Source organism: Acinetobacter sp. V104_13, assembly GCF_031798995.1.
Taxonomy (GTDB): Bacteria; Pseudomonadota; Gammaproteobacteria; order Pseudomonadales; family Moraxellaceae; genus Acinetobacter; species Acinetobacter pittii.
On sequence record NZ_JAVQNP010000021.1, the window covers coordinates 55,375 to 170,717 of the forward strand.

Here is a 115,343-nt window from a genome sequence, read left to right on the forward strand (position 1 = left end):
AAACGTCTACAGGTTCGCCAAAATTACGATGGATAATACTTCGCATTCTTTATTCCTCTATCGGTTTTATGAGTTGTTGGGTCGTTTCTAAGGCTAAATGTAGATGTGCTTTGTCTTGCGACAATTTTGTGAGTAAAGCAGCACCTAACCATAACTGATACATGACTTGCGCAGTTTTTAAAGGCTCAATATGTTTTGGAATTGATCCTTCTTGTTGCCCTTCTTTGAGTAGCAAAGCCAAACGTTGCGTTAGTTTGTGCACACCGTCATTGAGAATTTGACGCATGTCTTCTGACAAGTCAGAAACCTCTGCCGCCAACTTCACAATCAGACAGTTTTCAGCCCAACTACCGTTTACGGGATCATCAATCCATGCCTGCCATAAGGCCATTAAACGAGCATGGGCACTTTGCTCACTGCGTTGCCAAAGTTGTTCCATACGAACTTTATAATCAGCCATGTATTGCTCTAACAGCGCACAACCAAATGCTTCTTTTGAAGCAAAGTAGTGATAGAACGAACCTTTGGGTACGTCACAAGCTTTTAAGATCTCTTGCAAACCAACACCGACAAAACCTTTACGTAGTACCAGCTCAAAACTGGTATCTAGAATGTGTTGTCGTGTGGTTTCACTTTTATTTAATCGTTTCATACACACATCATAAACAACTATTAGACCAGTCGTCTAGTAAAGTTATGTTGCTGGTTAAAATTTGCTTAGAGTAGAAATCTGAAGTAAGGAATGTTAAAAATACAATCTGCTTATTTAAACAAATTTTGTCGATTGTCGTTTAACCGTCACAATTTGTCGCTTTAAATCATTTTGTACCACTTGAACAATTTTAAATCGTTATCATATATAAGGTCTGTTGTTTACCACTAGTCACACCTCTCTGCGACTGAGCAATCAACACCTAAATTTTCATCAATACATAATTGAGATGTTTTATGAGCCAAAGTCATATCCGTATTCGAGGTGCACGTACCCATAATTTAAAAAATGTGTCTCTCGATATTCCACGCGACAAATTTGTGGTAATTACGGGGTTATCAGGTTCAGGAAAATCTTCTCTTGCCTTCGATACCCTGTACGCCGAAGGACAACGCCGTTACGTCGAATCACTTTCAGCGTATGCCCGTCAGTTTTTATCGCAAATGGAAAAGCCTGAAGTCGACTCGATTGAAGGTTTATCACCAGCGATTGCCATTGAGCAAAAATCTACCAGTCATAACCCACGTTCAACGGTTGGTACGATTACCGAAATTTATGACTATTTGCGTTTGCTTTATGCACGTGTCGGTACACCCTATTGCCCAGAACATGATTTGCCGATGGTCGCGCAAACTGTTTCTGAAATGGTCGATGCGGTAAAAACGCTTGAAGAAGGCACAGCACTTATGTTGCTTGCCCCAGTGGTTCGTGAACGTAAAGGTGAATACAGTAACTTGTTCGAGCAGCTACAAGGTCAAGGTTTTGTTCGTGCCCGTGTGGATGGTGAAATCATTGATATTGATACACCACCAGAACTCGACAAAAAGAAAAAACATACCATTGAAGTCGTTGTTGACCGCTTCAAAGTACGTGAAGACTTAGGTAACCGTATTGCAGAATCATTTGAAACCGCACTACGTTTAGGTGGCGATATTGCAGTTTTATCATGGATGAATGGTGAACATCCTGATCGCGTTTTTTCTGCAAAGCACTCATGTCCCGAATGTGATCGCGCTGTCGCAGAGCTTGAGCCACGTTTGTTTTCATTTAACAACCCGTTCGGTGCCTGCCCTGTTTGTGATGGTTTAGGTACACGCAGTCATTTTAGTTCTGAAAAGCTCATTCCAAATCCTGACCTTGCAATTAGTGAAGGGGCTATTCGTGGATGGGATCGTCAGCGTCCATATTATTATTCGATGCTGCAAAAAGTTGCCGATCATTTTGGTTTAAAACTTGATACGCCTTGGAATCAGCTAGATAAAGATACTCAAAAGAAATTCTTACAAGGTACGGGCAAAGAAAAAGTTGATTTAAGCTATATCGACGAACGTGGCCGCAAACACACTCGCGTGCAACCATTTGAAGGAATTTTGCCGCACCTTGAACGTCGTTACCGTGAAACTGAAAGTAACTATGTACGTGATGATTTAGCTCAGTACCTTTCTAATGCAGCGTGTGATGCATGTGATGGTTCACGTCTTAATGAAATTTCACGTCATGTTCGTGTGAAAGACAAAACCATTGCTGACATTACCCGCATGTCGATTGGTGATGCTGAAAGCTACTATCAAGGCTTAAACCTTGAAGGTGCTAAAGGCGAAATCGCAGATAAAATCTTTAAAGAGATTCGAGAGCGTTTACATTTCTTGGTGAGTGTTGGACTGAATTATTTAAGTCTGGCTCGCTCTGCAGAAACCTTATCTGGTGGTGAAGCGCAGCGTATCCGTCTAGCTTCGCAGATTGGTGCAGGTTTAATGGGCGTCATGTATGTGCTCGATGAACCTTCAATTGGTCTACATCAACGCGATAATGATCGTTTATTGCAAACGCTCATTCGCTTACGTGATTTAGGTAACACGGTATTAGTCGTTGAACACGATGAAGATGCAATCCGTGCTGCTGACCATATTATTGATATCGGTCCAGGTGCCGGTGTACACGGCGGTGTAATTATTGCTGAAGGTACTTATGATGAGTTGGCTAAACATGCCGACTCACTTACAGGACAGTATCTTTCTGGCAAACTCAAAATTGAAGTGCCAAAAAAGCGTACTGAATCACCACGTCCAGATGAAGTCATCAAACTTTCAGGTGCAGCAGGTCATAATTTAAAAAATGTCGATTTAACGATTCCGCTCGGCATTATGACTTGTGTGACTGGCGTTTCAGGTTCAGGTAAGTCAACGCTGATTAACCGTACTTTGCTTCCATTGGCTGCAACACAGCTCAATGGTGCAACTACATTAACGGCTGAAAAATTTGACTCAATTGATGGACTTCAACATCTAGATAAAGTTGTTGATATTGACCAAAGCCCGATTGGCCGTACACCCCGTTCTAACCCAGCGACTTATACAGGGTTATTTACGCCAATCCGTGAGTTATTTGCTCAAACCCCAGAAGCGAAAGCGCGTGGTTATAGTGCGGGTCGTTTCTCGTTTAACGTAAAAGGCGGACGCTGTGAAGCCTGTGAAGGTGACGGCATGATTAAAGTCGCAATGCACTTCTTACCAGACATGTATGTTCCATGCGATGCATGTCATGGCAAACGTTATAACCGTGAAACGCTTGAAGTCGGCTATAAAGGCAAAAACATTTCTGATGTTCTAGAAATGACTGTCGAAGATGCTGCTGAATTCTTTAGCGCCATTCCAGTCATCCACCGCCGCTTAGAAACCTTAACTCAGGTGGGCTTAGGATATATTCGTTTAGGTCAAGCCGCTACGACCTTATCTGGTGGTGAAGCGCAACGTGTAAAACTTGCACGTGAGTTAGCAAAACGGGATACGGGTAAAACTTTATATATCTTGGATGAACCAACAACAGGTCTACATTTCCATGATATTGCCAAGTTACTCGACATTTTGCATGAGCTACGTAACAAGGGTAATACCATTGTGGTGATTGAACATAACCTTGATGTGATTAAAACAGCAGACTGGGTTGTGGACTTAGGCCCTGAAGGTGGTTCGGGCGGTGGTATGATCATTGCCGAAGGCACACCTGAACAAGTGGCTGAGGTTGAGATTTCCCACACAGGTCGTTTCTTAAAACCGATGTTGAAATAATTTATTGAATAAAAAAAGCCGGAACTCATTTCCAGCTTTTTTTACCCCTCAACTGCATTTCGTCCTCGGGCTTTTGCTCTTAATAGCGAACGGTCAGCTTTCTCTAAAAGCTCTATCCAACTCGCCGCGCCTATGGAAAAACCAATACTGACAGAGACATGCAATTTTTCATCTGAACCAGATAAACAAATTTCTTCTAAAGAAATCGCAATCCGAATTTTTTCTGCTAAAAGACGAGCATCTATAAATTGCACCTGCTCTAGCAATATTAAAAACTCATCTCCGCCATAACGAACAATTAAATCCGAACTACGAATATTTTGCTTTAATTGCTCGGCAATACTGACAATGACGCGATCACCTACAATATGCCCATATTGGTCGTTCACCTGTTTAAAACGATCAATATCAATAATCATTAAACAGGTTTGCGTAAATTTTTGAGGGTAACTTTCAACAATTTTTAAATATTCAGATAAAGCTAAACGATTGGAGACTCCAGTGAGTGGATCAGTATTGGCAATATTCTTTAACTGAAATTCAAAAGCGTCACGTTGTTGCAACATACGTTGTAATCGGTCAATTGCTTCAAATAGAGAAAAAAATTCACCTTTGGTGGCGACATTCATCTCATCTTTACAATGATCAGAACTATGCGATAAATCTAAAATTAAAGTTCTCGCTTTAATTAAAGGCGAAAATACACGTCTTTGAGCATATATCAGAGTAAGTAATGCAGTAGCCAAAGAAATTAAAGAAATAAATAAAGTTAAAAAGAAATCATTTCGAGCAATCGCATTTTCTTGAGTCGCAATAACTACACTCTCATCAAGAATATAACTTTGCAAATCAACCACAGTAGTAAATTTACCTACAATTGCTTCGGTTAATTGGGTACCATTTAAATAATATGGCTCCCCCTTTTGGCTTTCTTCTAATAGCTTTTCTACAATCGGAATACCCTGATCTATAAACTCTGTTTTCACTCTAGAATATAACCGACGGTATTCTGGAGTTTTTGCTTGTTCAGGCTGTAAGGTATCGACCAAAATCCATAAATATCTAGCTTGGTGTTGAGTTTGTAATGAACGTGCACGATTATTACTTGGAATCTCTTCATTAAAACTGACGGGAGCAATAATGTTAGATGCCATACGCCCAGCCTGATCACGCATATCAGTCAGCACAATAATAAGCGTAAAATAATTAGAAATGCGGCTGTCTTTACTTTTTAACTGCAACATTAGTTTTTGCAGTATTTCCCTACAATTATCCCATGCGCCAAACATTCCTAAAATGGCATTATCCAGTTGAACAGAAGTTCTTGCTGTATATGGAGTTTCACCGTAATAATCAACGACACGTCGGGCTTGTCTAAGATTTTCTTTAAAATTAGTTTGTAGCTCATTGGCTAAGGAAACATAACCAGCTTGTTTTAAAATTAAAATGCTTGTATCAATTTGCGCATCAACGATTAAACGAAATTTTTTTAATTCTTGCTGATTTTTTACTAAATCATGAGGACCACTCGACATCATTTTATTAGCAGGAGCACGTTCCTTAGAAACTTTATAGGCAATATCGGCTACTGCTCTTAAACTTTTTATTTCAGCTAGGGCTTGTCTAGTTTTTATATAATCCTGATAGCTTCCTACAATAAGAGGTACTGCCATGAATAATAAGGATAAAATAATAACCAGCATAAAAAAGAACAGTCGATTACTAATATGCTCTGAACGTAATCCTGACATTTCTAGCTGGTACTCCGTAAATGTCCTGCCATTTTTAATACGATATAAATTAGGCTTAAATCCATCCTAGCATTTTAATAACTAAAATTTCATCATTAACCCCTTCATTTCTTTTTTAATAATTATACGATCCCTAAATTTTGTCAGCTTAAATAACAAAATGAATCGAAAAATTGAATGCTTTTTATAAAAAAACTCTATTTTACAGATTAAAGATTTTTAATCATGATAGTAAAAACAGTATTTACTTGTCCTCTTGGATGCCTCTCCCAGCATCCGCTGCCCAGCTTTAAGCTGGGCTCTTTTTAGCCTCTTATTTTTTCAATAAAATTCACATAACTCTTATTTTAATTTTTAGATTTTCTTACAGATAAAAAAAAGCTCAACCTTGGGGAAAGCTGAGCTCGTAAAATCTGATGTGTTCTACACATCGTATCTGGGCAAGCACTTTAAATCCTAAAAAACGTTAGGCAGTGAACTTTGCAATCGAATTATGTGATTTACCTCTACCTTTGTAAAGTTGATTAAATTAATCAGGATTAAATTTTTAATCGTTTTTTCAACTTAAAATAGAGATTTCTTTTATTTTATTCACTTATATAATAATTAAGAATAGTTAAATTTTTTAGTTAAACTAATCCAAATATTGTTAACTATTCCTCAAAATAAAACGAATTTGACAATAAAATGGCGGTTTTTTATTCACATTGTAAACACAGCTATATTTTTGTTAATGTTAAAACCGATTAATGCAATCTATTTTTCCAATCACAATTGTAATATCTTTTTAACATTTACTTCTTAATTCTTAATGAAATATAATTATTAGCTTATTGTAAATGTTCATTTTTTTATCAGGTTGACAAACCACTTTTCATTTGATTAGTTTTTCACCAATTTTAACATAAGTGTCAAATATCTTTAACATTACCTTTTCTAGATTATTGACTTCATAAATTGTTACAATACAATGACCCCAGCTTTATCTCTTGTTAATGCTGGAAATGATTATGAAAAAACTTGGTTTAGCCACTGCTGTATTATTAGCCATGACCGGTGCTCATGCTTATCAATTTGAAGTTCAAGGTCAATCTGAATATGTTGACACAACTGCAAACGATAAAAACTTCACTGGTACTGCTCAAGGTACTTATTACCTAAAAAATGTAGATGCTTCTAAAGGTCCTTTAGCTGAAGCAGCTTTCTTAAACCAAGCATCTAACGTTTCTGTTGCTTATAACTATATCAAATATGATGAGAAAGACACTGTAAACGTTGAATCTCATACTTATGGTGTTAAGGGTGAAGCATACCTTCCAACTCCTTACTTACCAGTTTATGCTAGCGCATCTTACAATCATACTATCAATGATTATAAAGATGGCGAAAGCGATGACAATGGTGACCGTTATGCATTAGAAGCTGGTGCAATGTTGTTACCTAACTTCTTAGTTGCTGTTGGTTATACAAGTGTAGCTGACCAAGAATCATTGGATGCTTTTGGCGTTAATAAATACGGTATCGTTAAAGCAGTTGGTGAATCAGCAGCTATTGCTGACAAACAAGATGCTGTAACTGCTCGTACTAAATATGTTGGCAACATTGATGGCACTAACATGGCTATTGGTTTTGAAGCATTTGGTGTATTTGCTGAAGACAATGCTTACGGCATGAAAACTGATCTTTTCGTAACTCCTAAGTTAAGTGTTGGTGCATCTTTTGCTGATGTGTCTGCATTTAATTCTGGTTACGATCATGTTTGGGGTGGTCACACTCAATACTTCATCACTCCTGCTGTAGCAGTTGGTGCTGACTTCGTTAAAGCAAATGCGAAAGATGGCAACCCACGTGATACACAAACTATCGGCTTAAATGCTAAATTCCGTTTCTAATTTAATTTAGAAATCGAATTAAAAAAGGACTCATTTGAGTCCTTTTTTTTTACAGCTAAATTTAGCTTCGTACAATATTTAAGAAATATAGGTGACGTTCATACTGATCGATAATGTCCTGAATTAAATCTTCTTGGGTCCAATCCATTACATCATAGTTCTGCCCACCCTCTCTTAAAAATACTTCGGCTTGGAAATATTGCCCATCTTCGGCTTCAGTACGTCCAATTAAAAAACTTGGTGGCACTGTTTCACGTGAAACAACTTTATAAATAAAATTAATTTCATTGTGATGATCGACTCGAAGCTGCATCCCATCCTCAAGTTGAGTAATTGAAACTTCTAAATGACGGCGTCTAAATTCATGTTTGATATTTTCAAACGCACGAGCTACTTGTTTTTCGATATATTCTCTAACCTCTTCTTCACTATGAGGATAGTGCATGATTAAACCTAGCCGCTGTTGCCAGCTTCTTGGATTATGAATGGCACGTGGGGTAATTCGAGCTTCCTGAATTGCTTGCATTTTCGTGACATCAAGATGCAATGCTTTTATTAATCCCCAACTCATGAACAGCATAACCACAGTAAACGGCAATGCACTCATAATGATTGAAGATTGAAGCGCAGCCAAACCACCGACTAACAATAAAATAATGGCGAGTACAGCCATCAGTACTGTCCAGAACAAACGCTGCCAAGTTGGTGAATTTTCAGTTTTTGCAGTTAAGTAGTCTGTTACCAATGCTCCCGAGTCAGCAGAGGTCACAAAGAATAAAACGACTAAAACGGTAGCCAAAATATTCATGACACCTGACCACGGTAAGTGTCCTAAAAACTCAAATAGAGCTACTGATGAGTCTTGCTGAACAGCCTGAATGAGAGTGGCTTGATGTTCATGGATAATGCTAAATAATGCAGCGTTTCCTAAAAAGCCCATCCAGATAATGGTAAAGCCTGTCGGGATGAGGAGAACCCCTACAATAAACTCTCGAATGGTACGACCACGTGAAACCCTTGCGATAAACATACCCACAAATGGCGACCAAGAAATCCACCAAGCCCAATATAAAATTGTCCAACCACCAATCCATCCATTCGGCTGATAAGCGTATAAATTGAATGTCATGGTAAAAAGGTTAGAGATATATTGCCCAGTGTTTTGAATAGTAGTCTGGAGTAAATAAATACTAGGACCAGCGATAAAAACAAAGACTAATAATATTAAGGCTAAGACTAAGTTTAGCTCTGATAAACGTTTAACCCCTTTATCAAGACCTAAGAACACAGACAAGGAAGCTAAAATGCTCACAAAAATAATGAGTAATACTTGAATATGGGTGCTTTGCTCGACACCGAACAAATAATGTAAACCAGAGTTAATCTGGGTAACGCCAAAGCCGAGAGAAGTTGCTACACCAAATACCGTACCAATGGTCGCGAATATATCGATGCTGTCGCCCCAAGGCCCATAAATCTTCTTACCAATGAGTGGATAAAGGGCTGAACGGGTCTTTAACGGTAAATTATGTCGATAAGCAAAATAAGCCAATGCCAATCCGACCACTGCGTAAATAGCCCATGCATGTAACCCCCAGTGGAAGAAGGTTACCCTTAATGCTTGCTGTGCCGCCTCAATAGTCTGCGCATCTCCACTCGGTGGATTAACATAATGCATGACAGGTTCGGCAACTCCGAAGAACATGAGACCGATACCCATCCCTGCTGTAAACAGCATGGCAAACCAAGACCCATTATTATATTCAGGCTGACTATGGTCAGGTCCTAATTTAATTCGACCTATTGATGAACAGGCGATATAAATTAATAAGATGAGAAAGAAGGCTACAGATAAAACATAAAACCAGCTAAATGAATCGGTGATCCATTGTTTTAATTGCTGCGTTAGAAGTTCAAAAGAACTCGGGGCGATCACAACAACTGCCAAAAACAAAGCAATGATAATGACCGTACCAAAAAATACGTTAGGATTAACGTTTGCGAACCAACCTGGTTGTTTGGAAGGCATAACTCCTCCATGTTATTTTAATGAAAAGTGACAGGCATAAAGCCAATAAAGACATTCACAGAATGAACAAAGTTAAATCTTTCAATAGAGAAAGCCGATAATACTTTAATTAAACTTAAATAATATTGCAGTTACAAAGGTGTAAATAAATTGAAACACCTTCTCCACTATTTGCCTGAATCCTTTTTTGTCGGATGGGCAATGTACTGTAAAGCAATTAAACGTGTGACAATCAAAGCGAGATACATCACACCACAAAACATTTGTAGCATGGCTAAAACGCGTGCTGGTGGACTAAGCGGCATTAAATCAGATAAGCCTGTTGCTGACTGTAAGCTAAAGCTCAGGAACAGTAGATCTAACCAAGTCTGCAAATGATAGACATTGTTTGGATTTTGGAAACTAGTCGGAATCAATAGCTGACAAATGTTGTAGAGGAATGCAAAGCCCCATGCAAGCAAGGTAAAAACCGCGGCGGCGGCAAACAATTCATCTCTTGTTAAATATCGATCAGCGAACATATAACGAAATAAGCCATAAGCTGCCGAAAAATAAGCTAGTGCTTCACAGCTATGAGCAAGAATCTGGATCGTTAAATTGCTATAACCTAATAAAATAAAGACTGAAGATATTATCGCTCCACTAACGAACGTTAACCCCCAAAAAGTGAACATTGGGGTTTGGCGAATCACCTTAGCAATAATAAGTAAGGCAAGCACTCCCAAAGCCCACGTTATGGTTCGGTAAAATACATCATGAAAAGTCAGCATGGCCAAAATGAGTAAGATGAATTGCACAAGCAGCAACCATGCAGAAGGTAGCAATCGAAAGCTCGCCCAGAACGCGATGATAGAACGCATTTAATTATTTTCCTTTTTCATTATGTTTTGAATTATAGGAAATCATACTGTACAAAAAATAGGACAAACAAGTTGTTCTTTATTAAAGAGCTTCTTTCACTTTAATGTTTGAGATCAACAAAAAAAGCCCCGCAGGGCTTTTAATGAAATAGATATTTAATCCATTTTGATTTTAGTGATCTGAGGCACCAGAAGCACCGATACCTGTCATTGAACGAACATATTGGGCATCGAATGCAGCACGCTCTTTTTTAGCACGTGCAGAGTTGTCAGTCACCGAGAAGAACCAACAGCAAAGGAATGACAATGGCATCGCAAATAATGCAGGACCATTGAATGGGTTAACTGGTGTATCAGAGATTTTTAAAGTATCTACCCAAACCGCTTTAGACAGAACAATAAGTACTACCGCTGTTACAAGACCAACCACACCACCGATAACTGCACCACGAGTGGTTAAACCTTTCCAGAACATTGAAAGAACAAGAATTGGGAAGTTTGCACAACATGCCACAGAGAACGCTAAGCCCACCATGAATGCTACGTTTTGCTTTTCAAACAAGATACCCAAAATCATGGCAAAGATTGCTAAACCAAGTGTCGCAATTTTTGACATACGAAGTTCTGAAGCTGGAGTCGTTTGACCTTTCTTGAATACGTTAGCGTATAAGTCATGTGAGATTGCAGATGCACCTGAAAGTGTTAAACCAGCAACAACAGCAAGAATCGTTGCGAACGCTACTGCTGAAATGAAGCCCATAAATAAGTCACCGCCTAAAGCATCACTTAAATGCACGGCTGCCATGTTGTTACCACCAACAAGTTCAAGCTTGCCTGATACTGCCATTTTTGCAACATCAAGGAATTGAGGGTTGTTTGATACGAAAAGGATCGCACCGAAACCAATAATGAAAGTTAGAAGATAGAAGTAACCAATGAAACCTGTCGCAACCACAACCGATTTACGCGCTTCTTTTGCATCTTTTACAGTGAAGAAACGCATAAGAATATGTGGAAGACCCGCTGTACCAAACATGAGTGCCAAGCCAAGAGACAATGCATCAATCGGGTTTGCGGCCAGTTTACCTGGACCCATAATTTTTGCAGCTTCTTCAAAGCTTACGCTGTGAACTTTACTGAATACTTCAATTGATTGAGTGAACATGTTGCTGAAGCTAAAACCAACCGCTTTCATCACCATGAATGCCATGAAAGTCGCGCCACTAAGCAACATAACAGCTTTAATGATTTGTACCCATGTGGTTGCTAGCATGCCACCAAAAATTACGTATGCCATCATTAATAGACCAACAATGACAACAGCGATGTTATAGTTCAAACCAAATAGTAATTTGATGAGCTGGCCCGCGCCTACCATTTGAGCGATCAAGTAGAATGCCACAACAACAAGCGAGCTCAAGGCAGCTAAGGTACGGACTGGTTTTTCTTCAAGACGGAATGACACTACATCTGAAAGGTTGTATTTACCAAGGTTACGTAAACGCTCTGCAACCAAGAATAAAACGATTGGCCAACCTACCATAAACCCAAGAGAATAAAGTAAGCCATCAAAACCCGAACTAAACACCATCGCGGAAATACCCAGGAAAGATGCTGCTGACATATAGTCACCGGCAATTGCCAATCCGTTTTGGAAACCGCTGATTCCGCCCCCTGCGGTATAGAAATCTTGTGCTGATTGAGTTTGTTTTGCCGCCCACTTAGTAATAAACAAAGTGAAACCAACAAAGATGACAAACATAATGATGGCATGCCAGTTGGTGGCTTGTTGCTCTGCTTCACCTAAGTCAGGGCTTGCCATAGCAACAGTTGAATATAGCGATGCTGCTGCCAATAAGGCTTTCGCTTTTAATGAATTCCATTTCATATTAGTGTAATCCTTTCTCATGCGTGATGGCTTCAACTTCCTTCAACGCTTCTTCACTCAACTGGTCAAGGGTATTGTTTGCGATATAGGAATACACGCCACACAGTAGGAAAGATAAAACAATAATTCCTAAGCCTAGTGGAATACCCCATGTCGTTACACCACCACTAAATGAACTCATTAAAAATTCTTTGTTGTAGCCAACAAGTAGCATAAAGCCCACATAAAGCACTAACATAATGATTGTGAGCGTCCAGCTTAATGCACTTTTTTTCTTGACCATCTTTTGAAACTTTGGATTGCGTAGAATCTGTTCTACTTGGCTTTGATCCATAACCAAACTCCTTGCCTGTGCCCAACCTTGGTCACTTTTTTAATAGTAGTTTCTCATTATTAAAATTAGCAAAATAACGTGTAATTCGTAACTTAGACTTTGGTCGTTAAAATTTAATCAATTTATAGCTTTGTTTCTGCTTGCGGTATGATAGGCGCAAGGTTTTAATCATGTAGGTCATATGAACAGCTGGCTGATTATTGGGGTACTCACTCTTTATATAGCACTCTTATTCATTTGTGCTTTTTTTGGCGAGAAGCATGCTAGTCGCCTGAGTACACGTGGCCGCATGTTCTTGTTCAGCTTGACCTTAGGTGTTTACTGTTCATCTTGGACATTTTATGGTGCAACCGGAGCTGCCGTCCGAGAAGGCGTCATTTTCTTACCTATTTATTTAGGTCCACTGTTATTTGTCTGGTTTGGTTACGATATCTGGCGACGTTTAGGCCGAGTACGTCAGCACCATGCAATTTCTTCAATTGCAGACTTTGTTGCTGCACGTTATGGCAAAAGCGGTGTATTGGCATCGCTGGTTACGATCTTGGCAGTTATTGCGATTATTCCCTACCTGGCCCTACAGTTACGTGCAATTGCCTTAAGTACATCAGTCATATTGGAGCAAAATGCTCATATTCATACGACTACCAATAGCGTATTGCTATTAACCAGTGTCCTTGCGATCTTGGCCATGATCTTCGGTACAAGGCAGATTGCGAATACCGAACAGCATGGCGGCCTCATGTTAGCGGTGGCATTTGAATCTTTTGTAAAATTATTCGCCCTAATCTGTGTCGCTTTATTTTTTATTTTTGAAGCACCCGCGAACTTAGTACAAGTCTCAGCCGACGTAAACCAAACCTTCCAAGAAGTACAGTTATTTGGGGTGCCTGAAACATTTTGGATTCAGACCTTATTGGCAGGTCTAGCAATAATCTGTTTACCTCGCCAGTTTCATGTGGCTGTTGTCGAATTACGCGATGAAAAGCATATTCGCGGTGCACGTAAATGGTTTGCGGCTTATCTCATTTTAACGATTTTAGCTATTATCCCAATTGCAAGCTGGGCCTTGCATGCAGCACCAAAATTCCTAACCGTACCCGATGTTGCGGTACTCTCATTACCATTGAGTTATAACCAAGAGTGGTTAGCCCTACTGGCCTTTTTAGGTGGGTTCTCTGCATCAACAGGCATGTTACTGGTTTCATCTGTTGCCCTGTCTATCATGCTCAGTAATGACTTGATTATGCCTGCCCTGTGGCGCTTCAAGTTGCTTTCACGACACGACAAACATTTACCTAAAGTTCTTAAATTTAGCCGTCGTATTAGTATTGTCGCGGTGATGCTACTTGGCTTTTTATTCTTCCATTTCTTTAATGATATTAACCAGCTTTCAGTATTTGGTTTATTGGCATTTAGTGCGGTTGCTCAATTCGCTCCTGCACTAATTGGAGGATTGTATTGGCGAGGTGGAAGTCGCCAAGGCGTTTATGCAGGTCTTATTGTTGGCTTTTTAATGTGGAGTTACACATTACTATTTCCAACCATCTTACGTAGTTTGCCGGAAGCCTATCAAGAAACAGCCCAAAGTATTTTGCTTTTTGGTCCTTTGGGAATTAATGCATTACGTCCAGAATCACTTTTCGGCTTTGAGTCATTTGCTCCACTTACACACGGAGTAATCTGGTCGCTTGGTTTAAATATTGTTTTATATATTTGGATTTCTAAACTTTACCGCCCAAGTGTGGCAGAACAAATTCAGGCAGAAAGCTTTTTTTATTACGAAACTAAGCCCCTGCCATCTCCACATACCTCTACCGATTTAACTTATTTACCGCATGATGCTGCACGTTTAAAAGTAGGCGATTTATTTGCCCTTGCTAAAAGAATTACGGGTGAGCAACCCACAACACAAGCGTTCGAGAACTTCTGTGAACAAAATCATCTCACGCTCAACCCCAATAGCATCGCTAATGGCATGTGGTGGCGGTTCACTGAACAATATCTAGCTGGCATTATCGGCGCAGCCTCTGCCCGTACTTTGCTCACTACAGCAATGATTAACAATGGTTTGGCATTAGGCCAAGTCGCCAATATTTTAGACCAAGCCTCACAGTGGCAAAGGTTTAATCAAAACTTGCTGATGACCATGATTGACCACATGACCCAAGGGGTGAGTGTGGTCGATAAAAACATGTGTTTAGTCGCATGGAATAACCAATATTTAAAATTGTTTGGCTACCCTAAAGATTTAGTCTATGTGGGTTGTCCAATTGCCGATCTGATTCGTTATAACGCTGAACGCGGCGAATGTGGCCCCGGTTCAGTCGAAGAACATGTTCGCAAACGTTTACACTGGATGAAAGTCGGAAGTGCGCATGAATTTGAACGAATCCGTAAAGACGGACGCGTTATTCAAATGCGCGGTAATCCTATTTCAGGTGGTGGCTTTGTGACTACCTTCGCCGACATTACGGCTTTCCGTGCGAATGAGGCAATACTCGAAGCCCGTGTAAAAGACCGCACCCAACAACTTGCCGATGCCTTAACCGAACAACAGCTTGCACGTGAACAAGCCGATATGGCTAATATGTCAAAAAGCCGATTTATTGCTGCGGCAAGTCATGACTTATTACAACCTATGCACGCTGCTCGTCTGTTTAGTACGGTTCTTGAACAAAGCATTGCAACCGAAGAAGATCGTCAAACTCTACAGCAACTTGACCGTGCTCTATATGGTGCAGAAAGTATGCTCTCTGCCCTGCTCGATATTGCACGTTTGGAAGGCGGTACCATACAGCCAAAAAGACAGCCTTATCCTCTGCACGATTTATTAAGCGATCTTGAACTCCAGTTTAAATCGATTGCTGCACAGCGAAATATTTCATTAAAAGTTCACGATGTATCATTCTGGATTGACACAGATCCACAGTGGATACGACGCATTATTCAAAACTTTGTAAGTAATGCACTGCGTTATACAGCCAAAGGCCGAGTGATTGTTGGTGTATTACGTTCAGCACAAAAACCTGGACACATTCGAATTGGTGTCTGGGATACAGGTCCCGGAATTGCCGAAGAGCAACGTATTAAACTATTTCAAGAATTCGAACGCTGTGGGCATTTATCACCTTGGGGCGAACAAGGTCTCGGTTTAGGTCTCGCGATTGTGCAGCGTATGACTGGTTTGTTGAATTATCCAGTCCATGTCTATTCGCAACTCGATAAAGGCTCCTGCTTTATGATTGAGGTTCCGGTGGTAGAGGCTCCAAAAGTGGTCACCCCGACCGTACAAGCAGTGCCTTTAAAAACTAAGGCCTACCGAATTTTATGTTTAGACAATGATGAAACAATTCTTGAGGGCATGAGTAGCTTATTAGGTCGATGGGGCTACGAAGTTTTTAAAGCCACTGAACCAGAACAAGCATTTGAGATTATTCAAAAAGAGAATATTCAAGTCTGGCTTATCGATCAGCATTTAAACAACAACCAACTCGGTGTCGATTTTATTTTGCAAAATCGTCAACATGATGTTCCTGTTGCTTTAATTACTGCTGACTCTCATCCTGAGTTACCTCAACAATTGAAAGAACTGAATATTGTTTTACTCAAAAAACCGCTTAAGCCAGCTTCTCTAAGAGCATGGTTATCGGGACTTAAAATTGCCAGTGAGGTAGATTAAATATTTTCTCTCCCAAACCTTTTAATAAGTTTGGGAGAGATTTTTGGCAAAAATTATTGGACTAATTTAAGCCAATAGGCAGAACTGCTCAAAAAGTCTACTTTTGTTGATTAAATAATTGGCCAAACTTTCCAATAGCCCTTTTTCTATGGCAAAGCTCACCTTTTTTGTAAGTGAACACTTGTACACTTAGTTACAATTTCATAAATTACTGTTTTTTAAAATTATAATTAGCCAAAAATAACCATATAAGACTTTAGTCGTATTCTACTTGCATTCTTCCTGACACATAAATATTCAAAACCTATTTCTTAAATGTACAGTCATTTTTATAACCCATTTCCATATTAAGCACCCCTGCTCACGAATTAATGCAAAGGACAATTGCCATGAATATTTCTGATAACAGCCCACAAGGCCAACTTTCGTCTCAACAGTTTTATCGTCAATACAGTGCCAATGCTTTACTTCCTGAATTAGATTGGCAAAGTATTTTTCCTCACAGCAAGCTCAATGAAGCAAACATTAAAGCGTTAAATACAATTTATCAGTGCGCCGTCCCCCTCGCACTTAATGTATTTCATGATCTAAATTTTGATGTATTTGCACCTGCGGCTTATCATCCGCAAGGTTTAGGTTTATTTGATAAATTGGCACAACAAGAAGAAAATTTCTTAAAAGTTCTTAGCGCTGAAAGTGAAAATCTTGACCATGACACACGTCATCAAATCTGGAGCATGCTACTCCGTGGCGGTGCTGTACTCGTTTTCAAAGCTTGGCTTGGTCATGTCAAACTCGGCGAGAATCAGTTAGATATGACTCAGTTTGATGAATTATCGGATTTACTCTTTATTAAAACGCATCCAGATCAACTTGCTGAACGACTCCATGTTGATGAAAAAGCAAAACTCGACCATATCTTCTTAATGTATGGCAATGACATTTTCCTTGATCGCTTCAACAGTCTAGAAACAGCTGCTTTGTTTGTTGATTTAGGCGTTTATGATGCAGCCTTCTTAAGCCTACGCGATGACCGCGTAGCTGAATATTTAAAAATGAAAGGTTATGTAACTCAAGATCAAATTGATGATTTGCAATGTGCACTCAATCCTTTGTACTGCGACAGCCTAACACCAAAGCAAGATTGCCTTGCTTAAGTGGCACACATAAAAAAGACCTCAATCGAGGTCTTTTTTCTTTTTAGATTTTCTTATCTTCAATATTTAATGCGCTAATGGCCAATACGGCTTGTGTACGGTTTTGTACACCTAATTTTCTAAAGATAGCCGTTACGTGAGCTTTAATCGTTGCTTCTGAAACATCAAGCTCATATGCGATTTGTTTATTTAACAAACCTTCCGCAACCATCATCAACACACGGAATTGCTGAGGTGTTAATGATTGAATACGTTCAGCTAAAGCAGTTTCATCTGCTGCTCTCGGGTCAAGGTTAAGATTAGATGGCAAGTTAGGTGGCAACCAGATATCACCCTCTAAGACTTGACGAATCGCTTCGCCAATATGACTTGGATGAGCCGACTTAGGAATATAACCCATCGCACCATGAGCGATTGCACGCTGAATGATTGAAGTTTCTTCATGTGCAGAAACAACAATAATCGGAATAGATGGATACTGTGCTCTTACATAAACCAGAGCCGAAAAGCCTGAAGCACCCGGTAAATTTAAATCGAGTAATACTAGATCAGGTTCTGCCCCATTTTCCAAACGCTCATAAAACTCATCAACCGAGGCTGTTTCATGAATTTGTGCCTGTGGCAGGCTATAACGTACTGCTTGAATTAAAGCATGACGAAACAAAGGATGATCATCAACGATTAAAATATTCATAAGCGATTAAAGTAATCTTGAGCATAAGTATGCCCTATTGTAACCCTACTATTTAGATGAAAGATACGTTCATCTTATCCATTTTTATGCAAAATGTTGATAAATGCAGAACTTAGCCCATATTTTCAGATGTTTTTTAACTTTTAATCAAAATTAATCTGTTTTTTATATAAGCTTCCTTTTTATTATAAAAAATATATCACCTATAATTATATAAAATAAAAACAGCAACTTAATAGAAAAACAAAGTATAAAAATCCACTATTTATCTTTTATATTTAAAACTGATAAGGTTGACCAATTTCGTTATTTTACAGTTTACCGTCGTTGTTGATTAATAAGTCCAATCTCTTGTTTTAGGCTTAGGAACCAAATTATGACTGGTATCACATCACCAAAACCTTTAAATATCGTTGCTGTTTCTGGTGGCTTAAATACCCCATCTAAAACGGAAAGTCTGGTTCAAGCCATTCTTGATGAATTATCAGAAGCAATCGATATTAAAGTTCACTTCATTAAATTAAGCGAAATCGGACCTTTATTAGGCGGCGCATTTTATCGCAACCAACTTCCACAGCGCGTACAAGATGACCTTGCAGCAGTTGAAGCAGCAGATGCTTTAATTGTAGGTACACCCGTTTACCGCGCTTCTTTTACAGGTCTTTTCAAACATTTCTTCGATTTTGTTGAACAGACTGCTTTAGTCGATGTGCCTGTACTTTTAGCAGCATCGGGCGGTAGTGATCGTCATGCACTGGTACTTGAACATCAACTTCGTCCATTGTTCAGTTTCTTCCAAGCACAAACTTTACCAATTGGCGTGTATGCCACAGATCGTGACTTTACTCCGGAATATACGGTGAAAAGCGAGCAATTATCAGATCGTATTACGTTAGCAGTAGCACGCGCATTACCAATTTTAGAATGGGCGCCAGCGAAAGGTAAACGCGCTGAAGTGGTTAAATCTAAATCACAGCAAGCAAATCAAGAGCTTGGTATTAACAAGCAAATTGAACAAGAAGAAGTATTACCTTCAGCAGCTGTACCAGACCTTGATGCGGCAGAATCTCGTTTGCATCACAAGTCTGGCAAATCATTAACGCATGTTGCCTAAGCGCAATATAGCTAAATAAAAAGAACGAATGGGGAGAGCGAACCATGACGCAATTACAACAACCAATTAAATTTGCTTATTGGGTACCAAACGTAAGCGGTGGCCTTGTAGTGAGTAACATCGAACAGCGTACAGACTGGAGTTATGACTACAATGTTCGACTTGCACAGGCTGCCGAAAACAATGGTTTTGAATATGCGCTCACCCAAATTCGTTTTACGGCTGGGTACGGGGCAGAAAACCAACATGAATCGGTAAGTTTCAGTCATGCATTACTAGCAAAAACTGAGAAACTTAAAGTCATTGCGGCTATTCTGCCTGGCCCTTGGAAACCGGCACTTGCCGCTAAACAACTTGCAACGATTGATTATTTAACTCAAGGCCGTATTGCGATAAACGTAGTGAGTGGTTGGTTCAGAGGCGAGTTTGATGCCATTGGTGAAGAGTGGCCTGAGCATGATGAACGTTATGTTCGCTCCGAAGAGTTTATTCGCACTCTAAAAGGAATCTGGACCACCGATAACTATAGTTTCGATGGTAAATATTACCAATTTCAGAATTACACACTTAAACCAAAACCTCTGCAAAAGCCTTATATTGAAGTGTTTCAAGGCGGTAGCTCACGTGCTGCGCGTGACATGGCTTCACGCGTATCTGACTGGTACTTCACTAACGGCAATACGGTAGAAGAAATTCAAAAACAAGTAGAAGACATTCGTACTAAAGCAAAAGTAAATAATCACCATGTCAAAATTGGGGTAAATGCTTTCATTATTGCCAGAGATACCGAAGAAGAAGCAAAAGCGGTACTCCAAGAAATTATTGATAAAGCCAATACTGAAGCGGTAAATGCATTTGGAGATGCTACACGTGAAGCAGGTGCTGCTTCACCAGAGCAACAAGGTAACTGGGCAAAATCAAGTTTTGAAGACTTAGTGCAATACAACGATGGCTTTAAAACCAATTTAATTGGTACACCACAACAAATTGCTGAGCGTATTGTGGCACTTAAAAATGTAGGTGTTGATTTGATTCTTTCCGGATTTTTACACTTTATTGAAGAGGTGGAATATTTCGGAGAAAAAGTTCTGCCGCTCGTTCGTCAGTTAGAACTTCAACAGGAGAAGGAGGTAGAAATCCAAGCTAAATCAGCCTAAAAAACCCCAGTTAAAACAGCGCAAGATAATAAAAACAATAAATTAAAAATAAAGAATTTATTGGCTCCAAGACTCGGCTTGGAGCCTTTATTTTTTAGGATTTCTCGACTTCTCGAATCACAGTTTCAACTGAGTAACGGCACCATTTTGAAAGTTTCTCGATAAATTCATTTAAGGCAGCGGGTTCAAAATGGCTGACAATCATATAGCAAGCATTGCCCATGACTTTAAAGCATTCATCGATTTGTTCGTATTGCTTCACTAAATTTTCAATTTCTTCAAATGCGCGTTGTTCATTTAAATGCAAATGAACAAATTGTTTATGCGAATATTGAACGGCAATGGTGTAGTTTTTGATAACACCTGCATCCATTAACTGAGCAATTCGAGCGCCCACCGCCTGCCCTGTTCGATGGACACGCTGCCCAATTTCTTTATTTGTCAGACGAGAATCTTGTTTGAGTAATGCAATAATTTTTAGATCAATCGGGTCTAATTCAATATTCATTTTTCATGGCGAAAGAAAACTAGCGTTAATGCTTTCATAGGACTATAGCCGATTTTTTCAAGCAGAGAATAATCTTGTTTTATCTCATATCAACAAGAGTGACCTCATGAAACAAGCTCTATTAGTTATCGATGTACAAAATGATTATTTTAAAAATGGCAAAATGGAATTGGTTGGGCCAGATCAAGCGCTCGATAAAATAAAGCAGCTTGAACAATATTTTAACGAGAAAAATTTACCGATTATTTATGTGCAGCATATTAACCCGCCACAAGCCAGCTTCTTTCAAGAAAATACAGATGGAGTGTTACTTCATCCTGAACTCAGTGCTGGCAGTGATTCATTAATCGTGACAAAGCATTATCCAAACAGTTTTTTAGAGACCAATTTAGATGAGCTTTTAAAAGCACATCAAATTGAACAACTTATTATTACAGGCATGATGACGCATATGTGTATTGATTCAGGTACACGTGCAGCCAAAGAACTTGGCTATCAACCCATCTTAATTGCAGATGCAACCGCAACTCGCGATTTAAGCCATGACGGAAAAACTGTAAAAGCTGAAGACGTACAAACTGCTTTTTTAACTGCGCTAAGTACGTTTGCAAATGTAGAAAATACTGCTGACTTTTTAGCAAGCTCTTAGTAGAAAGCAATAAAAAAGCCCCAGATGGGGCTTTTTTAAAATTAGTTCTGCTTATCAGGATAAACCGTTGTAATTAACTCATCTACCACTGCAGGCTCAGCCAAGGTTGAGGTATCACCTAAACTATCTAGCTCATTCGCTGCAATTTTTCTTAAAATACGGCGCATGATTTTACCCGAACGCGTTTTAGGTAACGCTGGTGCCCAATGTAGTGCATCAGGTGAGGCCACAGGTCCAAGCACTTTACGTACCCAGTTGATTAACTCTTTACGCAGCTCTTCCGATTCTGCAACACCTGCCTGTAAGGTCACGAAAGTACAAATACCTTGTCCTTTAATCTCATGTGGCATACCCACCACTGCTGCTTCTGCTACAGATTCATGCGAAACCAAAGCACTTTCAATTTCAGCAGTACCTAGACGATGACCTGAAACGTTTAAGACGTCGTCAACACGACCTGTGATCCAGTAATACCCATCTTCATCACGGCGAGCACCATCACCCGTAAAATAAGTATTTTTAAAGGTCGAGAAATAAGCTTCAATAAAGCGGTCCGGATCACCCCAAATAGTACGCATCTGGCCTGGCCATGAATCTTTAATCACAAGGTTACCTTCAACCGCACCTTCTAGCTCATTACCTTCACCATCCACAATGGCGGGTTGAATCCCAAATAACGGACGTGTTGCTGAACCTGGTTTTAAAGCTGTTGCACCCGGCAATGGAGCAATCAAAATACCGCCTGTTTCGGTTTGCCACCATGTATCAACAATCGGGCAGCGGCCTTCACCAACAACATTGTAGTACCAATTCCAAGCTTCAGGGTTAATAGGTTCACCGACCGAACCGAGTAAACGCAAGCTGCTACGGTTACTTTCGCGTACAAATGAATCACCCTCTCGCATCATGGCGCGAATTGCGGTTGGAGCTGTATATAAGATAGAAACTTTATGTTTATCGACTACGTGACCAAGACGTGCCCATGTTGGGTATTGAGGCACGCCTTCAAACATTAAGGTCGTGGTACCATTTGCTAGCGGTCCATAAATTAGATAACTATGTCCTGTAATCCAACCGATATCGGCTGTACACCAATACACATCATCTTGTTTTAAATCGAAGACCTCTTTAAAGGTACTGGTTACATAAACTAAGTAACCGCCTGTCGTATGCAACACACCTTTCGGTTTACCTGTCGAGCCCGATGTATAAAGAATAAATAAAGGGTCTTCTGCCTTCATCGGCTCTGGAGGACAGTTTGCATCAACCTCCATAATAATGAGGTGATACCACAAATCACGACCAGGCTTCATTTCAATCGGGTTTGCATTACGGTAAACCACAATCACATTTTCAACACACTCGGTACCCGGCAATGCTAAAGCCAAATCAACATTTTCTTTGAGCGGTAATAGTTTTCCGGCACGTAGACTTGAGTCTGCGGTAATCACCAGTTTAGCTTGGCTGTCTTCAATACGACTTGCTAAAGAATCTGGCGAGAACCCACCAAATACCACACAGTGAACAGCACCAATACGGGCACAAGCTAACATGGCAATTGCAGCTTCTGTCACCATTGGCATATACAGTACAACGCGGTCACCTTTACCAATGCCATATTTCTTTAAAACGTTGGCAAAACGGCAGACTTCGTCGTGTAATTCTTTATAAGAGACAATCTTATGACGAGAAGGATGGTCACCTTCCCAAATAATTGCAGGTTTATGTGGATGTTCTTTAAGATGCCTGTCTAGGCAGTTTGCTGACACGTTCAACTCACCATCAGCAAACCATTCAATTTTAAAATTGTCTTTGTCAAAACTAGTATTTTTAACTTGGGTAAATGGCTTTATCCAATCGACAATTTTAGCTTGCTCTGCCCAGAATTCATCTGGGTTCTCGATAGAGTGTTGATAACGTTTAAAGTAGTCTGCTTCAACAGTACGAGCTGTTTTTTTAAATTCCTCTGGTACTGGATAGATCTCATTCATACGCAACTTCCTTGATCTTGTGCATCCCATCTCGAGACTGTGGCTATTATTTTACTGGATCTTATTTGTATGCCTTTTCAGTATGATGACTCTTTCAAAGTCTAGACAATGCGACTTTGGTCATATATTAACCACTTACTCAAGCATACGAAATTATGAACATTTTTATAAAATTAAGTTGATTTAAAACATTTGTCTATAGCTTTTACTTTTATAATTTTTTCAATATTTGATGGTTTTGATCATCAACAAAGATTATTTTGTCTCTCATATGCAACCTAGGAATAAAATAATATGTTTGCCCAAACAACTTCCTCACGCCCACCACAACTGCCTTTAAAAGATAGCCCTTTTTCAATTCACGGCCGTTTTAACCGTATGAGTTATTTAGGTGGATATGGACTGATTTATTTAGTCACAATCGTGGGTTATTTTATTTTGGCCTCCTTTCTTGGAAGTTTTCAGCTTTCAAGTAATTTATTTAATTTTGAGTTTTATAGCTCTCTTTCTGGCCTCAGTGCTTTGGTGGTATGGGCTTTTTGGCTATTCCTGATTTATTTAAATATTGTTCTCGTCGTGCGACGTTTGCATGATCTAAATAAAAGTGGTTGGATGGGATTACTACTATTCATTCCAGTTGTTCAGTTCTTTTTTATGATTTATTTACTGCTTGCCTCAGGTACGGCAGGTCCAAATCAATATGGTCCTTCTCGACCATCAACGTTCATAGAAAAGTTAATGGCTTGGTTTATTTTATTCGCTATTTTAATTAGCCTTATTTCTACCGCAGGCTTTTTTTACTACTTCTCTGGTACCGATACTATTCAAACCCCGTCACAAATCTTACAAAAAGGAACGGAATACTTTTAATTAAAAAACACTTTATTATTTAGATGAACTCATTATAGTAGGCGCACATTTTATCTCCTACTATGATGAAAGCCGATCATCGCTTTCATAATTTTTTAAAATAGAGACTTGTCGTGGCTGATGAACAAAAATCCTTAACGGATGTTGCAAAAAATACAGGCGAACTTTTGCAAGAAGCAGGTACTAAAACCACTCAAACGGTTTTAGCCCATACCGAAAAGTATCATGATGCCTATACCACTATTGATAAAATCGTGGATAGCTTCTGGGAACGTGTGCCTTATATTTGTATTGCGATTATCGTTTTTATTATTTTTTGGCTACTGACCAAATTATTTAAGTTCTTTGTTCGTAAAACCTTAGAAAATCGCTCTTATACGCGCCAAAACCTAGTCTTGGTTCTAAACCGTGTAGGAAGTACGACAATTTTATTTTTTGGATTCTTAATTGCACTTGTCATCATGATCCCAGGTTTTACCCCAGGACAACTTATGAGCGCGTTAGGGATCGGTTCGGTCGCAATTGGTTTCGCATTTAAAGATATTTTTCAGAACCTGCTGTCAGGTATTTTGATTTTATTGAGCGAACCGTTCCGTATTGGCGATTCCATCGTGGTCAATTCACTTGAAGGAACTGTTGAAGATATTCAAATTCGTGCAACATTCTTACGTTCACCAGATGGCCGTCGTATTGTTATTCCAAATGCCACAGTTTATACGAGCGCTTTAACTGTAAATACGGCTTATCAGCAACGACGTTGTGAGTTTGTAGTCGGCATTGGATATGACGACGATGAACAAAAAGCTAAACAGATTATTTTAGATATTCTTAATAATGACCGAAATGTACTCAGTCAACCAGCTTTCTCGGTTAACGTTACAGCTTTAGCAGATTTCTCGGTTAACCTGACTGTACGTTGGTGGGTTGATACTACTGAAACTGATATGTCCTCATCTACAAGTACAATTCAAGCTCAAGTCAAACAAGCTTTTAATGAGAACGGAATTAATATTCCTTACCCAATTCAGGAATTAAAAATGGCTTCAAATCAGCCACTTTTAAACCCAGAAGCATCAACTAAACAGACGACCTAAAATATAAGAAATAGACGTTTCAGTTCTTAAAATACGGTTGCCTAAGCTCACAGCTTGGCAGCCGTTTTTTGTGAGCAAATCAATTTCATAGGGAATAAAGCCGCCTTCGGGTCCAACGACTACGCTGCACGCATGCGGAATATTAACTGGCATGCTCTGCTCGGCATACGGATGAGCCACATAGGCGGGACTTTCCTTTGAAATTAAGTTTGGTAAAACATCTTCAACAAAAGGTTTAAAGCGTTTATATAATTGAATTTCAGGAACAATGGTGTCGCCTGCTTGCTCAAGCCCTAAAGTCACATAGTTATCAAGTTGTTGCAAAAATGGAGTTTGCCAATAGCTTTTATCTACCCGATAACTATGAATCAAACTAATTCTTTCAACCCCCAAAGTCACACTGTCCATAATTAAACGGCGTAAAACTTTGGGCCTTGGTAACGCTACGATTAAATGTACTGGAAGTTTTGCAGGTACAACTTCTTCAGTGATAGGCCGTATACAAACTTCTTGCTCATTCATCGAAACAATTTCAGTGGTATAGCGTGCACCATTACGAACACCAACTTTTAGATTTTGGCCCACCGTAATATCAAGATGTTCACTTAAATGCTGTAATTGGCGCTTTGAGCGAATTAACCATAACTCTGACTGAACATCGTCAGATTCTAACAAAACGATATTCATGGTTTTTCGGCCAAATACCGATTAATTACGCCAATATGTTTTTGTAATGAACCTTGGTTACGCTGCAAAACTTTATGCGCCTGCTCAACCACCTGCTTTGCTTCTTCAGGCTCGGCTAAACATGCCATCCAGATTGCTACAACTTGCTCAGCCTCTTGAGCAATGAGCACACCATTTTCATCAATAAATTCATCAACAATGGTTTGGAAATTAAAGTAACGAGGTCCAATTACGGTCGGTACATTTAAAACCATAGGCTCCAAAATATTATGCCCACCGCCCGGTTCATTAAGTGATCCACCCACAAAACACACCTGACTTAGGGCGTACCATAACCAAAGCTCCCCCATACTATCCGCCAGATAAACCTGTGTACTAGCATGAATACTATGATTCATACTTCTACGATGAGTGATTAGATCTAAGTTCTGACAAATTTCAAATACTTCATCGAAACGTTCAGGATGTCGAGGCACGACAATACAAACTAAATCTGGATCTGACTTTAAATAAGGCCCAAGCACTTCTAAAATTTGTTGTTCTTCTGGTGCATGCGTACTGGCAATGGTCAGAACTTTACGCTGTTCCAAATACCATTGTTGCTGTAATTGCTCAGCCTGATTTATAAAAGCTTCTGGTGCGTGAATATCAAATTTAATATTTCCAACCACCTGACTTTTTTGTTGATCTAAACCAAGTTCTACATAACGTTGTCGAGTCGCATTATCTTGTGCCAGCACCCAGTCAATTTGTTTCAGCATTCCTGCTGTTAGACCTGAAACACGGCTATAACCTTTAGCTGATTTTTCTGATAATCGCGCATTTAATAATAAACAAGGAACCTGTTGTAGTTTGGCTTGATCAATTAAATTTGGCCAAAGTTCAGTTTCAACCAATGCTAAAAGTTTTGGCTGGTACAACTCAAAAAATTGTTTTAACAGATGTTTTTGGTCAACAGGCAAATAAACTGCTTGAAATAAATCTAAATAAGGCGCTTTTAAAAATAATGATTTGGCACGCGCTTGCCCAGTTTTAGTCGTATTAGTAACTAGCACAGGCTGACCGAGTTTAAGATAATGCTCGATTAAAGGCTGCGCAGCATTGGTTTCTCCAACCGAAACAGCATGGAACCAAATTGCTCTCACATTTTTCGGAGATTCAAACGGCCCAAATCTTTCAAGACATTCCTGATTATATAATTCCTGGCTTTCTGCACGTTTTTTTATCCGCCAGTGGTAAAAAGGTTTTAATAAATGGAGTGCGGTGTTGTACCAAAAAGGGGTCGCCAAGCGGTTTGCCTCAAATAGTCAAAGTTTAAAACTGGGGAAAATATAACATAGATAGAAAAAATGGCAGAGTTTCGATACCTAAACTCTACCATTACAAGAAAAGCGATTTACTTACTTAAGAAATGAACTAGGTCAGTAAGTCGAAATCTCAAAGATATTATGAAGCTTCTAGCGTTGGATAGTCTGTATAACCTTCAGCGCCTTTAGCATATAAAGTTGTTGGTTGAAGTTCATTTAATGGCAAGTCTTTTTCTAAACGCTGTAAAAGATCTGGGTTAGCAATATATGCTTTACCAAAAGATACAGCATCTGCCTGACCTTCACGCAGGATACGTTTTGCTGATTCTGGTGTTAGGTTCTCATTGGCAATCCATACACCATTAAATTTTTCGCGAAGTTTAGGACTAATACTATCAGCAGCTTCATATTCACGAGAGAAAATGAAAGCAACATTACGTTGGTTAAGTTGTTCAACTACATAACCAAAAGTTGCTAATGGGTTTTCATCTCCCATATCGTGTGAATCACCACGCGGTGCAATATGAACACCTACTCGGCCTGCACCCCACACTTCAATAAATGCATCAACGACTTCTAATAATAAACGTGCGCGATTTTCAACAGGACCACCGTATTCATCATCACGTTGGTTGGTATTACTTTGAAGGAACTGGTCAATTAAGTAACCGTTCGCTGCGTGTAATTCAACACCATCAAAACCTGCTGCTTTAGCCAGTTCTGCTGAATGTTTGTATTGAGCAATAACTTCTTGAATCTCTTCAATTGAAAGTGCACGCGGTGTTACATACGGACGTTTAGGACGTAATAAACTCACTTCACCCGCAGGTTGAATTGCACTTGGTGCAACAGGAATATCACCATCTAAAAGTTCAGGATGCGAAATACGGCCTACATGCCAAAGTTGAGCTACAATTTTTGAACCTTGAGCATGAACTGCCTCAATAATTTTATTCCAAGCTTGTGCCTGCTCTTGTGACCATAACCCTGGGGTGTCTGCATAACCCACAGTTTTTGAACCAATTACTGTTGCTTCAGTCAAAATTAGACCAGCATTTGCACGTTGTTGATAGTATTCAACCATTAAATCATTAGGCACTCGGCTTTCACCACTACGCGCACGCGTTAATGGAGCCATGACCAATCGATTTTTGATTTCAAAATCACCAACCGTTAAAGGAGTATTGAGTTCAGCCATAATCGCCTCGACTTACACTTTTAATAATTTAAAGTGTTTGTTTTAAATGTTCGATATATTGCTGAATCAAAGCTTCGTTACGTGAAAAATAAGACCATTGACCATATTTTTGGACCTGAATAAGTCCCGCCTGTTGTAACACAGACAAATGATTAGACATCGTAGACTGAGCTACTTTACCCAAACGTTCAATATGACCTGCACAAACACCCTTCTCAAAACTACCACCACATTCTTCCACCGGTAAATAATGTGCAGGTTCTTTTAACCATTGCAAAATTTGCCGACGTAGAGGGTTGGAAAGGGCTTTGCTAATTGCATCAATATCCATAGGCTCAACACGTCTTTTAAACGAACAAAGCTTTGTTCAGCATTTCGAAAACATAATATCGCATTTTTTCGATATTCATATCTATTTTTTTCGATATTCATATCGCATTTTTTCGATTAATATTCGAAGACTGAACTGCTTTGCCGTTTTAATCGCTAAAAATCCAAGAGTTCTAAATATTCATAGATGAACTGTATTTAAACTAAAAGTTCAGCAGACTCTTATAAACCTTGTTTTAAACTCGCTTCGATAAAACGATCAAGGTCACCATCAAGAACAGCACCTGTATTAGAGTTTTCAACACCCGTACGTAAATCTTTAATACGAGAATCATCTAATACATATGAACGAATTTGGCTTCCCCAACCAATATCAGACTTCGAGTCTTCTAGAGCTTGCGCTGCTTCATTACGTTTTTGCATTTCTAATTCATATAAACGCGCACGTAACTGTTTCCATGCATGGTCACGGTTAGCATGTTGCGAACGCTGGTTCTGACACGCTACTACAATACCTGTTGGGATGTGAGTCAAACGCACAGCCGAGTCGGTTTTGTTAATATGCTGACCACCTGCACCAGATGCACGGTACGTATCGGTACGAACATCAGAAGGGTTAATATCAATTTCAATATTGTCATCAACCTCTGGTGAAATAAATACCGCAGAGAATGAAGTGTGACGACGGTTGCCACTGTCAAATGGTGATTTACGAACTAAACGGTGTACACCTGACTCTGTACGTAACCAACCGTAGGCATATTCACCTTCCACACGTATAGTTGCTGATTTAATACCGGCTACGTCACCGTCAGACACTTCCATAAGTTCTGCTTTAAAGCCATGACGTTCAATCCAGCGCATATACATGCGTAAAAGCATAGACGCCCAATCTTGTGCTTCTGTACCACCTGAACCTGATTGAATCTCGACATAGCAAGGATTCGGGTCCATTGGGTTACTAAACATACGACGGAATTCAAGTTTAGCCAGTTCATCTTCGGCAGCACCAAGCTCAGACTGAACATCTTCAAGCAGGCTTTCATCGTCGGCTTCTACAGCCAAATCTAACATCGCTTTTGCATCTTCAAGCTGTGTAGATAAGCCATCCAATACATTAATAACGTTTTCTAGTTCGCCCTTTTCTTTCGCCATCGCCTGAGCACGGCTTTGATCATTCCAGATCGCAGGGTCTTCTAACTCACGTAAAACTTCTTCTAAACGTTCTTTTTTCAGATCGTAGTCAAAGATACCCCCGTAGTGTTTGGCTACGATCAGTTAAGTCTTTCAATTGGTTTAGATAAGGATTAATTTCCACGCGAGTGTTCCCATAAGAGCAGATAAACAGTCAATTATTTTAGCATAGCTTGCCATACTCAAACAAAAGCCCTCAAACATATTGATTTTCAATATCTCATTAATGAAAAATAAATATAATATTATTGATTTACCCATTAAAAATGCATTAAAATTAACAACTTAAATCTTAATAACTTTATAACATATATTACTCTAGAGCTTTATCCATGAAAAAATCAAAATTTTTGTTTGCACTTGTCACAACTGTATGTGCTTTCAACGCAAATGCCTATCAAACTGAAGTTGGTACAATATACGAATTTACAGATATGGATGGTGGAGAAAATAATAGCTTCGGGATTAACGGTAAATATTATTTTAATCCTGTGGAAGCAAAAACTTTCCCTTTAGCTGAAGCTGCTTTTTTAAATAAATCTTCAAATATTGGACTAGGATATGCATATAGCAAACTAGAAGATGATGAAGACTCCGGAAAACTCGAATTTAGTTCTGTAGGCATTACAGGTGAATACTTTATTCCAAATACCCCACTCTATTTATCAGGAGCATTTAACCGCACAAAAACCGAAGTCTCTGCAAATGATTTTGGTTCGGTTGATGATAGTGGCAACGGCTATGCTGTAGAGGTCGGTTTCCTACCAACCGATGGCTTGTTATTGGCTGCTGGTGTAACGGATTTATCTGAAAGCTTTGATCCAATACAAGCCGCTAAATATGGCTTCACTACTACGGTTTCAAATGCCGTAGCCGTAACTGGTGAAGATGATGATACTGCCGTAACTTTACGCGCCAAGTATGTTACTCAAATTTCAGGTTTTTATACTAATTTTGAAGGACAAACCTATATTGGTGATGAAACCACTTATCGTTTAGGTGCAGATCTCTATCTTGATCCTACTTTAAGTATTGGAGCATCTTTTGCAGATTCAACAGCAGAAGATTCAGATACAATCTTTAGTGTTCGCGCACAGAAATTCTTTACACCTCAAGTAGCAGTAGGCTTAACTTATACAACTGTTGATGATGCTGACTCTTTTGGTATTAATGGAACATTCCGTTTCTAAGCCATAAGTATCTATTATTAAAAAATATGAATGCTCAAGGGAATTTTCCTTGGGCATTTTTCATTTTATCTTAAGATTAATTAGTAACATCCTCATACAAAATTGGGTACTTTTACAGCATTTTTTATGATCTACACAAAATCTCCTCAATTTTAATAAAATAAAACATTATGTTTTTATATTTTAAAATCAATATCTTAAATTAAATTACTTTACATAAATATCACACGGTTACAGTACGGTTACTTGCGCAAGATTGACGACAAAGCTTTTTCGTCTAGACTAAAAGTTGTAACAAAACATTTATAAAATCGCTTTTTAGAGGGGAGAGATTCCATGAAAAAACTAGCAATTGCATCAGCTCTTTTATCTGCACTCGCAGTGAGTGGCGCAGCAAACGCTTACCAAGCTGAAGTTGGTGGTTCTTACAATTATCTTGATCCAGACAACGGTAGCAGCGTAAGTAAATTCGGTGTTGACGGGACTTATTACTTTAATCCTGTTCAAACTCGTAACGCTCCACTTGCTGAAGCAGCTTTCTTAAGCCGTGCAAGTAACGTTAACGCCCTTATCAACTATGGCGATAACAGCGGTACAAAAGATACTCAATATGGCGTAGGTGTTGAATATTACGTTCCTAACTCAGATTTCTACCTTAGCGGTGATGTAGGTCGAAATGAGCGTGAAGTCGACAACACCAATATTGACAGCAAAGTAACTACTTATGCAGCTGAAGTAGGTTATTTACCAGCTCCAGGTTTATTACTTGCTCTAGGTGTTAAAGGCTACGACGAAAAAGACGGTAAAGACGGCGCTGATCCAACAGTTCGTGCTAAATACGTAACTCAAGTAGGTCAACATGACGTAAACCTTGAAGCGTTCGGTGCGTTCGGTGACCTAGACGAATATAAAGTTCGTGGTGACTACTACATCGACAAAACTTTAAGTGTTGGTGCTGATTACTACAACAACGACTTAACTGATAAAGATGAATTTGGTATTAATGCTAAAAAATTCTTAAATCAGCAAGTAAGTGTTGAAGGCCGTGTTGGATTTGGTGATAACGACAACACTTATGGTGTTCGTGCAGCATACCGCTTCTAATCAAGCCTAAAGTCATAAAAAAATCCGCTCAATTGAGCGGATTTTTTTATTGGTTTAAATGTACGATGCGTAATTGTAAATTCACATTGCCATTAAATGCATTACGATCTATTTCATAGACTAAATGTACATAATCTCGCATTGGGTCAAATTCAAAACGGCCTGCTGCATTAAAAGCAATTGCATCAAAACTGTATTGGTCGAGTGCTAATTTAAGCTTCAAATGCGTTTCTTTAAGCCAGCGATAATCAACAACTTTAAAATGCCCCTCAAACTGAGGAAAAGGGAATTTTTGTCCCCAAGGCCCCAACTGTTCTATCCAATCTAATGTATTTAGTTGCAAAGCCGAAGCAGGGAGTTCTCCATCCGTCCATAGCGTTGCTTGAAACAAAGATTCTTCCATTGCTGCAATGCAATTGGTAAATGCAGTTTTAAAAGCTTCGAAGTTTTCTTTACGTATGGTTAAACCCGCTGCTGCTGCATGACCACCGAAATGGCTCACCAATTCTGGATGTTGTTCAGCAACCTGTTCAATCGTATCTCGAATATGCACTCCATCAATTGAACGTGCAGATCCTTTTATATGAATACCATCTTCATCAGGTGCAAACACAATAGTGGGGCGATGAAATTGTTCTTTTAAACGCCCTGCAACTATCCCAATTACACCTTGATGCCAGTTTTCTTCGAAGAGTACAAGAGCTGGAGGAATCTCTTCTTTTGAAAGCTGCAAGCTATCTAAAGCAGATAAGGCTTGTTGCTTCATCTCTCCTTCGATTTGACGGCGCTCTATATTTAATTGATTTAACTGTCTCGCGATCGGATAGGCAGATTCCATAGTGTTAGCTAATAAACATTCAATGCCTATACGCATGCTCTCCATGCGTCCAGCAGCGTTAATACGCGGACCTAAAACAAAACCTAAATCTTGTGCACGCAAAGATGAAGCCTCACGGCCAGCAATATCTAGCAACGCCAATATTCCGACTCGGCATTGATGTTGTTGAATACGTTTTACGCCTGCGTCGACCAAAATGCGGTTGTTATAATCTAAAATAGCAACATCGGCATACGTTCCTAAAGCAACCAAATCTAGATATTGAGTGACTTTACTTGTACTTTTGTTTTGCTTGTTACGTAAACTTGCTAAATTGGCCAGCACATAAAATGCGACTCCAACACCTGCAAGCGCCTTACTTGGGAACTCACAACCTAACTGATTTGGGTTTACAACTGCTTCTGCAAGCGGTGTTTCTTTAGTCGTTAAATGGTGATCTGTAATGACCACTTGCATGCCCAGTGCATGTGCCGCATCAACACCAGCATGGCTGGAAATGCCATTATCGACTGTAATTAATAAATCGGGTTGATAAGTTTGATGTGCAAGCTCTGCAATTGCTGGGGTAAGTCCATAACCGTATTTAAATCGGTCTGGAACCAAATAGTCAACTTGTGCCCCCATATCGCGAAGAACCAATACCATTAAAGCTGTACTGGTTGCTCCATCGGCATCGTAGTCACCAACAATAACAATTTTTTTCTGCTCATCAATAGCTTGATCTATTAATGCCACAGCAGTTTCTAATCCCTTGAGCTGCGGAGCTAATAAATTCTTAAGCTTTAACTCTAATTCCTGTTCAGATTGTACCCCACGCCTTGCCAAAATTTCGGCAATAAACGGAGGCACGCCCTGAAACTGTTCAGGGCGTGTCAATAAAGGTCTTTGTTTGATTTGTATTTTTGTCATTTAAGGCATCAGTCGGTGCAACGTCCATTGATCGTCGATTTTTTCATAACTCAAGCGGTCATGTAAACGATTTGGTCGCCCTTGCCAGAATTCATAGTAATCTGGCTGCAGACGATAACCTCCCCAGAACTCTGGTTTATCAAGCACTTCACGACTTGTAACTTGCTGTTGTAAGTCTTGAAAACGTTGCTGTAACAGCTCTCGGCTTTCAATCTTACCACTTTGCGGCGTACTGATATGCGCTGCAATCTGGCTATCACGTGGTCGTTTACGATAGTAATCTGTAGACTCTTGCTCAGCAATTTTAACTACATGACCACCAACTCGCACCTGACGCTCTAGACTTGGCCAGTAAAATAATAATTCGGCATATGGATTTTCTGCCAAATCAGTACCTTTCTGACTGTCGTAATTAGTATAAAAATCATACCCAGCTTCTGTAGCCCCACGTAACAAAACTGTTCGAACATGAGGTCTGCCATTCGCGCTTGCTGTCGCTAATGACATTGCATAGGGTTCATGCAAATTGGATGCTAGAGCATGGTTAAACCAACCAAGAAACTGCTGATGAGGATTAGATTCAACCTGCCCCTCATGCAATTCTCCTTGCTCGTAGTTTAAGCGTAATTCACTTAAATCTTTAATGACATCACTCATGTCATGCACCTTATGCGACTTGTGCTTGTGAACGAACTGAATCTGCTAAATGCTGAGCTAAAGCATTCACTTCTTGCTCATCATCACCTTCGACCATAACTCGGATCACAGGCTCTGTTCCTGATTTACGAATCAAGATTCGTCCACGCCCTTTGAGCTGTGCTTCTGCTTTATCAAATTCAGAAACCAATGCCGGGATAGAATACGGATCAAGCATTTGTTCTAAACGTACATTCACAAGAATTTGTGGGAATAGTTTAAAGTCTTGAACCAACTCATGCAGCGCTTTGTTCTGCTCGACCATCACGGTTAAAACTTGAAGTGCTGCAATAATCGCATCACCTGTCGTACTCTTGTCTAAAGTTAGAATATGGCCAGATGGTTCCCCACCAGTAACCCAACCATTTTCTTCTAGGGCTTGTAATACATAACGGTCACCAACCTTAGCCCGAACAAAACCAACATTCGCTTTTTCAAGTGCGACTTCGAGTGCCATGTTACTCATGACAGTACCCACTACGCCTGCTGGCTTATTTTGAGCCTGAGTCGCTAAAATATATAAGATATGGTCACCATCAATTAAGTTACCAAACTTATCCACCATCACGACACGGTCAGCATCACCATCAAAGGCAATCCCTAAATCTGCTTCGTGCTCAACTACAGCTTTTTGTAGTTTTTCAGGATGTGTTGAACCACAACCTTCATTAATATTTAAACCATCTGGCTCATTATATAAAGCAACAACTTTTGCCCCTAACTCACGGAAAACCGAAGGACCAACGCTATACGCCGCACCATGAGCACAGTCCAACACAATCTTTAAATTATTTAAGTCAAAGTGGTAAGGGAAAGTAGATTTACAAAATTCGATATAGCGACCATTCGCATCATTTACACGAACACTTTTACCTAAGTTTGCCGTGTCCTCAATAAACAAATCTTTTTCTAATTCGAGGTTAATTTCTTCTTGTAGAGCATCTGGTAATTTTTTACCTTCGCTTGAGAAAAATTTAATACCATTATCAAAATATGGGTTATGTGATGCAGAAATCACGATACCTGCATGCGCATGTAAAGCACGAGTAAGGTGCGCAATTGCTGGGGTTGGTAATGGGCCAAGCAAATGAACATATACCCCAGCAGCATTTAACCCCGCCTGCAAAGCAGACTCTAAAATATAACCAGATAAACGAGTGTCTTTTCCTAATACAACAAGTGGCTTATTTTTTGGACTCGTTCGTTTTAATACCTTCCCTGCAGCAAAACCGAGTTTTAAAGCAAACTCTGGAGTAATAGGCATTTGCCCAAATTTTCCACGAATACCATCCGTTCCAAAATAACTCATAGCTTATCTCATTTTTACGCCACTTCAGCCGTGGCTTACTTCATATATGGCAATTCCGCCATATCTCTTTTCGTCAGATTTACTTTACACCAAAAACAAAAAGCCGTCAGTGTAATGACGGCTTTCTTCATTGTTTTGGTTACGAAAATCTAACCAACACGATAGTTTGGAGCTTCTTTAGTAATCGTTACATCATGAACATGTGACTCAGACATGCCTGCTGAAGTAATTTTCACAAATTTCGCATTTTGGCGAAGATCTTCAATCACAGCTGAACCTGTATAACCCATCGATGAACGTAAACCACCCATCATTTGATGAACGATGTTACCCATTGGGCCTTTATATGGAACACGGCCTTCGATTCCTTCTGGTACTAACTTCTCAGCACCCGCTTTTGAATCTTGGAAATAACGGTCAGCAGAACCAGTTGCTCCCGCCATTGCACCTAATGAACCCATACCACGATATGCTTTGTAGTAACGACCTTGGAAAAACTCAACTTCGCCCGGCGCTTCTTCAGTACCCGCAAGTAATGAACCAACCATGATCGTACTTGCACCCGCACCGATCGCTTTTGCCATATCGCCAGAGAAGCGGATACCGCCATCTGCAATTAAAGGAATTTGATCTTTTAGTGCACTAGCAACGCTGTCAATCGCAGAAATTTGTGGCATACCGATACCAGCCACAATACGTGTTGTACAGATAGAACCAGGGCCAATACCTACTTTTACAGCATCTGCACCTGCATCTAATAATGCTAATGCAGCATCACCAGTTGCAATGTTGCCACCAATCACTTGTACTTGAGGGAAGTTTTGTTTCACCCAACGTACACGTTCAATTACACCAGCAGAGTGACCATGTGCTGTATCAACAACAATTACGTCAACACCAGCTTCAACCAATGCTTCCACACGACTTGGTGTATCAGCACCAGTACCTACCGCAGCACCAACACGTAAACGACCAAGATCATCTTTACAACTGTTTGGATAGCTCTCAGCTTTGCGGAAGTCAGTTACTGTAATTAGGCCTTTAAGTTCGTTGCTCTCACCAACGACTAAGACTTTTTCAATACGGTGTTTTTGCAATAATGCTTGAATATTTTCTTTAGACTCGCCTTCACGTACAGTTACTAAACGATCTTGGCCTGTCATGATGTTGCTAACAGGTTGTTCTAAATTGGTTTCAAAACGCGTATCACGGCCTGTCACAATACCAACAACCTTGCCGTCTTTAACAACAGGTACACCGCTAATGTTATTAGCGCTGGTGATTGCGATGAGTTCACGTACTGTAGTTTCAGGCGTTACAGTGATAGGGTCTTTCACCATACCCGCTTCGAATTTTTTCACACGGCGTACTTCTGCAGCTTGAGCAGCAATATCCATGTTTTTGTGCAAAATCCCGATACCACCATTTTGTGACATAGCAATCGCCATACGTGACTCAGTCACTGTATCCATTGCAGCTGAAACTAATGGGATATTTAAATGAATGCCGCGAGTTAAACGTGTCTTTAAAGAGACATCTTTTGGGAGAACAGTAGAGTAGGCAGGAAGTAATAAGACATCATCGAAGGTTAGCGCTTCTTGAACGATGGTCAGCATAACAATCTCACTGGTAAATTCCGTGAGCTATTATAAACAAATTTCAATGCAATTTTCATATTATCTTTGCCTTTTTCAGCAATAGATATAGAGCTTCTCCAAATAACTCCCACTTATTATAGTTTTAACGTTGTTTTTTAATCGAGGTTTTTGCAACCCAGAATTTTATCTGGGTTGATCATTAGACATAATATTTAGGTAGGACAGCTAAAAATTTGCTCAGTCATTAAATCTACGCCGCATGGCAAGGTCTCAATCCAGTCCAAAAACTGATTGACCATTTCTTTACCAATAAATGGACTACCATGCTGAGGCACAATCATTTCAATATCCATTTGGCGCACCATGTTGACCCACAAACGGATAACTTTATTGGAACACATATAGCGTTGGTGAAAAGCCTTCATTTTCATGACGTGCGTATCGAAATCTTTTAAAGGCTGATTAGCATCTTCAACAATCGAGGCACCCATATCGCCAGAAAACAGAATCTTAGCAACTGGATCATAAAACTGAAAATTACCCACCGAATGTAAGAAGTGAGCGGGAACTACCACAAGCTTGGATTCTCCTAGAGTAATCACTTGGCCGCGGTCAGGTAATTCAATAAGACGGTCTTCCCAATTCCCTTTCATACGCTCACTCATAAATGAGGAATTTAGGTGTGGTAAAAAACGTGCCCATAATTTTGATGCAACGACTTTAGCATCGGTATAAACCAGCCAGCGTGGCATTGAAGTAATAATGTCCGGATCTTGATGCGAGGCCATCACATAGTCTAGATTTTTCAAACGTGTATATTTATTTAATTCCATCGTTAATGGAACGTAGGTCAAATCGCCACCCGGGTCTATTACAGCAGCGCGTTCATGGTCAATAATTAAAAATTGATTGGCTTGGATGCCTTCCCCTTTAACCAAGCTGGTAAAACTAATACATTTATGTACGCCATTATCAAATAATATCTGCGATGTTGTTTTTTCAAACCCCATACAATTCCCCAAAAAAACTTTAAATATTAGATATTTTTATATCCATACTAAAATAAAGGGATTCAGTAACTCTTGCAATAAACTACTTTATTTTTCTAATAATATTTTAAAATTGATTTTGCTTTTCTTATTTTATAAATGAATCATAATGTTATTTAAAATTAAACCACAATAAATTAAAATAATTCTCATTATCAAATTTATTTTTGTGCTGCTTAGGCCTCCCATGAATCAACCCTTCCGTTTTTCAACATCAAAAACATTGTTAGCAGTTGCTATTTTTACTTCGATGACAGCAAGTCACGCTGAAGAAATAACAGAACAACAAAATTCGACCAGTGTTCTCCCCACAATTTCTGTTAAAGCGCAAAAAGAAAGCACTTCACCTTATGTCGCAACGAAAGCAAACTCTGCCTTAAAATCAGATGCACCCTTATTTAAAACTGCTCAGTCGGTTTCGGTAGTAACCCGCGAGCAACTTGACCAAAAACAAGCAAAGACACTTACAGATGCACTTGAAGGTGTTGCGGGTGTTGGAGCTGGGAAACTTGGTCGTCGTGGCTGGGATGATTTCATTATTCGAGGACAAACTTCTTCTGATTCAGTTTATGTCGATGGTTTAAGAATTGGTCAAAGCTCTCCAACTCCATCTGTAGCAGCTGAAATATCAGGTATGGATCAGGTACAAGTTTTAAAAGGGCCTGCCTCTATTAATTTTGGTTTGGTTGCTCCAGGAGGTATGGTCAACTTAGTGACTAAACGCCCTCAAGCTGAAAGCTTTGCTCGGGCCACTATGACTTATGGCAGCTATAACCTTAGAGAAGGAACGTTTGATTTAAACTATAGTCCTAATAATAGTGAAAAAGGTGCTTTCCGTTTAAATGGTCGTATCTCTGACCAAGATGACCCAACAGATTATGTGTATTTTAAAAATTACTACGTCTCTCCCTCTTATAACTTTGACTTAGGGGATAACACTGATCTATCTGTCATCGCAAGCTATCAGCATCGCGAATACATCCGTCAACAAGGGTTACCTGTCATTGGTACATTAAAAGATAACCCTAACGGCGCTATAGACCGAAGTTTATATATTGGCGATCCTAATTTTGGTAAATATGAGGCCGATGTTTACCGTACAGGTTATACCTTTAAACACGCTTTTGATAACGGTTGGAACTTTAATCAGAACTTTGCCGTACAAAAAACTGAAATGGATGGCACTGCTGTCTTTGCTCGCACAGGTAACAACTTTTGGGTAAAAAACAAACAAGGTGAAATCGACTACACAACCATTAGCCGTAAAAATAATAGCCGCCATCAAATTATTGATAATTTAAGCTTTGCCATTGATAACCGTCTAAATAAACAGTTTGATTTATATGGTATGCAACACGACCTTAATATTGGAGTAGACGCTTTTCAGGAAAAAAGTGATTACACCAATGATAAATACGATATTGGCGATTTAAATATCTATGACCCCGTTTACGGTCAAAATGTAAAATTGACTCAAAATGTTCGTGATATCAACCGTCTCAAATATTTAGGGCTTTATTTACGTGACCGCATTCAGCTTAATGACCAATTACTTTTAAGCTTATCTGGTCGTCAAGACTGGGCTCAAACTCAAACTACAAGTTTGGTGACTGGCAGTACGAGTAAACAATCAGACAATGCATTTACGGGCAGTGCCTCTGTCATGTATACCCTTAATGACATTGTGGCTCCTTATGTCAGCTATGCCACTTCATTTACCCCAAATAGCGGTACTGATGTAAATAACAATCCGTTCAAACCTGAAGAAGGGAAACAGGTTGAAGTCGGAATGAAATTACAAAGCCCAGATCAACGAGTTCAAGGTGCTATCGCTTGGTACGATTTAAAACGTCAAAATGTTTTAGTCACTGATACTGCGAATAGTGGCTATAAAGTACAACGTGGCGAACAGTTAACTCGCGGTATTGAAACTGAGCTCAGCGCAGAAATTTTAGAAGGTTTAAAATTAACAGCTGCCTATACCTACACAATTGATGCTGAAATTAGTAAAGATGCAAACGCGAGCAATGTAGGAAAAGCACTAGATAATATTCCTGAGCATGCTTACAGTCTGTCGGCTCGTTATAAATTTGACCCTGCCTCAAAACTTGGTTGGTATGTCGGCGGTGGATTCCGAGGTGAAACCTATAAAACTATGGATAAGCTAGATGTCCATATTCCAGGCTATACCGTATTTGATACAGAAGCTGGCTATGACGCTGGACATTGGGGTGCTCAACTTGCGATCCGTAATCTATTCGATAAAGATTACTATGCAGGTGCCTTAAATGAAAATTTGGTGACTTTAGGTAATCCACGTCAAATTAACTTTACTGTGAAATTTAACTATTAAAATTACCTATAAAAAACGCACTCGAATTGAGTGCGTTTTTTTGGCAGCTTTAAATGCGTTAGAAGAAGTAATACTGTACTAAAGTAGAGATACCTACAATTAAGAAAATAGCAGCACCAATTTTATGAATGAGCGAGATAGATAAACGTTCAGCCAATTTATTACCAATAAATACAGCAGGTGCATTAGCAATCATCATCCCTAAAGTTGTACCCAACATCACCCAAAAAATGCTGTCATAACGTGCAGCTAAAGCGACTGTTGCTATTTGGGTTTTGTCACCAATTTCTGCTAAGAAAAACAGGATAAAGGTTGCACCAAAAACACCAAACTTTTGCCATCTATTAATACTATCCGTTTCATCATCGAGCTTATCTGGAATAAGCATCCAGAACGCCATACCAATGAAGCCAGCGGCAAGGACCCAGACTAAAATTTCGGGGCTCAACACGGTCGTAATCCACTGTCCAAGTACAGCAGAAATACCATGATTAATTAGAGTAGCTAAAAGAATCGCAATAAGAATAGGGATTGGCTTACGGAAACGTGCAGACAGTAAAAGGGCCAATAATTGGGTTTTATCGCCCATTTCAGCGAGGGCAACAATTGAAGTAGAAATCAGAAATTCTTGCATGTCGTTTCTCTGGCTAGCATAAATGCCCATGACCTACCCCTCCTGCTAGCCAAATATCTGCAGAGTGGTAAATCAAAGGTCTTGCCAACTCGGAAACGATGAGACGTTTAAGCTATGATGACCATGTTCTGTTGAACAATTATGTTGATCATCACCTATTCATTTAGAAATGAATAGCGGCTACTCCCCAATGAAGTATGCGTTTATTATATTCGAGTAGTTCTATTTTTCAAACATTCAGGCGAAAAATTTTATCCACGCCCAAACTAACAATCGTCCTAGACCCAATAATAAAGCCAAACAAATACTTAAGTTAATAAATCCAAAATTATTAATGCCAGTTACGTGCTGAGATTGAAATTCAAATGGTAAAATAAGCATTGCTACAAATACTTCCAAGCCCATTGCAACGTAGGTCATCCATTCCCAAGGAAAGTGTAAAACACTCACCCACAACCCCATTAATAAAAATACAATTAATAGAATCGGCACCATGATTTTTAAAAATCCTACCATTTATTCTTTCTCCTTTACCGACTAACGAGAAATTTCTCCTCTCTCGACACTTCATTTTTCGTCTTTAGATTAACTTAAAACCAATTAAATTAAATATCAAAATAAAACCCCGCCGAAGCGAGGTTTTAATGATTCATTTAAAAATATTAGATTAATAAAGTACGAATATCTTTAAGAAGTTTCGTAAGTTTATTTGTAAAGCGAGCTGCATCTGCACCATTAATTACACGGTGGTCATAAGACAATGACAATGGCAACATTAAGCGTGGATCAAAGTCCTTACCATTCCAAACAGGCTGCATCGTTGCAGGTGAAATACCCAAAATCGCAACTTGCGGCCAGTTCACAAGTGGTGTAAATGCTGTACCACCTATTGCGCCCAAACTTGAAATAGTGAAATTCGCACCTTGCAAGTCTTTCGGTGTTAATTTCTTATCACGTGCTTTTTGACCTAACACACCCAATTCAACTGCAATTTGCTTAATTGATTTTTGGTCAGGATTACGTAGTACTGGTACTGTCAAACCATCAGGTGTTGCTACCGCAATACCCATATGGATTTCATTGCGCAAGAGCACTGATTTACCGTCATCAGATAGATGACCTGCGAATTCACGCTCTTCTTTCAACAAATACGCAACCGCTTTGATAATGAATGCCATAATCGTCAGGCTGATACCTTCTTTTTTGAAGTTGCCTTTTAGCTCATTGCGCCAATCTTCCAACTCAGTAATATCAGCCAAATCGAACTGGGTGACTTGCGGAATAAAGTTGTTCAATGACAATTGCGGAATTGATACTTGCTGCAAACGCGTCAGTACTTTTTCTTCCACGCCACCAAACGCTGTAAAGTCAGGAAGCTTTGGCAAACCTGAAACTGCTGGTGCAGCCGCAGCAACTGGTGCAGCTTGTGGCGCAGTTAAACGAGTCTTCACATACGCAAAGATATCTTCTTTAACAACACGGCCATGTTCACCAGAAGTTTTAACTTGAGATAAAACTACACCAAGTTCACGAGCAAGCTTACGCACAGCAGGGCCTGCATAAACTTTAGCGTTTTCGGCTTCTTGCTCTTTGGTTAATTTATCATTACCAGAAGAAGCAGGAGCAGATACTGATTGAGTCGGAGCAGGAGTTGCCGCTTTAGGTGCTGCTGCCTGCGGAGCTGGAGCTGATTCTGCTTTCGCCGCTGGTGCAGCAGCAGGTGCTTGGCCTTCAGCTTCAATTGTTGCCAGCAATACACCTTGTGAAACTTGTTGGCCTGCTTGCAAGTGAATTGCTTTCACAACACCAGCAACAGTACTTGGAACTTCCACAGTTGCTTTATCTGACTCAACAACAACAAGGCTTTGGTCTACATCAACTTTGTCACCAACCTGAACCAAGATTTCAGCAACAACTGCTTTATCTACACCCAAATCAGGAACGTTAATGTCAACCGGTCCAGATTGAGTAGCAGTCGATGCTACAGTTTCTTGCTGAGCTGGTGCAGGTGCTGCCGCTGGAGCTGCTGTTGTAGAAGCAGGTGCCTCAGCTGGTGCACTAGATGCAGACGTTGTTTTTACTTGAATAAGAACAACACCTTCTTTAACTGTATCGCCTTCTTTAACTTGAATGCTTTCTACAGTACCTGCAACACTGCTTGGTACTTCTACAGTTGCTTTGTCAGACTCAACCACAACGATGCTTTGTTCAACATCAATCTGTTCGCCAACTTTTACTAAAATTTCACCAACTAGTGCTTTTTCAACACCAATATCGGGAACTTGAACTTCAACCACTTGGCTAGTGGTTGCCGTTGCTGGTTGAGCAGCAGTTGAAGGCTGTTGAGCCGCTGCCGGTGCTGCTGTTTGTTCAGCTGCTGGTGCAGCTTTTGGAGCTTCTTCTGCTTGAGTTACTGGTGCAGCACCCTCAGCTTCAAGTTCAAGCAATACCGTACCTTCAGTTACGCTATCACCTTCTTTGATTAAGATGCTTTTTACCACACCTGCTGAAGTGCTAGGCACTTCAACAGAGGCTTTATCTGACTCAAGCAAAACAAGGCTGTCATTTTCTGCAATGCTGTCGCCAACTTTTACTAAAATTTCAGCAACAACTGCTTTATCTACACCAATATCAGGGGTCTTAATTTGCATGCTTAGTTCCCCTCACCTGTTTGCGTTTCATTATATTCAGCAACTGCCTGAACTTCTGGATGCGCTTGAGGAGCCCATGCCACTGGACGGTCAGTATCTAACTCAAAGTTAGAAATTGCGTCTTTAACTAAACGTGCGTCCACTTCACCTTCGTCAGCTAATTTTTTCAAAGTAGCAACAACGATATGTGCAGCATCAACACCAAAGAAACTACGTAAGTTAGCACGTGTATCTGAGCGACCGTATCCATCTGTACCTAATGCAACAAATGGGCGACCATCTGGAAGATAAGCACGGATTTGTTCGCTGTAAGCACGCATATGGTCTGTTGCTGAAACAACGATACCTTCTGTACCACGTAACTGTTTAGATACCCAAGATTCTTTCACTTCTTCAGAAAGTGGGTGTAAACGGTTGTATTCTTCACATGCCATACCATCACGTGACAACTCATTGAAGCTTGTTACACTCCAAACGTTTGAGTGGATTTGATATTCATCACGTAAGATTTTCGCAGCTTTGATTACTTCACGAAGAATTACACCTGAACCAAGTAATTGGACAGTTGCTTTTTCATCTTTTTCGAATAAGTACATACCACGTTTAATGCCTTCCTCAGCGCCTTCAGGCATTGCAGGATGCTCGTAGTTTTCGTTCATTACAGTTAAGTAGTAGAACACACGCTCTTGGTTCACATACATACGTTGTAAACCGTCGTGTACGATTACAGCTAATTCATAACCAAAACATGGATCATAAGATACACAGTTTGGAATAGTGTTCGCCAAGATATGTGAATGACCATCTTGGTGCTGTAGACCTTCACCATTCAACGTTGTACGACCAGCTGTTGCACCTAACAAGAAACCTTGAGCTTGTGCATCGCCCGCAGCCCATGCAATGTCACCAATACGTTGGAAACCGAACATTGAGTAGTACATGTACATCGGAATCATTGGTAAGTTATTCGTTGAATAACTTGTTGCCAACGCCGCCCATGCACTCATTGCACCAGCTTCGTTAATCCCTTCTTGAAGCATGTGGCCGTCACTTGCTTCACGGTAATGCATTAACTGTTCTTGGTCTTCTGGAGTATATTTTTGACCATGAGCTGCATAGATACCGAGCTGACGGAACATACCTTCTAGACCAAAAGTACGTGCTTCATCTGGAACGATTGGTACTACGCGGTCTTTAATCGCTTTTTCTTTGAGTAAAGAAGCAATTAAACGAACCATCACCATAGTGGTAGATTGTTCTTTACCACCTGAACCATTCAATACAGCATCAAATACAGATAATTCAGGAATCGCTAAAATTTCACTCTCTTTACGACGTGCAGGTAGGTAACCACCTAACGCTTCACGACGCGCCTTCATATACTTCATTTCTGGAGAGTTTTCACTTGGGCGGTAGAATGGAAGCTCTTCTAACTTATCGTCTGTAAATGGAAGATTGAAACGGTCACGTACATATTTCAAAGAGTCGATCTGCATTTTTTTGATTTGGTGAGTTTTGTTCACCGCTTCAATTTCTTCAGACAAACCGTAACCTTTAACAGTTTTCGCAAGAATAACTGTTGGTTGACCTTTAGCTTTCATTGCTTCTGCATAGGCAGCAAACACTTTGTAAGGGTCGTGACCACCACGGTTGAGATTATCGATGTCTTCATCGCTTAAATCTTTTACAAGTTCCGCAGCTTCTGGGTACTTGCCAAAGAATTTCTCACGTGTATATGCACCACCTTTCACTTGATAGCGTTGGTATTCACCATCAACTGTCTCTTCCATTACCGCTTTTAAAGCGCCTGTGCTGTCTTTTGCAAGTAGTGGGTCCCAATGACGGCCCCATACCACTTTAATAACACGCCAGCCCGCACCACGGAATAAAGATTCTAGTTCTTGAATGATTTTACCGTTACCACGTACAGGACCATCTAAACGCTGTAAGTTACAGTTAACAACCCAGATAAGGTTATCAAGCTTTTCGCGACCAGCAAGTGAAATAGCACCAGTACTTTCTGGCTCATCCATCTCGCCATCGCCAAGATAAGCCCAAACTTTACGATCTTCTTCTTTGATCAAGCCACGGTTCATCAAATATTTTTGAATATGTGCTTGATAAATCGACATGATTGGACCAAGACCCATTGATACAGTTGGGAATTGCCAATAGTCAGGCATTAAATATGGATGTGGATAGCTTGGTAAACCGTTACCGCCAACTTCACGACGGAAATTACTTAACTGTTCTTCAGTTAAACGTCCTTCAAGGAATGAACGTGCATAAATACCAGGAGCACAGTGCCCTTGGTAATAAATCATATCTCCGCCAAAACTATTGCTGTTTGCGCGGAAGAAATGGTTAAAACCTACGTCATATAATGTTGCACTTGATGCGAAGCTCGCCAAGTGTCCACCTAAATCATCACCTGTTTTATTCGCGCGAAGTACCATTGCTAAGGCATTCCAACGAATCAATGCACGAATACGGCGTTCCATATCTTGGTCGCCTGGCATTGCAGGTTGTTCTTCAACAGAAATTGTATTTAAGTAAGGTGTATTGAGACGTTGAATTGGAACATGCTTAGCAATTGCTTGTTGGTAAAGTTTTTCCAACAAGAATGCCGCTCGTTCAGTTCCCATATGTTGTAAAACTGAATCGAATGCATCTTGCCATTCTTGGGTTTCTTGTGCGTCGGAGTCACCGTAAAACGCCATAATTCACCTGTTCCTTGTTCTCTAATCTACTTTGTATTTTTACCACGTTTTACCCCTTTCAAGTTATTGCCTCGGGTGAATGTGAGGGGGCCCTATTATTTTCTGAATGAATAGTCATTGACCGAGCAGTAAACAAAATAACAAAAAAACGCCAATAATGGCGTTTTTTTATACAATCTTTGCGTTAAAAAAGGTTTAGCTTAGTTTTAGATTCATAAATTTAATAACCTTACCTTTTTAACTATTCTTTTATGGAAGCATCGCTAAGTAAGTAGTTGGGTTCTTACGTTGACCGTCTTTTACTACTTCATAATGCAAATGTGGACCAGTACAGCGACCTGTACACCCTACATTAGCAATATGTTCACCTGCAGATACTTGGTCGCCTACACGTACCATTAGACGTGAAGCATGAGCATAACGCGTTAAATAACCATTGCCGTGGTTAATTTCAACATATTGACCATAGCCAGTGCCCCAGCCAGATTTAGTTACAATACCTGGGCCTGTAGCATAGATTGGTGTGCCACTCGGAGCAGCCATATCTAATCCGCCATGATGTTCTGCACGACCACCCATAGTGCGGCCACCAAAGTTTGAAGAAACTCGTACAGTATCAGGAAGAGGGTGAGAAACTAACCAAGAGTAAGAATTTGAAGAAGAGGTATTAAAAGAATTTTTTGCGGTTGTGTTACCGTACTTCTTTGCGAGCGACTCATTGTTGAGTTCAACTGTTTTTTGGCGTAAGGTCACTGAAACTTTCGCACTCGCCGGAAGATCTAAATCATCGGGATGAGTATATGAACCTTGAGATAATGTTTTTGATAGCTGTTCCAATCGATCTGAGTCAGTAGATTGGTTAATTGTTTGATAATCTGCAAAAGCAACTGATGCTGCCGAAGCGGCAAGTGAAAACGCTAATAAAATACGACGCGTGTGCATAAAAACCTCTTGAAACTGTTCTTACTCAAGTTCCTTATGATCTCTTCCTTGATATCGATTGAAATGAACGCTTAAGATTAAGACAAGAATCCATCCGAGAATGACCATGTCTAAACCCGATAACGTTTTTCAACAAACCGGAAAACACATAAAAACAGGAAACCTTACGTTTCTAACAACGCAAGTCGCGCAATGGCAAAGACTTACGAAAATTATCCAACCCTTATTGCCCCAACCGGAACAATGGCAGGTCGTGTGTTATCAAAATGGCTCTTTAATCATTACTGGTGAAAATCAAGCGATGATTAGTCAACTCAGTTATTTACAGAACCAATATGTATCTAAATTATCTCAGCTTGAAGGGTTAAAAGACTTACAACGAATTCAGGTCCGATTGAGAAATAAAAATATTCCAAATGCACCCTCATCTGAGCCATCTAAACCCATTCCCCCGGAAACACAAGAAATGTTACGTAGTGCAGCCGACTTCGTGAGCGACCCTAAGCTTAGCCAAGCTTTACTACGTTTGGCAAGCAATAAAAAATGACGAGCTTTCTATTTCTTAATTAGAATCATTATTATTATGTGATTATAATCACACTTTTAAATGTTACATTATAACGTAGCCAAGTAAAGACAAGGACTTATGTCACGCTCACATATGGAATTGGACATTGACTCTCGTCATCAAATGTTACAATTTCATAATTACTCGGATCACTTTGAACATTGCGTAACAACTGATTATTTAAAGCATGTCCTGATTTATAGCCATCAAACTTGGCAATAATTTGATGACCAAGCAAATACAAATCACCAACTGCATCTAAAATCTTATGTCTAACAAATTCATCAGCGAAACGTAAACCTTCTTCGTTGACGACCCCTGTATCATCTACACCAATTGCATTATCCAAACTTGCACCTAGTGCTAAATTATTTGCCTTCAGGTAGTCCAAATCTTTCATGAAACCAAAAGTACGTGCCTCACTGACTTCATAAACAAAAGTTTCGGTCGAAAAGTCGATCGTGGCAGATTGATATTCTTTAGCAAATGCCGGATGGTCAAAATCAATCGTGAAATTTAATTGAAAACCATTGTGAGGGCTAAAAATTGCTTTCTTATCATCGATGAGTGCTTCAACTGGTTTTAATATTCTTATGAATTTTTTCGGTGCATCCAGTTCTTGTAATCCACCTTGCATTAAAAGGTAAATAAATGGACCAGCACTACCATCCATAATTGGAACTTCAGAAGCAGATACCTCAACAATCAGGTTATCAATTCCTAAACCGGCAATCGCACTCATTACATGCTCAATTGTGCCTACTTTTATATCTCCGGTTACCAAGTTGGAGCACATAAAAGCTTCTTGGATGAGCAATGCATTAGCAGGGATATCGACTGGCGGATCCAAATCGATACGGCGAAATACAATACCTCCATCCACGGTATGTGGAATGAAATTGATCATCACTTTTTGACCGCTATGAAGACCTATTCCACTCGCTTTTACCACACGATTGAGAGTACGCTGTTTCACCATGCTTTGTAACTTCTTTTTTAAAACCGCTATACGTTAGCATATTTAGTCATTGATCAAAAATAAAAAAAGGCAGTGTTTAAACACTGCCCTTCATTAAATCTAATGATAATTTACTTACGTTGCTGATTTTTCAAGTAATCTTGAATACTCATTGGAGAAGAACGCGGAGTAGAACTTGCTGTGCTACTGACTTCATTATCGGCGTTTTGACGCTTATTAATTGCAGGAACGTCATCTTCATCAACAGATTGAGCTGATTGAGACGATGCATGGCTTACCGTATTACGTTTTCTTGGTTCAGCATCAGCTGCATTACGAGTTAAACCAGTTGCAATCACTGTTACGCGTAATTCATCACGTGCATCTGGATCAAATACTGTACCGTAGAAGATTTCACCTTCATCAAGGTCAACAATCTGGTTCACAACGTCAGTAATGATTTCAGTCTCACGTAGCGTAATATCATCACCACCCGTAATATTAATTAACACGCCTTTGGCATTAATAATATTTACGTTATCAAGTAATGGACTACGGATCGCTTGTTCAGCAGCTTGACGCGCTCGATCTTCACCACGACCTAAACCAGCACCCATCATTGCATAACCGCGAGTACTCATTGCAGTTTTCAAATCGGCGAAGTCAAGGTTAATGTGACCACGGTTAACAACCAAGTCAAAGATACTACGTACAGCGTTTAACAATACATCATCAGCTTTTTTATAAGCATCTTTCATTGAAATATCGCCATATACGCTCAATAAGCGTTGGTTAGGGATAATAATCAATGAATCAACATGTGCTTCAAGTGCTTCAATACCGCGTTCAGCAGATTTTAAACGACGACGGCCTTCAAAGTTAAATGGAGTTGTAACTACGCCAACGGTCAAAATACCCATTTCTTTAGCAACTTCAGCCACAACAGGCGCTGCACCAGTACCTGTACCACCACCCATACCAGCGGTAACGAAAACCATATCGGTACCTTCAAGGTGGTGACGAATGATTTCACGGCTTTCTTCTGCTGCAACTTGCCCTACTTCAGGGTTAGCACCAGCACCTAGACCACGTGTACTTTGCTCGCCTAACTGAATTTTGAAAGGTGCATTCATACAGTCCAGTGCTTGTTTGTCTGTATTGGCACAAACGAATTTAACACCTTGAATATCAGACTGCACCATATGTTGAACGGCATTACCGCCACCACCACCTACACCAAATACAGTGAAACGGGCTTGACCGTTGCCATCGTTTAGTTCATCTTCTATAAATTCAAATGAGGCCATGACCTTTAGGGTTCCTAATACATTATGGCAGTCACTTCAGCCCGTATACTGCCTTGATTTTCAAAAATAACTAATTTTAAGAATGCTGTGCAATACCAACCTTGTCAAGTACAGCGGTTTTCTCTTACAACTTCCTAACAATTCTACCAATAAATACATACATCCTAAAAAATGGCTTTTAACTTGCTATTAAACGCATTCCAGCCATTTACCATTCGTTCCCATACCGAACGGTCATTTGCCTCTTCAGGCTCTTCAACAGCATCTTGCAACTCACTTTGGCTAAACATGAGCAAACCAGCTGCTGTTGCATACATAGAACGACGTAAGGCTGCTTGATGTTGATCATCAGCATAAACCTGTAACGGCGGATTACCCAAATGTGCAGATACACCCAACATACGACGAGCTAAACTCACCATACCTTCTATTTGACAAGCATCCCCTGTCAATACTACCCCATGGTATAAACCATGAATTGCACCGCTTTGTTCGAGTTCATCGCGAATCTGGCTAAAGATCTCTTCATAACGGGCAATAATAATTTCTGACAACTCAATTCGGCTAATTGTTTGAGGGCCATCAATTCCTTCTACCTGAATCATGTGATCTGGCTTAACAGCACTTAAATCGACACAACCATGCAAAATTTTAATTCGTTCAGCTTCTTCTGTCGTGGTTTGCAATACAGCAGCAATATCACGTGTAACGTGTTCACCACCGCGTTGCAATGTACGTGCTAGAGCCAAACGACCATCTAGATAAACAGCAAGATTGGTAATGCCTGCGCCAATATCAACCAGACAGACACCATACTCTTTTTCATCTTTCAGCAAGCTTGCCTCAGCGGTTGCCAGACAAGACACCACCATTTTTTCAACCCCGATATTTGCACCTTTCATGGCACGATCAAGGTTTTGCATAGTCGCTATAGGCATCATCATTAACTGATAATGTCCAGTCATACTATGGGCAGTCATATTAATTGGATTCTGCACCCATTCAGCAGAATCACCCAACTCAAAGCCTAACGGCACTGCACTTGCTAAATAGTAATCAGAAGTCACATGACTTGCTTTTGCCAATTCTAACGCGCGCACGACTTCATTTGTTGTAATCACATGTGCTGGATTAGATACTGGTGTGCGACCAGAGGCATAAAAACTTTGCAACTCGGTACTCGGAATAGATACCCATGCGCTATGAATGCGACATTCGGCCATATTTTCCGCTTCAGCAACAGCATTTTTAATCGCAGCAATGACTTTATCGAGGCTTACAATTTTTCCTTTATTCATGCCTCGATTGCGAGCAGTTGCCATACCGATAACTTGAATGTTATCCGGCGCATGAATTTTTCCAATCAAAACTGAAACTTTATGCGTCCCAATGTCAATCGCAACAACTGAGGGAACAGCTTCACTCATCACTCATACCATTTCTTTGTTGTTTAATACCAGGCAAATTGCCTATTTTAAAGCCACGTATTATGGCTTTGCTTTTGTTCCACCTGCAATGCTTGTGTCATCACTCGTTACAACAAACTGACCATTCACAATTTTAGGTGGTGTTGCGTTCTTCCATTGAATAGATAATCCATTACGATATCGCAAATCAATGGCTGAGATTTTCGACCACACCGGTTTTAAGTCAGATTGTGCCAGATGACTTAAACGTTGCAACTTATTCATTGTTTGATCTTGGTCAACAATAATACGTAAACCAGAATCAAATTGCATAAACCAAGTCATTCGCTCAGTCAGATATAACTCTTTTAAGCGTAAATTAACAGGATGGAATAATTGATTAATTTCATTATAGCGTCGCATCATCATTTTTGACTGACTTACCGGCCCATGAAGCAACGGAAGTTCAGGATGAATTGTCGGCTCCGCCTCACTAAATACATCGCCTCCATCGCTTAACAAGCGACCTGTCCCCCAACGGGCGATAGCATGTCGAGGCATGACACGAACACGAATACCATTGGGCCAAGCACGAGATACAACAACTCGGTCTACCCATGAAATTTCTAATGTTTTGTCACGAATCTGTTCTAAATCAGATGTGAAATAATTCGCTTTTATAATTGGAGCAACATGTTGCATCACTTGTTGGGTTTCAACAGAAGATGCTGAACCTACAACTTCTAGTTTTGCAACTGTTGCATCTGTAATAACTTTATATAACCCATAAATTCCGACTGCCAGCACTACAAAAGCAATAACCAACAGCACCCATCCACCAGCATTCGCAAGCTTCTGCTTACGCGTAGGCGGTTTATCATGAATAGAGGTGATGGCCGCACGTTTACGGCGCATGGAAGCCGGAAGTTGTGCCATATTTAAGCCGTACCTTCCAATGTTTGCTCAAGAATCGCAACACACAATTCATCAAAGCTATAACCAACCGCTTTAGCAGCTTTTGGAACTAAAGAGTGACTGGTCATACCTGGAACAGTGTTTACTTCTAAAAGCCAGAAATTGCCTTGCTCATCCTGCATTGCATCAATACGGCCCCAGCCTTCCGCACCCACCGCCTGAAAAGCACGTAAACATAAAGCTTGAAGGTTTTTCTCTTCAGCCTCACTCAGACCACAAGGGATACCATACTCTACATCGTTACGTTGATACTTCGCTTCATAGTCGTAGAAAGCAACATCTGCTGGTGGTTGCAAACGAATAACCGGCAAAGGCTGTCCATTGAGGAATGAAATTGTGAATTCACGACCAGTGATCCATTTTTCTGCCATCACCACAGCATCGTGCTGAGTCGCCTTTTCAATTGCAGCAGCAAAGTCTTCTGCTTTCTCAACCTTACTCATGCCGACACTCGAGCCTTCATGTACAGGTTTGATAATAACAGGTAAACCTAACTCAGCAATCACCGCATCTAAATCTGTTTCTTTAGTAATAATGCGATATGGCGCTGTAGGTAAATCGCTACCTTGCCAGATTTGCTTGGTTTTAACTTTATCCATGCCAATAGCAGAACCTTGCACGCCTGTTCCTGTATAAGGCAGATTTAACCATTCAAGCACACCTTGAATTTGGCCATCTTCACCGCCGCGACCATGCAATACAATAAATGCACGATCATAATTTACAAGTTCAGTCACACTGCGGTCTTGTGGATCAAATGCTTCAGCCTGAACACCTGAACGTAACAAAGCGTCCAAAACTGCCTGACCACTATCCAAAGACACAGCACGCTCAGCCGATTTCCCACCAAATAACACGGCAACTTTGCCGAATTTTGTAGCATTTGACACGTTTAAATCCTTAACCCGATAATTCAATACTTTTTGTTTATTTCACATACAAATGGTGTTGCGCAAGTTCTACTGAAATTGCTCCCACGTTACCCGCACCTTGTGTTAATAACAAGTCATTTGGTTGTAACACATTTTGCATGATGTTTTGCAAATTACCTTCAACCGGATCGACCAAAATCGGTTCTACTTGTCCGCGTAAACGAATACTACGCGCTAAAGTGCGGCTATCTGCACCCACAATAGGTTTTTCACCAGCAGGGTAAACTTCCAACAATAATAATTGATCGACTTGAGAGAGCACTTCAATGAAGTCATCAAAACAATCGCGAGTACGAGAGTAACGGTGTGGCTGGAACAACATAACCAAACGACGGTCCGGATGGCTTTGGCGAGCAGCCTTAATAGTTGCTTCTACTTCTTTCGGATGGTGTCCATAGTCATCAACTAACTTAACGTTGCCATCAGCAAGTTCAAATTCACCTTGCACTTGGAAGCGGCGGCCAACACCACTAAATCCTTCTAATGCACGGCTAATTGCATCATCAGAAACACCTTCATCTGTTGCAACACCAATTGCTGCCAAGGCATTTAAAACATTATGTAAGCCTGGTTGATTAATTGTTAAACGCAATGGTTCACGGCCTTTACGCAATACAGTGAAGTGCGACTGCATACCATCTTGTTCAATATCAACTGCACGAATGTCATTATCTTCATTAAAACCATAAGTAATGACCGGACGGCCTACACGCGGCAAAATTTCACGAATGTTCGCATCATCACCACAAACTACAGCCAAACCATAAAATGGTAAGTTATGAAGGAACTGTACAAACGTATCTTTTAATTTATCAAAACTACCTTCATAGGTGTCCATATGGTCAGCATCGATATTGGTTACAATCGCTGCCATTGGTTGCAAATAAAGGAAAGATGCATCTGATTCATCAGCTTCAGCCACGATGAAACGACTTTCACCTAAAGCCGCATTTACGCCTGTACTGTTAAGTAAGCCGCCAATAACATAAGTTGGATCAAGGTTTTCTTCCGCCAACATTGTCGTCAAAAGACTTGTGGTTGTAGTTTTACCATGTGTACCAGCCACAGCAATACCGTGACGGTAACGCATAAGCTCACCTAGCATTTCTGCACGACGTACAATTGGAACACGCTGTTCAATCGCAGCTTTAATTTCCGGATTTTCTGGATCAATTGCTGTAGAAACTACAAGTACATTGGCATTTTTAATATTTTCCGGTTGATGGCCAATATAAACTTTGATGCCATTTTTCTCTAATTGTTCTGTAGTTTTAGACGCTTTAATGTCTGAACCGGAAATTTTATAGCCTTGGTTACCCAAAACCTCTGCAATGCCACACATCCCAGCGCCACCGATCCCCACAAAATGAATGTGTTTGATACGGCGCATTTCAGGCACTTTAATCAGTTTTTTTGCTTGGTTCGCAGCTGTTGATGGAGACATAGTAAATCCGATTACATTTTTTGGATAAGATCAACCACATGCTGAGTCGCATTTGGTTGGGCATGTTGACGCGCTTTCACTGCCATTTCAGTAAGTAATTGGCGGTTCATCAGCGAAGTGAACAATTCATTTAAAACATCTGGTGTCATGGTCGATTGCTGACAAATTTTCGCAGCACCGATATCCGCCAGAAATTTGGCATTTGCAGTTTGGTGGTCATCAACTGCTATAGGGAGTGGTACAAAAACTGCGGCTACACCTGCTGTTGCAACTTCTGTTACCGTGAGTGCTCCAGCTCGGCAAATAATTAAATCTGCCTCACTATAAGCTTTTGCCATATCTTCAATAAATGGCAAAACGTGTACAGTTAAATTAGCTGGTGCATCTGCATAAAGTGCTTGAGTTGCCTCAACTTGTTGCTGACCACACTGGTGAAAAATATTGAGTGGAACTTGTAATTGTTTTAATGCTGGAGGTAAGCGTTCATTGAGTGCTTTGGCACCTAAAGACCCGCCCACAATTAAAATATTTAAAGGCTTGCCTGCTTGCTCACGCTCATCATAGCGCCACTTTGGGCTTAAAATATCAGTGATTTCACGACGCACAGGGTTTCCTGTGGTTACAACTTTTCCACCAGCAGGAAAGGTATTTGGAAATGCTTCACACACCACTTTAGCAACACGAGATAACTGTGCATTGGTAAAACCTGCAACTGCATTTTGCTCGTGAATAAGTACAGGAATGCCTAACAAACGTGCGGCTAAACCACCTGGACCAGCTACATAACCACCAAAGCCTGCAACCGCATCAACTTTAAGTTGTTTCATATAGCGCATTGCACTAAAAGTGGCTTTTAAAATTTTAAAAGGTGCAGCAACTTTACGGACTAATCCATTGCCACGAACACCTTGGATATCAATTTGATATATTGGAATATTTTGATCTTTTAATAACCGATTTTCCATACCTGTTGGCGTGGCTAACCATGAAACCTGACAACCTTGTTGTTGAAGTTGTTTGGCTACGGCGAGGGCTGGAAAAACATGTCCACCTGTACCGGCAGCCATCATCATGACATGTTTGGGTTTGCTTTGCTGTGAATCGGTCACGGTCTAATTCTTCAACTCAAAAAACAATGGAAATTGTCATCTATTTTTGTAGCCGTTTATTTTAATCCTAAAGCTTCATTAACGAAAAGCTAATTTCACTCGTTTATAACAGAAAGATGTGCTTTTTTGAAAATATGCCTACAAAGCTGTGGTGTATTTAGTATTGTTATTTTATTAATTCATATATTTTCAGGTGATTTCCAATAAATACCGCTGAAAATCACCTGAAATAAATAATTAAGCTGTACGGCCAGCTTCTAATACATCAAATAGATCATCGGCAATTGAAGTACCAAATTGAGCATCAATTTCGCGGATGCAGGTTGGACTAGTGACATTAATTTCAGTGACATAATTACCAATCACATCTAAGCCTACAAAAACTAAACCTTTTTCGCGCAAGAAAGGACCAATTTTAGCTGCGATCAACTTATCATTTTCAGTAAGCGGACGCGCTTGGCCTAAACCACCTGCCGCTAAGTTACCGCGCACTTCACCATTTTGTGGAATACGAGCTAGGCAGTAAGGAATAGGTTCGCCATTTACCATTAAAATACGCTTATCCCCTTCTACAATTTCAGGAATGTAGCGCTGAGCCATAATTGGACGAGTACCTAACTCTGTAAGCATTTCTAAGGTAGAACCGATATTTACACCATCTTGATATAAACGGAAAATTCCCATACCACCCATACCATCAAGTGGCTTAACGATTACATCGCCATGTTCTTTAATAAATTCACGAATTAAACTTTGTTGAGATGTTACAAGTGTAGGCACTTGTAGCTCTGGAAACTGCGTTGCAAAGAGTTTTTCATTGCAATCACGCAGTGATTGAGGCTTGTTAATAATCCATGAACCTTCGCGCTCAGCTTGCTCAAGCACGTAAGTCGTGTAGACAAAATTCATGTCAAACGGCGGGTCTTTACGCATGAGCACAACATCGTAAGCCGCGATAGATTCTTTTTTCTTTTCGCCTAACTCATAGTAATGGTTGTAATCTTCGAACACCTTTAACGGTGAAATGAGGCCGTAAGCTTTGCCTTGATCGATATATAAATCTTGTTGTAATGCATAACCTAATTCATGTCCACGACGGCTCGCCGCCCACAACATTGCCATGGTTGAATCCTTTTTAAGGTTTACGGTTTCAATCGGATCCATGACGACAAGTACACGCATGCTCAAGCTCTTCTTAAAATTTAAATTAGCATGAGTATAACTGAGATTTTTCACTGGTTTTTCTTAATTTCAGTAAAACCTTATCGGTTATTTCTTTATCTTGAACTAAGGTAAATTCAGTTAAACTATGATCATAAAATATTATTTTTAAAGGCTAAACATGAAACTTTATCGCTATTTAACTGGCCCCGATGACTCTGCTTTTTGTGCACGAGTGACTAAAGCTCTGAATCATGGTTGGGAGTTATATGAAGCACCCACTATGACCTTTAATGGCACGCATATCATTGTGGGACAAGCAATTTGCAAAACAATTGATGAAAATTATGATCCAGAAATGGATATTTTAGATGTTCTCAAAAATAACGCGTAATTCCAGAAGGGTGCTTTTAATCGATAAAAAGTCCCCTTTAAAACCCAATTAACAAGAAAAACTAATGCGTCAACTCATACAATTCGTTTAATTTGCTAATTAACTTATTAAAAATCAGTTATTAAAAAATAAATATGTCATTTTTTAAGATAATAGTTCTTTTATTCTAAACAATTAAATGATTATAATTATCATTTATACTTTTATTTTTGTTAATTGATTTTATTTTTATGTTAAGAATTTCTATACCATCTCCCCAAATGAAGCGTCTTTTCCCGCTGAGCTTACTCAGTTTAATGATCTTGAATATTCAAGGTGCCTACGCAGAGGAACCGACTGATTCAGCCGCAAAAGTGGCAGCTACCATGCCCACCATAAAAATTGAGGCCATGAGTGAGCTCGATCCAATTAAAAGTTATATCGACTATGATAAAGCCAATGTCACACGTAATGGTTTAGACAAAAAAGATATTCCTCAAACCGTTGATACGATTGATGTTCAGAAATATAAAATTTATGGATCGAATGATTTAAGCGTTATGCTGCAAGGCACCCCTGGCGTATCAACCAGTTACGATATGCGCGGTGATGGCATCACGATTCGTGGCTTTGGTGCCGATACAGGTGATATTTACCGTGATGGCATACGTGAAAGCGGACAAGTACGTCGTAGTACAGCAAATATCGAACGTATTGAAATTTTAAAAGGTCCCGCTTCTGTTTTATATGGCCGTAGTGCTGGTGGCGGGGTTGTGAATATGGTGAGTAAGTTCGCCAATTTTGACTCCAAAAGTTCAGTTGGTGCGTACGCAGGTTCTTACGACAACTACGGAACAACCGCTGACATCAACCAAGTACTTAATGACAATTTAGCAGTACGTTTAACTGGAGAATATGGTGAATCAGGGAGCTTCCGCTCCGGTATTGAAAATAAAATTGAAATGTTTTCACCAAGTTTCACTTATAAAAATGATGATGGAACTCTCACTTGGACCACACAATATACCTATGACAAATTAGGTCGTGTACCTGATCGCGGACCATCACGTGACATTCTGCCTGCAGGGACTTCAATTAAAATGGGATTTGCCCAAGACGGCGATTATGTGGATGATATTTTGCAAGTGGTCCGCACCGATGTGAATTATCAATATGCGCCTGATTGGAACTTTCACTGGGCAGCAAGTTACCGACAAGCAGAACAAAACTTTGACCACTTTTATTTTGGAACTTATTGTGGTTTAGATGGTAAAAACTCAAAGAATGAGTCTTGTACTAAAAAAGGTTACGTCGACCAAATTTACTACTGGCAACAAACCAGCAATAAGACCACCACCAATACATTTGATATTAAGGGCAAGTTCAAAACAGGCTCACTTGAACATCAAATCATGATGGGTACAGACTGGACATATGAACAACGAGAGCCACGCTTAGCAAATGAATCTCAGAATGGTTCTATTTACGGCTACGTTAATCCATTCACAGGCGAACGTGAATATAGCCGTGGCAATGGCCCATTAAAGATGAGACAGCATAACTATAATGAAGGCACAACTTACGGCGTATTTATTCAAGATTTAATTGGTCTAAATGACCAACTTAAACTCATGCTGGGCGGCCGCTACGATTACTTTGACTTTTCAACCACCAACAAGCTGACAAAAGAACACCGTAATGTAAAAGATGGCAGCTTTAGCCCAAATGTTGGTTTGGTATGGCAACCGCTTCCTGAACATAGCTTTTATACCTCTTACTCTAAGAGCTTTGCACCATTTGGCGGACAAATGGGTGTTAACCAAGTTACTGGAAGCACCGATGTCACAAAAATGGATAAAGAGCCTCAATATAACGAGCAATATGAAGTTGGGGTAAAAAGCGAATGGTTAGATAATCGTTTAAATACACAATTTTCTGTTTTTGATATTCGTAAAAATAATATTCGGTATAAACCAAATCCTAATGAACAACCAGAAGTATGGGCAACTGCAGGACAGCATCAATCTCGTGGTCTTGAATTTAGTTTTATTGGCCGTGTACTTGATAATGTCTTTGTCCGTGGTGGTTATGGCTACACAGATGCAAAAGTAAAAAAAGACAAACAAAAGCCTGAACAAGAAGGTAACTATTTAGCAAATACATCTAAGAACACAGGTAATTTATTTGTTCGTTATTTACCAACCGAGCAGTGGTATACCGAGGTGGGCGTGACCTATGTCGGGTCTTATTATCCAAATATTAATAATCAAGTAAAAATGGAAGGATTTAACCGTGTCGATGCAGCGATTGGTTATAGTGCAGACCCATGGAATGTCACACTTGCAGTGAATAACCTAACTAATAAAGAATATTGGCGTTCGGACAGCATGCCAGGCACTCCACGTAATGTGTTATTGCGTTTGAATTATCAGTTTTAAGTAAATATTAAAAAGGCATACCCCTATTTAGGGGTATGCCTTTTGTTTTTAATAATAAAAGAAACAAGTTTTTTATCTTCAATAAATAAAATATTTAATTTTTAGATTATACTTTCCTCATTAAAGATACCAATTAAATCAACAATATGAATAAACAGTTTATTTTAACTTTTTTATTATTTTTTTTATCGCTATCAACAGAGGCAAAAATCATTACTCTTTCAATTGATACATATCAAAACTTATCAAAACAACAGCAAAATAGTATTAAAGACAACCTCAACAAAGGATGGATCAGTTATGCTAGAGATGATACAAAAATTCATTATTTGAGTTATCAACTAATTAAATCTATTTCAGATTCCATCGTAATAGCCCCTGTTAAAACTACATCAGTCAATCTAGGAGATTTAAACTCTATAGGGTTATGGCAATTTGACTGCAAAAATAAAAAAATGATGTTGTTGTCTACAGCAACTTATTCAATTACGAATTCTAAAATATTTTCAATAGAAGAAGTAGAATTTCCAAAAGAAGTACCAGCTATTCCTAATTCTATGGCAAATAGAATTTTAGAAATGGCATGTGTTCTGAACTACATAAAAAATAATTAGTCATAAAAGGAAGAAGAGCTCAAGCGCTCCTTCCTTTTATATTATTAAAAATCAAATCCCGTATTTTTCACGATAAGCTTGCATGTTTGCTAGTGCTTCTTTTTCGCCTTTCGCCTCTAAATAATCCATTAAATCTTTCATGGTAATCAGTGCGTGTACAGGAATTTCTAATTCTTTTTGAACTTCTTGAATTGCAGAAAGCTCACTTTGACCACGTTCTTGACGATCTAATGCCACCAAAACACCTGCAATAGTTGCGCCAGCATTTTTCAAAATCGTTACAACTTCACGAATCGCTGTACCTGCGGTAATTACGTCATCAATAATCCAGACCTTTTTACCTTCAACCGCAGCACCAACTAGAACACCGCCTTCGCCATGATCTTTCGCTTCTTTACGGTTAAAGCCCCATGGCACGCTTTTGTTATGGACTTGAGACAAAGCAACAGCAGTCGCCGCTACAAATGGAATACCTTTATAAGCTGGTCCAAAAATCACATCAACATTTTCACATTGTGTTAATTTATCAGCATAGCCTTGCGCTAAAAGAGATAAAGCTTCACCATCGTTGAGTAGGCCTGCATTAAAAAAATAAGGACTCACGCGTCCAGATTTTAAAGTAAACTCACCAAATTTAAGCACACCGCGTGATAATGCGAGTTCGATAAATGCTTGCGGGTGAAATGACACAGGCGTTGTCATGAGGTGCTCCAAATTCACAATTGAGGTTAAATTTTCGCATGATACCAAAGGATCAGTATCCAAGTGATGTAAAAATTCTTCGAGTCGTTTCCATTAACGTAAATGGCTTACGTTCTTCAGTAACGAAAGGCTTACTTGAATGGTTAGAACAGTCAGATGCCGATGTCGTATGCATGCAGGAAAGCCGCATTACCCATGAACAATGGACTGAAAAATTTAGACCCGAGGGATGGCATACCCATCTCTTTCCAGCAGAGCGTGCAGGTTACGCGGGGACTGCGATATATAGCCGCCTACCCTTCGTCTCTGTTAAAGATGGTTTAGGGTTTGAGCTGGCTGACAGTCAAGGCCGCTTTATTTCCGCGGAATTCGATTTAGGTTTGTCACATCCGGTACATATTGCATCATTATACTTACCTTCGGGCTCAAGTGGTGAAGAAGCGCAAGCACGTAAAGATTTATTTTTAGGTGAATACGCAAAAATCTTGAAACAATGGCGTGATGAAAACAAGTCAGTCATCATTTGTGGTGATTACAACATTGTTCATAAACGCATTGATATCAAAAACTGGTCTGGTAACCAGAAATCTTCTGGTTGTTTACCACATGAACGTGCGTGGCTTGACCATATCTATGATGAACTGGGCTATGTCGATACTTTCCGTGTAGTTCGCACAGAAGCGGAACTTTATTCATGGTGGTCAAATCGCGGTCAAGCGCGTGCAAAAAATGTAGGGTGGCGTATTGATTACCATGCATGCTCGCCAGACTGGAAAGCACGTACAATTAATGCTTGGGTTTATAAAGATCAATGGTTTAGCGACCATGCACCCGTTATTATTGACTATAAAATTCAAGAATAAGTGAACACTCGTTCACTTACATTGTCGTTTTCGCTTACAGCATATGTCGTTTTTGAGTATTTTTCTTACACAGCTTTAACGGCATTATAGCCCCACGGCACAGGGAAGCAGTCAGGATGACGCAAAAGGATAGGACGCCGTAGGAAGATAAAATAAACTTATGATAAGTTTATTTGCAAGGATGTGACATTGGACGTTGAAATGAGACCCGCATGATCAGGATGATTAAATGCGGGTTTTCTCTTTTCTGTCTCTTATTTTGCGCTAAGTTCTTTGTTCTTTTAGTTTTAACTTCTTCTTATTAAGCTCATTATTACCTTGTCTTATGACAATAACATGACATTTCTCTTTCGATTAATCATTAATTTTCATTTGTTTTAAAAGTATCGGTATAAAGTAGTGCTTAAAAGCATTTTGGGTTAGGCTGTGTGCTCTCTCTTTTTGACATGGTCCGATAAAATGTTAAAAATTTATGGAATTAAAAACTGTAACTCAATGAAAAAAGCATTCGATGCCTTACAGGCTAAAGGGCTTAACTATGATTTTCATGATTATAAAAAACAAGGCATTGATGCAGATACTTTAAAAATCTGGTTAAAAGAAATTGGACAAGATACCGTTCTTAACAAAAAAGGCACGACATGGCGCAAGCTTTCAGAAGAAGAACAAAACCGTGCTCTAAGCAGTGAAGATCACCTGATTGAAGCACTTATTGCTCAACCAAGTTTGATTAAAAGACCTGTTTTAAAAACTTCACAGGGTTTTATTGTGGGTTTCGATGAAACCACCTATCAAAATATTCAAGCCTAAAAAAACGAGCCATTTGGCTCGTTTTTTATTAAAACTTTTAGTTCGCGCGAATCCATGTTTGGTTACGACCAAGTGCAGAAACGCCAATATAACCACGTAATTTAAGCTTTTTGCCGCCATCGGTTAACTCACCTTTCAGTTTGTAAGTTTTACCTGATTTTGGGTCTAAAATCGTACCGTTTTCATAACTGTTACCACCTACATTTTTTAAATTATGTACAATGGTGACACCTTTAAGCGGTTTGTTTTTGTACGGACCTTCACATTTTGTACAAGCGTTTTCTTCACCTGGTGTCAAAATGTTCTGGATGGTTGCTGTTAAGGTTCCGTCCTTCTGTTCCGTAAATTTCACTACGGCTTTTGGCTTGTTGGTCTGATCATCAATCGTTTTCCATACCGTTCCATTGAGTGAATCAGCCGCATTGGCAAATGCAGCCATACCAATGAGTCCTAAAGCTAAAGCAATCTTTTTCATTTTTGTAATATCCTTGGGTCTTTCAAGATTTTCAGTATTCAGAAGTCGCAAAGATATTGCAATTTTTGAATGTGACTGTTTCGTGTAACCTTGTAATCTTGCAAAATAAAATTTACAAGAAAACAAGAAACTAGCATAAAAATGGATGCTATATGAATATATCAAATGTTTGGAAATATTATTTTACAGAAACTTTTCTTAAAACAACAATTCGCAAGCCAAGCCAGCTAAATTTGCCGACTACTGCCTTACGCCCTGTGCTGGATCAGATGTGTCGTGCTTTCCCACGACAAAAAAATGTATCCGTGCGCCCGATTCGACTAGCAGGTATTAAAGGTGAAGAAATCAAGCCGCAAGATTCTGCGACTCAACTAATTTTTCACATTCACGGCGGTGCTTTTTTCCTTGGTAGTGTCAAAACACATCATGCTTTTATGACGGATTTAGCTGCCCGTACTCAAATGCAGATTATCCATGTGGACTATCCGCTTGCACCTGAACATCCATACCCTGAGGCAACCGAAGCTCTATACGACATCTATCAGTCTTTAGTGGTCCAAGGCATCCAACCGAAAGATATTATTTTATCGGGTGACTCATGCGGGGCAAATTTAGCGCTAGCACTTTGCTTGCGTTTAAAAGAACAACCCGAACTCATGCCGAGTGGCCTAATTTTATTGTCTCCATTTTTGGATTTAACACTCACGAGTGAGTCTCTTCGGTTTAACAAAAAGCACGACGCCTTATTATCTATTGAAGCCCTACAAACAGGTACTCAGTACTATATAGGCAATCATATCGCAGCCGATGACCCACGTGTTTCACCTATTTTCGACGATTTACATGGTCTTCCACCAACTTTGGTTCAAGTGGGCTCTAAAGAAATATTATTAGACGATGCCAAGCGTTTTAGAGAAAAAGCTGAAGATGCTGGTGTTAACGTTCAATTCAAACTTTATACGGGCATGTGGCATAACTTCCAGATGTTTAATGCTTGGTTTGATGAAGCTAAACAAGCATTGGCAGATATTGCTGAATTTGCTCATGAGCTTGATAAAACTTAATTTACTGATAAATGATGTGAATAGTCCCAAAACTTTTCACATCATTTTCTTTATAAAAGACATCATGTATAAATTGAAAATCATGTTATGTTTAAAATATAAATTATTTAAACAATCCAATTTTAGGATGGTCTAACAAAGAGGCATCTATATTTAGGAGCCCTTATTTATTATGAAAAATCGTTTAATCACTCATCCAATACATAGAACAAAACAGGTGATAATCGATTTCATCCACAATAATCACATCATCAACTGGACGCCATTACAAAAAAGTGCACTGATGCTCACACTTGCTTGTGCAATGAACTTCAGTTGGATTTTATGGAAAGGCTATATTTTAATTACGCCAAGCGTTTGGCAATGGGCAAATCTGCCTTTAGTTGAATCACAAATCTTGCTCAATTTATTTACTTTATTTTTATTAGGCGCTTTGATAATCCCCTGTTATCGCTACAAAAATGATGAGTGGGCTCAAAAAGTTATTCCTTTCATTAGCGTGCAGTTCTTTGCACTTATGCTATGTCATGATGGATATTTAATTGGCAGTATCAGCCCTGCCACTATGGTTGGTTATGTGGGTACGATTGGGGTGGGTTTGGTGTTATTTGACCGTAAAATTGTTTATAGCGCCCTTGTACCTGCCACAATTATTTTAACTGTTTGTACATATTTAAGTATGACAGGTGCTTTAGCGTATGCACCTCTATTTAATTTTAGAGCCATGGATCATGCCCAAACCAATTCTTTCTGGTTAGGAAGTATGGCTTTTTTTATTATGCCGATTTTATTGGCTTGTTTTATTTTATTTGAAATATTACTCACCCAATGGCGTCAGCGAGAAACTTATATTCAACGTTTAAGCCAAATCGACCCATTAACTAATGTATTAAATAGACGTAGTTTAAACATGCATTTGGAGTCGCTACACCAACAACAATTTGATTATGCTGTGGTACTTCTTGATATCGATCATTTTAAAAAAATTAATGATATATACGGCCACCATCAAGGTGATCAAGTCTTAATTGAAATTGCTCAATGTCTTTCTGAGAATTTACGTAGCGAGGACATTATTGGTCGATTTGGTGGAGAAGAATTTATTTTACTACTCCCCCATACAGATATTATTCAAGCAGAAAAAATTGCTGAGCGTTGTCGCCAAGCCTTGCAAGAATTACCTGTTTTTACCGCTCAAAATAATCCTATACACATTAGTGCGAGTTTTGGAATAAGCAGTTCAGCTTTTGCACAAGATCCTTATCTGGTTATTCGGCAGGCTGACCAAGCACTCTATGCAGTAAAAGCTTCAGGACGTAATCAGGTACGTACATTTCATCAGACAGAAGCTATCGATACCTTATGATTCTTTGAATTTTGCCAAACTCGCAAGTTGCTGCAAAAGCTCTTGCTGACTAAAAGCGCCCGTTAAACGTAAAGCACGAATCTCTTTTTGCTCTGGACTTAAAAATAAATAGGTCGGTGGTCCTAAAATATTCCACTGTTTGAGTAGCGCTTCATGCGACTGATCATAATGGCTCAAATCAAGCTTAATTAAATAATAAGGTGCAAGAGCAGATTGAACCTCTGGTGTTTTTAAAATACGGTGCTCAATCGGTTGGCAGGCAACACACCAATCTGCGTAGATATCAACCACAATAGCTCGGTCATTAGGTGCTGCCGCTAAAATTTTCTCAAAGTCCGCTGCTGTAGTTGCAATATGCCACTCGGCCATATGATTAGAACTTTGCAAAGTTCGATTTTGAATGTGTTGATATTGGTTATAGGCTACAAAAGGGGTAACGATTAATAATAAAATCGCATAGAGCCACTGTAGCTGCCCTTTTTTCCAGAAAAACTGATAAACAGCATAGGCTATAAAAGCAAGGCCTAATACGAGGCTAAGCACTTGCATGCCCAAATCTGGTAGTAAAGGGCGAATAAAATAAAGACTTAACCCTAACATCAGAAAAGCAAAAATCACTTTAATCTGATGCATCCAGTCGCCCGCTTTAGGCAAGAATTTTGCCCCTAAAATACTTGCCAGTAACAATGGAATTCCCATTCCAAAACCTAGGCAGAATAAAAGCAAAGCACCTTGCCACTGATTTTGCGTTTGAGAAATAAATAATAAAGTTCCAGCGAGAGGTGCGGTCATACAAGGACCCACCAAAAGCGCAGAAACGACACCCATAACCCCAGCACCGACCAAAGTACCGCCTTGTTGCATTGACTGAATACGGTCAAGTCGGTTTAACCATGTCTGAGGTAAACGAAGCTCAAACAAACCAAATAAGTTCAGAGCAAAAACAATAAACAGCAAACTAAAAGCAATTAAAGTCGCTGGCTGTTGTAACCAGCGTTGGAAATTTAAGCCTGCCGAAGAAGCAATTAAACCCAAGCCTGCATAAACTAATGCCATGCTACACACAAAAGTAAGCGCAATGGTCCAAGCCTTTAAACCTTTATGTTCTCGAATAATCAGCGAAGTTAAAATAGGAAGCATCGGTAAAGAACATGGCGTAAATGCGAGCAACATACCTAAACCTAAAAATAATAAAACTCCATACCAAAGCGAGTGTTCAATTAACTTGGCTGACCAGATCTGATCTTGTGCAATTTGAGGTGTAGTCGTATCAGCTGCTGTCTCTGTACTCTGCTCTTTTTCTAAAGATTCTGAACTCGAGGAAGTGTCGGATTGTGTATTCGCTAAATCTAGTAATCTTTTTGGCGCTGTTCCTGCTTGGTTTTGCACACCCACCAAGCCATCTGCATCGGTTTGAAACTCAATGGTTTGAGGTGGATAACAAATACGGTCTTTGGCACAGCCCTGCCAAGTCACACTATAGTGCTCTGACGGCTTAGTCTTAATTTGGAAATTAACTTGATGGTAGTAAACCTGACTTTGCCCATAATTTTCATCATATTGGGCAACCGCTTTAGGTAACTTTAAAGTTAAAGGTTGAGTACCTTGTTGTACGGAAAATTTATGCTGATAAAGATAGTAATTTGGCTGAATCTGCCAAGACAAACTCGCAGTATGCGGCTCAGAAGATTCAACCGAAAATGAAAAAGCTTGTTCGGGTGAGAGTAGCTTATCTTGCGCAGAAACCAACTGGCTAAACACACAAACAGCAACTGCTAGAAAATAAAGAATTCCCTGATGAATAAGCTTTTTCATTAACATAAATTTAAATTGCTTCGATTAGAACAAGAATGCCACGCCTAAGCCACCGTTGTAGCTCTTATCTTGACCCTCTAAATCAACCCCGATACTTGCATCGAGCTGAGTACGATCATTTACAGCGTAGACTAAACCTGTCCCTAAACCATATTCGTAGTCTTGGCTTTCAGCTTTACGGTAAATAAACTCAGAATAACCTGACAGCTTACCTGCGATTTTATAATCAATCGTCGGGATTGCAGTTACTGCCCAGTTACTATTTTGTACTTCGTAGCGCATGGTAATTGATGTGCCTACTAAGTCATTATATTTATAAGCGACTGCTGAACTTAGGCTATAAATATCGTCATGTGCAGTAAATTCATCATTTCCAGTGGCAATGATCGCTTCAGCTAACACAGCCATTGATAAGTTTTCATCTTTTAGATCAATTGCTTTTTTCAAACCAATGCTGACATCACCAAAGCCTGAAGTGTCATGTTTTTTACCAGCCCGTTTGGTTTGAGTCCATGCTGGACCTTGCCAACCTAATTGTAATTCCAAGCCCTCGGCTAAACCGGTACGGAATAACATATCCTCATTTACAGTTACGGTCTTTTCTTTAACACCATCAACCGTTGACTCTGTATAAGTTGCACTTGGTAAGCCTTGTTCCCAAGCCAATTTACCAACTGGAGTAATCCCTGTTCCAAAGCCTGCACCTGGGCGGTCAAAAGAAAACTCCGCAGCGAAAGTACTTCCAGCAGCAACAGTGGTCAGAGCAAAAGTTAAAATTTGAAATGTTCTCATTCTATTATCCAATCAAGTAGTTAGTTCTTTTGACATTTTTGCCCCATGTTGGCGCAATAATTCTAATGTTTCACGCTCTTCTTGAAGCGCTTCTGACCAATCTATTTCATCAAAGTCACAATCAAAGAACAACTGACTGATTGAAGATAAAATAGTGAGTCCCTCTTCATCGCGTGTGTTTGGATCAACTTTTTCATTTAATAAACGTTGAACGGCTGGCGCACATGCCGAGCTTGCCGCATCCCATAAAGGTCCATAAAACTCTTCTGCATCCCAAAGGTGTACATTCGCTTTGGCTTGAATCAAAGCTTCGAGAATATCGAGGTAAACTTGTAATGATTGTTGCTTTTCTTCTTTTGATAGTGGTGTACCCGCTTCATAAGCTTCTGATACATCTTCCCACCATTTAAAAATTCCATCACAAATGATTGATACAGGTGGTCCTTGTTCCGGATCAATAAAGTTCGGATCAAGTCCTTCAGCAAGTAATTTTTGCACTTGCGCGAGTTCTAATTCTTCTATGGCTTTAATTAAAGCTTGCTGCTGGGTGGTTAACATGACCATCTCTCAAAAATATATTAGGGCTATTATGCCTAATCTCTTCTGAAGATTTTAGAGGTTGATTGCATCGCATTGCAAACCTAATGTTGTGAATAGTTTTATTTTCATCAAATATAAAAAAAGCCCCGAAGGGCTTTTTAGCATTTTAAATTAAACTTCATCATCAATGAATTCTGGTTGACCACCTCTCGGGTGTTCTTTTTTCTCAAAAGTATGTTCAAGGCTACGTTTTAATTTTTCAATCGCGCCATGAATCGAGGCGTCAATATTTCCTGCTTTATGATGTACTGCAACTGGTTTCAAACCTGAAGGACGCGCTTCAATCATACAGTGGATATCTTTGTCACCACCTTTGTCCCCATTTTCATCACTAAAATGAACCGAAAAATGCGTAATACGTTCGCTATGACGTTGGAATTCTTGAGTAAGTTCTGCACGTACATAAGTAATTAAACGTTCGCTGTTATGGATGTTTTTATCTGTGCGGATTTCAATATTCATAAATACCATCCTCTCTTTCTTACTGTGGATCTTTTCTATGCAAAACTTTTTTATGTTGGCATGTTTTAAGCATGCATGAACTGACTTCAATTGTACATTTTGATGGTGTAATGGTTTGTTATCTCCTGACTTAAACGTACTGCTTTTAATTTATTTTGAAGATCTTCATACCTTCAATATCAGTCCATCTATAAAAATATGCAAGCTGATTTTTTAAATTTTTATGAAAAATTGAACAAAAGGAGAGCAATCGTGTCCAAATCTTATCTATCTGGAGCAGAGCTTATTGAGCAAATCCAGAAGTCTCCTTATTCACGTGATTTAATCGGATATCACGGACAACCGCCACAAGTTAAATGGCCTAATAATGCCAAGGTTGCTGTGCAATTTGTTCTTAATTATGAAGAAGGTGGCGAAAAACATATAGAGCATGGCGATGATGGCTCAGAACAGTTTTTATCAGAGATTATTGGTGCCGCAAGTTACCCAGCTAAACATATGTCGATGGACTCTATGTACGAATATGGTTCACGTGCTGGATTTTGGCGCATTCATAATGAATTCCAAAAGCGCAAACTTCCAATGACCATTTTCGGAGTTGCAATGGCACTTGCCCGCAACCCTTATATTGTAGAAGCGATTAAGCAAGCTGATTATGATGTGGTTTCTCATGGTTACCGCTGGCTTCACTATCAAGATACCGATATTGAAGTTGAAAAACAGCATATGGAGCAGGCTTTAACTGTCTTAGAAAACTTGTTTGAAAATAAAGTGATAGGTTGGTACACCGGACGTGACAGCCCCAATACACGTCAGTTACTCGCAGAGTTTCCACAAATACAATATGACTCAGATTATTATGGTGATGACCTGCCTTTTTGGACAACGCTTACAGATGATACAGGTGCATCACGCCCTCATCTGATTATTCCTTACACTTTAGAATGTAACGACATGAAGTTCTGTTCACCGGGCGGCTTTAATAGTTCAGAACAGTTTTTTCAATATTTGAAAGATAGTTTCGATGTGTTGTATGCAGAGGGAGAAACCGCACCAAAAATGATGTCGATTGGAATGCATTGCCGCATTTTAGGGCGTCCGGGCCGTTTTAAAGCACTACAGAAATTTCTCGACTATATCCAAATGCACGATCGGGTCTGGATATGTCGTCGTCAGGATATTGCTGAACATTGGTATAAAAATCACATAACTAAATAATTGATTTTTAATTTTCAAAATCCTTAAACGAATTAAAACTCGCTATTGGCACTGTTATTGCTAAAACTCTATATCAAGACAACGAGTTTAGGAATAACAGTGTTTTTAGCCGAGTTTAATCAAGCCCCACCAGAACAACTCAAGACTTTGTTAAAAAACTGTGTCCACATTCAAGCATGGGCCGAAAAAATCATCTCAAATCGTCCCTATTCAACAAAAGCATCTCTTTTGGAATATGCAGAACAGTTAAGTCAAATGTGGTCATGGCAAGAGATACTGGCAGCATTAGCAACCCATCCAAAAATTGGTGAACGCCAAGCTAAAAAACAACTCAATGCAAAAGAGCAAGATTTTTCATCTAAAGAACAAGCTGGCATTTCTTTAGATGAACTAACACAACAAGCTCTGCTACAAGGCAACATGGATTATGAACAAAAGTTTGGCTTTATTTTTTTAATTAAAGCGGCAGGCCTCAGTAGCGATGAAATTTTAAAAAAGCTACATGAACGACTACAAAACGACTTGGCTATCGAAAAAACAATTGTACATGAGCAACTTGCAGCGATTGCTCTATTACGTCTATCTCAGGAAATACAAGCATGATCAGCACTCATATTTTAGATACGAATTTAGGTAAACCAGCTGCAGACGTAGAAGTGAAGTTGTTTCATGCAGCAACCCATGAGCTGATAGCGACAGCCACCACTAATCAAGATGGTCGAGTGAGTGATTTTGGAATAACAGACTTTGCAAAAGGTGCTTATCAGCTTGAATTTGAAATTGCTCCTTATTTTTCATCGCAGCAAATTAAGACTTTTTTCCCACGTGTTTGTATCCAATTTTTTATAGAAGACATCAATCAGCATTATCACATTCCATTACTGATCAGCCCATTTGCTTACTCCACCTATCGCGGTAGCTAACTCAATTATAAATAGGAGAAAAATATGAATCATCAGCAAAAAAATGCGATTTCTCCAGAGCATGAATATTTAGGAATTTCCAAAAGTTTTGCTTACGGCTTACAGCATGTGCTGACCATGTATGGTGGCATTGTAGCCCCGCCCTTGATTATTGGAACGGCAGCTGGCTTAAGCTCAGCACAAATCGGAATGTTAATTGCAGCGGCCCTATTTGTAGGTGGATTGGCAACTCTGATCCAAACCATCGGAACTAAATATCTAGGGGCAAAATTACCTCTCGTACAGGGTGTATCTTTTGCGGGTGTGGCCACCATGGTTGCGATTATCACTACAGGCGGTGGTTTACCTGCTGTCTACGGCGCGGTCATTGCCGCCTCTTTAATTGGGCTATGCCTTGCGCCTTACTTTTCAAAAATTATTCGGTTTTTCCCACCTGTTGTGACGGGATGCGTTATCACGATTATTGGTCTATCTTTGTTACCTGTTGCAATTCGCTGGATGATGGGTGGCAACAACAAAGCGCCCGACTGGGGTAGCGTAGAAAATATCTCTTTGGCACTGCTGACCTTAGGCATTGTGATTGTTCTAAATATGCTGCCGCAAGCAAGCATTCGACGTTTATCAATTTTGTTGGCTATTGTGGCTGGTACCACCCTCGCCTACTTCATGGGTTTTGGTGATTTTAGTCAGGTGAGTTCAGGCGCATGGCTCCAATTTCCACACTTATTTGCATTTGGTTTACCGACTTTCGAGCTAAGTGCAATTTTATCAATGCTAATCGTTACCTTAGTGATTATGACGGAAACCACAGCCGATATTATTGCTGTCGGAGACATTGTAGGAACTGAAGTCGATTCAAAACGTATCGCCAACGGTGTTCGTGCAGATATGTTCTCAAGTGCTTTTGCACCTATCTTTGGTTCTTTCATGCAAAGCGCTTTTGCCCAAAATGTTGGACTGGTTGCGATTACAGGCATCAAAAGCCGCTTTGTAGTCGCAGCAGGTGGTGTCATTCTGATTATTTTAGGTCTACTACCTATTATGGGTCGTTTGATTGCAGCGATTCCAATGCCCGTACTTGGTGGTGCAGGTTTGGTCTTGTTTGGGTCGGTTGCAGCGAGTGGAATTCGCACTTTGGCAAAAATAGATTATAACGATCAGAAAAATTTAATTATTGTCGCAACCGCTTTATCAGCTGGGATGATCCCAATTATTAACCATGAGTTTTATGCTCATTTCCCAGTTTGGGTACAAACTTTGTTCCATTCGGGCATTAGTTCAACTTGTCTCTTTGCTATCTTGTTGAATTTATTATTTAATCATCTACCTTCATTTCGTAGCTCGCGCACCCCACATTTAAGCCAAACAATAAACACAAGAAATACTCATTAAAGATTTAGTTTTTAGCGCCCCACTTCGGTGGGCTTTTTTTTAACCGTTGATCAAATTTGGCTTCATTTTTGCTTAAGACCCTGTATCCTTAGCGTGCTTTATTTGGGGGGAGATCATTTAAATGCAATTAAAGCAACTTGCGGCGACTTGTGCCTTGTTATCTGCAACTGCCATGGTTCAGGCAAAACCAATTTGGCAAGATTTTAGTGTGACTGGACTTTATGGTGAAAATTATGAAGTTGTAGATGACAAAGAAACCACGATTACTTTGGAATATGCAGCAAAAGTTAAATACGCTGATGTGTTTTTCTTTATGGACCGCATGCGTGGTGAAAATGACCACAAGAGTACTTACTTTGAGTTATCACCACGTCTAAGTTTAGGCGAAGTTTCTGGTAAAAAACTGTCGTATGGCCCAATCAAAGATGTACTCATTAGTACTACTTGGGAAGGTAACAGTGAAGACGGCAACAACTTCGACAACTTCCTTTATGGTTTTGCAGTTGATTTAGATATCCCATATTTCCAATATGCAAATTTAAACTTCTACCGTGCAAATAATGAGAACATTGACGACGATTATCAAATGACATTCGTTTATGGTATTCCATTTAAACTCGCATCTGAAGATTTCTTGGTTGATGGTTTCCTTGACTGGTCAACTGCTGAAGGCGACCATGCGAGCGAGTTGAACTGGACAACTCAGTGGAAATGGAATGTAGGTAAACATATTTCTCCTGATACACGCCTATACCTCGGTATCGAGCACTCAGTGTGGAATAATAAATTTGGTATTAAAGGTGCCGATGAAAATAACGTTAGTGCATTGGTTAAATACCACTTCTAAAATCTAGATTTAGAAGATAAACAGCAAGGAAAATTCCTTGCTGTTTTTGTTTTTAATCAAGTGGATTACCCACAATATTGCTAATAATTCCCTGCATAATATGTCCACCTTGTTCACGGCGTAATTCTTCATACCATGCTTGTGTAACAGCTTCATCTTTCATATGTGTCACATCACAACGTTTGCGTGCGCGAAGCACCAACTCATTAGCACGTTCATTGCGCTTGTTTTGATAGCGACGTAAAGCATCCTCTAGCCCCAAAGTATTAATTTGCAGAGAACGCGCTAAATAAATCGCATCTTCCATGGCTTGGCAGCCGCCTTGCCCAATATCAGGTGTCGTGCTATGTGCAGCGTCACCCAAAATCACTACACGACCTTTATAAAACTGTGTAAACGGTTCAATATCATGGATTTCTACCCGATTGGTTTTTTGCGGGTCTAAGCGTTCAATAAGCTGCTGTACGGGTTGGCACCAATCAACAAAATATTGTTTTAAAAGTTTTTTATATTCATCTCGATTATTATCTAACCCTGCTGGTAAAGGCACATCTAAAAAGAAATAGAACTTTCCATCTGCAACTGGCATTAGGGAGGCACGCTTGCCTTCACCCACATAAGTCGTCCATTGCTGGGCTGGAGCCAAATCTTCAGAGATCTCAACCAAACCGTTCCAGTTTACATACCCTGCGTAACGGCGCTGCACTTGCTGCCCCAATACATAGGTCCGTGTAAGTGAATGAGTGCCATCCGCCCCAATTAATAGATCGGCCTGCGTTGAGCTACCATCTGCAAAATGAACTTCTACAGAATCAGCTTTGTCTTCAAGGCTGACCATTTTTTTGCCTAGATAAATCTGATCACGACCAAATTCATCCATCAACATATTTTGTAAATCAGCACGTGCAACCGGATAAGGTCTTTGGCCCACTTCTTCAATTAATGGCAGTAAACTGAATTGTGTCATCACATCTCCAGTTAAACCGTCCACATAGGCCAAATCATCCATTTGTCCACCAAGTTTGGCGATTTTGTCAGTTAATCCCAGATAGTTCAGACATTTCACACCATTCGACCACAGCGAAATTGCCGCGCCGACAGGAAGAATTTTTTCAGTTTGCTCAAAAATGCGAACTTGGTGACCAAATTTCTTTAATGCAATGCCTGTGGTTAGACCTCCCATTCCTGCACCAATAATCACCACATTCATAACACTCTCCTATAGATATTCACCTATAGGGTGCTTATGCTAAAAACATGCCATCGTTCAAAATTTATTTAGCTTTTCCACAAAACTGGCATGCACCATGCTTATATATTTATGTATAAAACTCGACTTGGCACGCTCTGTGTTGGCGCAGTTTTAAATGAAAAATCATGTTTTTAACAAGAAATACGGATACTCCATTATGGCAACATTGCACGCTCCAGCTTTTGAACTTCCTGAGATTTTGAATACTAAAACCAATTTGGCAGATGCCCGAATTGGTGCACAAGTCATTGAGTGTTCAGATGATTTCTTTGCTGAAGCAAAACGTATGCTGCAATTTGATGCACCTATTTTTGTTGAAGATAAATTTGATGACAACGGCAAATGGATGGATGGATGGGAGACACGCCGTAAGCGTCACGCAGGTTATGATTGGTGTATCGTGAAGCTTGGTGTAAGCGGAAAAATCACTGCTCTTGATATTGATACCAGCTTTTTTACAGGAAATTATCCTGCATCTGCATCATTAGAAGCATGTTATGCACCAAATGGGGACCTATCAGGGGCAAAATGGGAGAATGTTTTAGAAAATACTGGACTCGGCCCAAGCCAACATCATATTTTTATGGTCAATAATGATGCACTTTTCACTCATATACGTCTCAACATTTTCCCAGATGGTGGTATTGCCCGTTTGCGTGTCTATGGAGATGTTCATATTCAGGTAACTGACAGCGAACAAACTCTCGATTTATTGGCTCTCGAAAATGGTGGCCGTGTAGTTGCCTATAGTGATGCTCATTTTGGACACCCGCGTAATTTGATTAACCCAGGTCGTGGCGTCAACATGGGCGATGGATGGGAAACCAAACGCCGCCGTGCACCGGGTTATGACTGGTGTATTCTTGCATTGGGTAAAAGCGGAAAAATTGAAAAGCTTGAAATTGATACAGCTCATTTTAAAGGGAACTTCCCTGCCCAAGTATCTATTCAGGCGGTTTACCTCGAAAATGCAACCGATGCACAGTTAATTCCTCAAAGTATGTTTTGGTCTTACTTACTAGAAGCCCAACCGATGCAAATGGATCATATTCATGAATATGTGAATGAGATTTTACAGCATGAAAAAATCTCGCATATTCGTATTAACATGATTCCAGATGGTGGTATTAGCCGTGTTCGTTTATGGGGAAAAATTGCCAAGTCATGATGATGAGTAATGTTCAAATTCAGCCTTTAACTATTGAAAACTTCCAGCCCTTCGGAGAGGTCATCTGTTGTGACGGGCATGATTTTTTTCATATTAATGATGCACACACCGAGCGCTACCATGCGCTCGTCGAAACTGAAATTGAAGGGGAAGCAAAGGCAGGAATCAGTATATTCCGAAATATTAAGGCCAGTGTGTTACCTCTGGAGATTTCAATGCTAGAGCGCCATCCGAAAGGCTCTCAAGCATTTATTCCATTACAGCAACAAAAGTTTTTAATTATCGTGGCACCCGCTTTGGACGGAAATACTCCTGATATTTCAAAACTATGTGCATTTGTTTCAAATGGGAAGCAAAGTATCAATTATCGGGCAGGCACTTGGCATCATCCTTTGCTTACCTTCGAGGCACCAAGTGATTTTGCAGTAGTGGATCGAATTGGTAACGGCGCAAATTGTGATGTTTTTCAATTTCCAGAAGCTATAAAAATTACTGTCTAAATTAAAATATACAAATCTGTCTATTTTAATTTAATGGTAGAAATCGTTGTGGTGATTTCCAACAATTTAGATTTACATAAAAAAATCCCCGCCAATTGAGCGGGGATTTTTTACGCCTTTTTAGACAGTGATATCAGCTAAGTTACCCTTCTGCTCAAGCCACTGCTTACGATCTGCCGAACGTTTTTTCGCAAGCAATTTGTCGAGTAAACCTGCCGTTAGATGCACATCATCTAGATCGAGCTGTACTAAACGACGTGTGTTCGGATCCATAGTCGTTTCACGCAATTGAATCGCATTCATCTCACCCAATCCTTTGAATCGGGTAATTTGCGGATTACGATTACCTTTAATATTTTTCAAAATTGTTTCAAGTTCATCATCATCAAGCGCGTAATGAACATCTTTACCAATGTCGATACGGAACAATGGTGGCATTGCCACATACAAATGTCCTTCTTCAACCAATGCTGGGAAGTGTTTAACGAATAAAGCACAAAGCAAAGTCGCAATGTGTAAACCGTCCGAGTCAGCATCGGCCAAAATACAGATTTTGCCATAACGCAGTTCTGATAAATCATCACTGCCTGGGTCCACACCAATCGCAATCGCAATGTCGTGAACCTCTTGAGAAGCCAATACTTCATCTGAAGAAACTTCCCATGTGTTTAAGATTTTTCCACGAATTGGCATGATGGCCTGAAAGTTTTTATCGCGTGCTTGCTTGGCACTACCGCCCGCAGAGTCACCCTCGACAATAAATAACTCACTGTCTTCACGTGTTTGACCAACACAGTCAGCCAATTTACCTGGCAATGCAGGGCCGGAAACAATTTTTTTACGCTCGACTTTCTTTGCTGCTTTTAAACGGCGACCTGCTTTAGAAATTGCCATTTCCGCCAGCTGCATGGCAATTTCAGCATGTTGGTTGAGCCAGAGCGCGAAAGCATCTTTAGCAATATTTAAAACAATATTGGATGCTTCACGACTCGAAAGGCGCTCTTTGGTTTGACCTGAAAACTGCGGTTCTTGGAACTTGAGCGACAAGATATAGTTCACACCATCCCAAACATCTTCCGCCGAAAGTTTGAGGTTTCGTGGTAGCAAATTACGCAATTCACAGAACTCGCGCAATGCTTCGGTAACCCCAGAGCGCAAACCGTTCACATGAGTACCGCCTTGTGCAGTTGGAATTAAGTTGACGTAACTTTCTTGAACCTGTTCACCACCTTCCACATTCCAACAAATCGCAAATTCACATGCCGCTCGGTCTGCCTGACCGCTGCTCACAAATGCAGGGTTTGGCAAAATTTCGCGGTCTTGCAATTCATCCATCAAATAATCGACGAGGCCATTTTCAAATTGCCATTCGATTTTTTCATCGTTAATTTGATCGATATAAATAATTTTTAAACCAGCCGCTAAAACAGCTTTGGCTTTTAAATTGTGTTTAAGTGCTTTTAAAGCAAATTTTGGACTATCAAAATATTTTGCTTCTGGCCAAAAATGTACCGTTGTACCTGTCGCACGTTTTGGTGCTTTACCCTCAAGAACAGCTAAAGGTGCTACTGGTTCACCTTGTTCGAATGCCATCTGGTATAGATTACCCTGACGTTGAACTTCGACCTCAACCCGTGTTGATAAAGCGTTTACAACTGAAATCCCCACACCATGCAAACCACCTGAAAACTGATAGTTATCGGTGCTGAATTTACCACCGGCATGGAGCTTGGTCAGAATGATTTCGATACCACTTTGTCCATATTCAGGATGAATATCGACCGGCATACCACGGCCATTATCTTCAACCGACAACGAACCATCTTTATAAACCGTGACACATATTTTGTCGGCATGACCAGCTAATGCTTCATCAACAGCATTATCAATAACTTCTTGGGCTAAATGGTTAGGTCGAGTCGTATCGGTATACATCCCTGGACGACGACGAACAGGGTCTAAACCGGAAAGAACTTCAAGCGATTGAGCCGTATATTGTGTCACGTTGTACGTTTTCCTTATTTGATGGTGTGCGCAAAGAATTCGATCACTAACGGTAATTTTTCTTCAAAATCTTCCATAGCATGATTGCCATGAGCATCCGTCAAAATCAATGAGGATGGCGTTGCAGCACTATAATAGCGTTGTGCTTGACGATAATCCAAAATTTCGTCGCCTTGTTGCAATAAGACGAGTATTTTGTCGGCATTTTCAGGTTGATTCAGTTCCAGTTGTTGTAACTGCCGTAACTGAATATGGTCAATTGACCATTGATCATTCACCACATAGGGCATACTTTCAACTTGAAATAACTCATCAAACAACTTCCATGGTTGCATAGCAGGATTAATCAGTACAGCCGGAATATTATATTTCGCGACAAAGTATGTCGCAAAAAAACCACCGAGACTACTACCAACTAAAGCCACGTCTTGCAACGATTCAATCAGCGCTGAAACTTGCTCAACCACTAGATCAGGAGATCTATTTAAATCTGGCAAATGCACATTTATGCCCAATTCGCTACAATACTGCTTAAGGCTCAGCCCTTTAATTGAAAGAGAGCTACTATTAAAGCCATGGAGGTAGATAATATTCATATATTTTCCCTCTAAATTGAGAATAAACTCACATTTTTGTTCTCAGTTTGTATATAAAAACACTATTGTCAGACAAGAAAAACCACTCAACTAACCATTCATCAGTATTTTAAAAACATGTGTTATTTAAACTACTAAGATGGAAACGTTAGCTGCCGTTGATAAAAAGTACAGCTTAAAACGTCGGTTATAACGTATATGGGGAAAAGATATGCCGAGCTTAACACCACTACATGAAACTTATTGTAAATGGGATCGTACGCCACCGAGTCAGGCAGACGTATTAGAAGGTTTAGCTCAACTGTTCAGTACCAGCTTAAATGGTGTACATGAATTAATTCAAGTTATTAATATTGAAGTATTAAAAAATGCTTTTGGTGTGAGCACACAAAATGCTAAAAACTTTCAAAAACGACCATTTGTGCAAAAGGCATATCAGTTTTCTTATGGCGCTTTACAAAAATATGGGAGTTGTTTTTTAGCGCCAAGCTTACGCCATATTATTGAAAAATATCCTACACTTCACGAAAAACCACTCACCCCAAGCCTACATTTTTTAGTCGGTATTTTGAATGGGATTTTTGGGGATTATCTACTGAAACAGCATAGCCCCCTCGCCTTACCCATGGTGCTATACGATCACTATGGTGCAATACAACAAGGGGAACTTGCAGGCCGTATTGTGATTTTAGCTCATGGTTTGTGTATGAACCATCTGACTTGGTCAAATGCACATTATGGCGGCATTGGTGAGCGCCTGTTAGCGCAGCGTGACCATAACACCATGTTGTATTTAAATTACAATACAGGTCGACGCATTTCAGCCAATGGACGCAGTTTTTCAAACTTATTAGAAGATTTGGTACAACGTAACCCAAGAATTACCAGCATTGATATCATTGGCCATAGTATGGGCGGGCTAGTCTCTCGTAGTGCCTTGTTTTATGGCAAACAAAATATGTATCAATGGATTCATATGGTCGAGAATCTAGTCTGTATTGGCTCTCCACATCATGGGGCAGTTTTAGAGCGCTTTGGCTTTACCATACAAGATAAACTTGGGGCTTTCCCTTTTGTCGGCTTACTCGGTCAACTGGTTAATATTCGGAGTAATGGTATTTTAGACCTACGCCACGGCAGCGTTCGTGATGATGATTGGGAACATATGGATGCCCGTATTGGTATGATGGATGATAACCGCGCGCCTGCTCCGCTACCTTCCCATATCAACACCTTTTTAGTGGCAGGGACCTTAGAATTTGAAAAGGTGCGCAATAAAGCGTTGACCGTAATTGGTGACTACTTAGTGAGTGTAAAAAGCGCGCTAGGCGAACACCCTAACCCACGTTTTCAGCTTAAAGTTCCAGACTCACATAAAGCTGTGTTTTATGGCTTAAATCACTTTGAAATTCAGTATCACTCGAGTGTTGCGGAACAGATTACTCGTTGGTTATATCCTCATGTGAATGATTATGTTCAAGAGGGTATTCAAACCCATATTATTGATATGCCGAACTATAAGCTCGAAGATTTAGAAGGAATTGTAGAGACTTAAAAAAAGCCCAACTTTTGTTGGGCTTTTTTAAATTATTCTAAAAATCATAAATCTATTAATAATTTTTATCTAACCATTTTTTAATCTCAGAAATATTTTTATATTTATAATAGACTTTCCCTTCTGCAATCCCTTCAAAACCCTCTGCATTATTACCTAATATATTTGTTATATTTTTCAGATTTAAAGTCTTATTTTTACTAATTTGATATAGGTTAACTTGATAAAGTTCACCTTCAATTTGTGGAGTACAACAGTAATATGATGAGTTAAGGGTAATTAATATGGGAGGTTTTCTTTTATTTGACTTATAAATACTGACAGCTAAAAGTTTAGGACTTTCCTTAGCTGCAAAATCAGAATAATCACCAACAAACATCTTTTTTTCTTGATTTTCTAGATAACCTTTCAAAGATGAACCTTCTGAAGACTCACATATATAATTATAAAATTTATAATCATTTTTCTTAAATATATTTAATTTTACTTGTTGGTCAATATTACATTGATCCTTTGCAAATAAATTCTGAGAATATAATATTAGAGATGATATTAAAAACATAATAATAGTAAAATATTTTTTCATTAAATTAGCTTATAAATAATAAGATCAAACCACTATAACAAAATTACAATAAAATATTTTATAAATTTATAAAGTAAATATTAAAATGTTTTTTTTAAAAACTAATTCTTATCACTATTACTAAATTTAGAGAAATATATGAAGGAAATCGTTGTTTTTGACTTGGACGGGACATTACTTTCGGGTGATTCTACAAAGGCATGGTTAACAGATAAATTGAAATCTAATCTTCTCAGATTTATCGCTGCACTCATTGTTACGCCGGTTGCTTTGCCTCTTATGAAATTTAAAAAGTATAAATCTAGAGGTGCTTCATTATATTTATGGATTGCAACGTATGGTGTGAATGAAGAAGAATTAGAATACAGTTTTAAAAATTTTTCCAATAATATCAGAGATATTACTTCTGATTCATTATATTGGTTTGAGCAAGGTATAACTGAAGTTAAAGATCATTTAGCACATGGAAGGATTGTGTTTATTGCCACGGCTGCACCAGAAAAGTTAGCGAATGTTTTACTCGAGTCTATCAATTTAGATGTACAAATTATTGGTACTCCTTTGCAAAAGAAACTAGGAGGATGGATAAGTGGGATACATTGTAGGTCTGAAGAAAAAGTAAGAAGATTGAATAAACTTGATATCAAACAACCTTGGTTCGCGACATACAGTGATGATATTGAAGATGACTTGCCTATTTTGATGGGTGCCAAACTCCCCTATTTAATTAATAGTGATAACAAGAAAATTAAAAATATTAAAATCAAAAATTTAAAAATATTAAATTGGTTTTAAACTTATGATATGAATATTGTTTATATAGATTTCTAAAGACTAAATAAAGATAGCATAGGCACTTTTAGTAATAAAAGTGCCTATGCTATTTAAATTAAATTTCTATTTATAGAGAATATTATCAGATACTTTCATTAATTTTCTCTATACTTATTTCTTAAATCTAACAAACCCTTACTATATATTTTTTCATTTTCAGTGCACGATGCTTGTAAGTTCATATCTAGGTAAGTATAACGATGTAACAACTTTTCTTCATTATTTTGCCCTCCAAAAATATTAAAATGTGCACCTTCACTTGAAAAACATTCAGTTATAATATTAGGAATTCCATCCCCTATCAAATCAACTCCTCTAATTTTATTATTTTTATATAAAATCTGATCCTTATTTAATTCAAAGCCATAGCCTCGAACTAAATCCTTGCTTCTTTTTTTAATACTATAAAAATAATTAGGCTCATCTGTAACAAAAGCTAATTCTGAAACACAATCACTACTATCTTTTTTCAATAGTGGGTTCACAACATCATATTTAAATTTTTCGTCCTCTTTATAGATAATTACGATATCTTTATTAAGAGGTTTTTCACTTACTATACAACCTTCATCAGAATCTAATAATAAATAAATTTTATTGTCTAAAATCTTCTTTATTTTTCTAATTTTTACAGTAGGTTCAATGGATTGATTATTATCTACTTTCTGTATTTCAAAAGAATTGGCATAAGCACCTTCAATTAGATATTGAATAGTACATACGTTTAAACCTAATAAACATATAAAAATTAATTTTTTATAAATCACTCTTATTTTCTCGCATCATTAATGAAATTAATATTTATAACCATTCATAAATTTACTATATGAATTTTGTCAAATTTCAACCTTCCAAGCTTTATTGGCAGCTACTTTTCCATTTTTTATATTTAAAATGATATTATAAGCTGCTGCACCACCATTATTAAAAGTATTTAAAATAAAAATATTCTTATTTAAGTAATATATTTTAAAATCAGCAAGCTCGTTCTTATCACCATCTATACCATTTTTAGGGAAAAAATATTGCTCGAGCTCAGTTCTACTGATTTCTATTCTGTTATCTCTTTCTCTAACAATAATTTTATCAAGTTGTAAAAAATTATTGTCAGGTAGACTACCATCAGTACCAAAGAATAGCTTACCATTAAAATACTTATACTCTCCTTTATAAAATTTAGGATCTAAAATAGCATTTTTTGTATATACTTCTACTATTAGTTTTTTATCACTATAAACAGCTTTTTCTCTAGAATATTGAGATAGTTTAATAGAAGTGTAACCACCAAAATTATTTATTCTATTTTTATAGACAAATCCTGTTACACCATTACTTGCATTAACTAAACAAAAATTATTAGTCTCTTCATCCATCACACAAGAAACAATTTCATTATTATTTAATTTGGTTGTAACTTTCGAACTTAAACTTGAATTTTCCCTTACATTCACATACCCATCTTTATCTTGAATAAAACCAAAATCAGCATATGAAGCTTTAATAGATCCAATCATGAAAGCTGTAAAAACTATAAATTTAAGATATTTTTTCATTTAAGCTAAGCTCATTATTTAATTTGAATTTCTATTTTATAATAATAGCAATATCATATTTTAAGCTGATATTACTATTATCAAATACAATCAAAGTTTTAATAATTTAGAATTATTCCTCATAATCATTACAATCAATTTTCTTGTTTTTTAAATTCGTATCAGTTGTATAGCCAATTTTAAAATTTAAATTTAATAAGTCTTCTTTTCTAAAAACCTTAGGAACAATATTCCAAACATTTTTTCCATTAGTTACAAACACCAAATTAAACTCTGGGACTTTATTATTAGTAGTATCAATTTGATATTCCAAAGAAAATCCGTCTTTTTTCTTACCAACAATATTATATATACGTGGCTCCTTCAACCCTTGATCACAAGCTTGATATATATAAATTTTGTTTTTTAAAATTTTAATTGTACTTTCACTACAATAACATCCACCTGTTTCTAATTCTTTCACAATACCATTTGTGTACTTAAATGGTTTTATTAGATTCCCCTCTAAACTAACAAAGTCCAAATATGAATTTTTCAAATCTTTTATTTTAGAATTATTAAAATCACTTAAACATTTATAGTTTTCACTACTTCCTTCTTTCTCATTAAACTTACATTTTAAATTTCTATCTTTCAACCAAGAACGTTGAGTATCTACCAGATACTTAACTTCATTTTTATTATCACTGATATAGCCTTTTATATCTGAATACATTCTATTCAGATCATACTCACTATTAATATATATTGTTTTCTCGTCTAACCGTTGTGGTTTATAATCTGCAGCATTTGAGCAGATACTCAAACTAGAGATTAATAAAATATTCGAAAATTTAGTGAAACTATTTCTCACTATACACACCTTTAATAAAAAATATTAAGACAAATTTCTGTTTTTATAGTTTTTATCTAATCCTAAAAAAACATAACACCTAAGTTATTTATTTAAACAAAATATGTTAGGTTTAAAAATGTAAGACTTACTATTCTTACATTTTTATTCAAAAAAAAACTAAATCAGTTTACCTGCTTAAAATATACTTTTTCCCCTTCGGAACATACTCCATAAAAAACCCCATAAGATTCATTCTTTACAGAGGGATTATTCAAATAACTATTACAATCCAATACTAAATCTCCAGCTTTTTTCTTAAAAAATATTTTTTGCTTTTGATAATATGGAGCACCCGTATAATTATCAGCTAAATAATAGACTCCCGATTTAAAATTCTTTGATTCAGCCTGTTTAGTTGCATATCCATTTTTTATAAAATCAATCCCTCCCAAGGCGAGGTTAACTTTATCAATATTTAAACTCAACTCACTACTATTATTTTTATCCGCTTTAGCTTCTGCCCATCCAATTTGAACATCTTCACTATAAACATTTTTATAATATAAAGTAAAATTACCATTATTATCTTTTATATAAAATTCATCATATGCAGGATCAAGTCTTTTAAAGAGATAATTATCCATCTTTTTTGTAGGTGTAAAATTCTTACACTTTCCTAACTTTTCACAGATTTGATATGAAAAATAAAGTTTTGTGTTACTTGATTTAGGCTGATCAGCTTCAGTTGTACATGCATACGTTAAACTAATTAAAAATACAAGAAATAATCTGCTCATCATTGCATAGTCTCTATGTGCATAGCACCTTCACCAGCTACATCTGCTAAAATAAAATATATTGAAACATTTGATACTTAATTTTGAACATCAACTGTTTTACGTAATTTAATATCAAATATTTTAGTTAAATATAATTAATAGTAATACATACCATCTTACACCTAATCTTATTACTTAAATAAGATTAGGTGTAAATAATATTATTACTTAAATAAGATTAGGTGTAAATAATATTATTCTCATATCAAGTACTTAGTCTCTCTAATTTATAAAAGTAAAAAAACTTACCACTCTTGCTATAAAGTTAAAGAGTTAATATAGTAAAAAACAACCTTGGTTATAACTCTGGAATTTCTTTAAAATAAATTTTTTCCTTATCAGAACAAACGCTATAGAACATGCCTGAATAATTATTCTTCGGATCTAAATCTTTCATATAACTTTTACAATCAAGTAAAAGCTGCTTATTTTTCTTTATAAAAGTTAATTTTTGATATTGTTTGAAAGAGTAACCATCATAGAAGTCATTAATTATATACATATCTTTTCTATAGTTTCTCGAGGGAACATAATTAGAGTTATCACCACTACCTATAGAATTATAGTTTCCTAAAGTTTGAAATATCTTATTAGTTTCCATAACTAGATTATTTTCATTATTTGTAACTATTTTCATTTGTGCCCACCCCATTTCAACACCTTCTGAAAAGATATTTTTATATATAACATAATATTTATTATCTTTTATTTCTATATAAAATTCATCTACCGGAGGCTTATAAGCAAACAATGCATAGCTGTTTTGATTTTTTGTATAATTAAATTCATTACAAATGTTTTTTAAAGTGCATTTTTTATATGAATAATAAATTGTATTAGCTGTATTAGCTGTATTAGCTGTATTAGCTGTATTAGCTGTATTAGCTGTATTAGCTGTATTAGCTGTATTGAAACATCCAGAAATTAATAAAACTAGTATTAATAATAAAGTATTTTTCATTGGGTTATCTCTATATGCATTGCACCTTCTCCAGGTTCATCCCCAGAAATAAAGCCACTAATGATACCATTAAGCTTAGCATCCTTACAGGCTTGCTTAAATTTTTTCCCTTGTGCATTCAAGTGACTATTAGTACCAAAACCATTACTATTTAATCCTATATCTACTACATTAACCTTGTTATATTGTTCAGTACTGACACAATGTTTGGAAACTTTTTTATTTTGTTTTTGTAATTCAATAATTTTCTCTACCATTTTACTAATAGTTTGTTCCTTCCTCATATTCTTGGCTTTACATTCATCTCTGACTCTTTTTACTTCTTCTCCCGGCGCAGTATACCTAATATTCTGACTATACATTGCATTAGCTTGGGATTCAGCTGTTCGAATTGTGCTTGTTATATATATTTTATTCATTCCCGCTTCTTTAGCTAAAAATGCTAATATTTTTTTGGTTTTTTCAGAAACAATATTTCGTCTCCACTCTTCATTCACGCCGCTAAATAGAACACTTACTCCTTCAACCTTAGCTACTTCTGCTTTTTGAATTTTCAAATTAATCGTTGCCATACTATTTTCAATTTTTCCATCAAAAATAATTTTCTCTTTATTGGATTCCAAAACTATAATTCTAATAGATTCATTTATTACCCCTTTATGAATTTTTTTACCCAGCCCATTTGCACCACTGACATGACTACGTTTTGTTCCTTTATACTCAACAATATAACTACCACCATTAAATAATTGATTAGTTTTAACGTCATAAGTTAAAACTGTAAATTCAACTTCTCTACTATCATTGACCACCATTTTGGGATGACCATCTTTACTTACCGCAGTGTTTTCATCTCTTTTAGGAGTAGAGTCATGAGTTTCAACTGGCTTATCAACTGGTTGTTTATGTTTTGATGAAGGAACTTGTCGTTTAGATTGAGCTATTTCTACAACTTTAGTCCCTGTCTTTATATTTTTTGATGCTTGCTCTATTGCTGACGAGTCAACGTCGATAACACGAAGCGATTTATTTTTATCAACTTTGATAGTCAATAAGTTCCGTTCATCTCTTAATTTATAATTCAGCTCGAATCCTGGCATTGCACTAACAGTTATCTTTCCATTACCATCAGTCTTTTTTTGCTTTATCTGATTTCTATATTTTTGAATTAAATTCAAATTTGTTATAGGTTTTTTCGTATCTTTATGTCTAAAAAGAATATTAAAAGTATGTAAATTAAGCTTTATCGTCTTTTCGCCCATACCTTCGTGTGCTGTAAAACGAATAATTTCTTGTTTTGAGTCTAGCCCACTAATTAAAAATGTAATCTCCTCGCCACTTAATGCTTTTAAGCTATTTTCAATACCATTAGCACCTACCCTATGCTTCTTTTCTGCATTTTTATATTTTAGAAAATAAGAAAAATTTGGAATCGGTTTATTTTCACTGTCTATGACTTTAATACTAAAATTAACATTTTTTTGCTGATCATTACTTTTACTTACTTTCGCGTTTTGCTCAACACTTGCTTTATTTTCTAATTTCACAGGCTCCGGTTTCTGCGAAGGAGTCGGTTGTTGGGTATGGATATCTGTTTGGGATTTGATTCCGCTTATACCATTTGCAACCACCAAAACTGCAGAATGATTTTTACCATCAGCAATTAATAGTACTGGCTTTTGATTATTATCAACAACAGGTTTTCCATCAACGGTAATCCTTGCTCCCCATCCTCCTTTCACTAAAATAGATCTAATTTTTCCTTGACTATTTGTCAATAAATTACTAAGAGTTGGCACTACTTTTGTTTTTTTGTAACCAACACTTACTCTAGAGTTAACTAATGGGCTAGCACTTTTATCTACAAATTGCAGGTAAAACCGTGATGTACCTTTGTATCTATGCCAACTCATATCATCATTTTCAGTACCTTTTATTTCAACTTTTTCTGTTTCAGAGTTTACAAATGCTGGTGGATACTTATAAATTTTTGGCTTATCTTTATGTAGTTGTGCTTGTGCTTTTGGGCTCCAATATAGCACGATGCCATTTGTAAAATCCTCTTCTTGTCTATTATAAATTGGTGACACTAAATCAATAATATGCTGAGTAGATTTAGAAATTTTATTAGATTTCATTTCCAACCTAACTTGTCGAACAGCATCAGTTTCATCTGTTAAAGCATCAAAATCATTTTTTAAATATCCCATTATACTTGTGTGTTGAGCCCATTCACCAAAACCTATTCTGTTCATTATACAATGTGCAACGGCTCTCTTTGAAATATCTCCACAAATACCCGCTTCGCCTTTTATAGTTGCGATAAAATCAATAAACTCTTCAGAATAACTCATCGTTATTCTCCACATGGATTAGCTATTTTTTTATTAGCTAATATGGTTGATTCATTATTTGCTATTAAATTTAAACTACCATCAGGTAAAAAAGAACTCATATTTTTAAAATAACTGTAATAATCAAACCTTTGAATCAAACTATTAAATTCTTTAGTTTTTAAATTGACAATTTTTCTAGCCTTATTTGTAAACAATTTTCTTGCATAAATGATTTTCTTTTCACTATCACTTTCAATCAAACAATTATTTTTATTATCAATGGCAATAAATTCGTCTGTGGAATCCTCTTTATTTTGACTATAGAAAAGCGTAACTGAACATGGAGACCCACAAGATGTTTTTACTTTATATAAGTTTTGATTTATTTTTGAAATATTTAAAAGTTTGACACCTTTTATAACTATTTCATTCTGAGCATTTACAGTTCTCACAATGTCACAACTAGAATTATATTCATCCTTACATTTCGCCGAAACTTCAAACGTATCGCCATTTGCATAAAGATTAAAACTAAAAATAATTGTGCTCAATAGAAAAATTGATATAAAAGTCTTTTTCATATTCAATCGCGAAACTTGCGTTGTTTTTCGTTTAAATATTTCAATCATGTTCATGCTCTTCTCCACACCCACAACCATCAATCTCTTCATCGTCTAGTAATTCAGCTTCCTGTTCAGGAATTAGCTCTTTAATTTCTGTTAAATAAGCTCCCGGTATTAAAGCGAGTTCTACATTATCAACAGAATCACTATAAACTCTCGCGCTACTTTCTTGCTCAAACTCATATACAGCTTCAATTTTCTTAGAGTGATTAATCAATTTATACTTCATATTTTTTAATATATTAGTATCAAATATTTGATTTAAATCAAACCTCATACTGTACATCCCAGTTGCCGGCATTTTTGGCAACTCAGCATTTACTGTTGCTCCTCCCGTAAATAAATGCTGCCCAGCTTTACTTTCAAACTTACCGCCTGTGGTTGAAAATACGCCATTAGCATTAATTTTGAGCTGTGAACCACCTGCTGTTAATACAATTTCTTTTGGACTCGTAAGCTCGATTTTTTCTTCAGTAGAAATGAGCTTGATGACCTTCTTGGCAATTGCTTCAATAGCATCATCTTGTGCTTGCAGTTCGAGCTTTCCTTTTGCTGCATAAGCACGGAAACCCTTTTGCGCGGCAAACAAACTGATTTTGTCTTGTGCATGTCCAACAATATTTTTCTGTGCACTTAAATTAATTGAACCGCTAGCACTTTCTGCAATATCTTGCGAAGCTTGCAGAATAATATTTTCAGGTGTCGTCAAAGCAATCCCATTTGGCGATGCTAATAACATCAGCGCTTGTCTAAAAATTTTGCCTTGTTCTTGCTGTTTAGTATCGGAACTACTTTCTAAACCTTGGGTATAACCTTCCATAAAGCCTTGCAAAGAACTTAATGCTTTAGAAGGTGATACTTCCAATTTACTGCCTTTACTAAACGTTCCACATACACTCATCATGTCAAAGTCTTTAGTCTCGACATTCGCTAAGACTTTTCCAACCTCTTGAATACTTTCAAATGGATTTTTATGAATGCGGTCTTTAATACTGGCAAGTTTTCCTTTAACGATGTCAGCACCATGCTCTTCAACATTTTCAATAAATGCTTTTAAGTTTTCTACCGCATCTTTGGCATCGCTAAAAAAAGAATTAAATTCGTCTACAACGCCTTTTGCATTTCCCCCTAGCGCACCAATATCTTGAATAAAGCCGCCACAGTCTTTTAATGCATGAATAGGATCGTTATTAATCCCTTCTTTAAATAGATTCACCGTGCTATCTAATGCCTGTCCTGTAGTTTTTAGCTCAAGTGACTGGATAAATTTGGGTAAGCGATTAATCACGTTCAAAGCATCAGTTTGTTGCTTGGCTGCAACTTCACTGAGCATTTTCATGCTTTCATAACCTTGTGAAAGTAAGGATTGTGCTTGGGCGGCCTCTAGATGGTCTGCAATAGCTTGCTCTTGTGCATAGGTACTGATGAGCATGCCTTTACCTGCACGCACAGCTCCCCAAGCATCTGTTCTTAGCTCAAAGCCTTCTCCACGGCCTTGGCTCGTCGCTTGTTCTTTCGGATGGCTTAAATTACCCAAATTCAGCTGTGTTGCTGCATGACTACTTTGTAATTGGGTACTAATTTGCCCCGTTGTGTCATCAAAGCGTAATTGGTTAAAACCACTACCACTGATTTCCTGACTGCGAATTCCGCTTAGTTTTTTAGTATCAGGAAGCTGCCCTTTCACATCGAACTTGGTTGGTGAGCGCTGTGCTTCATGAATGCGTCCAGTCACAAATGGACGGTCAATATTGCCATCAAAGAAGTCAATGACAACCACCTCACCAATACGTGGCAAGAAACGTGCTCCATAGCCCTCGCCTGCCCAAGGGGTCAGTACATCCACCCAAGCCGAGTCCGTATCGTTATCATTGCTACCTGCACCACCGTCATGGCCATGATCATCACTACGGGTAAATAGAAAACGTACCTTAATACGTCCCCACTCATCGACATGAATGGTTTCTCCCTCTGGCCCCACAACTTTCGCTCTTTGTGGGTAAGCAATTGGGCGATGCTGTTCTGGATTATATTCAGGTGCCGTCTTGATCTGACGGCGTATTAGGGTCAGCTCATTGCCTTGGCGCTCAATATCATCATAACCATGTTTATCCCAACGACTTTGGGTTAACAACTGGCTCACTTGCTGATGTAAATCTTTTGGTAAGTTATTTTGGTTATAGAAGTTTTTAGCAATAATCAGGAACTCTTGATCTGCTCCTTCATGCTGATCAATTTCAGGATGCTCCTGTAAATTAAACCAATAGCCGACTTGACTATCACGGACGCTACTATAAGCCTTAAAATATTTGGCCCTACTCGCGTACATATCCGTAAATTGCTGATTCAATTTCTCTAGCTGATTACTACTTGAAGCAGTGGCCTGATCTTCCCCTTTCAAATCTTGCATCCAAGCAGGACTAACATGCCATGCTTGTTCAAGGCTCAAACTCGCTGAATCAAATTGCTCTGAATGTAGGTGTGTAGTGATAACTGAACCTACACCTTCTTCATGTGCTAGAGCATCAGGTTGCCAACGCTGCACATGTACAGCAGTCGGCTGTAAAGACCGCACCGCAACAAAACCTGTAATGCTATCTTGATATTCTGTTGCACTACTTCTGTGATAGCGAATGCTGCGACGTGCTAAAGCTTGGTACTGGCTATTGTCATCAATGAGTCTTAGTTTTTGAGGTTGTATAGGTGCAGTAAAGTGAGGAACAAAAAGCTCTGCTTCATCAATTACCCAACTAACGCCTTCACTTCGCCACAAGCGTGTAAGAAAGTCATAATCAGACTCATTGTGCTGCATGATAAATGGGCGAATATCATAACTCTGACTTAACCCACTAAGGTCGAGACTTAAACTTGTCGCAAAAAGTGCACTTCTTTCTTGCCATTCTTTAAATAAAACTTCCGTGACTTCAATAATGCTTTTATTCATAAAAACACGGCTATTACGGCGCTTGTGCCATAAGTTTGTCGCGTCTTTTAAGGTGAGTTTATAAAGCGTTAAAGCACCGTCACTCTGGCCATAACTCGCTTCTGTCACAATTCCTGTAGTTCGAAATAATTGTCCTGAATCAGTGACCTGATCAACGGCAACTTGCACACCTATAAACTGCTTCAATGCAATTTGAGCACTCGTTGAAAGGCAGATCAACTCAGCTTCCAATCCCCCATTTAGCTGATGTTGGCCTTCTATACGTTGTAAAAAAACTTGGCTATTGAGTAGTTCATTAGAAAATTGCACATGGACGGCACGTTTCTGCGCACTTAACCCTATTTTTTCCAAAACATTAAAGATATTAAAAAGCATTTTTTTATAATCATAAGGATATATAAACGGCTGCACTTTATAAAAAACAGAACTATCTGTCTATATGATTATGCTTTTTTTAATTCGTTTTTTTATATTTTGACCTATTCCCAAGCAATAAAAAGCCCAACATAGTGTTGGGCTTTTTTAAAGAGCTTTAAGCTCTTTTTTTGGTTGTCTTAAATACTGGATAAAAACGGAATAACTGCCATAAACAGACCAGTAATAGTAAGAGGAAATAGACCAATGACCAAACTGGTAAAGATTGACCTAAAAAAGTCCAATCAATTGCTGCACATTCACCTGAACCCGACAATACTTCTTGTAAAACCGTTTTCATTGGTAAAGCATCAATGAGGTAATTTAAACCCGGGCCACAGCTTGGTACTTGATCTGGTGGTAAATGTTGCAACCAGACATGACGTCCTGCCACACCTACTGACCATAAAATTGCAATGCCTGCTAAAAATGCATAAAAACGTTTAACCGCATTTGAAACTGGGTTATGCAAAAAGGCTATGAGTGCTACAAGGCCCATCGCCATTAAGCCAACACGTTGAAAAATACAGAGCGGACATGGCTCTAAACCTTTTACATGTTCCAGATACAACGCAAAAGACATGCCGACTATACTTGCTAAAACAAGTAGTCCACTCACCAAACGGTAACTTAATCGCATGTAAAACCTCGTTTTATTATCGATATTGTTCAAGATATTGATCAAAACTGATCTTGGTATCTTGCTCAAGTTTTTCTTGCTGCTGTAAAGATTGCGCAGCCAACTGTTCAAAATGTTTCAAAGTTTCCACACTAAGCTCATGCTGTTCATAACTTTCAGCATGTAACTGAGCCATGTGGCTACCAAAACTCCAAGTTCCACCATGCTTTAACGTATCGTCAATGACATGGGCAGATAAAGTTTCATCAACTTCATCAATTCGTGCTTGCATGACCGCCAAAGATGAACCATACAAGTCCGTTGCATAGGTCTGATCGAGTAGCTGTGCACAATCTTGCATTTTTGCAATATATAAACGTGCCCAATCTTCGATGTGAAACGACCCAGTTAAATCTGTAATGGTTGCGTTCGGTGCCCGACCTCGGTTGACCACCTCTGTCTGATTTTTCTCAACCAAGTCTTGCTCAGAACATAACAAGTCTGGGCTATCACTTAACAGACAATAAAGTGCTAACACTTCAAGAAAGCCTGCTGTCGTTTCATCAACGCCAATTGCCGAGTATGGATTTACATCTACTGCACGTAACTCAACATAACCGACGCCTCGATTTTTTAAAGCTTGAGACGGTGTTTCACCTGCTTGAGGTACCTGTTTTGGACGTACTAGACTGTAATATTCATTCTCAATCTGCAAAACATGATCATTAATTTGCAACGGTTCACCAGAAGCATCATTTAACCCTAAACGGCTAAACGGTGGGTAAGGAGAATGAACGGCTTTTTGTAAACCATCCAGATAGCCGGACAAATTGTTGTAATGAATACCTAAGCTTTTTTGTGCTGAGTTTTGATAGCCCAATCGCCCCATACGGAGTGCTGTAGCATACGGTAAATAGTATGAACCTTTGATTAAAGGCAACAAATGATGTTTGTGTCCAGTCAAGAAACAACGACATACAGTTGGACTCGCGCCCACCAAGAACATGACCAATGGTGTTAAACGAATAAAATTACGAATAAGGCCAAAATAACGATGGCTACGGTAATCCTGCAAACTTAATGATTTTAATTGTTCGTCAGTTTCATGAGCTTGCAACTCAGCAAAAAGTGTATCTGGGAAAGATAAGTTGTAATGCACCCCTGAAATGGTCTGCATACGACGACCATATCGAATTCCTAACCCACGGCGATATAGTGTTTTAAAACGGCCAATATTAGAAGTGCCATATTGTGCTAGACGAATGCGTTCTTCATTGTCGTCTAACATACATGGCATAGACAGCGGCCAGAGTTTTTCACCATTTTCTAAATGACGATGCACAACCGCATGAATATCGGTGAGCTCGTGCAGAGCTTCTTCAATGGTTGGCTTAGGTGAAGTAATAAACTCCATCAACGCTTCTGAATAATCAGTCGTAATTTTTGGATGTGTTAACGCCGAACCTAGTGCCTTCGGATGTAACTCTTGTGATAAGAACCCATTACTTTGCATACGTAGGCTTTCACGCTCTATTCCACGTAACATGCCTTGTAGTAGCGACGAATCCACCCAAGCAGGAAGAACTGATTGAGATGGTGTAGTGGGTTGACTCATGCATTTGCTCGCTTATTAAAGATCACTATATACAAAATCGTGAGATGATACGGTTACTTATATAATCACATCATTCCAGTTTGGCAATTTTTATCACAATCTTGTTATTTAAGACACGAAAGAATTGTGATTTTATTGAAGAATAATTGCTAAAGAGTTGTCAATATCATGAACGAACAAGACATTTTAAACTTCTGGTTTTCTCCTGAACACCGTTCACTTTGGTTTGCAAAAAGTGATGATTTTGACAAAAAAATCCGTGAAAATTTTTCTGATGTTCATCGACAGGCAACTCAAGCAGAACTCTGGTCTTGGCGAAAAACTGCAGAAGGTCGTTTGGCAGAGATTATTGTACTAGACCAGTTTTCTCGCAACATCTATCGTGATCAGCCCCAATCTTTTGCCTATGACAGCTTGGCATTAGCTTTGGCACAAGAAGCAATTAGTTTGCAACTCGATGCACAGCTTAATCCAGAGCAACGCTCTTTTTTATATATGCCGTTTATGCATAGTGAATCAAAATTGATCCATGAATTTGCCTTGAAACTATTTCAACGTCTTGGCAATGAAATTAACTTAAGCTTTGAGAAAAAGCATAAAGTCATTATTGATCGATTTGGACGCTATCCTCATCGCAATACCATTCTTGGACGTGTTTCTACTCCAGAGGAAACCGAATTTTTATTAGAACCGAACAGTAGTTTTTAAAGCTTCTTAATTTTTAATGCTGAGTCATCTTTGTTTTAATGCTCAGCTGGGAGTTCACCATGAAATATCTCTCTCTTTGTTTAGCATTAGGCGCTGCCTTAACTTTAACTGCTTGTGCGACGACTCCAAGTAAACCAAAAACCTTTGATCAACTTGGCCAGTTTTCCGCATACCCTTTAAATGCGCAAACGTTTCGTATTAGTTTCCAAGCCGATCCGAATATGAGTTACGGTGCAGCTGAAGAAATCACTTTAGTAAAATCAGCACAAACGACCGTGCAAAAAGGTTTCCGCTTTTTTAAAGTACTGAATGACCCAAGTAACCAAAGTCAGAAACCACCACGTCAGGCTGTGGTCTATCCATCTGCGCCGAGCTTTTATCCTTATGGCTATGGTCGTCGCTATCCGGGTTTCTGGCATGATCCGTTCTATGATTTCCCACAAGTGGTCAATATCGACCCTGTTCAAGTGTCGTATACTATTGAATGTTATCGGGATCAAAAGCAGGCTCCTCAAGACGCTTTTGATGCAAGCTTGATCTTGAAATCACTCGGACAAAAATATGGATTGAGTCCGACAGGAACGCTGTTGCCACCGCCCGAGCCTCCAGTAAAACAAAAATGAATAGGATAAATTTATGAGCATGGCAGAAGAAGTTCACCACGTGCCCAGTCTTAAACGTAGTAAATATTTTGCTACCCTAGCGCTGATCATCGTCGTTGTGCTGTGGATTGCACTGATGGTAGCCGACCGTTTTCTGCCAGAGTACACAGGTTTTATTCATATTTTAATGCTAGGGGCCGAAGCAGGTGTAGTTGGTGGTCTAGCCGATTGGTACGCAATTACAGTTCTGTTTCGGAACCCTTTTGGTAGGTTACCGATTCCTAAGTTTTTACGCGACCATACCGAGATTATTCCGCGCAATAAGGCACGCATTGCAGAGTCAATGGGCCGTTTTGTACAGGAAAATTTTCTTTCGCCTCAAGTGGTCGAAAAAAGCTTAGAAAAAACAGACTTGAGCCTCGCAATTGGTCAATGGTTGGCAAGTCCACAAAACAATACTCAAGTAGTGCAGCTCATTCAGCAAACTGTACCGAAAATTTTTGAATTTGTGAGCCAAGAGCAAATTGCTAATTTCGTGCAAAACAACAGTGTGCAATGGGTACGTAATACCCAAGTCAACAAACTCGCCAGTGAGATGCTACGCGCGGTATTGGAAAATGATTTCCACCAAGACGTTTTACAGCGTGGTCTCGATATCGCTCATGAATGGGTTGTACAAAATCCAGATAAAACTCGTGAATTAACCCGAAAAATGTTTAAAGCACTAGGCGTCTGGTCACTTGCAAGAGGTGCAAGCTGGATTGGAATTGATGTTCAACAACGTACCATCGACTCATTGGTTGAAAAAGTAGAATCGATGCTGGCCGACCATGAACACCCATGGCGGCAAGAAATTGAAACAATTGCACATTCACTCATGCTGGAACTAGCGAAACCCGATAGTGTTGCCAGTCAACGTCTTAACAGTGGTAAAGATGCGCTCCTTGATAGTCCTCAAGTTCTAAATTTTATTAGTGGTGCTGTCACCATTTTGTGTGATGCCATTAAAGAAGATTTAATGAAAGAAGACTCTGGCATTGCAATGAACCTGCGAGCTGCGATTCAGCAGCTCGGTGAAAACCTTGTTCAAAATGTAAAAGTACGTGAAGTTCTCAACAAAGAAATGACAGGACTTGCCATGAATTTTACGGATCAATATAGCCATAAAATCATACGCTATGTGAGTGAACGCATTCATGAATGGGATTCACGTGAAATGATTGGGAAAATTGAAAATGAAGTCGGTGGCGACTTACACATGATCCGTGTAAATGGTGTGGTAGTGGGTGCATTTATTGGTTTGACACTCGGTGTAATTCGGGCAGTGATTGAATCAATTTTATAACTTTAAATATTTTTAATAAGAGAACAATATGCTTCAGCTACAGTCAAAATTGGCCACTCAAGGCGTGACTATTTTTAGTACCATGACGGCACTGGCACATCGTCTAGGTGCACTCAACCTATCACAAGGCTTTCCAGATTTTCCGGCGCCACAAGCCTTACTTGAAGCCTTATCTCAAGCGACTTTAGCTGGACATAATCAGTACCCGCCTGGCGATGGTATTCTCGGTTTACGGGAGCAACTCGCTTTACAATTTCAGCAGCGTGATCAACTTCAACTTGATCCTGTTACTCAAATCACAATTACACCAGGCGCAACCATTGCAATTTTTTGTGCCATACAAGCCTGCATCAATGCAGGTGATGAAGTCATTATTTTTGACCCAAGTTATGATAGCTATGGCCCTTCTGTCGAATTATCAGGCGGCAAAGCGGTTCATATTGCCCTGCAAGCACCCGACTTTAAGGTGAACTGGCAACACGTTAAAGATTTGATCAATGACAAAACACGCATGATTGTGGTGAATACTCCCCATAATCCAACAGGTACGATCTGGAATAAACAAGACTGGTTAGAACTCATTGAACTGATTCAAGATAAAAATATTTTGGTTTTATCCGATGAAGTCTATGAACACTTAGTTTTTGATGGTCAACAACACTGTAGTGCATTGCATTTTCCAGAGCTCAGAGAGCGTAGTTTTGTAATTGGTTCTTTTGGAAAAACCTTTCACGTGACAGGATGGAAAACAGGTTACTGCGTCGCTTCACCTGAGCTAATGCGTTTATTCCGCCAGATTTATCAGTATGCGAATTTCTGTGGCACGACTCCTTGTCAGATTGCCCTAGCGCAATATATGGAGCAACATCCAGAACATATTCAAGAGCTTTCGCAGTTTTACCAAACGAAAAGAGATCGATTTAATCAGGCAATTCACAATAGTCGTTTTTTACTTAAACCTTCTCAAGGTACTTATTTCCAAAACCTCGATTACAGTCAAATTCGTCCCGACTTAAACGATGTAGAAATGTGCCAGTTTCTTGCCGAGCAACATAAGATTGTGGCTATTCCAGTTTCGGTTTTCTATCAGCAAGCGCCTGAGTCTTTACGCTTGATTCGATTCTGCTTTGCTAAAAATGATGAGACTCTGCAAAAAGCAGGAGAAATTTTGAATCAATGTTAATAAATTTAGCCACTTAGCACTGTAAAAATACTACAAGTCATTCGCTCCAACTATGCTAAGTTGAATATCCGCCCCGCTCATCAAAGAGATGGGCGATGGAGAACACATGCCACCAAGACAGTCCTTAATTCAACAGCAAAATCTATGGAAAACATTTTTTGTTTTCTTGCTACCCTTGATTGCAACCAATATTTTGCAGAACTTGTCGGGAACTATTAATACCATCTTTGTTGGTCAAATGATGGGAGTAGATGCAATTGCGGCAGTTTCTGTATATTTCCCTATCTTATTTTTGCTACTCGCTTTTATTATCGGGATTTCAACGGGTACTACTGTTTTAGTAGGGCAAGCATGGGGTGCGCAAAATATAGAGAAAGTCCAAAGTGTGGTCGGTTCTACCCTGTTTATGACCATCATTGGTGGAATCGTTACCGCGATTATCGGTGTGTTTTTCGCCCATGATATTTTGGAGCTTTTAGGTACTGACCCGAAGGTAATGCATCTTGCTTTGCCTTATGTGCAATGGATGTTGGCGGGTAGCCCTCTTCTGTTCGTTTATATTATCTATACCTCAATTTTACGTGGTGTGGGAGACAGTACGACCCCTTTACTGGCCCTCGCTTTAACCAGTGTCATCGGTGTAATTATTACACCAATTCTTCTCAAAGGTTATTTTGGCTTTCCTGCCCTAGGGATTATTGCTCCTGCTATAGCATCAATTATTAGTTATATCGCAATATTAATTTTTCTCGCGATTTATCTTAACAAGAAAAATCATTCACTTCGGCCGAATCGTCAGCTTCTGCAACATATCCGTCATAATCCAGAACTAAGCAAAATCATTTTACGCTTAGGCGTCCCAACGGGTATTCAAATGATTACCACCTCAATGGCGGGTTTAGTTATTGTTGGGTTGGTTAACCATTATGGTTCACATGCTACAGCAGCTTATGGTGCAGTGAACCAGGTGCTCAACTACATTCAGTTTCCAGCGATTTCGATCTCCATCGCAGCCTCAATTTTTGCAGCGCAAGCGATTGGTGCGGGTAAATCAGATCTATTAGCGCGAGTAACCCGTACGGCTCTGGGAATGAACTTTTTATTTACAGGGGCCTTAATTGCACTTGGTTATCTATTTTCAAAATATTTAATGGCTTTGTTTATTACCGACCCAACTGTGGTGGTGTTAGGTCAACAGCTGTTATTTATTGTACTTTGGGCAATTTTATTCTTTGGCGCAGGTGCCATTTTTGCATCTATCATGCGTGCGAGCGGCACCGTGACTGTTCCAATGCTGATTAACATCTCTGCCATTTTATTTATTGAAATTCCATGTGCTTACTGGTTTAGCTCAATGTGGGGACTTAAAGGCATTTGGGTTGCGTATGCCTTGGCATTTGTGAGTTTATGTATTATTCAAGGCTTGTATTATCAATTTATTTGGAAGAAAAAGACGATCAAAGTTCTTATTTAGAACCATCCAAGCTACATAAAAAAAGCCATCATTTGATGGCTTTTTTTAATTTAAATCTTATTTCATCCATTTGGTCACAACGGTTGAAGCGCGTTGATATCCTGTTGGGAACAAACGCTGCAATGCATCAAGAAATTTTGCATCACTACCAATCAATAAACGGCGTTTATTTTTCAAAACGGCATCCAAGATTTGACGAGCCGCTTCTTCTGGTGGGGTACGTAGAAACTTATCAAAGTTTTGAATCGATTTAGCTGGGTCCATACCTAAAGTACTCAAGCTATCACTCATTTTTGCAGCTTTAGCAATATTGGTGCGAATTCCCCCCGGATGTACGCACAAAGAACTCACGCCACTTTTTTCAATATCCAACTCTTGGCGTAACGATTCGGTAAAGCCGCGTACAGCAAATTTAGTTGCGTTATAACCAGATTGGGTTGGTTGAGCAGTCAGACCAAATAAGCTCGAGATGTTAATAATGTGCCCATCTTGAGTTTGCTTAATGAACGGTAAAAATTCTTTAGTCCCGTATACGACACCCCAGAAGTTAATCCCAACAATCCACTCTAAATCTTCATAGGTTGCGCCTTCAACAGTCGAACCTAACGCAACGCCAGCATTGTTAAAAATCAGGTTAACAGAGCCGTGATCTTGTACTGTTTCTTGCGCCCACTGCTTTACCGCTTCACGGTCAGACACATCAAGCTTTTTGGTGGTAACAGTAATGTTGCTGTACGGCTTTAAAAGCTCGACAGTTTGTTGTAATCCTTTTTCATTAATATCACTCAACGAAAGATGGCAGCCCTGTTTTGCCAAAAGAATTGCTAACTGTTGCCCAATGCCAGAACCCGCGCCCGTAATTGCAGCAACTTTGTTTTTAAAATTTTTCATTGTCCATCCTTTGTTTTTCGATTTGCACAACCGGTTCATTGCATGTGCACTTTAGACACCTTCAATATAATTTTGACAATACACATTGTCAATATAGTACACTGTAATTTCAGATAGAATGGCACAATTCTGCTGAGGGCTTTATCATAGTGAGCATATTTGGCCAAAACCTATAAATTAGGAAACCATTCTTTAGGAAACAATTTATTTATGGCGACTAACGACTCAACCAGTAAAAAGAAAACAAAAAGTGTGAGTAAAGAACGTCAGTTCAAAGGGTTATCTCTATCTGAACGTAAAGAGGCACGCCGTGAAAAGCTGATTGAAGCGGGTATTGCAACCTATGGAACCCTTGGGTTTTTTTCAGTAACGGTAAAAGATGTCTGCCAAGAGGCAAAACTCACCGAACGTTATTTTTATGAATCATTTAAAAAGAGTGAAGATTTATTCCAAACCATCTTTTTAAAAATGATTGAAGAATTACAACAAAATCTGATGCAAGCCGTGATTAAAGCTGCCCCCGATCCAGAAAAAATGGTCGATGCTGGTTTAAGAGCTCTGCTGACGACATTAAAAGATGACCCAAGATTAGCTCGTATTGTCTATGTCGACGCAGTCTTGGTGCAAGAATTACATAATCAAGCCACCATTCAAGAAACACTTGCGCAATTTGATCGCATGATTCAGGCCTTTGTTATGCTGACCATGCCCCAAATTCAGCACCATGAAAATGAGCTCTCTTTAATTGCAACTGGTTTGAATGGATATGTCACACAAATTGCGATTCGATGGGTGATGGGAGGGTTTGAGCAGTCTCTTGAGCAGGTTTTAACTGCATGCCGTGTCGTTTTCTTATCTTTATTAGCTCAAGTTTCAAAATAATATTAAAGTTTTTTGACAGCCAAAAATGTGAAAAAATAGCTAAGCAATTAAGGTGATAACCTATTGAATGATTTTAGAAATTTTGAGGCTGAGATGTCATAATTTGGTCATACCTTTGCCTTAGTTTTGTCACAAATTATTGCTAAATTCATTTTTATAGACTTTTCTGCAATGAAATTGTCATAATTAATCTTTGTAATAAGCCTGTCATAACTACAAAACGGTTCACCGTTAAATCTATAGGATATTGCGTTGTGAAAGATGACTATATTTTAATTGTCGATGATGAGCTTCCTATTCGTGAAATGATCCATACTTCTTTGGACATGGCAGGCTTTCAGTGTTTACAGGCAGAAGATGCCAAACAGGCTCATCAAATTATCGTCGACCAACGTCCGGCGCTTATCTTGCTTGATTGGATGTTACCTGGAGGAGTAAGTGGTGTCGATTTATGTCGCCGCTTAAAACGCGATGAGAACCTAGCAGAAATTCCAGTGATTATGCTGACCGCTCGCGGAGAAGAAGACCATAAAGTACAAGGTCTTGATGCGGGTGCAGATGATTACATGACGAAGCCTTTCTCAACACGTGAACTGGTTTCACGTATTAAGGCAGTTCTGCGCCGCGCGAATGCATTAAGTGGTGAAAAAACCATTGATGCCAATGGTTTAATTCTTGATCCTGTAAGCCAACGTGTTAGCTTTGGCAACAGCATTTTAGATATGGGCCCAACTGAATATCGCTTACTTGCGTTTTTTATGACCCATCCAGAACGTGCATATACGCGTGCCCAGTTGCTCGATCAGGTATGGGGCGGTAATGTATATATTGAAGACCGCACTATCGATGTGCATATCCGTCGTTTACGTAAAGTTTTAGAACCTTTTGGTGTAGACCGATTTGTTCAGACTGTGCGTGGAACGGGCTACCGTTTCTCAACACGTGCAGATTTAGCCGCAGGTTAACCAAGATTTATGTATGAACCCTACCCCGTCCCTGAACAGGTACGTGAACAAAAGCTTTCTCGTTACAGTAGTTTATGGACGTTTGCCAAACAAGATTTACGGCTTTTATTATTTTTTCTAATTATTGCCGGTTTAGTCGGTTTCGGTATTGGGTATTTCTGGAGCTGTATTTTTATCGCCTTCGTGGTGTTTTTTACACTCCAGTTGCGTTCTTTATATCTGGTCAATGACTGGATTGCCAATAAACCTTATGACGTTCCTCCAAACCTTAACGGGATTTGGGGGGCATTGTTATTTAATGTTTACCGTGCTCAGCGTCAGGAACGAATAGTTCAGGCCGAAATGGTCGGTTTAATTGACCGTGCACAGTCATCTTTGGTGGCGCTTGCTGAAGCGGTTGTTCTGATTGACGATCAACATCAAATCGAATGGTGGAACCCAGCTGCGGAACGTTTGTTAGGAATCAGCCCTCTTGACCGCGGCCGTAACCTATTAACGATTTTACGTCAGCCTACTTTTATTGAATATTTTAACAATATTGATCAGGCACCTGATGGGATTAAGCTGCATTCCAATTTTGATGATGACCGTTATGTACAGGTTAAGCTCACAAGATTTGGTGGAGAAAGTCGTTTATTGGTGGCTTACGACGTGACTCGTATGCATAACCTTGAGCAAATGCGTAAAGACTTCGTCGATAATATTTCTCATGAACTTCGTACACCATTAACCGTGCTCAGTGGTTATATTGAAACCTTTACAGATCAGGAAGATATTAGCCCACGCTGGAAACGTGCATTTGACCAGATGCAATCACAAACCAAGCGTATGAATGCGTTGGTTAATGATTTACTGCTGTTATCGAATTTAGAAAATAACAAGAAAATTGCAAAAAATCAGATTATTGAAATGCCGAGTTTAATGAATCAATTGTTTGATGATGCTCAGGCCTACAATGCCGATTATGGACACACGCTCAATTTACACATTGATAGCCACTGTGACCTGATTGGTTCCGACATGGAAATTGCCAGCGCATTTAGTAATTTAATTACCAATGCCATCAAGTACACGCCAAAAGGTGGAACCATTACGATTGGTTGGCATGATGATGGTGAACATGCTTACTTTAGCGTGCAAGACACAGGCATCGGAATTAACCCTAAACATTTGCCACGACTGACTGAACGCTTCTATCGTGTGGATAGCGACCGTAGTCGTCAAACAGGTGGTACAGGTTTAGGCTTAGCGATTGTAAAACACGTGCTGATGCAACACGGAGCTTATTTAGATGTGCAGTCTAAAGAAAACGAGGGATCAACATTTACCGCAGTTTTTCCAAAAGAAAGACTCTATAACATGACCTAAAGTTGCCCTCTCACATTTAAAAAGTCGACTCATGAAAAGTCGGCTTTTTTGTATTATTTAAACCAATTTACTTAGAATTCGAGCAATACGATTTTGTCTGATTTTTCTCGATGACATTTAAAAAACTAGTGGCAAAAGTATTACTTTGACGCAGTGCATCACGGTGATCTCCACCATTAATCGTTTGATAAATAGTTGGTTTTTTTAATTTACATAGCTGCTGATAATAAGCAGATGTCCCTCTAGGGTCGACTAAATGATCTTTAGAGCCTTGAACAATCATTAATGGCACGGTCGGCACCATATTTTCAATAGATTGCTGTTTTAGATAAGTCAAAAGAGGTTTTAAGTCAGCATTAGAACGAAATATGCTCGAAGGCGATTTTTTCAAATCAGATTGAAGTTCAGATAAACAACGGCTACGTGCTTGAGTTAGCACCGCATTCATTTCTGGACTGACTAAGTTTTCAGGAACAATGCTTGGTTCTGCTGCTTGTGCTCCCAATAACACAATTGGGAAAAATGCTGCCACACTTGGTTCTGGGTTTGGATTACTCTGCACATATTCTGCAATGCCTTCATATTGATAGCCGCCTGGCGCAAGAGCGATCGCCCCTTTTAAATCTAGTTCGGGAGCATCTTTTTGACCATAAGCAGACACTGCAATTGCCGCAGCCCCGCCTTGACTATGCCCCATTACCAACCACTGTTTATTGAAGTCTTTTGGCTTGAGCATATGTAATGCACGCACTGCATCAACCACTGTATGCAGCTGGCTCTTTGCATTCATATAGGGATGTGCGCCTAATGTACCTAAGCCTTGATAGTCAGGCGCGACAACTGCATAACCACGTGCAAGCCAAGCATCTAAAGCTTTAGAAGCAACTTCTTGATATGAATGAACTGGCCCACCCACATAGTCGCCCGAAGGTGCACAAGTATCAGCAACTCCTGTCGTGCCATGTGCCCAAGCCAGTATCGGCCAGCCATTTTTTGGTGGTGTTCCTTTCGGTAATAAAATAAACGCTGAGGCAACGATAGGCTCGACATTCACACCTCGACTACGATAATTGACCAACAAACGCTGACCGGCATGAGGAAATAAATTCGTTACAGCTTGCTGTTCTAGCGACAATATTGAACCCGGTTTTTCGCTCACAATTTGCTTACCCAAATCTGTAATTGGAGCAGCCACAGCAGAACCAGATGCCAAACAAATACTGCTAAATAAAATTTTTAAAAAAGAATTACTTTTTCTAATCAAGGGATTACTCCTCTATTATTTAAATTACATCTAATTAAATAATTAATTTATAAAATATAAATTACCATAGAATCTTCTATATTTATATTCAACTCAAAATAATTTACATTTATATAGCCTCTTAAAATCTTATTAAATATATTTTAAAGAATATGTATTATAAATATCGTTGCAAAAATTAATCCAATTTTAATAATAAAAAATATATGCTGATATTTTCTTAATTACGATAGCGATTAAAATGCCAAAACAAAAATTTATACCCTACCTGATTTTTCTTATTCTCGGTTCTCTATCTATCCATAGTTTTGCAGATGTACAAGTATATGGTCCGGGTGGGCCAGCACCCGCTATGAAAGAAGCCGCCAAACAATTCACCAATAAGACAGGAATAGCAGTCCATGTGACTTCTGGTCCTACTACTCAATGGTCTGAAAAGGCGAAACTAGATGCAGATGTTATCTATAGTGGTTCCGAAGCCATGATGTCTGATTTCGAAAATACATTTTCTGAGCAAATTATAAAAGACTCGATAGAACCTTTATATTTACGCCCCGCAGCGATTTTAGTGAGAAAAGGAAATCCTAAAAATATTAAAGGATTTAAAGACCTCGCTAAATCTGGCGTTAAGGTTTTAGTTACACATGGTGCAGGTCAAGTTGGTATGTGGGAAGATATCGCTGGCAGAACTGGAAATATCCAATTAACAAAAGCTTTTCGAAAGAATATTGTTACTTATGCAGCCAACACAGGTATTGCCAAGAAAAACTGGGAAGAAAATAGCAGCTATGATGCTTGGTTAGTCTTTAATATTTGGGGAATCCGTAACCCGGACGTTGGACAAATTATCCCTATCGAACCAGAGCTAGTTGTCTATCGTGACACAGGTGTAGCCTTGACTAAACATAGTTTAAAAGATGCCGAGGCTAAACGTTTTGTAGATTTTCTATCTTCACAACAAGGCAATACTATTTTCAAAAAATATGGTTGGACTAAATAATTAAAAAGGGAGCCAAGCTCCCTTTTATTTTTTAAAATTATTCACTCTAGTTCACCTAGAATATATTCGTTTCAAATTAAATATACGCCTGCGGCATATAAAGTGCCTAGTACTAAACAAAAGGCTGAACTGATATACCAAAATAAATCACTATTTCCCACAAATTTTGACTTTAACCATGGAAAAGCAAAACCACGGATAAGAAACACTGTTGCAACAAGCGACAAAATAATTTTGGTAAAAGGTAATACCTGTATTCCCCTTGCTGCAAAGAAGGCATACACAGAACATATAGTTAGAATTAAGCCCACAGTTATAGCTGTAAAATTAGGATACCAGTGCCCTCTTTCGGCCATCTGGACAATACTTTTACCAGCCCCTAAAAACCGAAAACCATTTGCTCCCCAGAACACACAAACAAAATGAAGTAATGCGGCACAGAATGTTAATAAAGCAGCAAGATATAGTAGAACGTTTGGAAGTGATTGCATTAGATTTTATACTAATAAATATGTGTGAGATTTATTATACTTAATTATAAATTATATAAAACTTATAAATAGTTAAAATAAAATTAACTTGGTATTTAATATTTTAAATACCAAGCTCAGATCATCTCAATTATTTACTTTCAAATTCTTTAAAATCAGCTTTTCTGATTTTTGCATGGATCCCTTTGGTTTTATCTACTACTTGTGAAACTTCAAAATCAGTTGCGGCACTTAAATAGGCGTACGCTGTCGCTTCATCAATACCGTATTCTTGGTTTAAGAAACGAATGGCTTCACGTGTAGACTTTTTCATCGCTTCATCAAGATCTTCATCAAGTCCCGGTGTAATCCAAAACTCAGCATTTTCAGCTAAAGGTTGTTTTAGCTCTTTGCCCGGTATTTTGTCCTTACCTGCTTTGAGTAAGGTAAATTTCAGTGTGGCGCGGGCTGAAGCTTCTAGTGCCGTTAATGCCACTTCCCCATCGCCTTGCGCGAAATGACTATCACCCGTATAGAATAATGCACCTTTAACCTGAACAGGATAATACGCAGTTGAACCTGCACCTAGTTCATTAATATCAATATTTCCGCCATACATTGCAGGTGGTACAGAATGAACAGGCTCAGACGTATTGGCTGCTACCCCCATAATTCCCATAAAAGGATAGAGCGGAAAACGTATTGATTTACCAGATTCTGTTTTTAATACACCTTCGTATTCACCTTTAGCATTTTTTTCGATTGGGGTGAAAATCGATACATTTCCATAACGTTCAGGATGCTCAGCCGATGCATTTTCTTGCTTTCCTTTTTTAGGAAACTCCCCTACTAAAGCTCCTTTACCATGTCGATTTGAAATCACACCGTAAGGAACACGTGGCTCAACTTTAAGTACTTCAACTTTCAGAATATCACCGGGCTGTGCGCCTTCAATTGCAACAGGGCCTGTCACAATATGCGGCCCATCTTTATGAAAATCATGCTTTAAATTTGATTGCGTAATTATTTTTGCATCTTCCAATATTTGATTAGAATTTACACCCTTCGATTTAAAGAACTTTTCAGCATTACGCCCTTGGTCTTCAAGCAAACCTTCATGAGAAACCGTATCAAATGTCACAACACTACCCGACGGAACGGTAAGGACGGGTTTGGCATCCCGATTCGGTAAATAGCCCCATGTAATGGTATTTAAAGTAGATGGAATATAATAATTACCTTTATATTCCCCAGTTTGAAGTTGAGTAGGTTGTTTTGAAATTTGATTTAAAACTTTAAAATCATTGGCATGGCTGAGTGAAATACAAAGTACAGATAAAACCGAAGCTGTCAGGCGTTTAACTTTTAACATGATTTCAGAACCTAAAAAAATATGAAAGTTACAGTAAAGTCCTGAACAAGTAGCAAGCATTGTGCCAAGGCTAAAGTTGTGTAATATCTAAAAAGCGCTTTATGCTTATAAAAAAACTAAATAAATTTTTTAGATTTAATAACTTATCTTCAAATAAAATTAAAACCTCGACTTAAGTCTAACTTAAATATTTCATTCTATTTTTATTTATTAATTTTCAATCATATTAATATTTTTGCTCTCTTCAGATACATATTTATAGACTAGCTTATATAACGTACTCATTTAGATCACTTAATAATAATTATATTTCTATATAATATAAATCCAAACACAGTTATATATTTTACTTTTATATCATTTAAATCAAAAAAATAAACCCTGAATAATTAAACTCAGGGTTTGCTTTTTTATACGAGCTCTATAGAAGACTAAACGGTATGTCCCATGCGCTCGCCCATTACAACTACAGACTCAGCTTTAAAACGTTGTTCCCATTCGATCTTATTTTTTTCAAATAAAATAACAGCTGTAGAACCTAAATAAAAACGTCCAAGCTCAGCACCTTTCTCTAGCTTTAACTGATGATGTTGTAATTCGATACGGCCTGAAGGTTTTACCTTGCCTGTTGCCACAGTTTCAATACCTGCAACAATCATCGCACCTACTAGAACAACAGCCATACGACCAAGTTCAGTATCAAACAAACACACCATACGTTCATTACGAGCAAATAATCCCGGTACATTTTCAGCAGTGACCTGATTTACCGAAAATAGCTCGCCTGGCACATATAACGTTTCTGTTAATGTCCCTGCAAACGGCATATGAACACGATGGTAATCACGCGGTGATAAATAAACTGTCGCGAACTCACCGTCTTGGAATGGTTGAGCAAGTTGTGGATCGCCAATGAGTTTCTCTACAGAGAAACTTTGACCTTTTGCTTGAAATACTTCACCTGCAGTAATCTTACCAATTTGAGAAATTGCGCCGTCCGCTGGTGACACAATGCTATCTGCATTTTCGTCAATCAGACGTACACCTTCTTTTAATGCACGGGTAAAAAAGTCATTAAAAGATTTATATTTCAGTGCATTGCCTTGTTCAGCAATCGATAAATCAATCCCATATTTGGCTTTAAACGCATGAATAACAGCGTTTTTCACAACTGGATTTTCACTCGCAGCAACTTTACCTACCACACGGCTCAATTGATGCTGTGGTACAAGGTTTTGTGCCTTAATAAATAATTCTTTTTTTAATCGAGATGTGAAACTCACGACGGTGATTCTCCAGTAATAATAGGACTATCGAGGCGATTGCCCCATTCACTCCACGCACCATCATAGGCTTTTGCTTCCCAGCCCAAGAGTCTAGCCAGAATATAGGCCAAACCGGAACGGTGATGTGACTGGCAGTACACAACTACAGGTTGTTGTAAATCGAACCCAAGTTGTTCAAGGCGCTGCCGCGTGCGTTCAAGCGGATGCAATTTTAGATGATTTTGACGATTAAGTGCAGTACTCCATTCAAAATGGAGGGCATTTGGAATGTGACCGCCGCGTCGCGCTGCTAAACGGACACCACTATATTCATCACTCGTCCGGCAATCCCACAGTTGCACACTTTCTTGCTCAACTTGTTTGCGTAGCTCTTCATAGTTCACACGGAACTGAGCGGCATGTGATAAATCAATTTGAATTAAGTCCGTAACAGGAGAAATTTTTTCAACTTCTGCTGTAGTTGGTAAGCCTGCACCTAACCATGCATGGATACCCCCGTTAATTAAACTGGTACGGGTAAATCCTAGACAATGCAAATTCCAGATTAAACGCCCAGCCCATGCCCCACCTTCATCGTCATAAACCACAACATGATGATTAGGTGAAATATTCAATTTTTCAATAAGTGCTTGCAAACCCGCTTCATCCGGCAAAACACCAGTGGCTTCTTCTTGTTGAGCCACTAACCATTTAGGCTGTAAATGAATGGCATGCGGAATATGGAGTTGTTCATAAACCGATGCACGGCTTAAATCTATAATGCGAATATATTCATTGCCTAAATAAGGCACTAATTCTTCTGCTTCTATTAATAAATCGAGTTTAAAATCAGGGAGTGTCATCGTCATGGTTTCTTTTTATACCAGCTTATTTTCAATCTTAGCATAAGCATATATCTAACAAACTCTGATTTTCTGCTACGCTTTAGCAGAAAATCAGATATCAGCATTCTCACTTTTAAAAATAAAAAATAGCGAGACCACTTTTTACTTAAACCACTTCTTCAAGTTCTTCGATTTCAAAAACCTGACGCAAATAGGCCAAGAAAGTATCGTTGTCAGTCATGGTTTTACCCGGACTATCAGAGATCTTCGCAACTGACTGACCATTACATTCAACCAGTTTTAGCACAATATTTAGCGGCTTTTGCCCCATATCGTTGGTTAGGTTAGTACCAATACCGAAACTCACCTGAAAACGATCTTTAAAGTATTGATGCAACTCCCATGCCTTTGGCAAATTAAGGCCATCGCTAAAGGTCAGCATTTTGGTTTTGGTATCAATTTTTAATTTACGATAGTGCGTATAAGCCTTATCACCCCATTCATACGGGTCGCCACTGTCATGACGTAAACCATCAAATAGTTTGGCAAAATACAGGTCAAAGTCGCGTAAGAAAGCATCCATCCCTACCACATCAGTTAGGGCAATTCCTAAGTCTCCACGGTACTCTTGTACCCACGTTTCCAGAGCAGCTTTTTGGAAATCACGCAAACGTACATCAAGTGCCTGAAAAGCTTGTAGGAATTCATGTGCCATGGTCCCGATTGGAGTAATGTTAAGCTCTTTAGCCAGCAACACATTACTTGTACCACGGAACACATTTGGCACAGTTTTATGAAATGCCGCTACGACATGTTTTTGCCAAGCAAAACTATAACGACGACGTGTACCAAAATCAGAAACTAAAAACGGTGGATCATTTGGTTGTTGAGATTTTTCATATTGCTGAATCAAATCGAGTTTTGCTTGTAATCGGCGTTCGCCTTCGGCCCAAACTTGGTCTGTTTTGATACGGCTAAAATACAACTCATTTACAATGGCTAGAACAAAAATCTCGAACATCATCGCCTGAACCATCGGTCCTTCAATATGAATATCTAAACGGCCTTCTGCATCAATACTAGCCTGAATAAAACGACGTTTGAGTTGGAATAATTCTAAGTAATCGACAAAGTCGCTTTTAATAAAACGTAATTTTCTTAAATATTGTAGCTCGTCTTCTTTATATTTGAGATTACATAAATGGTCGAGTTGCTCGTTTAAGTCATCCAAAATATCCACTAATGGGTAGACTGTATCTTCTAAGTTTCTGCAACGAAAATGATAGACACTATGTGTTTGCGGGAATTTATGCAGAACCACTTGTAGCATCGTAAATTTGTACAAGTCTGTATCTAGTAAAGAATGGATAATTGGAGACATAGTCAATGATTATTCGCTTGCTTCTTAGCATTAAAGCATATTTTTATGGATGAATTACGAGGTTTTATACCATTGTTGCAGTTCCATGAAATTTCCTTTTAAAAATCATTTAATTTAAATTCTGCTAAACTACGTTAATTCAATTAATTATAGAAATTTGCTTTAACTATGCGCGCTTTAATACAACGAGTTCTTGAAGCCAAAGTGGTTGTAGACGGTGAAACTACAGGCGAAATCCAACACGGCCTACTGGTGTTTTTAGGCATTGGCCGAGATGATACTTTGGCTATTGGTCAAAAGCTTATTGATAAAATTTTGAAATATCGAATTTTTGATGATGAACAAGGCAAAATGGGCTGGAACGTGTCTCAAGCAAATGGTGGAATCTTGCTTGTGTCACAATTTACCTTGATGGCACAAACACAAAAAGGTCTGCGTCCAGACTTTGGCCCAGCAATGCCACCTAGCGACGCAAAAGCGTTATACGAACAATTGGTTGAATATGCGCATTCTCAATTTGAAAAAGTTCAAACTGGAATTTTTGCAGCCGATATGAAAGTTCATTTGATTAATGATGGTCCAGTGACATTCAATCTAGAAGTCGAAGCATAGACATAAAAAAACTCCCAAAATGGGAGTTTTTTTATATTTGGATATTAACGTCCAGTTTTCTCTTTAATAAAAGCACGTGCCTGACGTACTTTATCTTTTACTGGTTTTGGTAACTTAGGTGGAATGAGCTTAGCAACCTGGTTGAACCATACCAACAAGCTGAAGTCACCTTCCATTTTAATGCTGCCATCTTGCATACCCGTCATAAATGCTGTTGGGTCACCTTTGATCAAAGTTTTTACACCTTGCTCACTGTCTGCAAATTGCAAAATAAAATCAGCTTTTTCAGGTGCGCCTGCAACAGTATCAATCTGACCATTATTAATAATGATCTGACGTGCAACACCTAAATCTGTACCGATCTGAATACGAAATGCACGGTCATGAATCAGTTCAATAAACTTAGGGCTAGTACGCGCCAACTGCTTCATACGCAGCACTAAACCTGCTACCAACAAATCTAATGGGTCTGTACTGACATCAACAAGAGGTAACTTGACTACAGGTATGGAAGAAAGTTTCATGAACATTCACGCCTATTGTATTTTTATGAAAACTTTAGAGCAAAACTTAGCAAGGTCATACCATTGCCTATGTTTTATGCATCAATTGATATTTTTTAGCTGGCAACGCAATCTAGATGAAACGTCAACAGACCCATCTATCGTAGCATAACTGGCTATTTTTTAATAAATGCTTTGTATAATAAAAATCACGTTTCGTAAATGAAAAAGGCATGCTGTGCATACCTTTTTACCGTTAGATAACAATTTAATTATCGGCTAGAACATTGCTGCTGATCATCTTCATATACTGGCGTGTGTTCTATATATTGGCGATTTGCCAATGCCTTTTGTGCTTGTTTATCCTCACGTAACAAAATAAATGTAACCATTACCATCGCTAGACTTAATGCAGTTAAATAACTATATGTGACTGGCATTTCAAAAGTGACTTGAACTCCAAAACGGACCACTTCCAATAGCCCCCAAAAGAACATCCCTGCAAGCATAAAACCAAGCCAACGACGGTAAGGAGAAAAGAAAACAGCAACAAGCGCGACAGCAATTAAGCTGAATCCGGCGATAGCGGCAAAATTCGCTGTTACCATAGAAACCTCCGTCTTAATGAAAACGTCTAAAAACATTCGGTCTTTAATACCCGACCTCATTCCAAAAACAACTTTAATTCATGATTTGTGTTGAAGCTTACGATGCATTATGGATGTTTTTTTTTAGAAAAAAAGACCCGTTTTTTCTTAATGCGACATACTTTGTCGCAACATTCTTTTGTCATTACATTTTTGTAAAATTCAAAAAGTTCGATTCCCTATATGGCATCAATTCTGGCGTGTCATTACAAAAAAATATGCTGTTTTTAAGGACCAAAATAAGTTTTTTTCAGATTTTTTTATTGCCTTTTTTCTGTGCAAAATTTTGTCATAACTTGCTTGTTTTTATGACTATTCTGCATAAAAAAAGCGCTACTCTGAAGTAGCGCTTAAAGCTTATCCATATAGGTTAAGCACGATTTAAATCTTTATCATGCATACCGAGTAAATAAAGCACACCATCTAAACCAACACTTGAAATTGCCTGATTTGCATTTTGGCGTACTAATGGTTTTGCACGATAAGCAACGCCTAAGCCTGCAATCGCAAGCATCGGTAAATCGTTTGCACCATCGCCTACTGCCATCGCTTGCTCTAGAGA

Annotated in this window: 103 protein-coding genes and 1 riboswitch (2 of these 104 only partly in view); of the genes, 40 read left to right on the forward strand and 63 right to left on the reverse strand. The window is 38.8% G+C overall.

The features are described 5' to 3' along the window. Both RMB06_RS06235 and RMB06_RS06240 read right to left on the reverse strand, forming a co-directional pair. Positions 1-46, reverse strand: the 5' end (the start) of a protein-coding gene (locus tag RMB06_RS06235) for a zinc-binding dehydrogenase (RefSeq protein WP_311078813.1). 932 nt of this gene lie to the left of the window's left edge; only the first 46 of its 978 coding nucleotides appear in the window; its start codon is at positions 44-46; its stop codon lies off the left edge, out of view. Positions 47-49: 3 nt separating this feature from the next. After that, a complete protein-coding gene (locus RMB06_RS06240) occupies positions 50-652 on the reverse strand; it encodes a TetR/AcrR family transcriptional regulator (RefSeq protein WP_005804456.1) in 603 nt (200 codons plus the stop codon). 296 nt (positions 653-948) lie between these two features. Here RMB06_RS06240 and uvrA point away from each other — a divergent pair, with 296 nt between their 5' ends. Then, positions 949-3,780, forward strand: a complete 2,832-nt coding sequence (gene uvrA, locus RMB06_RS06245; protein WP_032057175.1) for an excinuclease ABC subunit UvrA — start codon at positions 949-951, stop codon at positions 3,778-3,780. Positions 3,781-3,821: 41 nt separating this feature from the next. On the opposite strand, the gene RMB06_RS06250 is transcribed toward uvrA, so the two are convergent. Next, a complete protein-coding gene (locus RMB06_RS06250) occupies positions 3,822-5,531 on the reverse strand; it encodes a GGDEF domain-containing protein (protein WP_311078816.1) in 1,710 nt (569 codons plus the stop codon). A 1,010-nt stretch (positions 5,532-6,541) separates the two neighbouring features. On the opposite strand from RMB06_RS06250, the gene omp33-36 reads away from it, so the two are divergent. Next, the gene (gene omp33-36, locus RMB06_RS06255) at positions 6,542-7,423 is read left to right on the forward strand and encodes a porin Omp33-36 (protein WP_057075530.1); all 882 of its coding nucleotides are present in this window, start codon (positions 6,542-6,544) and stop codon (positions 7,421-7,423) included. A 61-nt stretch (positions 7,424-7,484) separates the two neighbouring features. On the opposite strand, the gene RMB06_RS06260 is transcribed toward omp33-36, so the two are convergent. The 4 genes from RMB06_RS06260 to RMB06_RS06275 form a co-directional block, all read right to left on the reverse strand. Next, positions 7,485-9,452: a choline BCCT transporter BetT gene (locus tag RMB06_RS06260; protein ID WP_057068964.1), complete on the reverse strand. Its 1,968-nt coding sequence runs from the start codon at positions 9,450-9,452 to the stop codon at positions 7,485-7,487. Positions 9,453-9,619: 167 nt separating this feature from the next. Then, complete coding sequence (locus RMB06_RS06265; protein ID WP_311078818.1) at positions 9,620-10,312, reverse strand: ion channel; 693 nt, start codon at positions 10,310-10,312, stop codon at positions 9,620-9,622. A gap of 172 nt (positions 10,313-10,484) precedes the next feature. Then, complete coding sequence (locus tag RMB06_RS06270) at positions 10,485-12,200, reverse strand: cation acetate symporter (RefSeq protein ID WP_005078627.1); 1,716 nt, start codon at positions 12,198-12,200, stop codon at positions 10,485-10,487. A gap of 1 nt (position 12,201) precedes the next feature. Continuing rightward, positions 12,202-12,534 carry a DUF485 domain-containing protein gene (locus RMB06_RS06275; protein ID WP_000372818.1) on the reverse strand — a complete coding sequence of 111 codons (333 nt, stop codon included), beginning with the start codon at positions 12,532-12,534 and terminating at the stop codon, positions 12,202-12,204. Positions 12,535-12,715: 181 nt separating this feature from the next. On the opposite strand from RMB06_RS06275, the gene RMB06_RS06280 reads away from it, so the two are divergent. After that, entirely contained in the window at positions 12,716-16,213 is a 3,498-nt protein-coding gene (locus RMB06_RS06280) for a PAS domain-containing hybrid sensor histidine kinase/response regulator (RefSeq protein WP_311078822.1), read from the forward strand. A 389-nt stretch (positions 16,214-16,602) separates the two neighbouring features. Beyond that, on the forward strand, positions 16,603-17,370 hold the full coding sequence (locus tag RMB06_RS06285) for a hypothetical protein (RefSeq protein WP_017387555.1): 768 nt from the start codon (positions 16,603-16,605) through the stop codon (positions 17,368-17,370). A gap of 43 nt (positions 17,371-17,413) precedes the next feature. Here RMB06_RS06285 and RMB06_RS06290 read toward each other — a convergent pair whose 3' ends face one another. Then, the gene (locus tag RMB06_RS06290; RefSeq protein WP_002122041.1) at positions 17,414-18,064 is read right to left on the reverse strand and encodes a response regulator transcription factor; all 651 of its coding nucleotides are present in this window, start codon (positions 18,062-18,064) and stop codon (positions 17,414-17,416) included. A gap of 376 nt (positions 18,065-18,440) precedes the next feature. On the opposite strand from RMB06_RS06290, the gene msuE reads away from it, so the two are divergent. Then, complete coding sequence (gene msuE, locus RMB06_RS06295; protein WP_005066848.1) at positions 18,441-19,178, forward strand: FMN reductase; 738 nt, start codon at positions 18,441-18,443, stop codon at positions 19,176-19,178. 44 nt (positions 19,179-19,222) lie between these two features. After that, on the forward strand, positions 19,223-20,335 hold the full coding sequence (gene sfnG, locus RMB06_RS06300) for a dimethylsulfone monooxygenase SfnG (RefSeq protein ID WP_069141313.1): 1,113 nt from the start codon (positions 19,223-19,225) through the stop codon (positions 20,333-20,335). A gap of 94 nt (positions 20,336-20,429) precedes the next feature. Here the strand turns inward: sfnG and RMB06_RS06305 are convergent, their stop codons facing one another. Next, complete coding sequence (locus tag RMB06_RS06305; RefSeq protein WP_005804445.1) at positions 20,430-20,843, reverse strand: Lrp/AsnC family transcriptional regulator; 414 nt, start codon at positions 20,841-20,843, stop codon at positions 20,430-20,432. Between the two features lie 106 nt (positions 20,844-20,949). On the opposite strand from RMB06_RS06305, the gene RMB06_RS06310 reads away from it, so the two are divergent. Next, complete coding sequence (locus RMB06_RS06310; RefSeq protein WP_005804444.1) at positions 20,950-21,492, forward strand: cysteine hydrolase family protein; 543 nt, start codon at positions 20,950-20,952, stop codon at positions 21,490-21,492. A gap of 41 nt (positions 21,493-21,533) precedes the next feature. Here the strand turns inward: RMB06_RS06310 and acs are convergent, their stop codons facing one another. Beyond that, complete coding sequence (gene acs, locus RMB06_RS06315; RefSeq protein WP_311078829.1) at positions 21,534-23,483, reverse strand: acetate--CoA ligase; 1,950 nt, start codon at positions 23,481-23,483, stop codon at positions 21,534-21,536. 294 nt (positions 23,484-23,777) lie between these two features. Between acs and RMB06_RS06320 the strand changes: the two genes are divergently transcribed. Both RMB06_RS06320 and RMB06_RS06325 read left to right on the forward strand, forming a co-directional pair. Next, complete coding sequence (locus RMB06_RS06320; protein ID WP_005066837.1) at positions 23,778-24,353, forward strand: DUF805 domain-containing protein; 576 nt, start codon at positions 23,778-23,780, stop codon at positions 24,351-24,353. A gap of 113 nt (positions 24,354-24,466) precedes the next feature. Continuing rightward, positions 24,467-25,447 (forward strand): mechanosensitive ion channel family protein, encoded by a 981-nt coding sequence (locus RMB06_RS06325; protein WP_017402841.1) that lies wholly within the window; start codon positions 24,467-24,469, stop codon positions 25,445-25,447. On the opposite strand, the gene RMB06_RS06330 is transcribed toward RMB06_RS06325, so the two are convergent. The 5 genes from RMB06_RS06330 to prfB all read right to left on the reverse strand — a co-directional run bounded on the left by RMB06_RS06330 (position 25,427) and on the right by prfB (position 30,287). Continuing rightward, positions 25,427-26,134, reverse strand: coding sequence for a 16S rRNA (uracil(1498)-N(3))-methyltransferase (locus RMB06_RS06330; protein ID WP_311078832.1), 708 nt, complete (start codon positions 26,132-26,134; stop codon positions 25,427-25,429). The two genes, RMB06_RS06325 and RMB06_RS06330, sit on opposite strands and share 21 nt — an antisense overlap. Next, the gene (locus tag RMB06_RS06335; protein WP_311078834.1) at positions 26,131-27,423 is read right to left on the reverse strand and encodes a 3-deoxy-D-manno-octulosonic acid transferase; all 1,293 of its coding nucleotides are present in this window, start codon (positions 27,421-27,423) and stop codon (positions 26,131-26,133) included. The genes RMB06_RS06330 and RMB06_RS06335 overlap by 4 nt, the downstream gene beginning before the upstream one ends. A gap of 157 nt (positions 27,424-27,580) precedes the next feature. After that, complete coding sequence (locus RMB06_RS06340; protein ID WP_017402844.1) at positions 27,581-28,639, reverse strand: alkene reductase; 1,059 nt, start codon at positions 28,637-28,639, stop codon at positions 27,581-27,583. A 28-nt stretch (positions 28,640-28,667) separates the two neighbouring features. Next, positions 28,668-28,970 (reverse strand): helix-turn-helix transcriptional regulator, encoded by a 303-nt coding sequence (locus RMB06_RS06345; RefSeq protein WP_002121891.1) that lies wholly within the window; start codon positions 28,968-28,970, stop codon positions 28,668-28,670. Between the two features lie 221 nt (positions 28,971-29,191). After that, a protein-coding gene (prfB, locus tag RMB06_RS06350; protein ID WP_099475557.1) for a peptide chain release factor 2 occupies positions 29,192-30,287 on the reverse strand; the annotation gives its coding sequence in 2 pieces (ribosomal slippage) (positions 29,192-30,214 and positions 30,216-30,287; 1,095 coding nt in all). A gap of 208 nt (positions 30,288-30,495) precedes the next feature. Here prfB and RMB06_RS06355 point away from each other — a divergent pair. After that, positions 30,496-31,353, forward strand: coding sequence for a putative porin (locus tag RMB06_RS06355; RefSeq protein ID WP_311078836.1), 858 nt, complete (start codon positions 30,496-30,498; stop codon positions 31,351-31,353). Positions 31,354-31,689: 336 nt separating this feature from the next. Further along, the gene (locus RMB06_RS06360; RefSeq protein WP_005078653.1) at positions 31,690-32,457 is read left to right on the forward strand and encodes a putative porin; all 768 of its coding nucleotides are present in this window, start codon (positions 31,690-31,692) and stop codon (positions 32,455-32,457) included. Between the two features lie 46 nt (positions 32,458-32,503). Here RMB06_RS06360 and recJ read toward each other — a convergent pair whose 3' ends face one another. The 5 genes from recJ to RMB06_RS06385 all read right to left on the reverse strand — a co-directional run bounded on the left by recJ (position 32,504) and on the right by RMB06_RS06385 (position 38,817). Beyond that, complete coding sequence (recJ, locus tag RMB06_RS06365) at positions 32,504-34,204, reverse strand: single-stranded-DNA-specific exonuclease RecJ (protein WP_311078838.1); 1,701 nt, start codon at positions 34,202-34,204, stop codon at positions 32,504-32,506. Further along, positions 34,205-34,861 carry a pyridoxamine 5'-phosphate oxidase gene (pdxH, locus tag RMB06_RS06370; RefSeq protein WP_126645410.1) on the reverse strand — a complete coding sequence of 219 codons (657 nt, stop codon included), beginning with the start codon at positions 34,859-34,861 and terminating at the stop codon, positions 34,205-34,207. A gap of 10 nt (positions 34,862-34,871) precedes the next feature. Continuing rightward, positions 34,872-36,209 (reverse strand): phosphoglucosamine mutase, encoded by a 1,338-nt coding sequence (gene glmM, locus RMB06_RS06375; RefSeq protein WP_064784700.1) that lies wholly within the window; start codon positions 36,207-36,209, stop codon positions 34,872-34,874. A gap of 149 nt (positions 36,210-36,358) precedes the next feature. Continuing rightward, the gene (gene guaB / locus RMB06_RS06380; RefSeq protein WP_002121951.1) at positions 36,359-37,825 is read right to left on the reverse strand and encodes an IMP dehydrogenase; all 1,467 of its coding nucleotides are present in this window, start codon (positions 37,823-37,825) and stop codon (positions 36,359-36,361) included. A 194-nt stretch (positions 37,826-38,019) separates the two neighbouring features. Further along, complete coding sequence (locus RMB06_RS06385; RefSeq protein WP_069141322.1) at positions 38,020-38,817, reverse strand: MBL fold metallo-hydrolase; 798 nt, start codon at positions 38,815-38,817, stop codon at positions 38,020-38,022. A 226-nt stretch (positions 38,818-39,043) separates the two neighbouring features. Here RMB06_RS06385 and RMB06_RS06390 point away from each other — a divergent pair, with 226 nt between their 5' ends. Further along, positions 39,044-41,209, forward strand: coding sequence for a TonB-dependent siderophore receptor (locus tag RMB06_RS06390; protein ID WP_311078842.1), 2,166 nt, complete (start codon positions 39,044-39,046; stop codon positions 41,207-41,209). Positions 41,210-41,267: 58 nt separating this feature from the next. On the opposite strand, the gene RMB06_RS06395 is transcribed toward RMB06_RS06390, so the two are convergent. From RMB06_RS06395 to RMB06_RS06415, 5 genes are all read right to left on the reverse strand, one after another. After that, positions 41,268-41,843 (reverse strand): TMEM165/GDT1 family protein, encoded by a 576-nt coding sequence (locus tag RMB06_RS06395; protein ID WP_032004991.1) that lies wholly within the window; start codon positions 41,841-41,843, stop codon positions 41,268-41,270. 15 nt (positions 41,844-41,858) lie between these two features. Beyond that, a riboswitch (yybP-ykoY riboswitch) is annotated at positions 41,859-42,044 on the reverse strand. Positions 42,045-42,080: 36 nt separating this feature from the next. Beyond that, complete coding sequence (locus tag RMB06_RS06400; RefSeq protein WP_032057090.1) at positions 42,081-42,359, reverse strand: hypothetical protein; 279 nt, start codon at positions 42,357-42,359, stop codon at positions 42,081-42,083. A 146-nt stretch (positions 42,360-42,505) separates the two neighbouring features. Beyond that, entirely contained in the window at positions 42,506-44,494 is a 1,989-nt protein-coding gene (locus tag RMB06_RS06405; RefSeq protein ID WP_311078844.1) for a 2-oxo acid dehydrogenase subunit E2, read from the reverse strand. A gap of 2 nt (positions 44,495-44,496) precedes the next feature. Then, a complete protein-coding gene (gene aceE, locus RMB06_RS06410) occupies positions 44,497-47,214 on the reverse strand; it encodes a pyruvate dehydrogenase (acetyl-transferring), homodimeric type (protein ID WP_002121885.1) in 2,718 nt (905 codons plus the stop codon). A gap of 249 nt (positions 47,215-47,463) precedes the next feature. Further along, the gene (locus tag RMB06_RS06415; protein WP_039764755.1) at positions 47,464-48,156 is read right to left on the reverse strand and encodes a M23 family metallopeptidase; all 693 of its coding nucleotides are present in this window, start codon (positions 48,154-48,156) and stop codon (positions 47,464-47,466) included. Positions 48,157-48,256: 100 nt separating this feature from the next. Here RMB06_RS06415 and RMB06_RS06420 point away from each other — a divergent pair, with 100 nt between their 5' ends. Then, entirely contained in the window at positions 48,257-48,703 is a 447-nt protein-coding gene (locus RMB06_RS06420) for a DciA family protein (RefSeq protein ID WP_005804431.1), read from the forward strand. A gap of 97 nt (positions 48,704-48,800) precedes the next feature. Here the strand turns inward: RMB06_RS06420 and lpxC are convergent, their stop codons facing one another. The 8 genes from lpxC to gshB form a co-directional block, all read right to left on the reverse strand. Beyond that, on the reverse strand, positions 48,801-49,703 hold the full coding sequence (gene lpxC / locus RMB06_RS06425) for a UDP-3-O-acyl-N-acetylglucosamine deacetylase (RefSeq protein WP_311078849.1): 903 nt from the start codon (positions 49,701-49,703) through the stop codon (positions 48,801-48,803). Between the two features lie 110 nt (positions 49,704-49,813). Continuing rightward, positions 49,814-50,989: a cell division protein FtsZ gene (gene ftsZ, locus RMB06_RS06430; protein ID WP_002121912.1), complete on the reverse strand. Its 1,176-nt coding sequence runs from the start codon at positions 50,987-50,989 to the stop codon at positions 49,814-49,816. A 164-nt stretch (positions 50,990-51,153) separates the two neighbouring features. Then, positions 51,154-52,416 carry a cell division protein FtsA gene (gene ftsA, locus RMB06_RS06435; protein ID WP_002122057.1) on the reverse strand — a complete coding sequence of 421 codons (1,263 nt, stop codon included), beginning with the start codon at positions 52,414-52,416 and terminating at the stop codon, positions 51,154-51,156. Between the two features lie 60 nt (positions 52,417-52,476). Beyond that, a complete protein-coding gene (locus RMB06_RS06440; RefSeq protein WP_014207933.1) occupies positions 52,477-53,331 on the reverse strand; it encodes a cell division protein FtsQ/DivIB in 855 nt (284 codons plus the stop codon). Between the two features lie 2 nt (positions 53,332-53,333). Then, positions 53,334-54,260 (reverse strand): D-alanine--D-alanine ligase, encoded by a 927-nt coding sequence (locus tag RMB06_RS06445; protein ID WP_032054508.1) that lies wholly within the window; start codon positions 54,258-54,260, stop codon positions 53,334-53,336. A 37-nt stretch (positions 54,261-54,297) separates the two neighbouring features. Continuing rightward, a complete protein-coding gene (gene murC / locus RMB06_RS06450) occupies positions 54,298-55,746 on the reverse strand; it encodes a UDP-N-acetylmuramate--L-alanine ligase (RefSeq protein ID WP_002122011.1) in 1,449 nt (482 codons plus the stop codon). Between the two features lie 11 nt (positions 55,747-55,757). After that, positions 55,758-56,855, reverse strand: coding sequence for an undecaprenyldiphospho-muramoylpentapeptide beta-N-acetylglucosaminyltransferase (gene murG / locus RMB06_RS06455; RefSeq protein ID WP_206216771.1), 1,098 nt, complete (start codon positions 56,853-56,855; stop codon positions 55,758-55,760). Between the two features lie 237 nt (positions 56,856-57,092). Continuing rightward, entirely contained in the window at positions 57,093-58,037 is a 945-nt protein-coding gene (gene gshB, locus RMB06_RS06460) for a glutathione synthase (RefSeq protein WP_019767377.1), read from the reverse strand. 160 nt (positions 58,038-58,197) lie between these two features. On the opposite strand from gshB, the gene RMB06_RS06465 reads away from it, so the two are divergent. From RMB06_RS06465 to RMB06_RS06475, 3 genes are all read left to right on the forward strand, one after another. After that, on the forward strand, positions 58,198-58,410 hold the full coding sequence (locus RMB06_RS06465; protein ID WP_311078851.1) for a DUF1737 domain-containing protein: 213 nt from the start codon (positions 58,198-58,200) through the stop codon (positions 58,408-58,410). 230 nt (positions 58,411-58,640) lie between these two features. After that, positions 58,641-60,827, forward strand: a complete 2,187-nt coding sequence (locus RMB06_RS06470; RefSeq protein ID WP_311078852.1) for a TonB-dependent receptor — start codon at positions 58,641-58,643, stop codon at positions 60,825-60,827. A 146-nt stretch (positions 60,828-60,973) separates the two neighbouring features. After that, a complete protein-coding gene (locus RMB06_RS06475; RefSeq protein ID WP_017387574.1) occupies positions 60,974-61,441 on the forward strand; it encodes a surface-adhesin E family protein in 468 nt (155 codons plus the stop codon). Between the two features lie 51 nt (positions 61,442-61,492). Here the strand turns inward: RMB06_RS06475 and pyrE are convergent, their stop codons facing one another. Continuing rightward, a complete protein-coding gene (pyrE, locus tag RMB06_RS06480; RefSeq protein WP_280032412.1) occupies positions 61,493-62,143 on the reverse strand; it encodes an orotate phosphoribosyltransferase in 651 nt (216 codons plus the stop codon). A gap of 38 nt (positions 62,144-62,181) precedes the next feature. Here pyrE and RMB06_RS06485 point away from each other — a divergent pair, with 38 nt between their 5' ends. Then, entirely contained in the window at positions 62,182-63,006 is an 825-nt protein-coding gene (locus RMB06_RS06485) for an exodeoxyribonuclease III (protein WP_002122009.1), read from the forward strand. A gap of 459 nt (positions 63,007-63,465) precedes the next feature. Then, a complete protein-coding gene (locus RMB06_RS06490) occupies positions 63,466-63,816 on the forward strand; it encodes an arsenate reductase (RefSeq protein ID WP_060465096.1) in 351 nt (116 codons plus the stop codon). Between the two features lie 37 nt (positions 63,817-63,853). Here the strand turns inward: RMB06_RS06490 and RMB06_RS06495 are convergent, their stop codons facing one another. Beyond that, entirely contained in the window at positions 63,854-64,291 is a 438-nt protein-coding gene (locus RMB06_RS06495) for a DUF2147 domain-containing protein (protein ID WP_002121971.1), read from the reverse strand. Positions 64,292-64,443: 152 nt separating this feature from the next. Here RMB06_RS06495 and RMB06_RS06500 point away from each other — a divergent pair, with 152 nt between their 5' ends. Together RMB06_RS06500 and RMB06_RS06505 are read left to right on the forward strand one after the other, a co-directional pair. Beyond that, complete coding sequence (locus RMB06_RS06500; RefSeq protein WP_311078853.1) at positions 64,444-65,355, forward strand: alpha/beta hydrolase; 912 nt, start codon at positions 64,444-64,446, stop codon at positions 65,353-65,355. A gap of 172 nt (positions 65,356-65,527) precedes the next feature. Next, a complete protein-coding gene (locus RMB06_RS06505) occupies positions 65,528-66,721 on the forward strand; it encodes a GGDEF domain-containing protein (RefSeq protein ID WP_311078854.1) in 1,194 nt (397 codons plus the stop codon). On the opposite strand, the gene dsbD is transcribed toward RMB06_RS06505, so the two are convergent. The 4 genes from dsbD to RMB06_RS06525 form a co-directional block, all read right to left on the reverse strand. Continuing rightward, on the reverse strand, positions 66,716-68,542 hold the full coding sequence (gene dsbD / locus RMB06_RS06510) for a protein-disulfide reductase DsbD (RefSeq protein ID WP_311078855.1): 1,827 nt from the start codon (positions 68,540-68,542) through the stop codon (positions 66,716-66,718). The genes RMB06_RS06505 and dsbD overlap by 6 nt on opposite strands. 18 nt (positions 68,543-68,560) lie before the next feature. Then, the gene (locus RMB06_RS06515; RefSeq protein WP_086266276.1) at positions 68,561-69,328 is read right to left on the reverse strand and encodes a transporter; all 768 of its coding nucleotides are present in this window, start codon (positions 69,326-69,328) and stop codon (positions 68,561-68,563) included. A gap of 12 nt (positions 69,329-69,340) precedes the next feature. After that, positions 69,341-69,886 carry an ankyrin repeat domain-containing protein gene (locus RMB06_RS06520; RefSeq protein WP_005066773.1) on the reverse strand — a complete coding sequence of 182 codons (546 nt, stop codon included), beginning with the start codon at positions 69,884-69,886 and terminating at the stop codon, positions 69,341-69,343. A gap of 153 nt (positions 69,887-70,039) precedes the next feature. Next, entirely contained in the window at positions 70,040-70,390 is a 351-nt protein-coding gene (locus RMB06_RS06525) for an HPF/RaiA family ribosome-associated protein (RefSeq protein ID WP_001019316.1), read from the reverse strand. Positions 70,391-70,642: 252 nt separating this feature from the next. Between RMB06_RS06525 and puuE the strand changes: the two genes are divergently transcribed. The 5 genes from puuE (at position 70,643) to RMB06_RS06550 (ending at position 74,770) form a co-directional block, all read left to right on the forward strand. Then, positions 70,643-71,608, forward strand: coding sequence for an allantoinase PuuE (gene puuE, locus RMB06_RS06530; protein WP_311078856.1), 966 nt, complete (start codon positions 70,643-70,645; stop codon positions 71,606-71,608). Positions 71,609-71,707: 99 nt separating this feature from the next. After that, positions 71,708-72,211 (forward strand): 2-oxo-4-hydroxy-4-carboxy-5-ureidoimidazoline decarboxylase, encoded by a 504-nt coding sequence (gene uraD / locus RMB06_RS06535; protein ID WP_014207943.1) that lies wholly within the window; start codon positions 71,708-71,710, stop codon positions 72,209-72,211. Continuing rightward, positions 72,208-72,531 carry a hydroxyisourate hydrolase gene (gene uraH / locus RMB06_RS06540; protein ID WP_000626013.1) on the forward strand — a complete coding sequence of 108 codons (324 nt, stop codon included), beginning with the start codon at positions 72,208-72,210 and terminating at the stop codon, positions 72,529-72,531. The genes uraD and uraH overlap by 4 nt, the downstream gene beginning before the upstream one ends. A gap of 24 nt (positions 72,532-72,555) precedes the next feature. Beyond that, complete coding sequence (locus tag RMB06_RS06545; protein ID WP_141314668.1) at positions 72,556-73,923, forward strand: nucleobase:cation symporter-2 family protein; 1,368 nt, start codon at positions 72,556-72,558, stop codon at positions 73,921-73,923. Positions 73,924-74,044: 121 nt separating this feature from the next. Then, positions 74,045-74,770, forward strand: a complete 726-nt coding sequence (locus tag RMB06_RS06550) for an outer membrane protein OmpK (protein WP_005066762.1) — start codon at positions 74,045-74,047, stop codon at positions 74,768-74,770. Between the two features lie 52 nt (positions 74,771-74,822). Here RMB06_RS06550 and hpxO read toward each other — a convergent pair whose 3' ends face one another. Then, a complete protein-coding gene (gene hpxO / locus RMB06_RS06555) occupies positions 74,823-75,980 on the reverse strand; it encodes an FAD-dependent urate hydroxylase HpxO (RefSeq protein ID WP_057069017.1) in 1,158 nt (385 codons plus the stop codon). Between the two features lie 199 nt (positions 75,981-76,179). On the opposite strand from hpxO, the gene alc reads away from it, so the two are divergent. Together alc and RMB06_RS06565 are read left to right on the forward strand one after the other, a co-directional pair. Further along, on the forward strand, positions 76,180-77,190 hold the full coding sequence (alc, locus tag RMB06_RS06560) for an allantoicase (RefSeq protein ID WP_311078860.1): 1,011 nt from the start codon (positions 76,180-76,182) through the stop codon (positions 77,188-77,190). Beyond that, positions 77,187-77,690, forward strand: a complete 504-nt coding sequence (locus RMB06_RS06565) for an ureidoglycolate lyase (RefSeq protein WP_311078941.1) — start codon at positions 77,187-77,189, stop codon at positions 77,688-77,690. The genes alc and RMB06_RS06565 overlap by 4 nt, the downstream gene beginning before the upstream one ends. Positions 77,691-77,810: 120 nt before the next feature. Here the strand turns inward: RMB06_RS06565 and parE are convergent, their stop codons facing one another. Beyond that, on the reverse strand, positions 77,811-79,694 hold the full coding sequence (gene parE, locus RMB06_RS06570; protein WP_002122026.1) for a DNA topoisomerase IV subunit B: 1,884 nt from the start codon (positions 79,692-79,694) through the stop codon (positions 77,811-77,813). 14 nt (positions 79,695-79,708) lie between these two features. After that, a complete protein-coding gene (locus RMB06_RS06575) occupies positions 79,709-80,290 on the reverse strand; it encodes a YqiA/YcfP family alpha/beta fold hydrolase (RefSeq protein ID WP_068614324.1) in 582 nt (193 codons plus the stop codon). Positions 80,291-80,501: 211 nt separating this feature from the next. Here RMB06_RS06575 and RMB06_RS06580 point away from each other — a divergent pair, with 211 nt between their 5' ends. Further along, positions 80,502-81,845, forward strand: a complete 1,344-nt coding sequence (locus RMB06_RS06580) for a hypothetical protein (protein WP_002121854.1) — start codon at positions 80,502-80,504, stop codon at positions 81,843-81,845. A 55-nt stretch (positions 81,846-81,900) separates the two neighbouring features. Here RMB06_RS06580 and RMB06_RS06585 read toward each other — a convergent pair whose 3' ends face one another. Beyond that, positions 81,901-82,431 (reverse strand): hypothetical protein, encoded by a 531-nt coding sequence (locus tag RMB06_RS06585; protein ID WP_311078864.1) that lies wholly within the window; start codon positions 82,429-82,431, stop codon positions 81,901-81,903. 138 nt (positions 82,432-82,569) lie between these two features. Between RMB06_RS06585 and RMB06_RS06590 the strand changes: the two genes are divergently transcribed. Next, on the forward strand, positions 82,570-83,226 hold the full coding sequence (locus RMB06_RS06590; RefSeq protein WP_206223600.1) for a haloacid dehalogenase-like hydrolase: 657 nt from the start codon (positions 82,570-82,572) through the stop codon (positions 83,224-83,226). A 134-nt stretch (positions 83,227-83,360) separates the two neighbouring features. On the opposite strand, the gene RMB06_RS06595 is transcribed toward RMB06_RS06590, so the two are convergent. The 10 genes from RMB06_RS06595 to gshA form a co-directional block, all read right to left on the reverse strand. Further along, positions 83,361-84,032 carry a hypothetical protein gene (locus tag RMB06_RS06595; RefSeq protein WP_080759782.1) on the reverse strand — a complete coding sequence of 224 codons (672 nt, stop codon included), beginning with the start codon at positions 84,030-84,032 and terminating at the stop codon, positions 83,361-83,363. A 69-nt stretch (positions 84,033-84,101) separates the two neighbouring features. Beyond that, positions 84,102-84,818: an SH3 domain-containing protein gene (locus RMB06_RS06600; protein WP_311078865.1), complete on the reverse strand. Its 717-nt coding sequence runs from the start codon at positions 84,816-84,818 to the stop codon at positions 84,102-84,104. Positions 84,819-84,930: 112 nt separating this feature from the next. Then, a complete protein-coding gene (locus RMB06_RS06605) occupies positions 84,931-85,671 on the reverse strand; it encodes a lysozyme inhibitor LprI family protein (RefSeq protein ID WP_311078866.1) in 741 nt (246 codons plus the stop codon). A gap of 164 nt (positions 85,672-85,835) precedes the next feature. Then, a complete protein-coding gene (locus RMB06_RS06610) occupies positions 85,836-86,453 on the reverse strand; it encodes a hypothetical protein (protein ID WP_311078867.1) in 618 nt (205 codons plus the stop codon). Positions 86,454-86,790: 337 nt separating this feature from the next. Beyond that, positions 86,791-87,453 carry a hypothetical protein gene (locus RMB06_RS06615; protein WP_041525404.1) on the reverse strand — a complete coding sequence of 221 codons (663 nt, stop codon included), beginning with the start codon at positions 87,451-87,453 and terminating at the stop codon, positions 86,791-86,793. Then, positions 87,450-89,807 carry a hypothetical protein gene (locus RMB06_RS06620; protein WP_004910030.1) on the reverse strand — a complete coding sequence of 786 codons (2,358 nt, stop codon included), beginning with the start codon at positions 89,805-89,807 and terminating at the stop codon, positions 87,450-87,452. Before RMB06_RS06620 ends, RMB06_RS06615 begins: the two co-directional genes overlap by 4 nt. A 2-nt stretch (positions 89,808-89,809) precedes the next feature. Further along, positions 89,810-90,424, reverse strand: a complete 615-nt coding sequence (locus tag RMB06_RS06625) for a hypothetical protein (RefSeq protein WP_004965018.1) — start codon at positions 90,422-90,424, stop codon at positions 89,810-89,812. Next, the gene (locus RMB06_RS06630) at positions 90,411-93,731 is read right to left on the reverse strand and encodes a type VI secretion system Vgr family protein (protein WP_311078873.1); all 3,321 of its coding nucleotides are present in this window, start codon (positions 93,729-93,731) and stop codon (positions 90,411-90,413) included. Before RMB06_RS06630 ends, RMB06_RS06625 begins: the two co-directional genes overlap by 14 nt. Positions 93,732-93,888: 157 nt before the next feature. Continuing rightward, positions 93,889-94,410, reverse strand: coding sequence for a disulfide bond formation protein B (locus tag RMB06_RS06635; protein ID WP_002121896.1), 522 nt, complete (start codon positions 94,408-94,410; stop codon positions 93,889-93,891). A 16-nt stretch (positions 94,411-94,426) separates the two neighbouring features. Further along, positions 94,427-96,004, reverse strand: a complete 1,578-nt coding sequence (gene gshA, locus RMB06_RS06640) for a glutamate--cysteine ligase (RefSeq protein WP_311078874.1) — start codon at positions 96,002-96,004, stop codon at positions 94,427-94,429. A 168-nt stretch (positions 96,005-96,172) separates the two neighbouring features. Between gshA and RMB06_RS06645 the strand changes: the two genes are divergently transcribed. The 5 genes from RMB06_RS06645 (at position 96,173) to RMB06_RS06665 (ending at position 101,316) form a co-directional block, all read left to right on the forward strand. Next, a complete protein-coding gene (locus RMB06_RS06645) occupies positions 96,173-96,712 on the forward strand; it encodes a DUF924 family protein (protein ID WP_002121850.1) in 540 nt (179 codons plus the stop codon). A gap of 59 nt (positions 96,713-96,771) precedes the next feature. Then, on the forward strand, positions 96,772-97,335 hold the full coding sequence (locus RMB06_RS06650) for a CC0125/CC1285 family lipoprotein (RefSeq protein ID WP_311078875.1): 564 nt from the start codon (positions 96,772-96,774) through the stop codon (positions 97,333-97,335). 13 nt (positions 97,336-97,348) lie between these two features. Next, the gene (locus RMB06_RS06655) at positions 97,349-98,659 is read left to right on the forward strand and encodes a DUF445 domain-containing protein (protein ID WP_311078876.1); all 1,311 of its coding nucleotides are present in this window, start codon (positions 97,349-97,351) and stop codon (positions 98,657-98,659) included. Between the two features lie 28 nt (positions 98,660-98,687). Next, positions 98,688-99,842: a pyridoxal phosphate-dependent aminotransferase gene (locus RMB06_RS06660; RefSeq protein ID WP_311078877.1), complete on the forward strand. Its 1,155-nt coding sequence runs from the start codon at positions 98,688-98,690 to the stop codon at positions 99,840-99,842. 106 nt (positions 99,843-99,948) lie between these two features. Then, positions 99,949-101,316, forward strand: a complete 1,368-nt coding sequence (locus RMB06_RS06665) for an MATE family efflux transporter (protein WP_069030837.1) — start codon at positions 99,949-99,951, stop codon at positions 101,314-101,316. 57 nt (positions 101,317-101,373) lie between these two features. Here RMB06_RS06665 and RMB06_RS06670 read toward each other — a convergent pair whose 3' ends face one another. Further along, a complete protein-coding gene (locus RMB06_RS06670) occupies positions 101,374-102,207 on the reverse strand; it encodes an SDR family oxidoreductase (RefSeq protein WP_002121857.1) in 834 nt (277 codons plus the stop codon). 210 nt (positions 102,208-102,417) lie between these two features. Here RMB06_RS06670 and RMB06_RS06675 point away from each other — a divergent pair, with 210 nt between their 5' ends. From RMB06_RS06675 to phoR, 3 genes are all read left to right on the forward strand, one after another. Continuing rightward, entirely contained in the window at positions 102,418-103,089 is a 672-nt protein-coding gene (locus RMB06_RS06675) for a TetR/AcrR family transcriptional regulator (protein WP_017387597.1), read from the forward strand. A 254-nt stretch (positions 103,090-103,343) separates the two neighbouring features. Beyond that, entirely contained in the window at positions 103,344-104,054 is a 711-nt protein-coding gene (gene phoB / locus RMB06_RS06680; protein WP_000650776.1) for a phosphate regulon transcriptional regulator PhoB, read from the forward strand. A gap of 9 nt (positions 104,055-104,063) precedes the next feature. Further along, a complete protein-coding gene (gene phoR / locus RMB06_RS06685; RefSeq protein WP_002121907.1) occupies positions 104,064-105,422 on the forward strand; it encodes a phosphate regulon sensor histidine kinase PhoR in 1,359 nt (452 codons plus the stop codon). A gap of 67 nt (positions 105,423-105,489) precedes the next feature. On the opposite strand, the gene RMB06_RS06690 is transcribed toward phoR, so the two are convergent. Continuing rightward, positions 105,490-106,686 (reverse strand): alpha/beta fold hydrolase, encoded by a 1,197-nt coding sequence (locus tag RMB06_RS06690; RefSeq protein ID WP_311078880.1) that lies wholly within the window; start codon positions 106,684-106,686, stop codon positions 105,490-105,492. Positions 106,687-106,927: 241 nt separating this feature from the next. Here RMB06_RS06690 and RMB06_RS06695 point away from each other — a divergent pair, with 241 nt between their 5' ends. Continuing rightward, positions 106,928-107,686 (forward strand): substrate-binding domain-containing protein, encoded by a 759-nt coding sequence (locus RMB06_RS06695; protein ID WP_206223614.1) that lies wholly within the window; start codon positions 106,928-106,930, stop codon positions 107,684-107,686. A 71-nt stretch (positions 107,687-107,757) separates the two neighbouring features. Here RMB06_RS06695 and RMB06_RS06700 read toward each other — a convergent pair whose 3' ends face one another. The 5 genes from RMB06_RS06700 to pncB form a co-directional block, all read right to left on the reverse strand. Further along, entirely contained in the window at positions 107,758-108,177 is a 420-nt protein-coding gene (locus RMB06_RS06700) for a hypothetical protein (RefSeq protein ID WP_311078882.1), read from the reverse strand. A 130-nt stretch (positions 108,178-108,307) separates the two neighbouring features. Further along, on the reverse strand, positions 108,308-109,528 hold the full coding sequence (locus RMB06_RS06705) for an acetamidase/formamidase family protein (protein WP_311078883.1): 1,221 nt from the start codon (positions 109,526-109,528) through the stop codon (positions 108,308-108,310). A gap of 431 nt (positions 109,529-109,959) precedes the next feature. Beyond that, entirely contained in the window at positions 109,960-110,811 is an 852-nt protein-coding gene (gene asd / locus RMB06_RS06710; protein WP_086394820.1) for an archaetidylserine decarboxylase, read from the reverse strand. Next, on the reverse strand, positions 110,808-111,656 hold the full coding sequence (locus RMB06_RS06715) for a sulfurtransferase (RefSeq protein WP_017481840.1): 849 nt from the start codon (positions 111,654-111,656) through the stop codon (positions 110,808-110,810). Before RMB06_RS06715 ends, asd begins: the two co-directional genes overlap by 4 nt. A 148-nt stretch (positions 111,657-111,804) precedes the next feature. Continuing rightward, on the reverse strand, positions 111,805-113,019 hold the full coding sequence (gene pncB, locus RMB06_RS06720; protein WP_311078885.1) for a nicotinate phosphoribosyltransferase: 1,215 nt from the start codon (positions 113,017-113,019) through the stop codon (positions 111,805-111,807). A 168-nt stretch (positions 113,020-113,187) separates the two neighbouring features. Between pncB and dtd the strand changes: the two genes are divergently transcribed. Continuing rightward, on the forward strand, positions 113,188-113,631 hold the full coding sequence (gene dtd / locus RMB06_RS06725; RefSeq protein WP_032005029.1) for a D-aminoacyl-tRNA deacylase: 444 nt from the start codon (positions 113,188-113,190) through the stop codon (positions 113,629-113,631). Positions 113,632-113,675: 44 nt separating this feature from the next. On the opposite strand, the gene RMB06_RS06730 is transcribed toward dtd, so the two are convergent. Together RMB06_RS06730 and aciT are read right to left on the reverse strand one after the other, a co-directional pair. Then, the gene (locus tag RMB06_RS06730) at positions 113,676-114,155 is read right to left on the reverse strand and encodes a hypothetical protein (protein WP_002119134.1); all 480 of its coding nucleotides are present in this window, start codon (positions 114,153-114,155) and stop codon (positions 113,676-113,678) included. A gap of 251 nt (positions 114,156-114,406) precedes the next feature. Continuing rightward, entirely contained in the window at positions 114,407-114,742 is a 336-nt protein-coding gene (aciT, locus tag RMB06_RS06735; protein WP_002119105.1) for a ciprofloxacin tolerance protein AciT, read from the reverse strand. A gap of 113 nt (positions 114,743-114,855) precedes the next feature. Between aciT and RMB06_RS06740 the strand changes: the two genes are divergently transcribed. Next, positions 114,856-115,128: a hypothetical protein gene (locus tag RMB06_RS06740; RefSeq protein ID WP_025465982.1), complete on the forward strand. Its 273-nt coding sequence runs from the start codon at positions 114,856-114,858 to the stop codon at positions 115,126-115,128. Positions 115,129-115,151: 23 nt separating this feature from the next. Here RMB06_RS06740 and serB read toward each other — a convergent pair whose 3' ends face one another. Next, positions 115,152-115,343 carry the final stretch of a phosphoserine phosphatase SerB gene (gene serB / locus RMB06_RS06745; RefSeq protein WP_005804373.1) on the reverse strand. The gene runs 1,032 nt beyond the window's last position, so 192 of the gene's 1,224 nt are visible here — the last part of the coding sequence; its start codon lies off the right edge, out of view; its stop codon occupies positions 115,152-115,154.

Excerpts from the sequence above, each read along its gene's own strand:
- RMB06_RS06705 (WP_311078883.1), bottom strand. The coding sequence starts at position 109,528 with ATGTTAAAAGTTAAACGCCTGACAGCTTCGGTTTTATCTGTACTTTGT.
- RMB06_RS06645 (WP_002121850.1), top strand. The coding sequence starts at position 96,173 with ATGAACGAACAAGACATTTTAAACTTCTGGTTTTCTCCTGAACACCGT.
- RMB06_RS06385 (WP_069141322.1), bottom strand. The coding sequence starts at position 38,817 with ATGGGGTTTGAAAAAACAACATCGCAGATATTATTTGATAATGGCGTA.
- RMB06_RS06270 (WP_005078627.1), bottom strand. The coding sequence starts at position 12,200 with ATGAAATGGAATTCATTAAAAGCGAAAGCCTTATTGGCAGCAGCATCG.
- gshA (WP_311078874.1), bottom strand. The coding sequence starts at position 96,004 with ATGAGTCAACCCACTACACCATCTCAATCAGTTCTTCCTGCTTGGGTG.
- RMB06_RS06670 (WP_002121857.1), bottom strand. The coding sequence starts at position 102,207 with ATGAAAAATTTTAAAAACAAAGTTGCTGCAATTACGGGCGCGGGTTCT.
- alc (WP_311078860.1), top strand. The coding sequence starts at position 76,180 with ATGGCAACATTGCACGCTCCAGCTTTTGAACTTCCTGAGATTTTGAAT.
- aciT (WP_002119105.1), bottom strand. The coding sequence starts at position 114,742 with ATGGTAACAGCGAATTTTGCCGCTATCGCCGGATTCAGCTTAATTGCT.
- RMB06_RS06525 (WP_001019316.1), bottom strand. The coding sequence starts at position 70,390 with ATGAATATTGAAATCCGCACAGATAAAAACATCCATAACAGCGAACGT.
- sfnG (WP_069141313.1), top strand. The coding sequence starts at position 19,223 with ATGACGCAATTACAACAACCAATTAAATTTGCTTATTGGGTACCAAAC.
- RMB06_RS06405 (WP_311078844.1), bottom strand. The coding sequence starts at position 44,494 with ATGCAAATTAAGACCCCTGATATTGGTGTAGATAAAGCAGTTGTTGCT.
- aceE (WP_002121885.1), bottom strand. The coding sequence starts at position 47,214 with ATGGCGTTTTACGGTGACTCCGACGCACAAGAAACCCAAGAATGGCAA.
- gshB (WP_019767377.1), bottom strand. The coding sequence starts at position 58,037 with ATGCGTGTACTTGTCGTCATGGATCCGATTGAAACCGTAAACCTTAAA.
- RMB06_RS06240 (WP_005804456.1), bottom strand. The coding sequence starts at position 652 with ATGAAACGATTAAATAAAAGTGAAACCACACGACAACACATTCTAGAT.
- RMB06_RS06515 (WP_086266276.1), bottom strand. The coding sequence starts at position 69,328 with ATGAGAACATTTCAAATTTTAACTTTTGCTCTGACCACTGTTGCTGCT.
- RMB06_RS06345 (WP_002121891.1), bottom strand. The coding sequence starts at position 28,970 with ATGGATATTGATGCAATTAGCAAAGCCCTTTCCAACCCTCTACGTCGG.
- recJ (WP_311078838.1), bottom strand. The coding sequence starts at position 34,204 with ATGACAAAAATACAAATCAAACAAAGACCTTTATTGACACGCCCTGAA.
- dsbD (WP_311078855.1), bottom strand. The coding sequence starts at position 68,542 with ATGTTAATGAAAAAGCTTATTCATCAGGGAATTCTTTATTTTCTAGCA.
- RMB06_RS06310 (WP_005804444.1), top strand. The coding sequence starts at position 20,950 with ATGAAACAAGCTCTATTAGTTATCGATGTACAAAATGATTATTTTAAA.
- lpxC (WP_311078849.1), bottom strand. The coding sequence starts at position 49,703 with ATGGTGAAACAGCGTACTCTCAATCGTGTGGTAAAAGCGAGTGGAATA.
- RMB06_RS06390 (WP_311078842.1), top strand. The coding sequence starts at position 39,044 with ATGAATCAACCCTTCCGTTTTTCAACATCAAAAACATTGTTAGCAGTT.
- RMB06_RS06360 (WP_005078653.1), top strand. The coding sequence starts at position 31,690 with ATGAAAAAACTAGCAATTGCATCAGCTCTTTTATCTGCACTCGCAGTG.
- RMB06_RS06715 (WP_017481840.1), bottom strand. The coding sequence starts at position 111,656 with ATGACACTCCCTGATTTTAAACTCGATTTATTAATAGAAGCAGAAGAA.
- dtd (WP_032005029.1), top strand. The coding sequence starts at position 113,188 with ATGCGCGCTTTAATACAACGAGTTCTTGAAGCCAAAGTGGTTGTAGAC.
- RMB06_RS06580 (WP_002121854.1), top strand. The coding sequence starts at position 80,502 with ATGCCGAGCTTAACACCACTACATGAAACTTATTGTAAATGGGATCGT.
- RMB06_RS06615 (WP_041525404.1), bottom strand. The coding sequence starts at position 87,453 with ATGAAAAATACTTTATTATTAATACTAGTTTTATTAATTTCTGGATGT.
- RMB06_RS06250 (WP_311078816.1), bottom strand. The coding sequence starts at position 5,531 with ATGTCAGGATTACGTTCAGAGCATATTAGTAATCGACTGTTCTTTTTT.
- RMB06_RS06575 (WP_068614324.1), bottom strand. The coding sequence starts at position 80,290 with ATGAATATTATCTACCTCCATGGCTTTAATAGTAGCTCTCTTTCAATT.
- RMB06_RS06330 (WP_311078832.1), bottom strand. The coding sequence starts at position 26,134 with ATGAATATCGTTTTGTTAGAATCTGACGATGTTCAGTCAGAGTTATGG.
- RMB06_RS06285 (WP_017387555.1), top strand. The coding sequence starts at position 16,603 with ATGAATATTTCTGATAACAGCCCACAAGGCCAACTTTCGTCTCAACAG.
- RMB06_RS06650 (WP_311078875.1), top strand. The coding sequence starts at position 96,772 with ATGAAATATCTCTCTCTTTGTTTAGCATTAGGCGCTGCCTTAACTTTA.
- RMB06_RS06660 (WP_311078877.1), top strand. The coding sequence starts at position 98,688 with ATGCTTCAGCTACAGTCAAAATTGGCCACTCAAGGCGTGACTATTTTT.
- RMB06_RS06625 (WP_004965018.1), bottom strand. The coding sequence starts at position 90,424 with ATGAACATGATTGAAATATTTAAACGAAAAACAACGCAAGTTTCGCGA.
- uvrA (WP_032057175.1), top strand. The coding sequence starts at position 949 with ATGAGCCAAAGTCATATCCGTATTCGAGGTGCACGTACCCATAATTTA.
- RMB06_RS06485 (WP_002122009.1), top strand. The coding sequence starts at position 62,182 with ATGATACCAAAGGATCAGTATCCAAGTGATGTAAAAATTCTTCGAGTC.
- RMB06_RS06665 (WP_069030837.1), top strand. The coding sequence starts at position 99,949 with ATGCCACCAAGACAGTCCTTAATTCAACAGCAAAATCTATGGAAAACA.
- RMB06_RS06305 (WP_005804445.1), bottom strand. The coding sequence starts at position 20,843 with ATGAATATTGAATTAGACCCGATTGATCTAAAAATTATTGCATTACTC.
- RMB06_RS06600 (WP_311078865.1), bottom strand. The coding sequence starts at position 84,818 with ATGAAAAAATATCTTAAATTTATAGTTTTTACAGCTTTCATGATTGGA.
- RMB06_RS06470 (WP_311078852.1), top strand. The coding sequence starts at position 58,641 with ATGTTAAGAATTTCTATACCATCTCCCCAAATGAAGCGTCTTTTCCCG.
- RMB06_RS06675 (WP_017387597.1), top strand. The coding sequence starts at position 102,418 with ATGGCGACTAACGACTCAACCAGTAAAAAGAAAACAAAAAGTGTGAGT.
- RMB06_RS06590 (WP_206223600.1), top strand. The coding sequence starts at position 82,570 with ATGAAGGAAATCGTTGTTTTTGACTTGGACGGGACATTACTTTCGGGT.
- RMB06_RS06505 (WP_311078854.1), top strand. The coding sequence starts at position 65,528 with ATGAAAAATCGTTTAATCACTCATCCAATACATAGAACAAAACAGGTG.
- msuE (WP_005066848.1), top strand. The coding sequence starts at position 18,441 with ATGACTGGTATCACATCACCAAAACCTTTAAATATCGTTGCTGTTTCT.
- glmM (WP_064784700.1), bottom strand. The coding sequence starts at position 36,209 with ATGAGTTATTTTGGAACGGATGGTATTCGTGGAAAATTTGGGCAAATG.
- hpxO (WP_057069017.1), bottom strand. The coding sequence starts at position 75,980 with ATGAATGTGGTGATTATTGGTGCAGGAATGGGAGGTCTAACCACAGGC.
- ftsZ (WP_002121912.1), bottom strand. The coding sequence starts at position 50,989 with ATGGCCTCATTTGAATTTATAGAAGATGAACTAAACGATGGCAACGGT.
- RMB06_RS06355 (WP_311078836.1), top strand. The coding sequence starts at position 30,496 with ATGAAAAAATCAAAATTTTTGTTTGCACTTGTCACAACTGTATGTGCT.
- RMB06_RS06730 (WP_002119134.1), bottom strand. The coding sequence starts at position 114,155 with ATGAAACTTTCTTCCATACCTGTAGTCAAGTTACCTCTTGTTGATGTC.
- RMB06_RS06565 (WP_311078941.1), top strand. The coding sequence starts at position 77,187 with ATGATGATGAGTAATGTTCAAATTCAGCCTTTAACTATTGAAAACTTC.
- acs (WP_311078829.1), bottom strand. The coding sequence starts at position 23,483 with ATGAATGAGATCTATCCAGTACCAGAGGAATTTAAAAAAACAGCTCGT.
- uraH (WP_000626013.1), top strand. The coding sequence starts at position 72,208 with ATGATCAGCACTCATATTTTAGATACGAATTTAGGTAAACCAGCTGCA.
- RMB06_RS06265 (WP_311078818.1), bottom strand. The coding sequence starts at position 10,312 with ATGCGTTCTATCATCGCGTTCTGGGCGAGCTTTCGATTGCTACCTTCT.
- omp33-36 (WP_057075530.1), top strand. The coding sequence starts at position 6,542 with ATGAAAAAACTTGGTTTAGCCACTGCTGTATTATTAGCCATGACCGGT.
- murC (WP_002122011.1), bottom strand. The coding sequence starts at position 55,746 with ATGTCTCCATCAACAGCTGCGAACCAAGCAAAAAAACTGATTAAAGTG.
- RMB06_RS06465 (WP_311078851.1), top strand. The coding sequence starts at position 58,198 with ATGAAACTTTATCGCTATTTAACTGGCCCCGATGACTCTGCTTTTTGT.
- RMB06_RS06585 (WP_311078864.1), bottom strand. The coding sequence starts at position 82,431 with ATGAAAAAATATTTTACTATTATTATGTTTTTAATATCATCTCTAATA.
- RMB06_RS06740 (WP_025465982.1), top strand. The coding sequence starts at position 114,856 with ATGTTTTTTTTTAGAAAAAAAGACCCGTTTTTTCTTAATGCGACATAC.
- RMB06_RS06290 (WP_002122041.1), bottom strand. The coding sequence starts at position 18,064 with ATGAATATTTTAATCGTTGATGATCATCCTTTGTTTCGTCATGCTTTA.
- RMB06_RS06545 (WP_141314668.1), top strand. The coding sequence starts at position 72,556 with ATGAATCATCAGCAAAAAAATGCGATTTCTCCAGAGCATGAATATTTA.
- pdxH (WP_126645410.1), bottom strand. The coding sequence starts at position 34,861 with ATGAGTGATGTCATTAAAGATTTAAGTGAATTACGCTTAAACTACGAG.
- RMB06_RS06400 (WP_032057090.1), bottom strand. The coding sequence starts at position 42,359 with ATGGTAGGATTTTTAAAAATCATGGTGCCGATTCTATTAATTGTATTT.
- ftsA (WP_002122057.1), bottom strand. The coding sequence starts at position 52,416 with ATGAGTGAAGCTGTTCCCTCAGTTGTTGCGATTGACATTGGGACGCAT.
- pncB (WP_311078885.1), bottom strand. The coding sequence starts at position 113,019 with ATGTCTCCAATTATCCATTCTTTACTAGATACAGACTTGTACAAATTT.
- RMB06_RS06630 (WP_311078873.1), bottom strand. The coding sequence starts at position 93,731 with ATGCTTTTTAATATCTTTAATGTTTTGGAAAAAATAGGGTTAAGTGCG.
- RMB06_RS06440 (WP_014207933.1), bottom strand. The coding sequence starts at position 53,331 with ATGGCACAACTTCCGGCTTCCATGCGCCGTAAACGTGCGGCCATCACC.
- RMB06_RS06260 (WP_057068964.1), bottom strand. The coding sequence starts at position 9,452 with ATGCCTTCCAAACAACCAGGTTGGTTCGCAAACGTTAATCCTAACGTA.
- RMB06_RS06700 (WP_311078882.1), bottom strand. The coding sequence starts at position 108,177 with ATGCAATCACTTCCAAACGTTCTACTATATCTTGCTGCTTTATTAACA.
- RMB06_RS06620 (WP_004910030.1), bottom strand. The coding sequence starts at position 89,807 with ATGAGTTATTCTGAAGAGTTTATTGATTTTATCGCAACTATAAAAGGC.
- guaB (WP_002121951.1), bottom strand. The coding sequence starts at position 37,825 with ATGCTGACCATCGTTCAAGAAGCGCTAACCTTCGATGATGTCTTATTA.
- RMB06_RS06610 (WP_311078867.1), bottom strand. The coding sequence starts at position 86,453 with ATGATGAGCAGATTATTTCTTGTATTTTTAATTAGTTTAACGTATGCA.
- RMB06_RS06475 (WP_017387574.1), top strand. The coding sequence starts at position 60,974 with ATGAATAAACAGTTTATTTTAACTTTTTTATTATTTTTTTTATCGCTA.
- RMB06_RS06340 (WP_017402844.1), bottom strand. The coding sequence starts at position 28,639 with ATGGCTGAACTCAATACTCCTTTAACGGTTGGTGATTTTGAAATCAAA.
- RMB06_RS06490 (WP_060465096.1), top strand. The coding sequence starts at position 63,466 with ATGTTAAAAATTTATGGAATTAAAAACTGTAACTCAATGAAAAAAGCA.
- RMB06_RS06635 (WP_002121896.1), bottom strand. The coding sequence starts at position 94,410 with ATGCGATTAAGTTACCGTTTGGTGAGTGGACTACTTGTTTTAGCAAGT.
- RMB06_RS06420 (WP_005804431.1), top strand. The coding sequence starts at position 48,257 with ATGACCATGTCTAAACCCGATAACGTTTTTCAACAAACCGGAAAACAC.
- RMB06_RS06695 (WP_206223614.1), top strand. The coding sequence starts at position 106,928 with ATGCCAAAACAAAAATTTATACCCTACCTGATTTTTCTTATTCTCGGT.
- pyrE (WP_280032412.1), bottom strand. The coding sequence starts at position 62,143 with ATGACAACGCCTGTGTCATTTCACCCGCAAGCATTTATCGAACTCGCA.
- RMB06_RS06550 (WP_005066762.1), top strand. The coding sequence starts at position 74,045 with ATGCAATTAAAGCAACTTGCGGCGACTTGTGCCTTGTTATCTGCAACT.
- RMB06_RS06320 (WP_005066837.1), top strand. The coding sequence starts at position 23,778 with ATGTTTGCCCAAACAACTTCCTCACGCCCACCACAACTGCCTTTAAAA.
- RMB06_RS06655 (WP_311078876.1), top strand. The coding sequence starts at position 97,349 with ATGAGCATGGCAGAAGAAGTTCACCACGTGCCCAGTCTTAAACGTAGT.
- RMB06_RS06495 (WP_002121971.1), bottom strand. The coding sequence starts at position 64,291 with ATGAAAAAGATTGCTTTAGCTTTAGGACTCATTGGTATGGCTGCATTT.
- RMB06_RS06415 (WP_039764755.1), bottom strand. The coding sequence starts at position 48,156 with ATGCACACGCGTCGTATTTTATTAGCGTTTTCACTTGCCGCTTCGGCA.
- RMB06_RS06500 (WP_311078853.1), top strand. The coding sequence starts at position 64,444 with ATGAATATATCAAATGTTTGGAAATATTATTTTACAGAAACTTTTCTT.
- phoR (WP_002121907.1), top strand. The coding sequence starts at position 104,064 with ATGTATGAACCCTACCCCGTCCCTGAACAGGTACGTGAACAAAAGCTT.
- RMB06_RS06520 (WP_005066773.1), bottom strand. The coding sequence starts at position 69,886 with ATGTTAACCACCCAGCAGCAAGCTTTAATTAAAGCCATAGAAGAATTA.
- RMB06_RS06275 (WP_000372818.1), bottom strand. The coding sequence starts at position 12,534 with ATGGATCAAAGCCAAGTAGAACAGATTCTACGCAATCCAAAGTTTCAA.
- RMB06_RS06395 (WP_032004991.1), bottom strand. The coding sequence starts at position 41,843 with ATGCAAGAATTTCTGATTTCTACTTCAATTGTTGCCCTCGCTGAAATG.
- RMB06_RS06280 (WP_311078822.1), top strand. The coding sequence starts at position 12,716 with ATGAACAGCTGGCTGATTATTGGGGTACTCACTCTTTATATAGCACTC.